107 protein-coding genes and 2 pseudogenes (1 of these 109 cut by a window edge) are annotated in these 109,870 nt (G+C 67.5%); 48 read left to right on the top strand and 61 right to left on the bottom strand.

The annotated features are described in order from the left end of the window. The 3 genes from ACSFBC_RS27285 to ACSFBC_RS27275 all read left to right on the top strand — a co-directional run. Positions 1–558: the 3' portion of a GntR family transcriptional regulator gene (locus ACSFBC_RS27285; RefSeq protein WP_435513467.1), read on the top strand. 174 nt of this gene lie to the left of the window's left edge; 558 of the gene's 732 nt are visible here — the last part of the coding sequence; its start codon lies off the left edge, out of view; it ends in the stop codon at positions 556–558. Positions 559–699: 141 nt separating this feature from the next. Then, positions 700–2,127 (top strand): diguanylate cyclase domain-containing protein, encoded by a 1,428-nt coding sequence (locus ACSFBC_RS27280; RefSeq protein ID WP_435513466.1) that lies wholly within the window; start codon positions 700–702, stop codon positions 2,125–2,127. 92 nt (positions 2,128–2,219) lie between these two features. Then, on the top strand, positions 2,220–2,420 hold the full coding sequence (locus ACSFBC_RS27275) for a hypothetical protein (RefSeq protein WP_435513465.1): 201 nt from the start codon (positions 2,220–2,222) through the stop codon (positions 2,418–2,420). Positions 2,421–2,447: 27 nt separating this feature from the next. Here ACSFBC_RS27275 and nhaR read toward each other — a convergent pair whose 3' ends face one another. Next, positions 2,448–3,344, bottom strand: a complete 897-nt coding sequence (gene nhaR, locus ACSFBC_RS27270; RefSeq protein WP_435513464.1) for a transcriptional activator NhaR — start codon at positions 3,342–3,344, stop codon at positions 2,448–2,450. 134 nt (positions 3,345–3,478) lie between these two features. Here nhaR and ACSFBC_RS27265 point away from each other — a divergent pair, with 134 nt between their 5' ends. Both ACSFBC_RS27265 and ACSFBC_RS27260 read left to right on the top strand, forming a co-directional pair. After that, positions 3,479–4,171 carry a Bax inhibitor-1 family protein gene (locus tag ACSFBC_RS27265; RefSeq protein WP_435513463.1) on the top strand — a complete coding sequence of 231 codons (693 nt, stop codon included), beginning with the start codon at positions 3,479–3,481 and terminating at the stop codon, positions 4,169–4,171. 60 nt (positions 4,172–4,231) lie between these two features. Further along, the gene (locus ACSFBC_RS27260; protein WP_435513462.1) at positions 4,232–4,759 is read left to right on the top strand and encodes an Rrf2 family transcriptional regulator; all 528 of its coding nucleotides are present in this window, start codon (positions 4,232–4,234) and stop codon (positions 4,757–4,759) included. A 333-nt stretch (positions 4,760–5,092) separates the two neighbouring features. Here the strand turns inward: ACSFBC_RS27260 and ureG are convergent, their stop codons facing one another. The 3 genes from ureG to ureE form a co-directional block, all read right to left on the bottom strand. Further along, positions 5,093–5,743 carry an urease accessory protein UreG gene (gene ureG, locus ACSFBC_RS27255; RefSeq protein ID WP_183025335.1) on the bottom strand — a complete coding sequence of 217 codons (651 nt, stop codon included), beginning with the start codon at positions 5,741–5,743 and terminating at the stop codon, positions 5,093–5,095. Positions 5,744–5,881: 138 nt separating this feature from the next. Continuing rightward, positions 5,882–6,571 carry an urease accessory protein UreF gene (locus ACSFBC_RS27250; RefSeq protein WP_435513461.1) on the bottom strand — a complete coding sequence of 230 codons (690 nt, stop codon included), beginning with the start codon at positions 6,569–6,571 and terminating at the stop codon, positions 5,882–5,884. Beyond that, positions 6,568–7,167, bottom strand: coding sequence for an urease accessory protein UreE (gene ureE / locus ACSFBC_RS27245; RefSeq protein WP_435513460.1), 600 nt, complete (start codon positions 7,165–7,167; stop codon positions 6,568–6,570). Before ureE ends, ACSFBC_RS27250 begins: the two co-directional genes overlap by 4 nt. 49 nt (positions 7,168–7,216) lie before the next feature. Here ureE and ACSFBC_RS27240 point away from each other — a divergent pair, with 49 nt between their 5' ends. Beyond that, entirely contained in the window at positions 7,217–7,465 is a 249-nt protein-coding gene (locus tag ACSFBC_RS27240) for an AbrB/MazE/SpoVT family DNA-binding domain-containing protein (RefSeq protein WP_435513459.1), read from the top strand. Here the strand turns inward: ACSFBC_RS27240 and ACSFBC_RS27235 are convergent. The 4 genes from ACSFBC_RS27235 to ACSFBC_RS27220 all read right to left on the bottom strand — a co-directional run bounded on the left by ACSFBC_RS27235 (position 7,462) and on the right by ACSFBC_RS27220 (position 10,654). After that, positions 7,462–9,237, bottom strand: coding sequence for an urease subunit alpha (locus tag ACSFBC_RS27235; RefSeq protein ID WP_435513458.1), 1,776 nt, complete (start codon positions 9,235–9,237; stop codon positions 7,462–7,464). The genes ACSFBC_RS27240 and ACSFBC_RS27235 overlap by 4 nt on opposite strands. Positions 9,238–9,378: 141 nt before the next feature. Then, positions 9,379–9,684: an urease subunit beta gene (locus tag ACSFBC_RS27230; protein WP_435513457.1), complete on the bottom strand. Its 306-nt coding sequence runs from the start codon at positions 9,682–9,684 to the stop codon at positions 9,379–9,381. A gap of 10 nt (positions 9,685–9,694) precedes the next feature. Beyond that, positions 9,695–10,309, bottom strand: a complete 615-nt coding sequence (locus tag ACSFBC_RS27225) for a HupE/UreJ family protein (RefSeq protein WP_435513456.1) — start codon at positions 10,307–10,309, stop codon at positions 9,695–9,697. A gap of 42 nt (positions 10,310–10,351) precedes the next feature. Further along, positions 10,352–10,654 (bottom strand): urease subunit gamma, encoded by a 303-nt coding sequence (locus ACSFBC_RS27220; RefSeq protein ID WP_435513455.1) that lies wholly within the window; start codon positions 10,652–10,654, stop codon positions 10,352–10,354. Between the two features lie 75 nt (positions 10,655–10,729). On the opposite strand from ACSFBC_RS27220, the gene ACSFBC_RS27215 reads away from it, so the two are divergent. The 3 genes from ACSFBC_RS27215 to ACSFBC_RS27205 are packed head-to-tail and all read left to right on the top strand — an operon-like array spanning position 10,730 to position 16,012. Next, complete coding sequence (locus ACSFBC_RS27215; protein WP_435513454.1) at positions 10,730–14,335, top strand: hybrid sensor histidine kinase/response regulator; 3,606 nt, start codon at positions 10,730–10,732, stop codon at positions 14,333–14,335. Then, complete coding sequence (locus tag ACSFBC_RS27210) at positions 14,332–15,324, top strand: response regulator transcription factor (protein ID WP_435513453.1); 993 nt, start codon at positions 14,332–14,334, stop codon at positions 15,322–15,324. Before ACSFBC_RS27215 ends, ACSFBC_RS27210 begins: the two co-directional genes overlap by 4 nt. Positions 15,325–15,352: 28 nt before the next feature. After that, complete coding sequence (locus ACSFBC_RS27205) at positions 15,353–16,012, top strand: porin family protein (RefSeq protein ID WP_435513452.1); 660 nt, start codon at positions 15,353–15,355, stop codon at positions 16,010–16,012. A 30-nt stretch (positions 16,013–16,042) separates the two neighbouring features. Here ACSFBC_RS27205 and ACSFBC_RS27200 read toward each other — a convergent pair whose 3' ends face one another. The 5 genes from ACSFBC_RS27200 to ACSFBC_RS27180 form a co-directional block, all read right to left on the bottom strand. Then, on the bottom strand, positions 16,043–16,645 hold the full coding sequence (locus ACSFBC_RS27200; RefSeq protein WP_435513451.1) for a Dps family protein: 603 nt from the start codon (positions 16,643–16,645) through the stop codon (positions 16,043–16,045). Positions 16,646–16,763: 118 nt separating this feature from the next. Continuing rightward, a complete protein-coding gene (locus ACSFBC_RS27195) occupies positions 16,764–17,759 on the bottom strand; it encodes a tripartite tricarboxylate transporter substrate binding protein (protein WP_435513450.1) in 996 nt (331 codons plus the stop codon). A 36-nt stretch (positions 17,760–17,795) separates the two neighbouring features. Continuing rightward, the gene (locus tag ACSFBC_RS27190; protein WP_435513449.1) at positions 17,796–18,944 is read right to left on the bottom strand and encodes a mandelate racemase/muconate lactonizing enzyme family protein; all 1,149 of its coding nucleotides are present in this window, start codon (positions 18,942–18,944) and stop codon (positions 17,796–17,798) included. Between the two features lie 43 nt (positions 18,945–18,987). Beyond that, complete coding sequence (locus tag ACSFBC_RS27185) at positions 18,988–19,983, bottom strand: NAD(P)-dependent oxidoreductase (protein WP_435513448.1); 996 nt, start codon at positions 19,981–19,983, stop codon at positions 18,988–18,990. 159 nt (positions 19,984–20,142) lie between these two features. Then, the gene (locus tag ACSFBC_RS27180) at positions 20,143–20,961 is read right to left on the bottom strand and encodes a FadR/GntR family transcriptional regulator (RefSeq protein ID WP_435513447.1); all 819 of its coding nucleotides are present in this window, start codon (positions 20,959–20,961) and stop codon (positions 20,143–20,145) included. A gap of 145 nt (positions 20,962–21,106) precedes the next feature. Between ACSFBC_RS27180 and ACSFBC_RS27175 the strand changes: the two genes are divergently transcribed. Genes ACSFBC_RS27175 through ACSFBC_RS27165 form a run of 3 tightly spaced genes read left to right on the top strand, consistent with a single transcriptional unit; the run spans position 21,107 to position 24,506 of the window. Beyond that, on the top strand, positions 21,107–22,078 hold the full coding sequence (locus ACSFBC_RS27175; RefSeq protein ID WP_435513446.1) for a 2-hydroxyacid dehydrogenase: 972 nt from the start codon (positions 21,107–21,109) through the stop codon (positions 22,076–22,078). Between the two features lie 29 nt (positions 22,079–22,107). Continuing rightward, positions 22,108–23,583 (top strand): NAD-dependent succinate-semialdehyde dehydrogenase, encoded by a 1,476-nt coding sequence (locus ACSFBC_RS27170; RefSeq protein ID WP_435513445.1) that lies wholly within the window; start codon positions 22,108–22,110, stop codon positions 23,581–23,583. Between the two features lie 32 nt (positions 23,584–23,615). Beyond that, positions 23,616–24,506, top strand: coding sequence for an NAD(P)-dependent oxidoreductase (locus ACSFBC_RS27165; RefSeq protein ID WP_435513444.1), 891 nt, complete (start codon positions 23,616–23,618; stop codon positions 24,504–24,506). A gap of 156 nt (positions 24,507–24,662) precedes the next feature. On the opposite strand, the gene ACSFBC_RS27160 is transcribed toward ACSFBC_RS27165, so the two are convergent. From ACSFBC_RS27160 to ACSFBC_RS27145, 4 genes are all read right to left on the bottom strand, one after another. Then, a complete protein-coding gene (locus ACSFBC_RS27160) occupies positions 24,663–27,167 on the bottom strand; it encodes a penicillin acylase family protein (RefSeq protein WP_435513443.1) in 2,505 nt (834 codons plus the stop codon). Positions 27,168–27,302: 135 nt separating this feature from the next. Then, a complete protein-coding gene (locus tag ACSFBC_RS27155; RefSeq protein WP_435513442.1) occupies positions 27,303–28,112 on the bottom strand; it encodes a helix-turn-helix domain-containing protein in 810 nt (269 codons plus the stop codon). 152 nt (positions 28,113–28,264) lie between these two features. Next, a complete protein-coding gene (gene recJ, locus ACSFBC_RS27150) occupies positions 28,265–29,989 on the bottom strand; it encodes a single-stranded-DNA-specific exonuclease RecJ (protein WP_435513441.1) in 1,725 nt (574 codons plus the stop codon). Beyond that, the gene (locus tag ACSFBC_RS27145) at positions 29,989–30,954 is read right to left on the bottom strand and encodes a hypothetical protein (protein ID WP_435513440.1); all 966 of its coding nucleotides are present in this window, start codon (positions 30,952–30,954) and stop codon (positions 29,989–29,991) included. Before ACSFBC_RS27145 ends, recJ begins: the two co-directional genes overlap by 1 nt. Positions 30,955–31,079: 125 nt before the next feature. Between ACSFBC_RS27145 and ACSFBC_RS27140 the strand changes: the two genes are divergently transcribed. From ACSFBC_RS27140 to ACSFBC_RS27110, 7 genes are all read left to right on the top strand, one after another. Continuing rightward, positions 31,080–32,336 carry a lipoprotein-releasing ABC transporter permease subunit gene (locus ACSFBC_RS27140; protein WP_435513439.1) on the top strand — a complete coding sequence of 419 codons (1,257 nt, stop codon included), beginning with the start codon at positions 31,080–31,082 and terminating at the stop codon, positions 32,334–32,336. After that, positions 32,329–33,054 carry a lipoprotein-releasing ABC transporter ATP-binding protein LolD gene (gene lolD, locus ACSFBC_RS27135; protein WP_435513438.1) on the top strand — a complete coding sequence of 242 codons (726 nt, stop codon included), beginning with the start codon at positions 32,329–32,331 and terminating at the stop codon, positions 33,052–33,054. The genes ACSFBC_RS27140 and lolD overlap by 8 nt, the downstream gene beginning before the upstream one ends. A 121-nt stretch (positions 33,055–33,175) precedes the next feature. Then, positions 33,176–34,522 carry an NADP-specific glutamate dehydrogenase gene (gene gdhA / locus ACSFBC_RS27130; protein ID WP_435513437.1) on the top strand — a complete coding sequence of 449 codons (1,347 nt, stop codon included), beginning with the start codon at positions 33,176–33,178 and terminating at the stop codon, positions 34,520–34,522. Between the two features lie 63 nt (positions 34,523–34,585). Then, positions 34,586–36,484, top strand: coding sequence for a sensor histidine kinase (locus ACSFBC_RS27125; RefSeq protein ID WP_435513436.1), 1,899 nt, complete (start codon positions 34,586–34,588; stop codon positions 36,482–36,484). A gap of 32 nt (positions 36,485–36,516) precedes the next feature. Beyond that, positions 36,517–37,671, top strand: coding sequence for a rod shape-determining protein RodA (gene rodA, locus ACSFBC_RS27120; RefSeq protein WP_435513435.1), 1,155 nt, complete (start codon positions 36,517–36,519; stop codon positions 37,669–37,671). Between the two features lie 60 nt (positions 37,672–37,731). Continuing rightward, positions 37,732–39,192, top strand: coding sequence for a metalloprotease TldD (tldD, locus tag ACSFBC_RS27115; RefSeq protein ID WP_435513434.1), 1,461 nt, complete (start codon positions 37,732–37,734; stop codon positions 39,190–39,192). 212 nt (positions 39,193–39,404) lie between these two features. After that, positions 39,405–40,523: a 3-deoxy-7-phosphoheptulonate synthase gene (locus ACSFBC_RS27110; protein ID WP_435513433.1), complete on the top strand. Its 1,119-nt coding sequence runs from the start codon at positions 39,405–39,407 to the stop codon at positions 40,521–40,523. A 21-nt stretch (positions 40,524–40,544) separates the two neighbouring features. Here ACSFBC_RS27110 and mpl read toward each other — a convergent pair whose 3' ends face one another. Next, positions 40,545–42,023 (bottom strand): UDP-N-acetylmuramate:L-alanyl-gamma-D-glutamyl-meso-diaminopimelate ligase, encoded by a 1,479-nt coding sequence (gene mpl, locus ACSFBC_RS27105; protein WP_435513432.1) that lies wholly within the window; start codon positions 42,021–42,023, stop codon positions 40,545–40,547. Positions 42,024–42,089: 66 nt separating this feature from the next. Between mpl and ACSFBC_RS27100 the strand changes: the two genes are divergently transcribed. The 7 genes from ACSFBC_RS27100 (at position 42,090) to ACSFBC_RS27070 (ending at position 48,316) form a co-directional block, all read left to right on the top strand. Beyond that, positions 42,090–42,683: a hypothetical protein gene (locus tag ACSFBC_RS27100; protein WP_435513431.1), complete on the top strand. Its 594-nt coding sequence runs from the start codon at positions 42,090–42,092 to the stop codon at positions 42,681–42,683. Continuing rightward, the gene (locus ACSFBC_RS27095) at positions 42,680–43,228 is read left to right on the top strand and encodes a TlpA family protein disulfide reductase (RefSeq protein ID WP_435513430.1); all 549 of its coding nucleotides are present in this window, start codon (positions 42,680–42,682) and stop codon (positions 43,226–43,228) included. The genes ACSFBC_RS27100 and ACSFBC_RS27095 overlap by 4 nt, the downstream gene beginning before the upstream one ends. Positions 43,229–43,329: 101 nt before the next feature. Then, a complete protein-coding gene (gene accB, locus ACSFBC_RS27090; RefSeq protein ID WP_435513429.1) occupies positions 43,330–43,782 on the top strand; it encodes an acetyl-CoA carboxylase biotin carboxyl carrier protein in 453 nt (150 codons plus the stop codon). Positions 43,783–43,784: 2 nt separating this feature from the next. Beyond that, complete coding sequence (accC, locus tag ACSFBC_RS27085) at positions 43,785–45,134, top strand: acetyl-CoA carboxylase biotin carboxylase subunit (RefSeq protein ID WP_435513428.1); 1,350 nt, start codon at positions 43,785–43,787, stop codon at positions 45,132–45,134. 6 nt (positions 45,135–45,140) lie between these two features. Next, complete coding sequence (gene prmA / locus ACSFBC_RS27080) at positions 45,141–46,025, top strand: 50S ribosomal protein L11 methyltransferase (protein WP_435513427.1); 885 nt, start codon at positions 45,141–45,143, stop codon at positions 46,023–46,025. Between the two features lie 42 nt (positions 46,026–46,067). Beyond that, entirely contained in the window at positions 46,068–47,354 is a 1,287-nt protein-coding gene (locus ACSFBC_RS27075) for a DUF3426 domain-containing protein (RefSeq protein ID WP_435513426.1), read from the top strand. 59 nt (positions 47,355–47,413) lie between these two features. After that, positions 47,414–48,316, top strand: a complete 903-nt coding sequence (locus ACSFBC_RS27070; RefSeq protein WP_435513425.1) for a carbohydrate kinase family protein — start codon at positions 47,414–47,416, stop codon at positions 48,314–48,316. Positions 48,317–48,390: 74 nt separating this feature from the next. Here the strand turns inward: ACSFBC_RS27070 and ACSFBC_RS27065 are convergent, their stop codons facing one another. The 8 genes from ACSFBC_RS27065 to ACSFBC_RS27030 all read right to left on the bottom strand — a co-directional run bounded on the left by ACSFBC_RS27065 (position 48,391) and on the right by ACSFBC_RS27030 (position 58,567). Next, positions 48,391–48,930, bottom strand: a complete 540-nt coding sequence (locus ACSFBC_RS27065; RefSeq protein ID WP_435513424.1) for a histone H1-like DNA-binding protein — start codon at positions 48,928–48,930, stop codon at positions 48,391–48,393. A 195-nt stretch (positions 48,931–49,125) separates the two neighbouring features. After that, positions 49,126–50,286, bottom strand: coding sequence for a ribonucleotide-diphosphate reductase subunit beta (locus ACSFBC_RS27060; protein WP_435513423.1), 1,161 nt, complete (start codon positions 50,284–50,286; stop codon positions 49,126–49,128). A gap of 151 nt (positions 50,287–50,437) precedes the next feature. Then, positions 50,438–53,359 (bottom strand): ribonucleoside-diphosphate reductase subunit alpha, encoded by a 2,922-nt coding sequence (locus ACSFBC_RS27055; RefSeq protein WP_435513422.1) that lies wholly within the window; start codon positions 53,357–53,359, stop codon positions 50,438–50,440. A 371-nt stretch (positions 53,360–53,730) separates the two neighbouring features. Then, entirely contained in the window at positions 53,731–54,321 is a 591-nt protein-coding gene (gene ampD, locus ACSFBC_RS27050; protein WP_435513421.1) for a 1,6-anhydro-N-acetylmuramyl-L-alanine amidase AmpD, read from the bottom strand. Beyond that, positions 54,311–55,804, bottom strand: a complete 1,494-nt coding sequence (locus ACSFBC_RS27045; RefSeq protein WP_435513420.1) for a sigma-54-dependent transcriptional regulator — start codon at positions 55,802–55,804, stop codon at positions 54,311–54,313. The genes ampD and ACSFBC_RS27045 overlap by 11 nt, the downstream gene beginning before the upstream one ends. Positions 55,805–55,808: 4 nt before the next feature. Then, positions 55,809–57,500, bottom strand: a complete 1,692-nt coding sequence (locus ACSFBC_RS27040) for a two-component system sensor histidine kinase NtrB (protein WP_435513419.1) — start codon at positions 57,498–57,500, stop codon at positions 55,809–55,811. Between the two features lie 12 nt (positions 57,501–57,512). After that, positions 57,513–57,758, bottom strand: a complete 246-nt coding sequence (locus ACSFBC_RS27035; protein ID WP_435513418.1) for a PP0621 family protein — start codon at positions 57,756–57,758, stop codon at positions 57,513–57,515. Continuing rightward, positions 57,755–58,567 carry a cytochrome C assembly family protein gene (locus ACSFBC_RS27030; RefSeq protein ID WP_435513417.1) on the bottom strand — a complete coding sequence of 271 codons (813 nt, stop codon included), beginning with the start codon at positions 58,565–58,567 and terminating at the stop codon, positions 57,755–57,757. The genes ACSFBC_RS27035 and ACSFBC_RS27030 overlap by 4 nt, the downstream gene beginning before the upstream one ends. A 183-nt stretch (positions 58,568–58,750) precedes the next feature. On the opposite strand from ACSFBC_RS27030, the gene ffh reads away from it, so the two are divergent. Next, positions 58,751–60,139 carry a signal recognition particle protein gene (ffh, locus tag ACSFBC_RS27025; RefSeq protein ID WP_435513416.1) on the top strand — a complete coding sequence of 463 codons (1,389 nt, stop codon included), beginning with the start codon at positions 58,751–58,753 and terminating at the stop codon, positions 60,137–60,139. Between the two features lie 154 nt (positions 60,140–60,293). Here the strand turns inward: ffh and mdoH are convergent, their stop codons facing one another. From mdoH to ACSFBC_RS26955, 14 genes are all read right to left on the bottom strand, one after another. Then, positions 60,294–62,306, bottom strand: a complete 2,013-nt coding sequence (mdoH, locus tag ACSFBC_RS27020; protein WP_435513415.1) for a glucans biosynthesis glucosyltransferase MdoH — start codon at positions 62,304–62,306, stop codon at positions 60,294–60,296. 7 nt (positions 62,307–62,313) lie between these two features. Continuing rightward, positions 62,314–62,517, bottom strand: coding sequence for a hypothetical protein (locus tag ACSFBC_RS27015; protein ID WP_435513414.1), 204 nt, complete (start codon positions 62,515–62,517; stop codon positions 62,314–62,316). 181 nt (positions 62,518–62,698) lie between these two features. Next, the gene (locus tag ACSFBC_RS27010; protein ID WP_435513413.1) at positions 62,699–64,129 is read right to left on the bottom strand and encodes a sigma 54-interacting transcriptional regulator; all 1,431 of its coding nucleotides are present in this window, start codon (positions 64,127–64,129) and stop codon (positions 62,699–62,701) included. After that, a complete protein-coding gene (locus ACSFBC_RS27005) occupies positions 64,126–64,785 on the bottom strand; it encodes a hypothetical protein (protein WP_435513412.1) in 660 nt (219 codons plus the stop codon). Before ACSFBC_RS27005 ends, ACSFBC_RS27010 begins: the two co-directional genes overlap by 4 nt. A 64-nt stretch (positions 64,786–64,849) precedes the next feature. Further along, positions 64,850–66,277 carry a sensor histidine kinase gene (locus ACSFBC_RS27000; RefSeq protein WP_435513411.1) on the bottom strand — a complete coding sequence of 476 codons (1,428 nt, stop codon included), beginning with the start codon at positions 66,275–66,277 and terminating at the stop codon, positions 64,850–64,852. Then, positions 66,277–67,644, bottom strand: a complete 1,368-nt coding sequence (miaB, locus tag ACSFBC_RS26995; RefSeq protein WP_435513410.1) for a tRNA (N6-isopentenyl adenosine(37)-C2)-methylthiotransferase MiaB — start codon at positions 67,642–67,644, stop codon at positions 66,277–66,279. The genes ACSFBC_RS27000 and miaB overlap by 1 nt, the downstream gene beginning before the upstream one ends. A 107-nt stretch (positions 67,645–67,751) precedes the next feature. Next, a complete protein-coding gene (locus ACSFBC_RS26990; protein WP_435513409.1) occupies positions 67,752–68,255 on the bottom strand; it encodes a hypothetical protein in 504 nt (167 codons plus the stop codon). Between the two features lie 66 nt (positions 68,256–68,321). Then, a complete protein-coding gene (locus tag ACSFBC_RS26985; protein WP_435513408.1) occupies positions 68,322–69,050 on the bottom strand; it encodes a 4'-phosphopantetheinyl transferase family protein in 729 nt (242 codons plus the stop codon). Beyond that, positions 69,050–71,290, bottom strand: a complete 2,241-nt coding sequence (locus ACSFBC_RS26980; RefSeq protein ID WP_435513407.1) for a non-ribosomal peptide synthetase — start codon at positions 71,288–71,290, stop codon at positions 69,050–69,052. The genes ACSFBC_RS26985 and ACSFBC_RS26980 overlap by 1 nt, the downstream gene beginning before the upstream one ends. A 211-nt stretch (positions 71,291–71,501) precedes the next feature. Continuing rightward, positions 71,502–72,113 (bottom strand): histidine phosphatase family protein, encoded by a 612-nt coding sequence (locus ACSFBC_RS26975; protein ID WP_435513406.1) that lies wholly within the window; start codon positions 72,111–72,113, stop codon positions 71,502–71,504. Between the two features lie 25 nt (positions 72,114–72,138). Next, positions 72,139–72,789, bottom strand: coding sequence for a DUF4136 domain-containing protein (locus ACSFBC_RS26970; RefSeq protein ID WP_435513405.1), 651 nt, complete (start codon positions 72,787–72,789; stop codon positions 72,139–72,141). Between the two features lie 136 nt (positions 72,790–72,925). Then, on the bottom strand, positions 72,926–73,840 hold the full coding sequence (ttcA, locus tag ACSFBC_RS26965) for a tRNA 2-thiocytidine(32) synthetase TtcA (RefSeq protein WP_435513404.1): 915 nt from the start codon (positions 73,838–73,840) through the stop codon (positions 72,926–72,928). Then, positions 73,837–74,208 (bottom strand): dihydroneopterin aldolase, encoded by a 372-nt coding sequence (locus ACSFBC_RS26960; protein ID WP_183028234.1) that lies wholly within the window; start codon positions 74,206–74,208, stop codon positions 73,837–73,839. The genes ttcA and ACSFBC_RS26960 overlap by 4 nt, the downstream gene beginning before the upstream one ends. A gap of 15 nt (positions 74,209–74,223) precedes the next feature. Further along, on the bottom strand, positions 74,224–75,021 hold the full coding sequence (locus tag ACSFBC_RS26955) for an SDR family oxidoreductase (RefSeq protein ID WP_435513403.1): 798 nt from the start codon (positions 75,019–75,021) through the stop codon (positions 74,224–74,226). Between the two features lie 18 nt (positions 75,022–75,039). On the opposite strand from ACSFBC_RS26955, the gene ACSFBC_RS26950 reads away from it, so the two are divergent. After that, a complete protein-coding gene (locus ACSFBC_RS26950; RefSeq protein ID WP_435513402.1) occupies positions 75,040–76,137 on the top strand; it encodes a class I SAM-dependent methyltransferase in 1,098 nt (365 codons plus the stop codon). A gap of 1 nt (position 76,138) precedes the next feature. Here the strand turns inward: ACSFBC_RS26950 and ACSFBC_RS26945 are convergent, their stop codons facing one another. Further along, positions 76,139–76,519 (bottom strand): DUF5329 family protein, encoded by a 381-nt coding sequence (locus tag ACSFBC_RS26945; RefSeq protein WP_435513401.1) that lies wholly within the window; start codon positions 76,517–76,519, stop codon positions 76,139–76,141. Between the two features lie 114 nt (positions 76,520–76,633). Between ACSFBC_RS26945 and hisN the strand changes: the two genes are divergently transcribed. From hisN to ACSFBC_RS26930, 3 genes are read left to right on the top strand one after another with little or no spacing between them, the layout of a single operon-like run. Then, complete coding sequence (gene hisN, locus ACSFBC_RS26940; protein ID WP_435513400.1) at positions 76,634–77,419, top strand: histidinol-phosphatase; 786 nt, start codon at positions 76,634–76,636, stop codon at positions 77,417–77,419. 10 nt (positions 77,420–77,429) lie between these two features. After that, positions 77,430–77,624, top strand: coding sequence for a DUF2905 domain-containing protein (locus tag ACSFBC_RS26935; RefSeq protein WP_219216195.1), 195 nt, complete (start codon positions 77,430–77,432; stop codon positions 77,622–77,624). A 26-nt stretch (positions 77,625–77,650) separates the two neighbouring features. Next, positions 77,651–78,580 (top strand): ROK family protein, encoded by a 930-nt coding sequence (locus ACSFBC_RS26930; RefSeq protein ID WP_435513399.1) that lies wholly within the window; start codon positions 77,651–77,653, stop codon positions 78,578–78,580. A gap of 7 nt (positions 78,581–78,587) precedes the next feature. On the opposite strand, the gene ACSFBC_RS26925 is transcribed toward ACSFBC_RS26930, so the two are convergent. Next, positions 78,588–79,346 carry an SDR family NAD(P)-dependent oxidoreductase gene (locus ACSFBC_RS26925; protein ID WP_435513398.1) on the bottom strand — a complete coding sequence of 253 codons (759 nt, stop codon included), beginning with the start codon at positions 79,344–79,346 and terminating at the stop codon, positions 78,588–78,590. Between the two features lie 110 nt (positions 79,347–79,456). Between ACSFBC_RS26925 and ACSFBC_RS26920 the strand changes: the two genes are divergently transcribed. Further along, positions 79,457–80,368 carry a LysR family transcriptional regulator gene (locus ACSFBC_RS26920; RefSeq protein WP_435513397.1) on the top strand — a complete coding sequence of 304 codons (912 nt, stop codon included), beginning with the start codon at positions 79,457–79,459 and terminating at the stop codon, positions 80,366–80,368. Positions 80,369–80,377: 9 nt separating this feature from the next. Here the strand turns inward: ACSFBC_RS26920 and otsA are convergent, their stop codons facing one another. The 3 genes from otsA to ACSFBC_RS26905 form a co-directional block, all read right to left on the bottom strand. Further along, complete coding sequence (otsA, locus tag ACSFBC_RS26915) at positions 80,378–81,763, bottom strand: alpha,alpha-trehalose-phosphate synthase (UDP-forming) (RefSeq protein ID WP_435513396.1); 1,386 nt, start codon at positions 81,761–81,763, stop codon at positions 80,378–80,380. Next, on the bottom strand, positions 81,760–82,515 hold the full coding sequence (gene otsB, locus ACSFBC_RS26910; RefSeq protein ID WP_435513395.1) for a trehalose-phosphatase: 756 nt from the start codon (positions 82,513–82,515) through the stop codon (positions 81,760–81,762). The genes otsA and otsB overlap by 4 nt, the downstream gene beginning before the upstream one ends. Before the next feature lie 73 nt (positions 82,516–82,588). Beyond that, the gene (locus tag ACSFBC_RS26905) at positions 82,589–83,848 is read right to left on the bottom strand and encodes a multifunctional CCA addition/repair protein (RefSeq protein ID WP_435513394.1); all 1,260 of its coding nucleotides are present in this window, start codon (positions 83,846–83,848) and stop codon (positions 82,589–82,591) included. Positions 83,849–83,968: 120 nt separating this feature from the next. On the opposite strand from ACSFBC_RS26905, the gene ACSFBC_RS26900 reads away from it, so the two are divergent. Next, positions 83,969–84,697: an OmpW/AlkL family protein gene (locus ACSFBC_RS26900; RefSeq protein WP_435513393.1), complete on the top strand. Its 729-nt coding sequence runs from the start codon at positions 83,969–83,971 to the stop codon at positions 84,695–84,697. A gap of 69 nt (positions 84,698–84,766) precedes the next feature. Here ACSFBC_RS26900 and ACSFBC_RS26895 read toward each other — a convergent pair whose 3' ends face one another. The 4 genes from ACSFBC_RS26895 to ACSFBC_RS26880 all read right to left on the bottom strand — a co-directional run bounded on the left by ACSFBC_RS26895 (position 84,767) and on the right by ACSFBC_RS26880 (position 88,847). After that, complete coding sequence (locus tag ACSFBC_RS26895) at positions 84,767–85,456, bottom strand: glutathione S-transferase family protein (RefSeq protein WP_435513392.1); 690 nt, start codon at positions 85,454–85,456, stop codon at positions 84,767–84,769. An 83-nt stretch (positions 85,457–85,539) separates the two neighbouring features. Beyond that, on the bottom strand, positions 85,540–86,097 hold the full coding sequence (locus ACSFBC_RS26890; protein ID WP_435513391.1) for an MgtC/SapB family protein: 558 nt from the start codon (positions 86,095–86,097) through the stop codon (positions 85,540–85,542). A gap of 91 nt (positions 86,098–86,188) precedes the next feature. Then, entirely contained in the window at positions 86,189–86,833 is a 645-nt protein-coding gene (locus ACSFBC_RS26885) for a mechanosensitive ion channel domain-containing protein (protein ID WP_435513390.1), read from the bottom strand. Between the two features lie 16 nt (positions 86,834–86,849). Next, positions 86,850–88,847 carry a lytic transglycosylase domain-containing protein gene (locus ACSFBC_RS26880; protein WP_435513389.1) on the bottom strand — a complete coding sequence of 666 codons (1,998 nt, stop codon included), beginning with the start codon at positions 88,845–88,847 and terminating at the stop codon, positions 86,850–86,852. A gap of 9 nt (positions 88,848–88,856) precedes the next feature. Here ACSFBC_RS26880 and ACSFBC_RS26875 point away from each other — a divergent pair, with 9 nt between their 5' ends. Next, positions 88,857–89,486 (top strand): 5-formyltetrahydrofolate cyclo-ligase, encoded by a 630-nt coding sequence (locus tag ACSFBC_RS26875; protein WP_435513388.1) that lies wholly within the window; start codon positions 88,857–88,859, stop codon positions 89,484–89,486. 122 nt (positions 89,487–89,608) lie between these two features. Here the strand turns inward: ACSFBC_RS26875 and ACSFBC_RS26870 are convergent, their stop codons facing one another. After that, the gene (locus tag ACSFBC_RS26870) at positions 89,609–90,592 is read right to left on the bottom strand and encodes a LysR substrate-binding domain-containing protein (protein WP_435513387.1); all 984 of its coding nucleotides are present in this window, start codon (positions 90,590–90,592) and stop codon (positions 89,609–89,611) included. Between the two features lie 127 nt (positions 90,593–90,719). On the opposite strand from ACSFBC_RS26870, the gene ACSFBC_RS26865 reads away from it, so the two are divergent. Then, positions 90,720–91,040, top strand: a complete 321-nt coding sequence (locus ACSFBC_RS26865; protein WP_435513386.1) for a DUF2917 domain-containing protein — start codon at positions 90,720–90,722, stop codon at positions 91,038–91,040. A 24-nt stretch (positions 91,041–91,064) separates the two neighbouring features. On the opposite strand, the gene ACSFBC_RS26860 is transcribed toward ACSFBC_RS26865, so the two are convergent. Further along, the gene (locus tag ACSFBC_RS26860) at positions 91,065–91,466 is read right to left on the bottom strand and encodes a BLUF domain-containing protein (protein ID WP_435513385.1); all 402 of its coding nucleotides are present in this window, start codon (positions 91,464–91,466) and stop codon (positions 91,065–91,067) included. Between the two features lie 87 nt (positions 91,467–91,553). On the opposite strand from ACSFBC_RS26860, the gene ACSFBC_RS26855 reads away from it, so the two are divergent. Next, positions 91,554–92,327: a Crp/Fnr family transcriptional regulator gene (locus ACSFBC_RS26855; protein ID WP_435513384.1), complete on the top strand. Its 774-nt coding sequence runs from the start codon at positions 91,554–91,556 to the stop codon at positions 92,325–92,327. A gap of 132 nt (positions 92,328–92,459) precedes the next feature. After that, the gene (locus ACSFBC_RS26850) at positions 92,460–93,743 is read left to right on the top strand and encodes a hypothetical protein (protein ID WP_435513383.1); all 1,284 of its coding nucleotides are present in this window, start codon (positions 92,460–92,462) and stop codon (positions 93,741–93,743) included. Positions 93,744–93,759: 16 nt separating this feature from the next. Here ACSFBC_RS26850 and ACSFBC_RS26845 read toward each other — a convergent pair whose 3' ends face one another. Then, on the bottom strand, positions 93,760–94,692 hold the full coding sequence (locus ACSFBC_RS26845) for a hypothetical protein (protein ID WP_435513382.1): 933 nt from the start codon (positions 94,690–94,692) through the stop codon (positions 93,760–93,762). Positions 94,693–94,863: 171 nt separating this feature from the next. Here ACSFBC_RS26845 and glmU point away from each other — a divergent pair, with 171 nt between their 5' ends. Next, a complete protein-coding gene (glmU, locus tag ACSFBC_RS26840) occupies positions 94,864–96,276 on the top strand; it encodes a bifunctional UDP-N-acetylglucosamine diphosphorylase/glucosamine-1-phosphate N-acetyltransferase GlmU (protein WP_435513381.1) in 1,413 nt (470 codons plus the stop codon). On the opposite strand, the gene ACSFBC_RS26835 is transcribed toward glmU, so the two are convergent. Beyond that, positions 96,273–96,770 (bottom strand): Lrp/AsnC family transcriptional regulator, encoded by a 498-nt coding sequence (locus ACSFBC_RS26835; RefSeq protein WP_435513380.1) that lies wholly within the window; start codon positions 96,768–96,770, stop codon positions 96,273–96,275. The genes glmU and ACSFBC_RS26835 overlap by 4 nt on opposite strands. A gap of 140 nt (positions 96,771–96,910) precedes the next feature. Between ACSFBC_RS26835 and glmS the strand changes: the two genes are divergently transcribed. Together glmS and ACSFBC_RS26825 are read left to right on the top strand one after the other, a co-directional pair. Continuing rightward, positions 96,911–98,791, top strand: coding sequence for a glutamine--fructose-6-phosphate transaminase (isomerizing) (gene glmS, locus ACSFBC_RS26830; RefSeq protein WP_435513379.1), 1,881 nt, complete (start codon positions 96,911–96,913; stop codon positions 98,789–98,791). Between the two features lie 205 nt (positions 98,792–98,996). Then, positions 98,997–99,266 (top strand): SRPBCC domain-containing protein, encoded by a 270-nt coding sequence (locus tag ACSFBC_RS26825; protein WP_435513378.1) that lies wholly within the window; start codon positions 98,997–98,999, stop codon positions 99,264–99,266. 120 nt (positions 99,267–99,386) lie between these two features. Here the strand turns inward: ACSFBC_RS26825 and ACSFBC_RS26820 are convergent, their stop codons facing one another. From ACSFBC_RS26820 to msrB, 3 genes are read right to left on the bottom strand one after another with little or no spacing between them, the layout of a single operon-like run. Continuing rightward, positions 99,387–100,355, bottom strand: a complete 969-nt coding sequence (locus ACSFBC_RS26820; protein WP_435513377.1) for a magnesium and cobalt transport protein CorA — start codon at positions 100,353–100,355, stop codon at positions 99,387–99,389. After that, positions 100,352–100,870, bottom strand: coding sequence for a peptide-methionine (S)-S-oxide reductase MsrA (gene msrA, locus ACSFBC_RS26815; protein ID WP_435513376.1), 519 nt, complete (start codon positions 100,868–100,870; stop codon positions 100,352–100,354). Before msrA ends, ACSFBC_RS26820 begins: the two co-directional genes overlap by 4 nt. Beyond that, positions 100,870–101,316: a peptide-methionine (R)-S-oxide reductase MsrB gene (gene msrB / locus ACSFBC_RS26810; RefSeq protein WP_435513375.1), complete on the bottom strand. Its 447-nt coding sequence runs from the start codon at positions 101,314–101,316 to the stop codon at positions 100,870–100,872. The genes msrA and msrB overlap by 1 nt, the downstream gene beginning before the upstream one ends. 610 nt (positions 101,317–101,926) lie before the next feature. Here msrB and ACSFBC_RS26805 point away from each other — a divergent pair. The 4 genes from ACSFBC_RS26805 (at position 101,927) to ACSFBC_RS26790 (ending at position 104,478) form a co-directional block, all read left to right on the top strand. Continuing rightward, positions 101,927–102,334: a GNAT family N-acetyltransferase gene (locus ACSFBC_RS26805; RefSeq protein WP_435513374.1), complete on the top strand. Its 408-nt coding sequence runs from the start codon at positions 101,927–101,929 to the stop codon at positions 102,332–102,334. 452 nt (positions 102,335–102,786) lie between these two features. Next, entirely contained in the window at positions 102,787–103,347 is a 561-nt protein-coding gene (locus tag ACSFBC_RS26800) for a shikimate kinase (protein WP_435513373.1), read from the top strand. Positions 103,348–103,465: 118 nt separating this feature from the next. Beyond that, positions 103,466–103,873 carry a GNAT family N-acetyltransferase gene (locus tag ACSFBC_RS26795; protein WP_435513372.1) on the top strand — a complete coding sequence of 136 codons (408 nt, stop codon included), beginning with the start codon at positions 103,466–103,468 and terminating at the stop codon, positions 103,871–103,873. A 125-nt stretch (positions 103,874–103,998) separates the two neighbouring features. Further along, on the top strand, positions 103,999–104,478 hold the full coding sequence (locus ACSFBC_RS26790) for a L,D-transpeptidase family protein (RefSeq protein WP_435513371.1): 480 nt from the start codon (positions 103,999–104,001) through the stop codon (positions 104,476–104,478). A gap of 730 nt (positions 104,479–105,208) precedes the next feature. On the opposite strand, the gene ACSFBC_RS26785 is transcribed toward ACSFBC_RS26790, so the two are convergent. Then, the gene (locus ACSFBC_RS26785) at positions 105,209–105,682 is read right to left on the bottom strand and encodes a VOC family protein (RefSeq protein WP_435513370.1); all 474 of its coding nucleotides are present in this window, start codon (positions 105,680–105,682) and stop codon (positions 105,209–105,211) included. A gap of 107 nt (positions 105,683–105,789) precedes the next feature. Here ACSFBC_RS26785 and ACSFBC_RS26780 point away from each other — a divergent pair, with 107 nt between their 5' ends. After that, positions 105,790–106,311, top strand: a complete 522-nt coding sequence (locus tag ACSFBC_RS26780) for a GNAT family N-acetyltransferase (RefSeq protein WP_435513369.1) — start codon at positions 105,790–105,792, stop codon at positions 106,309–106,311. Further along, on the top strand, positions 106,308–107,024 hold the full coding sequence (locus ACSFBC_RS26775; RefSeq protein ID WP_435513368.1) for a hypothetical protein: 717 nt from the start codon (positions 106,308–106,310) through the stop codon (positions 107,022–107,024). Before ACSFBC_RS26780 ends, ACSFBC_RS26775 begins: the two co-directional genes overlap by 4 nt. Before the next feature lie 111 nt (positions 107,025–107,135). Here ACSFBC_RS26775 and ACSFBC_RS26770 read toward each other — a convergent pair whose 3' ends face one another. Beyond that, positions 107,136–107,453 (bottom strand): hypothetical protein, encoded by a 318-nt coding sequence (locus tag ACSFBC_RS26770; RefSeq protein WP_435513367.1) that lies wholly within the window; start codon positions 107,451–107,453, stop codon positions 107,136–107,138. Beyond that, entirely contained in the window at positions 107,450–107,626 is a 177-nt protein-coding gene (locus ACSFBC_RS26765) for a hypothetical protein (protein ID WP_435513366.1), read from the bottom strand. Before ACSFBC_RS26765 ends, ACSFBC_RS26770 begins: the two co-directional genes overlap by 4 nt. Before the next feature lie 351 nt (positions 107,627–107,977). Between ACSFBC_RS26765 and ACSFBC_RS26760 the strand changes: the two are divergent. Continuing rightward, positions 107,978–108,154, top strand: a pseudogene (locus ACSFBC_RS26760) (DUF2845 domain-containing protein); the annotation flags it as partial. Positions 108,155–108,478: 324 nt separating this feature from the next. On the opposite strand, the gene ACSFBC_RS26755 reads toward ACSFBC_RS26760, so the two are convergent. Then, the gene (locus ACSFBC_RS26755) at positions 108,479–108,700 is read right to left on the bottom strand and encodes a hypothetical protein (protein WP_435513365.1); all 222 of its coding nucleotides are present in this window, start codon (positions 108,698–108,700) and stop codon (positions 108,479–108,481) included. Positions 108,701–108,804: 104 nt separating this feature from the next. Further along, complete coding sequence (locus tag ACSFBC_RS26750) at positions 108,805–109,050, bottom strand: GNAT family N-acetyltransferase (protein ID WP_475544566.1); 246 nt, start codon at positions 109,048–109,050, stop codon at positions 108,805–108,807. Between the two features lie 54 nt (positions 109,051–109,104). Between ACSFBC_RS26750 and ACSFBC_RS26745 the strand changes: the two are divergent. Further along, positions 109,105–109,392: pseudogene (locus ACSFBC_RS26745) on the top strand (IS3 family transposase); the annotation flags it as partial. Positions 109,393–109,870 lie beyond the last annotated feature (478 nt).

The following is a 109,870-nucleotide window of genomic DNA, read 5'->3' as shown; positions in this document are numbered from 1 at the left end:
CCCCTGCGCGAAGCCCTGAACCGGCTGGCCGCCGAGGGCCTGCTCGATGTTGTGATGAACAAGGGCTTCCTGCGCAAGGCGATCAGCGTCGACGAGGTGTTCGATCTCTACCAGGTCCGCATCGCGCTGGAGCGCCGGGCGGTGCTGCTCGCCGTGCAGCGGGCCAGCGACGAGGAGATCGCGGTGGTGGGCACCTACTGGCAACTGGTGATGGCCGCCTCCGACGACCTGGAGACCGCCGACATGGTGCTGGCCGACGAGGAGTTCCATCGCCACCTCGTGGCCTTGTCGCACAACAAGGAGCTGGCGGCCTTCATGGACATCGTCACGCGCCGTATCCACATCGCGCGGCACGTCGACATCGAGCAGTCCGACTGGAACGATCGGGCCTTCGACGCCCATGCCCGGATCGTCGCGCTCATCGCAGAGCGCGACACCCTGGGTGCGCTGGCGCTGCTCACCGCGCACATCGACATGAGTCTGCAGCGGGCCGTGCAGATCGCGCGCGAGATGGTGGCGCGCTTCTTCGTGGTCGAGTCCGCGGCGCCGCGACGATGAAGCGGCCGCTGCCCCCACCGGATTCGGCCGGGAAGACGCGGGAGAACGTTAGAGTTCAGCCCCACCTCACTTGCGCGCGATCGCCCGCCCATGCAGACGTCTTCCCTTTCCCAACCTGAACACGCAAGACAGGACCTTCGATTGCAGAGCTATCGCATCGCCGTCGGCACCAGCCTGCTGGTCGTCCTGTTGCTGGTCGTCTGGCATGGGCTCGGTCTGCTGCAACTGAAGCCCTTGCTGTGGATCCTCGGCATCATCGTCGGCTGGGTGCTGGTCTTCCATCTGGCCTTTCGCAGCGGACGCAACCGCAAGCTCGCCGATCCGAGCATGACGGTCGCACAGATGAGCGCCGCGACCGTCACGCTGCTGGGCTGCGCCTACGCGGCGGACGGCGGGCGCGCCATGTTCCTGGTGCTGCTGGCGATGGTCAGCCTGTTCGGCGCGTTGCGGCTGCGCACGCCTGCGCTCATGACCTATGCGCTCGGCAGCGTGGCGGGGTACGCGGCGGTGCTCGGGCTGCTGAGGGTGTTCAAGCCGCAGGCCCTCGACATGCATGTCGAATGGCTGCAGCTGCTGATCTTCACGGTCGTCATGCCATGGTTCGCGATGATGGGTGGCCACATCAGCGCGCTGCGCGAGCAGCTCAAGGTCGCGTTCCGCGCCGTCTCGGAGAGCGAGCGCATGCTGGCGGAAGCCCAACGCCTGGCCCATTTCGGCAGCTGGAGCTTCGACCCCGTGACCCGCGAGGCCGCCTGGTCGGAGGAGACCTTCCGCATCTTCGGCCTCGACCCGGAGGACCGCGGCAGGGCCGGTGCGGATTTCCGCTCGCTGGTGCACGAAGAAGACCGCGAACGCTACATGCGCCTGATCGACCGCGCGCTGGGGGAGGGCAAGGAGTTCGATACCGAGTACCGCATCTCGTTGCCCTCGGGGGCGACCCGCTGGGTTCATGCGCTGGCGCGACCATCGGCCAACGCGGAGGGCGGCGGCAAGCTGCTGCGCGGCACGGTGATGGACATCACGCAGCGCAAGGCCTCGGAAGACCAGATCCGACGGCTGGCGCACTTCGATGCGCTGACTGGCCTGCCCAACCGCAACCTGCTGATGCAGCTGTTGCGCCATGCGGTCGGCAAGGCGCAGCGTGGATCGCCGCTCGCGCTGCTGTTCATCGACCTCGACGGCTTCAAGGTGGTCAACGATTCGCTGGGCCACGAGGTAGGCGATGCGCTGCTGGCGGCGTTTGCGCAGCGGCTGGGGCGCAGCCTGCGCATGTCCGACACGGCCGCGCGCCTGGGCGGTGACGAGTTCGTGGTGATCGTCGACGACTTCGCCAGCCTGGCCGATGTCGAGACCGTCGCGCAGCGCATCCTGCTGGCGGCCTCGACACCCTTCAAGGTGCTCGAGCACGACTGCACGATCTCGGCCAGCATCGGCATTGCGCTGTACGGACCGAAGTGCGCGGACGTGAATGCGCTCATCAAGCGCGCCGATCTGAGCATGTACGTGGCCAAGCGGGCGGGCCGGAACGTCTACCGTTTCTGGTCGGACGACCCGATCGCCGAGGCTTGATTCGCGAAGGGAGCGGGCCTGTGAAGAAATGCACGCCCGGTCCGGCGCGCATCAGGGTTTGAAATGTAGCAAAAGGTATTCAATGTAGTAAAATGGCCTACATGAATACCGAGCGCGACAACTTCTACGACTGGGCCAAGGACAAGACCGACAGCACCGGTTTTTCAACACTGAGCCCGTCGACATTGCCGGCTCGTCGCGCGGCGCCCACCCGATCGCCCTGGGTCAGCCTGGCCATGGTCGCCGTCGTGGTGATCGCGTCGAGCATGGCGTACCACTTCTTCCTGGGCTAGCGTATTCCGCGGGCGATAAGCCTGCGCTCACTTCCTGGAAAACTGCTGTCGCGCCGCGCGTGTGATGGCCGCCACGCAGGGGTGTGTGATGCGGCGTTCCAGCGAGATGCCGAAGAACTCCTCGACCAGTTCAGACGCGCGCCCCAGCACCTTCACGCCATATTGCGCACAGGTCTCGTCCTCGAGCACGGTGGGCGACATGAACACGCCGCGCCCTTCGCCGCCGAAGGCCTTGAGCAGCGCGGCGTCGTCGAACTCTCCGATCAGCCGGGGCCGCAACGCATGCTCGGCCAGCCACAGATCCAGCCGCTGGCGCATCGCCGAGGCCGAGCCCGGAATCAGCATCGGCGCACCGTCGAGGCATTGAGGAAAGCCGCCTTCGAGCGACGCGTGCAGCGGCGGCGCGGCAAAGAAGGTCATGGCGGTGGTGCCGAGCGTGTGGTTGAAGGCCTTCACGCTGGCCTGGCGGCCCATGGCCTCGTTGGCGATCACCAGATCGAGCCGCTGCACCGACAGTTGGCCCAGCAGATCCCGGAAATGACCTTCGTGGCAGATCAGCCGCACCTGCTCCGGGATGGCGAGCGCCGGCTCGAGCAGCCGGTAGGCGATGGCCTTGGGCACCGCGTCCGCGATGCCGACGCGGAAATTCAGCGTGCGCACGCCCGATCGCCTGTTGCCCACCGCTGCCTCCAGTTCTGCGCCCAACGAGAAGATTTGGTCGGCATAACTGAGCGCCGTGCGTCCTTCTGGCGTTAATTCGACGCCGCGGCCACTTTTCTGGAACAAATGACAGCCCAGCGACTCTTCCAGTAACTTGATCTGCGTGGACAGGGTCTGCGGCGTGATGTGCAACTGCTCCCCAGCCCGCACGATGCCGCCGGCCTTGGCGGCCGCCCAGAAGTAATAGAGGTGCTTGAAATTCATGGCGTCGCTTCCATAGTAAACAAATAACGAAGGGACGATGCCGAAAATACGACTTTTCTCGAAGGCTCGATCGCCCTAGAGTGCAAAGCAACGCTTCCCCCTTTTTCGCCCGCGTGCTTTCAACAAGGACATCCATGAACGAAACACTTCCCCGCTACGGCGCTTCCGGCGCACTGGCCACTCCCGCGCAACGCAACCAGGTGCTGCGCAACACCTACTGGCTGCTGGCCCTGTCGATGGTGCCCACGGTGCTGGGCGCCTGGCTGGGCGTGGCCACCGGCATCACGCGCGCCATGTCCCCGGGCATCGGCATGATCGTCTTCCTGGGCGGCGCTTTCGGCTTCATGTTCGCCATCGAGAAGACCAAGAACTCGGCAGCCGGTGTGCCGGTGTTGCTGGCCTTCACTTTCTTCATGGGCCTGATGCTGTCGCGCCTGGTCGGCACGGTGCTGGGCCTGTCGAACGGCGCGAGCCTGGTGATGACGGCCTTTGCCGGCACCGGCGCGGTCTTCCTGGGCATGGCGACGCTGTCGTCGGTGATCCAGCGCGACCTCTCGTCGATGGGCAAGTGGCTCTTCATCGGCGTGATCCTGCTGCTGGTGGCCGGCATCGCGAACTTCTTCATCCAGTCGAGCGCGCTGATGATCACGCTGTCGGTGCTCGCCATCGGCATCTTCTCGGCCTTCATCCTGCACGACCTCAAGCGCGTGAAGGACGGCTACGAGACCAACTACATCTCGGCCACGCTGGGCGTCTACCTCAGCATCTACAACGTCTTCCAGTCGCTGCTGGCCCTGCTCGGCCTGGCCGGCGGTCGCGACGAGTGAACGTTCCAACGATTCAAGTTCATTGAACAGAACCACGACAACTATTCCTAGGAGAACACCATGCGCCTCAGCACCAAAGGACGTCTCGCCGTCGTCGCCATGATCGACGTGGCACTGCACCGCAAGGTCGGCCCCATTTCGCTGGCCGTGCTCAGCCGCCGGCAGCGCATTTCGCTGTCGTACCTGGAGCAGATGTTCGCCGACCTGCGCCGGCACGGCCTGGTGGCGTCCACCCGCGGTCCGGGCGGTGGCTATGGCCTGGGCCGCGAGGCGTCGTCGATCACCGTCGCCGACATCCTGTTTGCGGTGGACGGCCCTTCGGTCGAGAGCCGCGCGGCCGCCGCGCAAGGCGACGACGTGCAGCGTTGCGCCACGCCGGAACTGTGGGATTCGTTGAGCCGCAAGGTGGTGGAATTCCTCGACTCGGTCCACCTGCAGAAACTGGTCGACGACCAGATCGCGCTGGGCGTGCAGTTGCACACCGAGCCGCTCAAGCGGCCGGAGCCGGTGCGCGCGGTGGTCAAGCCGTCGCGCCCCAACGCGCCCAACTCGGTGTTCGAGCTGGCGCGCTTCGGCATCGCCAGCTGATGGTGCCTGCGGGGCCGAAGCCCCGCACCCTCTTTTCCTAGAACTCGCAGGTCGCCGACACCCACAGTCGGCGGCCTTCGTCTTTGTGGAGGTACGGGCTGCCATAGGCGCTTGCCGACCTTGCGCGTGATGATGTTGATCACGCCGCCCATCGCGTCGGAACCATAGAGCGTGGACATCGGGCCGCGGATGCGCTCGATCGCCGACACCGGCGGCATGAAGCGGGTCTGCGTCTCGGTGAAGCCGTTGGGCGTGACGCCGGGCACGCCACCGTGCGGCTGGTCTACAAGACGCGCGTGCGCAAGAACGCGAGCGAACTCTGAAGGCGCTGCCTCAGCCTTCGTTCAGCATGCCGCGTTCCTCGATGAACGCCACCACCTCGGCCACGCCGGTGTGGGTCTTGAGGTTGGTCATCACATAGGGCCGCTGTTTGCGCATGCGCTGCGTGTCGGCCTCCATCACACCCAGGTCGGCGCCCACGTAGGGCGCGAGGTCGGTCTTGTTGATCACGAACAGGTCGCTCTTGGTGATGCCGGGTCCGCCCTTGCGCGGGATCTTCTCGCCGGCCGCGACGTCGATCACGTAGATCGTGAGGTCGCTGAGCTCGGGGCTGAAGGTCGCGGCCAGGTTGTCGCCGCCGCTCTCCACGAAGACCACGTCGGCATCGGGAAAATCGGCCAGCATGCGGTCGATGGCCTCGAGGTTGATCGAGGCGTCTTCGCGGATCGCGGTGTGCGGGCAGCCGCCCGTTTCCACGCCCATGATGCGTTCGGCCGGCAGCGCGCCCGACACCGTCAGCAGGCGCTGGTCTTCCTTGGTGTAGATGTCGTTGGTGATCGCGATCAGGTCGTACTTGTCGCGCATCGCCTTGCAGAGCATCTCGAGCAGCGTGGTCTTGCCGGAGCCGACCGGGCCGCCGATGCCCACGCGCAGTGGCGGCAGTTTCTTGGTGCGGTGGGCGATGTGATGAAGGGCGGAGGACATCTCAGTTTTCCTTGGCGCCTCGCAAGGCGCTGTCAGTGCGGGGAACACCGCAGAGCCGGCTTTGCCGGTCTGCTGGTGTCGCCCCCTCGAAGGGGGTTGGCGAAGCGACACGAAGTGCGCGAAGACTGGGGGTGGGCGTCATGACCTGAAAAGGCGGGAGTATTGGTTTTCGTGGCGGGCGGAATAGATGGCCAGCATCGGCGAAAAAGCCTGGCGCGCATCGTCGTCGAGCGCGATGGCATGGTCGACCGCAGTGGGAATCTCCTGTGCCAGCCGCCCCAGCATGCGCTGGCCCGCGCTCTGGCCCAGCGGCACCGATTTCACGGCCGCGCCGATCATGTTCTCGGCCCAGCCGAAGGCGAAGGCCAGGCAGCCGTCGCGCAGGCTGGCCTGCGTGCGTGCCGCCGCGAACGCGAACGCGACAGGGTAGGTGATCGCCAGGCCCTCGAACTGCGCGGCCACGTCGCCGTGGTGCAGCTTGAGCCATTCGACGAAGGAGCGGCCCATCTGCTCGGTCTGCAGCAGGAACTCGGTCGACTCGCGCGTCTGCAGCACCCAGGCATTGAGCGCCGCGATGCGCGCCCCGTCGGCGTCGCGCCAGGCCGCGATAGCCTGCGCGACCACCGGCAGGTCGCCGCGCGCGAGGCCGAGGTGCAACTGGTCGACGATCCAGTCGGAGGCGCGTGCCTCGCTGTCGAGTCCGGCCCATTCCACACCCGCTTCCAGCCCCTCGGAATACGAGAAGCCGCCGATCGGCAGGGCCGGCGAGGCCAGCCAGATCAGCTGCAGGAGGCTGGCGGCGGACATCGCGCCCGCGGTGTCGGTCATCCGTGCGCGTGGTCGTGATCGTGGCCGTGCGAGTGGCCATGGTCGTGCCCGCCCGCATAGGCGTCCGGATGCAGCACCGGGCCCACCGGCGCCTTGCCGTGGGCATGACCATGGTCATGGCTGCCGCCATGCGCGCCGCCGTGCGACCCATAGGCGCCGCCCTCGGGTTCGAAGGCCTCCTCGGCTTCGCGCACGATCAGGTGCATCGAGCGCAGCATCGCGGCCAGCACATGGTCGGGCTCGATCTTGAGATGGTCGGGCTGCAGCTCGATCGGCACATGCCGGTTGCCCAGGTGGTAGGCCGCGCGGGTCAGGTCGAAGGGCGTGCCGTGCTGCGCGCAGTGCGTGATGACCAGCACCGCTTGCGGCGCGGCGACCACCTTGATCAGCGACCCGTCTTCCGCCACCAGCACGTCACCCCCGCGCACCGCCGTGCCGCGCGGCAGGAACACGCCGATGCGGCGGCCCTGCGAATCGACGGTGTCGAAACGGCTCTTCTGGCGCACGTCCCAGTCGAGTTCGATGGTGGCGGCGCGCTTGAGCAGCACGGCGGCGAGACCGCCGCCCTGGGGCATGAGTTTGTTGGCGTTGAGCATGGTGTTAAAAGGCGATCGACGGTGAAGTCACCAAACGGCGGGAGGACGCATGACAGCATTGCAAATCGTAGAGTTCGCAAGCGGCGATCTGGGCGTGACCTTACCCGAGACGCTCGTCAAGCGCCTGGGATGGAAGGCTGGCGACGAAGTCCTTGCAGTTCAGACGGACCAAGGTATCTCATTGTCGATCTTGTGCGAGAAGACCCTGCCCCAACTGGAGGTTGGAAGAAGGGTCATGCGCGAACGTGCAGACGTGCTTCGTGCCTTGGCTCAAACCGACGAAAAACCAACCCGCTAGAACAGAAAATACCGCTGCGTCATCGGCAGCGAAGTCGCCGGCTCGCACACCAGCAGCTGGCCGTCGGCGCGCACCGCATAGGTCTGCGCATCGATCTCCATCTTCGGCGTGTAGCTGTTGTGCACCATGTGCTGCTTGCGCACGCCGCGCACGTTCTTCACCGCGCAGAGCGTCTTCTGCAGGCCGAAGCGTTCGCCGATGCCGGCCGCGAGCCCGGCCTGCGAAACGAAGGTGAGCGAGCTCTTGTGCAGCGAGCGGCCATAGGCGCCGAACATCGGCCGGTAGTGCACCGGCTGCGGCGTCGGGATCGAGGCGCTCGGGTCGCCCATCGCGGCCATGGCGATGGTGCCGCCCTTGATGATGGTGAAGGGCTTGACGCCGAAGAAGGCCGGCTTCCACACCACCAGGTCGGCCCACTTGCCGACCTCGATGCTGCCGACCTCGTGCGCGATGCCGTGCGCGAGCGCCGGGTTGATCGTGTACTTGGCGATGTAGCGGCGGGCGCGGAAGTTGTCGTTCCGGGAACTCTCCTGCGCAGCAGGACCGAACGCTCCGCTCTCCCCCCCAGGGAGAGGGGCTGCGGGTGAGGGCGCCAACCAGCCGCGCTGCTGCTTCATCTTGTGCGCCGTCTGCCAGGTGCGGATGATCACTTCGCCCACCCGGCCCATGGCCTGGCTGTCGGAGCTGAACATGCTGATCGCGCCCAGGTCGTGCAGGATGTCCTCGGCCGCGATGGTCTCCTTGCGGATGCGCGATTCGGCGAAGGCCAGGTCCTCGGCGATGCCCGCATCGAGGTGGTGGCACACCATCAGCATGTCGACGTGCTCGTCGAGCGTGTTGACCGTGTAGGGCATGGTCGGGTTGGTCGACGAGGGCAGGAAGTTGTCCTCGCCCACCACGCGCAGGATGTCGGGCGCATGGCCGCCGCCCGCGCCCTCGGTGTGGAAGGCACAGATGCCGCGGCCCTTCACGGCTGCGATGGTGTTCTCGACGAAGCCCGATTCGTTCAGGGTGTCGGAGTGGATCGCCACCTGCGTGTCGGTGGCGTCGGCCACGTCCAGGCAATTGCTGATGGCCGCGGGCGTGGTGCCCCAGTCCTCGTGCAGCTTGAGGCCGATCACGCCCGCGTCGATCTGCTCGTGCAGTGCGGCCGGCAGGCTGGCGTTGCCCTTGCCGAGAAAGCCCAGGTTCATCGGAAACGCATCGGCCGCCTGCAGCATGCGCTCGATGTGCCAGGGGCCGGGCGTGGCGGTGGTGGCGAAGGTGCCGGTGGCCGGGCCGGTGCCGCCGCCGAGCATGGTCGTCACGCCGGAGCTCAGCGCTTCCTCGATCTGCTGTGGGCAGATGAAGTGGATGTGGCTGTCGATGCCGCCCGCGGTGACGATGTTGCCTTCGCAGCTGATCACTTCGGTGCCCGGGCCGATGACGATGTCGACGCCCGGCTGCACATCGGGATTGCCGGCCTTGCCGATCGCGACGATGCGCCCGCCCTTCAAGCCGATGTCGGCCTTGACGACGCCCCAGTGGTCGAGGATCAGCGCGTTGGTCATCACGGTGTCGACCGCCCCTTCGGAGCGCATGCGCTGCGATTGCGCCATGCCGTCGCGGATCGTCTTGCCGCCGCCGAACTTCACCTCTTCGCCGTAGCCGCCCGCGCGCAGCGTGTAGTCGGCCTCGACCTCGATCACGATGTCGGTGTCGGCCAGGCGCACGCGGTCGCCCACGGTGGGGCCGAAGATTTCGGCGTAGGCGCGTCTTCCGATCGTCGCCATATCAGCACTCCCCCAGTCTTCGCGCACTTCGTGTCGCTTCGCCAACCCCCTCGCCGGGGGCAACACCAGCGGCCCGGCGGAGCCGGTTCCGCGGTGTTTCGCGAAGGTGTCCGCGCGTCAAGACATCACTGGCTTGTTCCATTACAGCTTCCCTTGAACCAGGCCGCGAAAGCCGTAGACGATGCGGTCGCCCGCGAGATCGCAGAGTTCGACCGTGCGTTGCTGGCCGGGCTCGAAGCGCACGGCCGTGCCCGAGGCGATGTTCAGGCGCATGCCGCGCGCGGCTTCGCGGTCGAAGCCCAGCGCGCCGTTGACTTCGGCGAAGTGGTAGTGCGAGCCGACCTGGATCGGCCGGTCGGCGGTGTTCTGCACCACCATCGTGAGCGTGCGCCGGCCGGGGTTGAGCACATGCTCGCCCTCGTCGGTGAAGAGTTCGCCGGGGATCATGGGCCGGGCCTCAGGCCAGTTGCGCGAGCAGCGCGGCACCGAACAGCGCGACGGCCGCACCGGCCACGCGTAGCAGCCAGGCGCCGCGCTGGCGCAGGGTCCAGCCGATGGCGATGCCGGCCGTGTGCAGCAGCGCGGTGGCCAGCACCATGCCGGCGATCGCGAAGCCGGCGCCGTGGCCGCCTGCGAGCTCATAGCCGTGGGCCACGCCGTGGAACACCGCGAACACGCCGACCACGGCCGCGGCCACCGGCCCGGGCAGCCGGAGCCGTGTGGCCACCAGCAGGCCGATCACCAGCAGCGAGGCCGCGATCATCGGCTCGACCGCCGGCACCTGAACGCCCGCGAGACCGGCCAACGCGCCGGCCAGCAGCATGCCGGCGAAGCCCAGGGGTGCCCAGAGCAGGTCGCGTCCGGTGCGGGCGATCAGCGCGCTCCAGAGGCCGACCGCGACCATCGCAGCCAGGTGGTCCAGGCCGGTGAACGGGTGCACGAAGCCCTGCACGAAACCGATGTCGTGGTGCGCCGCGCCGTCGACGCCGACGTGGGCCGAGGCCAGCAGCGGCAGCAGGCCGAGCGCGGCAACGGCGAGGGAAGGGAGGGATGAAGAACGCGTCAGGCGCATGGGAAGGTCTCCGCTCGGAAATGAGAAAGAAGAAAAGAGGGGTCAGACGATCGGCTGGTGCACCGTGACCAGCTTGGTGCCGTCGGGGAAGGTGGCCTCGACCTGGATGTCCGGAATCATCTCGGCCACGCCGTCCATCACGTCGGCGCGCGTGAGCACGCTGCGGCCTTCGCTCATCAGCGCGGCCACGCTCTTGCCGTCGCGCGCGCCTTCCATGACCGCGGCCGAGATCAGCGCGATGGCCTCGGGGTAGTTGAGCTTGAGCCCGCGGGCCTGGCGGCGCTCGGCGAGCAGTGCGGCCGTGAAGATCAGCAGCTTGTCTTTTTCGCGCGGAGTGAGTTCCATGGGGAGAGAGAGGGGCGTGGGGGACAGGAGGGGCGTCGATCCACAATATGCAACAGTCGTGCCGTGGCACGGAAGATGCACCGAAAAGGTGTGATCGACGCCACCCCGCCCCCGACGCCACCCCCGCCCGACGACGCGCCGCAGCGCATCGTCAAGGTCCGGCGCGACTACAACAGCTGGGTGGCCAGCGAGACGCTCGAGGACTATGCGCTGCGCTACACGCCGCAGCGCTTTCGCAAGATGTCCGAATGGCGGGTCGCGAACACGGCCTTCGGCGGCGCCGCCTCCTTCCTGATCCTGGAGGCGGTCGGGGCCACGCTGCTGGTGCAGTACGGCTTCCTCAACGCCTTCTGGGCGGTGCTGGCCACCGGGCTGATCATCTTCCTGGCCGGCCTGCCGATCAGCGTGTATGCCGCGCGCTACGGCGTCGACATGGACCTGCTCACGCGCGGCGCGGGCTTCGGCTACATCGGCTCGACGCTCACCTCGCTGATCTACGCCTCCTTCACCTTCATCTTCTTCGCGCTCGAGGCGGCCGTGATGGCCTATGCGCTCGAGCTGGCGCTGGGCATCCCGCCGGCCTGGGGCTACCTGGTGTGCGCGCTGGTCGTGATCCCGCTGGTGACCCACGGCGTGTCGGCCATCAGCCGGCTCCAGGTCTGGACCCAACCGCTCTGGCTGCTGATGCTGGTCGTGCCCTTCGCCTATGTGATCGTGCGCGACCCTGGTGCGTTTTCAGGGCTGACGCACTACAACGGCGCTGCCGGCCGCGCGGGCGGCTTCGATCTGCACCTGTTCGGTGCCGCGCTCACGGTGGGCATCGCGCTGATCACGCAACTGGGCGAGCAGGCCGACTACCTGCGCTTCATGCCCGTGCGCACCGCGGCCAACCGCGGCCGCTGGTGGGGCGGTGTGCTGATGGGCGGGCCGGGCTGGGTCGTGATGGGCGTGCTCAAGATGCTCGGCGGCATGATGCTGGCGTACCTGGCCATCGGACACATGGTGCCGCCCGAGCGCGCGGTCGATCCCAACCAGATGTACCTCGCGGCCTTCGAGTACGTGTTTCCGAACTACGGCTGGGCCGTGGCCGCGACCGCGCTGTTCGTGGTGGTGTCGCAGCTCAAGATCAACGTCACCAACGCCTACGCGGGCTCGCTGGCCTGGAGCAACTTCTTCTCGCGCGTCACGCACAGCCATCCGGGCCGCGTGGTGTGGGTGGTGTTCAACGCGCTGATCGCCTTCATGCTGATGGAGATGAACGTGTTCGAGGCGCTGGGCGACGTGCTGGGCCTCTACGCCAACATCGCCATCGCCTGGATGATGGCGGTGGTGGCCGACCTGGTCATCAACAAGCCGCTGGGCCTGTCGCCGCCGGGCATCGAGTTCAAGCGCGCGCACCTCTGGGACATCAACCCCGTCGGTGTGGGCGCGATGGCGCTGGCCTCGGCGCTGTCGATCGCCGCGCACCTGGGCGCCTTCGGTCCGCTGGCGCAGGCCTTCTCGGCCGTGATCGCGATGGGCACGGCGCTGGTCGCGGCGCCGCTGATCGCCTGGGCCACGCAGGGCCGCTACTACCTCGCGCGCGGACCGGTGCAGGAGGCCCGCACGCAGGTGCGCTGGGCCCGCGTCGAGACCTCTCCGGCCGCCGCGGCCGACAACGCGTACCAGCGGCTGCGTACCCAGCGCTGCGTGATCTGCGAGCGCGAATACGAAGCGCCCGACATGGCGCACTGCCCGGCCTACCAGGGCGCGATCTGCTCGCTGTGCTGCACGCTCGATGCGCGCTGCGGCGACCTCTGCAAGCCGCACGCGAGCCTGTCGACGCAGTGGTCGGGGGCGCTGCGCTGGCTGCTGCCGCGGCGCGTCTGGCCCTACCTCGACACCGGCCTCGGCCATTTCCTGCTGCTCACGCTGATCATCGTGCCGCTGCTGGCCACGGTGTTCGGCGTGCTGTACCAGCAGGAGCTGCGCGCGCTGGGCGAAAGTGCGCTGGGCATGCTGCCGCCCGGCGAGGCGGCCACGGCGATCCTCAAGGCGCAGCAGGCTTCGCTGCGCTCCGGCTTCCTCAAGAGCTACATGGCGCTGCTGCTGATCGCCGGCATCGTGGCCTGGTGGCTGGTGCTGGCGCACCAGAGCCGCAAGGTGGCGCAGGAGGAGTCGAACCGCCAGACCCACCTGCTGATGCACGAGATCGAGCGCCACAAGGAAACCGACCGCGCGCTCCAGGCCGCCAAGCAGAGCGCCGACGATGCGCGCGAGCAGGCCGACCATGCCAACCAGGCCAAGAGCCGCTACATCAGCGCCATCAGCCACGAGCTGCGCACGCCGCTCAATTCGATCCTCGGCTATGCCCAGCTGATGGGCCAGGACGCGACCGTGCCGCCGCACCGGCAGCAGGCGGTGGCCGTGATCCAGCGCGGCGGCGAGCACCTGCTGTCGCTGATCGAGGGCACGCTGGACATCGCCCACATCGAGGCCGGCAAGCTCACGCTGCAGGCGCGGCCCATGCCCTTCGCTGCGGCCATGCGCGAGCTGGCCGACATGTTCGAGCTGCAGGCGTCCGAGAAGGGCCTGGCCTTTCGCTTCGAGCCCGCGGGCGACATGCCCGAGGTGGTGCGGGCCGACGAGCGCCGGGTGCGCCAGATCCTGATCAACCTGCTGGGCAACGCGATCAAGTTCACCGCGCGCGGCGAGGTCGCGCTGCGGCTGCGTTATGCGCGCGAGTTCGCGGTATTGGAGATCGAGGACACCGGGCCCGGCATGTCGGCCGCCGAGATCGAGCGCATCTTCGAGCCCTTCGCGCGCGGCGATGCGGGCGGCACTGCCACGCGCACCGGCGCCCCGGGCGCGGGCCTGGGCCTGACCATCGCCAAGATGCTGACCGACCTGATGGGCGGCGAGATGTCGGTACAGAGCACGCCGGGGCAGGGCTCGGTGTTTCGCGTGCGGCTGTTCCTGCCGCGCGTGCATGCGGCGCCCCTCGCCGCGGGCCGCGGGCCCGCGCCGCTGCCCGGTCCCGCGCGCCCGCGGCGCGGCTATGCCGGCGCGCGCCGGCGCGTGCTGGTGGTCGACAACGAGGAGGCCGACCGCGAGCTGCTGGTGCAGGTGCTTGGGCCGCTGGGCTTCGAACTGCGCACGGCAGCCAGCGGCCACGATGCGCTCGACCTGATCGCCGCCGGCTTCCGGCCCGACGCGATGTTCGTCGACCTCGCGATGCCCGGCATCGACGGCTGGGAGACGCTGCGCCGCAGCCGCCAGTTCGATGCCGCGCTGGTGCCGCGCTGCGTGGCCATCGTGTCGGCCAACGCCTTCGACAAGCGGCTCGACAACGACGTCGGCACTGCGCCCGAGGACTTCTTCGTCAAGCCGGTGCGCCACAGCGAGCTGCTCGACTGGCTGGAGCGCAAGCTGGGGCTGGAATGGACGGCCGCGGCGCAGGCGCACGAGCCAGCGGTCGCCGCGGCCCCGGTGCTGGTACGACCCGCGGCCGAACGGCTGCTTGCACTTCAGGACGCCATCGGACTGGGTTATTTTCGGGGGATCATGAACCAGCTCGACGAGATCGACGCCGCGCAGCCCGAGTGCACCGCCTGGACAGCCGCCCAGAGGGCGCTGGCGCGCCAGTTCCGCTTCGACGCGATGGACTGCGGCGCATCGCCGCAGCCGGAGGGCGCGCGATGAACGGCCCCAAGGCGCGCGACTTCGCCGGCAACAGCGACCTGGTGCTGATCGTCGACGACGTGCCCGACAACCTCGCGGTGCTGCACGACGCGCTCGACGAATCCGGCTACACGGTGCTGGTCGCGACCAGCGGCGAGCAGGCGCTGCAGCGCGCGGCGCAGGCCCGCCCCGACATCGTGCTGCTCGACGCGATGATGCCGGGCATGGACGGCTTCGAGGTCGCGCGCCGGCTCAAGGCCGATGCGGCCACGGCCCACATTCCGATCGTCTTCATGACCGGGCTCACCGAGACCGAACACCTGGTGGCCGCGCTCGAGGCCGGCGGTGTCGACTACGTGACCAAGCCGATCAAGCCCAAGGAAGTGCTGGCGCGCATGAACGTGCACCTGCAGGGCGCGCGCCGTGCGCGGCAGGAGGCGCAGCAGGCCGGCCAGGCGCGCAATGCGCTCGACGCCTTTGGCTACGCCAGCATCACCGTGCGGTTGCCCGAAGGCCGCGTGATCTGGCAGACCGCGCTGGCGCGCGAACTGCTGCTGCGCTACTGCGGCACCAGCGCGCCGCAGGCGCCGCCGGCCGTGCTCGAATGGCTCGCGCGCCACCTGCCCGATGCACAGCAGCGGCAGATCGAGCCGCCCGCGCTGTCGATCGCGCTCGGGCCTTCCGCCTTGAGCCTGCGCCTGCACCAGCAGACCGGCCATGACGACGACGGCGACGACTGGCTGATCATCATGCGCGAGCTCTCCGACACCTCGGTGATCGAGGCGATGAGCCTCGGCCTCAAGCTGACGGCGCGCGAGGCCGAGGTGCTGTACTGGGTGGTCAAGGGCAAGACCAACCGCGACATCGCCGAGATCGTCGGCAGCAGCCCCGCCACGGTGAAGAAGCATCTGGAGCGGGTCTACGTGAAGCTGGGCGTGGAAACGCGCACCGCCGCGGCGGGCGCGGCGATCAAGCGGTTGCGCGAGTTGCAGCCGCAGTTCGAGATCTGAACCGGTGCGCGTTCTTCGGTGGACCCCGGTGCTGGGCCTTCTTGCGTGCGGCGGCGCCTGGGGCGGCGGTCATTTCGACGTCGACGACGCCGGCACGCTGGCGCCCGGCCGCTGCCAGTACGAGGTGTGGATGAGCCGCAGTCCGGGCCATGGCACCGCTGCCGACAACAACCTGCATCTCGGGCCGGCCTGTCGTGTGGGTCCGGTGGAAGTGGGCTTCAACGTCGATCGCTTTGCGGTCAGTGGCGAGCGCACCTCGGTGGTGCTGGGGCCGCAGGTCAAGTGGACCTTCCTCGGCGACGCTGCCGATGCGCGTTGGAGCGCGGCGCTGTCCTCCGGCCTTGCCGTCGACGTCGCACGCGGCGGCCGTGCGGGGGGGCAGTTCGTCGTGCCGGTCACCTGGATGGCCACCCCGCACCTGCAGGTGAACGCGAATCTCGGTGCGGACTGGAGCCCCGGTGACGGCGGGCGCACAGTCCGCAAGGGCGTGGCCCTGGAGTGGGCGCTGACCGATGCGCTGTCCTTGATCGCCGAGCGCAACCGCGCGAGCGGCATGTGGGCCTCGCGCGTGGGCGCCCGCATCAGCGTGGCGCCCGACACGAGCATCGACCTGGGCTTCATGCGCCTCGGCCCCGAGCGGCTCCGTACCTTCACGCTCGGGCTGAACCGCGAGTTCAGCCGGCAGTGATGCGCGCGGCGCGCACCATCGCCTGACGAATCAGGACGTCACGGGCGACGCCGCCACCAGATGCTCGGTCAGGAACCACACCTGCAGTTCGTTGGTGCGCAGCACGTTGCTCACGAAAACGTCGTTGCTGCCATCGTCGCCGGCCTCGTCCACCTTCTTGGCGGCCTTGCGGGCCTCGATGATGATGAGTTCGTGCGCCTCGGCCAGCCGGCGGATCTGCACGGCGGCAGGTTCGCGGCCGCGCGGGGGGCGCGGGATCTTGGTGGTCTCGGCGATGTCCGGCGCCATGGCCAGCGCGATGCCGCCCAGCAGCTGGATGCGTTCGGCCAGGATGTCGACCAGCAGCACCTGGGCTTCGAAATGCTGGTCGTACATCAGGTGCAGCTGGTTGAAGGTCGGGCCCACCACTTGCCAGTGGTGCTTCTTGTACATGTCGCGCAGCGTGATCGTGTCGGCCAGGCACTGGTTGAGCAGCGCCACGCTGTCCTTGCAGACCTTCTCCGACAGGCCGTTCGGCAGCTTGACGATCTCGCCGAACTTCTGCGTCTCGTGGCTCTTCTGGTCCAGATCGGGTTGGACCGCCTTCTGCTTGGCGGTCACGGGGGCGGTCTTGCTGTTGTCTTGAATGGCCATCACTGACTCCGTGATTGAGGGAAAGACAACTTTTTAGCGAGCGCTCGCGCCGCGCGGCGTAGGCCACGAAGCCATTTCCGTGCAGACGATCGGCCGGCATCGTGCCGGCCTCGCGCGGTCACTCGATCTTCACGCCGGCTTCGTTGACCACCTTGGTCCACTTGGGAATTTCCTTCTGCAGCAGCTGGCCGAAGGCCTCGGGCGTGCTCGCCACCACCTCCACGCCCTGGTCGCGGAACTGCTTGACCACCTCGGGGTCCTTGAGGATCGCCACGATGTCCTTGTTGGCGCGGTCCACCACGGCCTTGGGCACGCCGGCCGGCATCTGCATGCCGAACCAGACGATCACCTCGTAGCCCGGCACCCCGGCGGCCTGCACCGTGGGCGTGTCGGGCAGCAGCGCGGCGCGCTCGGAACCGGTCACCGCGATGGGTTTGAGCTTGCCGGCCTTGATCTGCTGCATCAGGTTGGGCACGTTGTCGAACAGCACGTCGATCTCGCCGCCGAGCATGGCCATCACCGCGGGCGCGCTGCCCTTGTAGGGCACGTGGGTCATCTTGGTGCCGGTCATGCTCATGAACAGCTCCATCGACAGGTGGTTCGACGAGCCCGAGCCGGTCGAGCCGTAGTTGAGCTTGCCCGGGTTCTTCTTCGCGAAGTCGATCAGTTCCTTGAGGTTGCTCACGCCCGGCAGGTCGGGGCGGATCACCAGTGCGTTCTGCGTGTAGCCGGCCCACACCAGCGGCTGGAAGTCGGCCGTCGCGTTGTAGGGCAGCTTGGCGCCGTAAAGCGCGGGCAGGGCCGAGAAGGGCAGCGGCGTGATCAGCAGGGTGTAGCCGTCGGCCGGTGCCTTGGCCGCCAGGTTGTTGCCCAGCACCGTGTTGCCGCCCGGCCGATTGTCCACCACCACCGACTGCTTCCACAGCTTGGACAGGCGATCGCCGACGGTGCGCGCCAGCGTGTCGTTGAAGCCTCCCGGCGTGTAGGGCACGATGATGCGCGCCGGCTTGCTCGGGTAGTCGTCGGCGCTGGCGGTGCCGACGAGCATGAGGCCCGTGAGTCCCAGGCACAGCGGCGTCAGCAGGCGCAGCAGGGTTCGTTTCGTGAAGGTCATGGCGTGTCTCCGTTTTTCTGTTGGGGTGGGGCTGTCTCAGAACTTCACGACATAGCCGGGTCCGTCGACCATCGGGTATTTTTCGAAGATGCTCTCGTCGACCTCGATGCCCAGGCCGTGGCCCTGGGGCGGCTCGACGCAGCCGTCGGCGCCGATCGCGAAGGTGCTGCCGAACATGTCGCGGAAGGGGTTGAACTTCGACACGCAGGCCTCGAAGTAGCCGGCGTTCTCGGTGGCCGCGAGGAAGTGCAGCGTGGCCGCATGGTTGAGGCCGGTGGCCGAGCTGTGGGCATGCACCGGGATGCGGAAAGCCGAGGCCATGGCCGCGATGCGCACGCCCTCGGTGATGCCGCCGCTCTTCGACAGGTCGGGCTGCCAGACCTGCACCGCGCCCGCGTCCAGCATCTGGCCGAACTCGAAGCGGGTGAAGTGGTTCTCGCCGGCCGCGATCGGCACCAGCGGCGTGATCTTCGCGGCTTCGCGGTAGGAGGCGAAGTCGTTGCAGGCGAAGGGCTCCTCGAGCCAACCGGCCTGGATGTCGGCCAGCGCCGGCAGCACGCGGCGCACGTCGGCGATCGTGTAGGCGGTGTTGGCGTCGGTCAGGATGTCGATGTCCTCGCCCAGCACCTCGCGCACCTTGCGCACGCGGGCGATGTCGTTCTTCACCGTGTCGCCGATGCGCAGCTTGACGGCCTTGTAGCCCTGCTCGACATACGACTGCGCCTCTTCCGCCATCGCCTCGGCCGGCTGGTAGCCCAGCGCGATGCCGCCCGCATAGGCCGGGATGCGGCGGTGCGAGCCGCCCAGCAGTTCGTAGAGCGGCATCTTGGCGGCCTTGCCGCGGATGTCCCACAGCGCCATGTCGATGCCCGACAGCGCCAGGCAGGTGCCCGCGCCCAGGCCGTGGCTCGACAGCTGCATGCGGTGCACGCGCTGCCAGGCGCCCACCACGTCGGTCGCGTTCATGCCCACCAGCAGCGGCTGCAGCGTGTTGTGCACCAGCGCCACGATCGCGCCGGGACTGCGGCCCGGGTGCGCCTCGCCGTAGCCGGTGATGCCTTCGGAGGTCTCGACGCGGATGATGATGCAGTCGCGCTTGAGCGTGCTGCCGATGCCCATGGTCACGGTCTTGCCTTCGGGCAGGCGGTAGGACAGCGGCACGGCGGTGATGCGGGTGATCTTCAAGGGATGTCTCCTGGTGGGCGTGGAAGGGTGGGGAACGAGGCGGTCAGGCGCGGGCCGCGTGTGGCTGTGCGAAGACCTCGGGATTGACGATGTTGGGCGGCCGTTCGCCGCGCAGCAGCAGCGCGGCCAGCGTGTCGACGGCCAGCAGGCCCATCGCGCGCTCGGCCTCCTGCGTGAGGCCCGCGAGATGCGGCGTGAGCAGCACGCCCGGGTGGCGGCGCAGCGCGCTGTCGGCGGGCAGCGGCTGGGTCTCGAACACGTCGAGCACCGCGCCCGCGAGCCGGCCTTCGGCCAGTGCTTCGGCGAGGTCGTCCTCGCGCAGCACCGGCCCGCGGCCCACGTTGACCAGCACCGCGTCGGGCCTGGCATGCGCGAGCACGACCGCGTTCACCAGGCCGCGCGTCTGCGGCGTGAGCGGGCAGGCGACGACCACCACGTCGCTGGCCGCGAACAGCGCCTCGATCGCGAGCGTGGCGATACCGGCCGGCACCTTCGACGGCGTGCCGGTGCAGACCGCGAGCGACATGCCGAAGCCCTGCGTGGCGATGGCGCCGATGCGCTGGCCGATCGCGCCGTAGCCGACCAGGCCCAGCGTCCGGCCCCGCAGTTCGTAGGTGCGTGCGCCGGCATGCGCGCGGGCGGCCCAATCGCCGGCGCGCACGCTGGCGTCGAAGGCGGCGAGCTGCCGGCTGTGCGCCAGCAGTGCGGCGAACACGTACTCGGCCACTGCGTTGGCATTGACGGCCGGTGTGTTGCCCACCGGAATGCCACGCGCCGTGGCGCGCTCGACCGGGATGAAGTCCAGCCCCACGCCCTGGCGCATCACGCAGCGCAGCGCGTTCGGGCCATCGAAGAGATCGGCGGGCAGCAGGCGGCGCACCACCAGGCCCTGCGCCCTTTGCACCGCTTCGCGCAGCGCCGCGTCGCTCTGCACGCGCGAGAGGCCGTCGGGCAGTTGCGAGACCTCGGCCCAGGTCGTCAGGCGTGCATGCGCATCGGGATGCAGCGGATCGGTCAGCAGAACGCGAGGGAGGGTCATGGCGCGGCGATCGTGGACGGTCGAAGCCTCGACGCGAGCGCCCGCCCCGGCCGCATCGTGCCGGTGCCTGTCTCAGTCGTTCAAGGTACGTTGCCGTTGAAGTTGTGTGATGAATCTATCACACAACTTTGCGCCGGGAGACCGGGTTTCTGCGGAGACTCAGCGTTTGACCGGGCTGCTGCGCGGGGTCTCGCCCAGCTTGACGCGCGCCACGCGCTGGGCGGCGGCCCGGCTGTCGCCGGTCCAGAAATCCTTGCCGGCCTGCTCGATGCGCTCGCCGGTGTTGCGCATGTGCAGGAAGGCCGCGGTGCGTGCCGCCGCCGGGTCGCGCGCCTTGATGGCGGCGCAGATCGACTCGTGCTCGGCCAGGACCTGCGCCGCGAGCTCGGGTCGCCGCGCTTCGTTCGTGCGGGTCAGGCGGATGGCGTCGTGCAGCGCACGCGTCAGCATGCCCAGCAGTTCGGTGTAGTGCGGGTTGTGCGCCGCATGCGAGATGGCGATGTGGAAGGCCAGGTCTTCGGCCACGCCGTCGCCGCCGTCCTTGACCGCGCGGGCAATGCCGCGCAGCGCCTGCTGGATCAGAGTCATCTCGGCACCGCTGCGGCGCTCGGCCGCCAGCGCCGCCATCTCGGCCTCGATGCCGCGGCGCAGCTCGAGGATGCGCAGCACGCCTTCGGCCGGATTCTGATGCGGCTGGCCGAGCCGGAAGGCGTCCGACACCTTCGGGTCGCGCACCACGGTGCCGCTGCCCTGGCGCGTCTCGACCAGGCCTTCGGACTTGAGCCGCGAGATCGCTTCGCGCACCACGGTGCGGCTCACGCCGTACTGCTCCGTCATCGACAGCTCGGTCGGCAGGCGCGTGTTCACCGGGTACACGCGGGCCCGGATGTCGGCGGCGATGAGCCCCGTCACGCGGTCGGCCAGCGTGCCTTCCGCGGCGTGGCGTGCGCTCGGATCGTCGGTTCTGGAGAAGGCCATGGTGCTTGTGAGGAAGTCGGTTCTGAAGCCAGGAAGAATACCACCGAGGACTTCTCTCTTGACAAAGTGATATGACGTATTTGTAATACGACTGGAGACAGAAAGAACACTGCATCGCAACGATGCATGAAAACCCCGAGAGCCCATGACCCGTGCCGACCGTCCCCGCGCCTTCCTCTGTCGCCGCTTCACGCCTGCGGTCGAGACCGCACTGCACGCGCGCTTCGCGCTGCAGGTGAACGAAGACGACGCCATCCTGCCGTCCAGCGAGATCGCGCGCCGCGCGCAGGGCTGCGCGGTGCTCTTCGTCAGCGCCACCGAAGCGGTCGATGCGGCCACCATCGCGCAGCTCGCGCCCACGCTGCGCACCATCGCCACGCTCTCGGTCGGCCACGACCATATCGACCTGACCGCGGCGCGCGCGGCCGGCGTGCGGGTGCTGCACACGCCGGACGTGCTCAGCGACGCCTGCGCCGAGATCGCACTGATGCTGCTGCTCAACGCCTGTCGCCGCGGCTTCGAGGCCGACCGCCTGGTGCGCAGCGGCGCCTGGGCCGGCTGGGCGCCCACGCAGCTGCTGGGCATGGGCCTGGTCGGGCGTCGGCTCGGCATCTTCGGCATGGGCCGCATCGGCCGGGCCATCGCGGTGCGCGCGCGCGCCTTCGGCCTGCAGATCCACTATCACAACCGCAGCCGGCTCGACGCCGCGCAGGAGGAGGGCGCAACGTACCACGCCACGCTCGACGGCCTGCTCGCGGCCAGCGACATCCTCATGATCGCGGCACCCGGTGCGCCGGCGCTGCGCGGCACCTTCGACGCGCAACGGCTGGCCTTGCTGCCCGAAGGCGCGGTGGTGGTCAACATCTCGCGCGGCGACCTGATCGACGACACGGCGCTGATCGCGGCGCTTCGGAGCGGCCGCGTGCGCGGCGCGGGGCTCGACGTGTTCGCCAACGAGCCGAACGTGCATCCCGGCTACCGCGCGCTCGACAACGTGTTCCTCTCGCCGCACATCGGCAGCGCCACGCACGAGACACGCGACGCCATGGGCTGGCTGCTGATCCGCGGCGTCGAGGCCCTGGCGCGCGGCGAAACGCCCGACAACCTGCTTTCCTGAACCTCACCCTCACCGCATCACACCCCACCATGAAACTCCAGCACCCCGATCTGTTCCGCCAGCAATGCCACATCGGCGGCCGCTGGGTCGATGCTTCCGACGGCGCCACCCTGCAGGTCACCAACCCGGCCGACGACAGCGTGCTCGGCAGCGTGCCCCGCCTTACGGCCGCCGATGTGCGCGGCGCCATCGACGCCGCCAACGCCGCGCTGCCCGGCTGGCGCGACACCAGCGCCAAGGAGCGCTCGCGGCTGATGCGCCGCTGGTTCGACCTGTGCATGGCGCACCAGGACGACCTCGCGATGCTGCTCACGCTCGAACAGGGCAAGCCGCTGGCCGAGGCCAAGGGCGAGATCGCCTACGGCTCGAGCTTCATCGAATGGTTCGCCGAAGAGGCCAAGCGCGTCTACGGCGACATCATCCCGGCCGCCTCGCTCGACCGCCGCATCGTGGTGCTCAAGCAGCCCGTGGGCGTGGTCGCGGCCATCACGCCGTGGAACTTCCCCAACGCGATGATCACGCGCAAGGCCGGCGCCGCGCTCGCGGCCGGCTGCACCATCGTGATCAAGCCGGCCTCGGCCACGCCGTATTCGGCGCTGGCACTGGCGCAACTGGCGGCCGAGGCGGGCATCCCGGCCGGCGTGCTCAATGTGGTGACGGGTTCGGCCGCGACCGTGGGCGGCGAGCTCACCGGCTCTTCGGTGGTGCGCAAGCTCTCGTTCACCGGCTCGACCGAGGTCGGCAAGCAGCTCATGGCGCAGTGCGCGGCCACGGTCAAGAAGGTGTCGATGGAGCTGGGCGGCAACGCGCCCTTCATCGTGTTCGACGATGCCGACCTCGACGCGGCGGTGGCCGGCGTGATGGCCTCGAAGTTCCGCAACGCGGGCCAGACCTGCGTGTGCGCCAACCGCATCTTCGTGCAGGCCGGCATCTACGACCGCTTCACCGAGAAGCTGCGCCAGACGGTCGAGGCCCAGGTGGTCGGCAACGGCCTCGCGCCCGGCGTGAACCTCGGCCCGCTGATCGACGACGCGGCCGTGGCCAAGGTGCGCGAGCACATCGCCGACGCGGTGGCGCTGGGCGCGCGCATCGTCACCGGCGGCCAGGCGCACGCCCTGGGCGGCCGCTTCTTCACGCCGACCATCCTGTCGGACGTGTCGCCGAAATCGAAGCTGATGCAGGAAGAGACCTTCGGCCCGGTGGCGCCGCTGATCCGCTTCGAGACCGACGACCAGGCCGTGGCCATGGCCAACGACACGCCCTTCGGCCTGGCCGCATATTTCTACACGCAGGACTACGCACGCGCCTGGCAGGTGGCCGAGGCGCTGGAGGTTGGTATCGTCGGTCTCAACGAAGGGCTGATCTCGACCGAGCTCGCCCCCTTCGGCGGCATCAAGGAATCGGGCGTCGGGCGCGAAGGCTCCAAGTACGGCATCGACGACTATGTCGAAATCAAGTACGTGTGCGCGGGCGGCCTTGGCCGGCCGGCGCGCGCCAAGGCATGAACCCAGCACTGAATTTTTCGCAGGAGAAAGCAATGAACAACAAGAAGATCGGCCTGATCGGCGTCGGCATGATGGGCCACGGCATCGCCAGCAACATCGTCAAGCACGGCCATGCGCTGGCGGTGCTCGAGCACGCGGGCAACCAGCCGCTCGACACGCTCAAGGCCGCGGGCGTGACCACCTTCAGAACCGCGGCCGAACTCGCCGCGGCGGTCGACGTGCTGCTGCTGTGCGTCACAGGTTCGCCCCAGGTCGAGGCGGTGCTGCTGGGCGAGGGCGGCGTGCTCCAGGGCCTGCGCAAGGGCACGGTGATCATCGACTGCTCGACCGCCATTCCCGCCTCGACCGAGCGGCTCGCCCAGGTGGTCGCCGAAGCCGGCGGCCGCTTCATGGATTCGGCCATGACGCGCACGCCCAAGGAAGCGGCCGAAGGCCGGCTCAACCTGCTGGTGGGCGCCGACGACGCGCTGTTCGCCGAATGCCGGCCGCTGCTGGCCTGCTTCGCCGAGAACATCACGCACGCGGGCGGCGTCGGTGCCGGCCACCGCATGAAGCTGCTGCACAACTACGTGTCGCTGGGCTCGGTGGCGCTGATCGCCGAGGCCGCGGCCTGCGCCGAACGCGCGGGCGTGGCGCCCGAGGTCTTCGTCGACGTGCTGAGCAAGGGCGGCGGCGGCGGCACCGCGCTGGAACGCCTCAAGCCCTTCCTGCTGGCCAAGGACCCGAACGGCCTGCGCTTCGCGATGTCGAACGCGCTCAAGGACATGGGCTACTACACGACCATGGCGAGCGACAGCCACTCGGCCCGTGCCATCGCCGAAGGCGTGCGCCAGACCTTCGAAGGCGCGGTGAACGGCAGCGATCCGCAGACGCTGGTGCCGGAGCTGGTGGCACTCCTCGCGCAGCGCGGCGACGGGAACTGATCAACCCCGGCCCGAAAAGCAGAAAGCCGCCCCATCGGGCCAATGCCGCTCAGTCAAGTCTGAGCGGCATTTTTCTTGATGGGGTACCGGGTCTTGGTCATGCGCACTTCGCGTAAACGACGGATGCCGTGCCGGTCGCGCTCGCCAATGACGCGCTTATTCGCTCAGTGAGGTGCTGCGCAGTGCCGCATCGCCCGCGATCTCGGCTTCGGAGAACGGCACCTTGAGCCACTGGCCTGCGCTGTAGGCCCGTGTGTAGTCGCCGTTGTGCGCCGAGGCGGGGTCGTCCGACAGCGAGAAGGTCAGGAAGGTGCGGGCATCGACACCGCCTTCGGGGAAGCGCACCACCTGCATGTAGCTGTTGCCGTTGGGGTTGGTGTCCATGCTGTAGCCGCCCTTGTCGAGCCGGTTCTCCGAGCAGGCGATGGTGAAGTAGCCCGGGCCGCCGCAGCCGCCGTACAGCGGGATCTTCTGGCCGCCGCGGGTGGCGAAGAGCACGTCGCCACGCGGCGCATCGAGCGCGTAGCCGCTGGCCTCGACGCGTGCGATGGCGGCCCCGAAGGCCTGTTGCAGGCCGGGCGCGGCCGTGGCCTTGAGATCGCGCGGGGTGTTCACCGCATCCGTGGCGTCGAAGGGCACGTTGTAGAGCGTGGCGGCCGGCAGCAGCGCGGCGCGGTTCCAGAACTCGTCCCACACATGGGCGCCGCGCGAGGCGACGCTGCCGGTGTTGTCCCAGGCGCGCAGCGCGGCGCAGGCCGGGCCGGTGTCGACGTCACGGCCGATGGCTTCCTTGGTCTGCGGGTCCGTCGCGACCGTGATCTTCGGCGTGGCGCACACCAGGTCCAGTGCATCGTTCTTGAACAGCTCGGCCGTCAGCACACGGCTGTTGAGCACCAAGCGCTGCACGATGTCGCTCGTGGCCCGGTTGCCGCCGTAGCGGTCGGTGCCCGCGAGGCGCTCCTGCGCCAGCCGGTGGCCCATGCGCGTGCGGAAGCTCACGGCCTCGGTGCCGGCCGGACCCATGATGTCCGGGTAGCCGATCAACGGCGTCTTGGGCTGGGTCAGCCAGTAGCTGTCGTTCATGTTCGCCACATAGTCCTCGTGCTGCAGGCTGGGCATGCGCGAGGCACCGATGGCGCCCTTCTGCGCCGAGTCGGCGTCGGTCTGCCAGTCGCAGTAGCCGCGCGAGCCGTCGAAGATCGGCACCCGAGGCAGGCTGGCGCGCAGCAACTGGCCGGTGGGCGTGGTGCAGCTCGCGGCCTGGGCCGCCGACACGTTGGGCACCGCGCCGATGTCGGCATACCAGGCCTTGGCCGCGCCCCGGCCGATGGCCACGGTGTTGACCCAGGGAATGGCCGCTTCCTCGCGCTGGATGGCGATGAAATCGTCGAGCGACTTGGCCTGGTTCCAGCGCAGCCAGTTGCGGAAGGTGCGGTAGTTCTCGCCGTTGATGTCGCGCATCGCGAAGGCCGTGGTCTGGTTCCAGGCCAGCGCCGGGTTCAGCGTGCCGAGGTTGACCATCGGCCCGTACTCCGACTTGTAGAGCGTGCGCGTCACGGGCGACACGCCGCCGTCGCTCTGCTTCACGTTCACCGTGATGGCGGTGGCCTGCATCTTCACGGCCACGCCGTCGCGCAGGTAGCTGGTGGGCGTGCCCGGCGCGAGCTTGAGTTCGAAGAAGCCGAAGCGGCGGGCCGTCGACACGGTGTGGCTCCAGGCCACGTTGTCGTTGAAGCCGATGAGGATCACCGGGATGCCGAGGAAGGAGGTGCCGCTCACGTTGAGCTGGCCCGGGATGGTGAGCTGCGCCTGGTAGAAGCGGTCGGGCCCGCGCCAGTACCAGTGCGGGTTGCCGAACAGCAGCGGGCTGCTGTCGCCGGTGGCCGCGGTGCCGAAGCCGATCATGTTGCTGCCCACGCCTTCGTGGCCGCCGACCTGCAGTTCGGGCAGCTGCATCCCGGCGGACGCGAACTGCGGTGCCGCCTTGCGCGCCCCGAGCTTCGTGGGGCCGCTTGCGGCGGGCGCGAGCGCGCCGGAGATGTTGGGCAGGAAGTTGCTGTAGCCGCCCGCGAGATTGGCCGCGTACATGCGGCGGTAGATGTCGTCGGTGGTCACGGGCCGCACCCAGGTCTCGCTGGCGCAGGCCGCGTTGGCGCCGGCCTTGGCCTTGACGTCGCGCACATAGCGGTTGTAGCCGGCGGCAAAGCCTTTCACCAGCTGCTGGAGGTTGTCGGGCTGGGCGGCGATCATCTTCTGCACGACGTCGTCGGAGATCACGTGGCGATGGAAGAAGTCGGACTCGATGTTCTTCGGCCGGCCGATGGTGCTGCTGGCCAGCAATTGCGCGTCGGCGCCGAAGAACTGCGAGCGCTCGCCGCGGTAGGTAAGGAACGAATCGGCCATGGTGCAGAGGTTGTCCTCGGCCTGCGCATAGCCGTAGCCGTAGCCCGCGCCAGCCCAGGTGTCGGCCTTGATGTGCGGCACGCCCATGGCGGTGCGGCGGATCTCGGCCTTGTAGGTGGCGGTGGGTGGCGTGCCGGGGTCGGGCGGCGCCGAGATATCGCCGCTGTTGCCGCCGCCGCAGGCGCCGAGCAAGGCCGCTGCCGCCAGCGCGACGATGGAAAGCGGCAGGGCGCCGCGCGAGGGTTGGACTCGTCTCATGATGTATGTCTCCAGTGATTGCTCTCTTGTTGGAGCAATGCGCAGCTTAGGCAGACAAGGCGGCAGCGACTTGAACGGAGCCGCTGATGTGCAAGGCCGTCCGGCCGGGTCGACGTGCTTTTTTCGGGCCCGGACTCAGGCGCACGCGGCGGTGCGCCCCCAGGCGTGCGAGGCATGCGCGTCGGCCGTCACCTGCACCTGGTTGGCGAGGAAGGACGGCGCGAGGCCGAAGTAGCGCTGGAAGGTGCGGCTCATGTGGGCCGCGTCGGTGAAGCCGCTGTTGAGCGCCACATCGGTGAGCTTGCGGGGGCGGGTGAACTGCTGGACCGTGAGGCGCACCTTGGTCCACAGCGCATAGCGCTTGATCGACACGCCCACCTGCGCCGCGAACAGGTGCGTGAGCCGGTCGGGCGACAGGCAGGCCAGGGCCGACAGCTCGCGCAGCGGGATCTGGCCCGCGTGACTGCGGATGGCCTCGATCACGCGCGCCACGCGCGGGTCGATGCGCGCCGCGAGCAGCGGGCTTTCGGTGATGGACTGGATCATGCCGATGCTCAGCGCCTGCACCCGGTCATCGGGCAGCGCGCCGTACTGCACCGGTTCGAAGTCGTCGCGCAGGCGGCCGAAGCGGCGCGCGTCCAGCGGCTGGATGCCCTGTGCGCCCATGCGCGTGGCCAGCATGCGGTAGGCATTGGAGGCAGGGTCGAGGTTGAGCGACAGCAGGCCGCAGCCTTCGACGTCGAGTCGGCGCGGCACGTGCGGCGCGATCAGCGCGGCGGCGCAGCGCACGCGCGTGCCGTCGATGCCTTCCAGCGTGAAGGGATGCCCGCTCACCGAAGCGAGCAAGGTGGCCGATGACCGCGCCGTCAGGCCCGACTGGATGGCCGGCGTGACATAGAGAAAGCTGTCGTCCCACAGATGCAGGAAGTTCGGGGGTGTACCCATCCTCTTGACTCGTGCCTTGTTGTGTTGTCTCGAAGGGGGATCGTAGGGCAAGGCTCCCCGCGCTTTCAGAGGGATTCCACGCAGGCAGGCTGTCCGTTCTCAGTCGTGGTGCGCGGGCAGTTCGAGGGTGGCGCGCAGGCCCGGCGCCGGGCTCATCGCGCCTCGGCCCCCTCGATCAGGAAGCGCACGCGGCGCACGCCCTGCCATTCGTCGGCATCGAGCCGAAACGCCAGCAGCACCTTGGGCGGCAGCGGTTCGGTGTGGCCGAACCAGATGCCGTCGACCGGCTTGCCCTGGTGCTTGAGCCGCACCGCCAGGTGCTTCTCTGCGACGAGCCGCTGCGAGATCACCTCGACCTCCTCGCTGAAGGTCGGCGGCGCGAAGCCCTGGCCCCAGACCTCGCGGTGCAGCGTGTCGACCAGGTCGACGCGCATGTATTCGGCCGCGATCGGGCCGTCGGTGTCGAGCCGGCGCGTGAGCGAGGCCGCATCGAGCCATTCGAGCGCGACCTGCGCCAACGCGCGCTCGAAGACCGCGAACTGCGTGCGGTCGACCGTGCAGCCCGCGGCCATCGCATGGCCGCCGAAGCGCAGCAGCACGCCCGGGTGCCGCTTGGCCACCAGGTCGAGCGCGTCGCGCAGATGGAAGCCGGGGATCGAGCGGCCCGAGCCCTTGATCTCGTGTTCCTTGCCCGGCGCGCCGCTGGCGGCGAAGACGAAGGTGGGCCGGTGGAAGCGGTCCTTGATGCGCGAGGCCACGATGCCGACCACGCCTTCGTGGAATTCGGCGTCGAACACGCTGATGGCGGCCGGCATGGCCTCCTGGCCCTCGCCGTCGGTGTCGAACAGCGACTCGGCCAAGAGCAGCGCCTGGTCGCGCATGCCGCCCTCGATGTCGCGGCGCTCGCGGTTGATGCCGTCGAGCATGCGCGCCAGTTCGTCGGCGCGGCCCGGGTCGTCGGTCAGCAGGCATTCGATGCCCAGCGTCATGTCGGCCAGCCGGCCCGCGGCGTTGATGCGCGGACCGAGCGCGAAGCCGAAGTCGAAGGTGGTCGCGGCCGGCGCCTTGCGGCCGGCCGCGGTGAACAGCGCGGCGATGCCCGCGGGCAAGGCGCCGGCGCGGATGCGGCGCAGGCCCTGCGCCACCAGCCGGCGGTTGTTGGCGTCGAGCTTCACCACGTCGGCGACGGTGCCGAGCGCGACCAGGGGCAGCAGCGCATCCAGCTTGGGTTGCGTGGCCGCGTCGAACACCCCTCGCGTGCGCAGCTCGGAGCGCAGCGCCATCAGCACATAGAACATCACGCCGACACCGGCGATGCTCTTGCTTTCGAAATCGCAGCCGGGCTGGTTCGGGTTGACCATCACGTCGGCCTGGGGCAGCACCGGGCCGGGCAGGTGGTGGTCGGTCACCAGCACCTGCAGGCCGTGCGCCTTGGCGGTGGCCACGCCCTCGACGCTGGCGATGCCGTTGTCGACGGTGATCAGCATGTCGGCGCCGCTGGCGGCCACGCGCTCGGCGATCGGCGGCGTCAGGCCGTAGCCGTCGACCACGCGGTCGGGCACCAGGTAGCTCACATGCTTCGCGCCGAGCAGTCGCAGGCCGCGCACGGCCACGGCACAGGCGGTGGCGCCGTCGCAGTCGTAGTCGGCCACGATGCACAGCCGCTTGTCGTCGCGGATGGCGTCGGCGAGCAGCACGGCCGCCTCGTGCGTGCCCTTGAGCGTGGCGGGCGGCAGCAGCCGCGCCAGCCCGTCGTCGAGTTCTTCCTTGCCGAGCACGCCACGGGCCGCATAGAGGCGGGCCAGCAGCGGATGCACGCCCGCCTGTTCCAGCGCCCAGACGCTGCGTGGCGGGATGTCGCGCGCGATGATCTTCATTACAGCGAGGCGAGCACGGTGGTGGCTTGCGTGCGGTTGAGCAGGTTCTTGACCCAGCCCAGCGCGCCACGGGGCTGCACGCCGAACTGCCGTGCGCTGCGGTCGCCGCACAGCGTGAGCTGCACCGCCGCGCCCTGGCGGTAGGCCGCGAGCAGCTCGGCGATGGGACCGGCGTCGAGCGCCTGCCAGGCGGCGGTCCAGGCCAGCGCGTCGTCGCGCAGCGCCGGGGTGCGCAAGGCGGTATCGACCGTCGGCGCCGCGCCGGCCGTTGGGGCCGTGCCCAGCACGCCGGTGCCGCTGAGCCAGAAGGAATTGATCGGCGGTACGCCGCGCGCGATGCGCTCGTCGTTCACGCGCTGGGTGTAGAGCAGCATCTGCATTTCGTTCTGCAGCTTGCGCAGCGGCTTGAGCGCATCGGTCAGCGGCGCCCATTCCGAGATCGGCCGGCCGGCCGCGCGGTCCACCGAGGCGCTGGGCAGCGTGCGGAACATCTCGCCGCGCGCCAGCCAGCGGCCGGGGGCGCCCGAGCGGCGCAGCACGATGCCGTCTTCCTGGAAGAAGGGGCGGGCCGCCTCGAGCAGCGCCTGCGATTCGGCCTCGTCGACCGTCATGTCGGCCGGGTCGTCGAGCACCACCTCGTCGATCGCGACCTCCCAGTGGCACAGCGTGAGCACGCCCCAGGGCTCGTTCGAGCCGGCGCGCGACAGGCCGGTCTGCTGCGCCTCGCGCGCGGCCCAGGGGATGAGGCCGTCGGCGTCCTCGAGACCCGAAGCGCGCGCGAGCGCACGCTCGTGCGGCGGCGAGAGCGTCGTGTCGGGCTGCGTGTCGTCGTGCAGCACCGCCAGTCGATTCAGCAGGGCGTCGAGGTTGGGCAACTGCAAACGGGAGAGAACCGCATGGCAGGCCGGGGTGCGGCGGCCGGCGAAGGGGATCAGCAGATGCATCGGGGAAGAGGGGAGGGCCATGGGCCTATTGTCGCGGTGCATCCGGGGCCTCTGGACGGGATGCCACAATTCCGCCATGTCGCATCTTCCCGCCCCGTTCTTCCCTGCCTCGTCGCGCCCCGCGGCGCCTCGGCGGCACGCCTGATATGCCCCTTCCCTACGAACTGCAGCTTGGCTGGCGCTACACGCGGGCCGGCCGCGCGACCCGACGCAACGGCTTCATCTCCTTCATCTCCGGCGTCTCGATGCTGGGCATCGGGCTGGGCGTGGCGGCGCTGATCATCGTGCTGTCGGTGATGAACGGCTTCCAGAAGGAGGTGCGCGACCGCATGCTCGGCGTGGTCTCGCACATCGAGATCTTCTCGCGCGACGGCCAGGCGCTGCAGGACATCGGGCCGATCATGGCCGAGGCCCGCAAGAACCCGCAGGTGATCGGCGTGGCGCCCTTCATCGCGACCCAGGCGCTGATCGCACGCGGCGAGGACATGAAGGGCGCGCTGGTGCGCGGCATCGAGCCCACGCTCGAGCCCGAGGTGACCGACATCGCGACCACCGCCCAGAAGGGCGCGCTCGAGAAGCTGGTGCCGGGCGAATTCGGCATCGTGCTGGGCGGCGAGCTGGCGCGCTCGCTGTTCGTGCGCGCCGGCGACCAGGTCACGCTGGTGGCGCCGGGCGGCCAGGTCACGCCGGCCGGCGTGGTGCCGCGGCTCAAGCAGTTCACCGTGGTCGGCACCTTCGACTCGGGCCATTACGAGTACGACTCGGCGCTGGCGATGGTCCACGAGCAGGACGCGGCGCGCGTGTTCCGGCTCGAAGGGCCGAGCGGCGTGCGCCTGAAATTGAAAGACCTGAACCAGGCGCGCGAGGTGGCCGACCAGCTGGCCGCGACGCTGCCGGGCACCTTCCTGATCCGCGACTGGACGCGCCAGAACAAGACCTGGTTCGCCGCGGTGCAGGTCGAGAAACGCATGATGTTCATCATCCTCACGCTGATCGTGGCCGTGGCCGCTTTCAACCTGGTGTCGACGCTGGTCATGACCGTGACCGACAAGCGCGCCGACATCGCGATCCTGCGCACGCTGGGCGCAAGCCCGAAAAGCATCATGGGCATCTTCGTGGTGCAGGGCGCGATGGTGGGCGTGATGGGCACGCTCGGCGGGCTGCTGCTGGGCCTGGGCATCGCCTACAACATCGACGTGATCGTGCCGGCGCTGGAGCGGCTGTTCCACGCCAGCTTCCTGCCCAAGGACATTTATCTGATCAGCCGCATGCCCAGCGACCCGCAGCAGTCGGACATCCTGCCGATCACGCTGATCTCCCTCGCGCTCGCGTTCATCGCGACGCTGTACCCGAGCTGGCGCGCCAGCCGGGTGAACCCGGCCGAGGCCTTGCGCTATGAATGACATGACCACGCCCCTCGACGGGCTGTCGCAGCAGAGCCGCACCGCTTCCAAGGTCGTGCTCAAGGTGCGCGGCCTGACCAAGCGCTTCCAGGAGGGCCGGATCGACCTCACGGTGCTGCACGGCGTCGACCTCGACGTGCATGCGGGCGAGACGCTGGCCATCGTCGGCGCCTCGGGTTCGGGCAAGAGCACGATGCTGCACCTGATGGGCGGCCTCGATGCGCCGAGCGCGGGCAGCGTCGAACTGCACGGCCAGAACATCGCGCACGCCGACGCGGCCGCGCAGGGCCGGCTGCGCAACAAGCACCTGGGTTTCGTCTACCAGTTCCATCACCTGCTGCCGGAGTTCAGCGCGCTCGACAACGTCGGCATGCCCCTGCGGATCCGCCGTGCGCCGCCGGCCGAGGTGACCGATGCCGCGACCCGCATGCTGACCGCGGTCGGCCTGGGCGAACGGCTGCACCACCGGCCGGCCGAGCTGTCGGGCGGCGAGCGCCAGCGCGTGGCGATCGCGCGCGCGCTGGTCACGCAGCCCGACTGCGTGCTGGCTGACGAGCCCACCGGCAACCTCGACCGCGCCACGGCCGACGGCGTGTTCGCACTGATGATCGAACTGGCCCGCAAGAACGGCACCGCCTTCGTCATGGTCACGCACGACGAGGCGCTGGCCCGCCGCTGCGACCGCGTGCTGCGGCTGGTCGCCGGTCGCCTCGCCTGAGTCGCGCGCTCGGCCCGAGGCGTGCATTCATCCGGTGCGCCGCCGGGGCCGCTTGCTGCGGCCGCACCCGACTGGCCTCAAAATGCACGGTTTTGAACAAAGTGCACCTTTGAGGAGCTAGATGAAGCACGCGACCGTCGAACAGTTCATGGCCCATGTGGCGCAACGCAACCCCGGCCAGCCGGAATACATCCAGGCGGTGACCGAGGTCATGCAGAGCCTCTGGCCCTTCATCGCACGCCATCCCAAGTACCTGACGCACAGCCTGCTGGAACGCCTGGTCGAGCCGGAGCGCATCGTGATGTTCCGCGTGTCCTGGACCGACGACCATGGCGAAGTGCAGGTCAACCGCGGCTACCGCATCCAGCACAGCCTGGCCATCGGCCCGTACAAGGGCGGCCTGCGCTTCCATCCCTCGGTCAACCTGTCGATCCTCAAGTTCCTGGCCTTCGAGCAGACGCTGAAGAACGCGCTGACCACGCTGCCCATGGGCGGCGGCAAGGGCGGCTCCGACTTCGACCCCAAGGGCAAGAGCAACGGCGAGGTGATGCGCTTCTGCCAGGCCTTCGCCAGCGAGCTGTTCCGCCACGTGGGTGCCTACACCGACGTGCCGGCCGGCGACATCGGCGTGGGCGGACGCGAGGTGGGCTACCTGACCGGCATGGTCAAGAAGCTGACCAACCGCGCCGACTGCGTGTTCACCGGCAAGGGCCTGTCCTTCGGCGGCTCGCTGATCCGGCCGGAGGCCACGGGCTACGGCAACGTCTACTTCGCGCAGGAAATGCTCAAGCGGCAGGGCCGCAGCTTCGACGGCCTGCGGGTGAGCGTGTCGGGCGCGGGCAACGTGGCGCAGTACACCATCGAAAAGGCCCTGGCGCTGGGCGCCAAGGTGGTCACGGTGTCCGACTCCAGCGGCACGGTGATCGACGAAGAGGGCTTCACGACCGAGAAGCTGGCCGAACTCATGGAGGTGAAGAACCACCTCTACGGCCGCGTGAGCGACTACGCCGAGCGCGTGGCCGGCACCCGCTTCGAGGCCGGCGCGACGCCCTGGCACGTGCCGGTCGACGTGGCGCTGCCCAGCGCGACGCAGAACGAACTCGGCGAGGAAGATGCGAAAACGCTGGTCAAGAACGGCGTGGTCTGCGTGGCCGAAGGCGCCAACATGCCCTCGACCATCGAGGCGGTGCATGTGTTCGAGTCGAACGGCGTGCTGTTCGCCCCAGGCAAGGCCAGCAACGCCGGCGGCGTCGCGACCTCGGGCCTGGAGATGAGCCAGAACGCCTCGCGTATCTCTTGGCCGCGCGAGGAAGTCGATGCGCGCCTGCTGCAGATCATGCAGAGCATCCACGAGGCCTGCCTGCACTACGGCGAAGGCGAGGGCGGGCGCATCAGCTATGTCGACGGCGCCAACGTCGCGGGCTTCGTCAAGGTGGCCGACGCCATGCTGGCGCAGGGCGTGGTCTGACGCGCCCCAGGCCCGCTCCAAAGGCGGCAAGATCCTTTCTTTTTCTCAATCCCTTGAGAAGCAATGAAAGACCTTGCCGCGCTTCCCGATCCGGTGCGATGGCCCGGAGCTGATCCGGCGCACCTGCTGCAGCAGCTGCGCCTCGGCCTGCTGGCCTTGGCGCTGCTGTTGTGCGGCCCGTCGCATGCCGTGGGCCAGGCCGATCCGGCGCCGTGGACCGAGGTGCGCACCGGCAGTGTCGTCAGCACCGTCGACGGCCTGACGACCACCGAGGCCGTCACGCTGCCCTACCACTGGGACCGCCGGCACGACGGGCGGCCCGGCAGCGCACGCTTCGACCTGCCCTTCACCATGGCGCAGGTGCCGACCGAGCCCTGGGGCCTGTACATCCCCCGCGCAGGCAGCGCCCTCGAGATCGGCCTCAACGGCAACCTGCTGCAGACCTACGGCGATCTGGTCGAGGGCGGCGGTGCCGACTATGCCAAGGCGCCCATCTACCTGTCGGTGCCGGCGCACCTGCTGCATGCCGGCGAGAACCGCCTGCAGGTGCGCATCCGCGCCGACTCCGGACGGCGCGCGGGCCTGTCGCCGATCACGCTGGGGCCGGCGGTGCAGGTGCGCAGCGCCCTGTTTTCTCCGGCCTATGCCTGGCGTTTCACCGGCTCGGTGTTGCTGACGGCCTTCAGCATCGTGGTGGGGGTCGTCGCGCTGGCCCTCTGGTTCACGCAGGTCGACATCGGCGCCGACGGCAGCCGGCGCCGCGAACGCCTCTATCTGTGGGCGGCGCTGGCGGAGTTCTGCTGGGCGCTGCGGATGGCGGACGGCGCCATCCGCCATCCGCCGCTGCCCTGGGTCGCCTGGGGCGTGCTGATGACGGCCTGCTATTCGGGTTGGGCCGCGTCGGTCGTGATGTTCTGCCAGCAACTGGCCGGCTGGCAGGACCGCCCGGGCGTGCAGTGGCTGCGGCGCGCCGTGGGGGTGGTGTTCACCATGCCGGTGATCGCCTGCTATGTCGCGCTCACGCGGGCCGAACCGCGCTGGCTCACCGGCTGGCTGGCGCTCGAGATCGTCGCCGTCACGGCCTATGTGCTGTTCTTCGTGGGCGCGACGCTGCGTCGACCGAACCTGGCGCGGGTGCTGGTGGCCTCGGTGGCGGCGCTCACGGTCGCGGTGGCGGCGCGCGACTGGGGCGTGATCCGCATGAGCGACGCCTACGGCGAGACCACCTGGGTGCGCTACCCCTCGACGCTGTTCGGCCTGGCGCTGCTGGGCATCGTGGTGGGGCGCTTCCGCCAGGCCAGCGTTCAGGCGCGCGAACTGCTGCACACGCTGGCGACGCGGGTGGCCGACCGCGAACGCGAACTGGCCTCGGCCTACGGGAAGCTCGAGCGGGGCGCACGCGAACAGGAGCGCACGCAGGAGCGCGAGCGCATCCTGCGCGACATGCACGACGGCGTGGGTTCGCACATCAGCGCCGCCATCCGGCAACTGCAGTCGGGCCAGGCGACGCAGGCCGACCTGCTGCGCACGCTGCGCGATTCGCTCGACCAGCTCAAGCTGTCGCTCGATTCGATCCAGTTGCCGCAGGGCGACGCAGCCGCGCTGCTGGCCGGCCTGCGCTACCGGATGACGCCGCGCTTCGCCAGCTCGGGCATCGCGCTGGAGTGGGCGGTGGACGAACTCGATCCGGTGCCCCGGCTGGATGCGCCGGCCATGCGGCAATTGCAGTTCCTGCTGTTCGAGGCGATCTCGAACGTGCTGCAGCACGCGCAGGCCAGCGTGCTGCGGATCGAGGCCTCGATGCAGGGCGCGGCGGTGTGCATCCGCGTGATCGACAACGGCGTCGGCTTCGATGCCGCGCGGCCATCACGCTCGCTGCAGGCGCGCGCGCAGGCCCTCGGCGTGCCGCTTCGCATCGAAAGCCGACCCGGGCGCACGGTCGTCCAGATCGATTTCGTGTGAGGCGGCCGCTGGCGCGCCGATAATCGCGGTCCATGTCGGCCGTCTTCCAGCAACCCTCGCTCCTGCGGCGCATCGCCCCCATCTTTCAGGGCTTCGACGGCTTTCTCGCGTTCGCGGTGTTCCTGCTGGCCTGCGCCGGCCTGCTCACGATGTATTCGTCGGGCTACGACCACGGCTCGCGCTTCATGGACCACGGGCGCAACATGCTGCTGGCGGGCTTCATCATGTTCGTGGTGGCGCAGGTGCCGCCGCAGCGCCTGATGAATTTCGCCGTGCCGCTCTATGTGGCGGGCGTGGCGCTGCTGATCGCGGTGGCCATCTTCGGCATCACCAAGAAGGGCGCCAAGCGCTGGATCAACGTCGGCATGGTGATCCAGCCCAGCGAGATCCTCAAGATCGCCACGCCGCTGATGCTGGCCTGGTGGTTCCAGCGGCGCGAGGGTCAGTTGCGGCCGCTCGATTTCGCGGTGGCCACCGTGCTGCTTGCGATCCCGGTCGGCCTGATCATGAAGCAGCCCGACCTCGGCACCTCACTGCTGGTGCTGGCGGCCGGACTGTCGGTGATCTTCTTCGCCGGCCTGAGCTGGAAACTGATCGTGCCGCCGGTGCTGATCGCCGTGGTCGCGATCACGCTGATCGTCGGCTTCGAGTCGCAGCTGTGCGCCGACGGCGTCGACTGGCGCGTGCTGCACGACTACCAGAAGCAGCGCGTGTGCACGCTGCTCGACCCGACCAAGGACCCGCTGGGCAAGGGCTTCCACATCATCCAGGGGATGATCGCCATCGGCTCGGGCGGCATCGGCGGCAAGGGCTTCATGCAGGGCACCCAGACGCACCTCGAATTCATCCCCGAGCGCACCACCGACTTCATCTTCGCGGCCTATTCCGAAGAGTTCGGCCTGGCGGGCAACCTGGCGCTGATCGGCGCCTTCATCTTCCTGATCTTCCGCGGCCTGGCGATCGCGCTCGACGCGCCCACGCTGTTCTCGCGGCTGCTGGCCGGTGCCGTGACCATGATCTTCTTCACTTATGCCTTCGTGAACATGGGCATGGTCAGCGGCATCCTGCCGGTGGTGGGCGTGCCGCTGCCCTTCATCAGCTATGGCGGCACCGCGATGGTGACGCTGGGCCTGGCGCTGGGCATCCTGATGTCGATTTCGCGCTCGAGGCGGTTGATGCTGTCCTGAGGAGCGGGGGCGCGAAGCCGCGGGGCCAGCAATGGTGTTCGGGGCGAGCAATAATCCTCCATGATCTCCCGCGAACCCACCATCGAGCGCCTCGCCACGGCGCAACGCCTCCTGCTCACGCCCTTCGGTCTCGACGAGTCGCACCTCGGCAAGGCGCTGGCCGAAATCAAGGCGCACCAGGTCGACGAGGCGGATCTCTACTTCCAATACACGCGCAGCGAAGGCTGGAGCCTGGAAGAAGGCATCGTGAAGACCGGCAGCTTCAGCATCGACCAGGGCGTGGGCGTGCGCGCAGTGAGCGGCGAGAAGACGGCCTTCGCCTATTCCGACGATATTTCCGAAGCCTCGCTGATGGACGCCGCGCGCACCGTGCGCTCGATCTCCTCGGCCGCGCGCAGCGGACGCGCCAGGGTGCCGACGCGCAAGATCGCGTCGAGCCGCTCGCTCTACGACGGCGTCGACCCGATCTCCACGCTCGACAGCACCGCCAAGGTGAAGCTGCTCGAGAAGGTCGAACAGCTCGCGCGCAGCCGCGATCCGCGCGTGGCGCAGGTCATGGCCGGCCTGGCCAGCGAATACGACGTGGTGCTGGTGGCGCGTGCCGACGGCACGCTCGCGGCCGACGTGCGGCCGCTAGTGCGGCTCTCGGTCACCGTGATTGCCGAGCAGAACGGCCGGCGTGAAATCGGTTCGGGCGGCGGCGGTGGCCGCTTCGGCCTGGCCTACTTCGACGACGAACACATCGCCGAGTATGTCGATCAGGCCGTCAAGGCCGCGCTGACCAACCTCGACGCGCGCCCGGCCCCGGCCGGCGAGATGACCGTGGTGCTCGGCCCGGGCTGGCCCGGCATCCTGCTGCACGAAGCCATCGGCCACGGCCTGGAAGGCGACTTCAACCGCAAGGGCTCGAGCGCCTTCTCCGGCCGCATCGGCCAGCGCGTGGCCGCCAAGGGCGTGACCGTGCTCGACGACGGCACCATCGCCGACCGACGCGGCTCGCTCAACGTCGACGACGAGGGCAACGCCAGCCAGCGCAACGTGCTGATCGAGGACGGCATCCTCAAGGGCTACATCCAGGATTCGATGAATGCGCGCCTGATGGGCGTCAAGCCGACCGGCAACGGCCGGCGCGAGAGCTATGCCCACGTGCCGATGCCGCGCATGACCAACACCTACATGCTGGGCGGCGACAAGGACCCGCAGGAAATCGTCGCCAGCATCAAGAAGGGCCTGTACGCCACCAATTTCGGCGGCGGCCAGGTCGACATCACCAGCGGCAAGTTCGTGTTCTCGGCCAGCGAAGCCTATTGGGTCGAGAACGGCAAGATCCTCTACCCGGTCAAGGGCGCGACCATCGTAGGCAACGGCCCGGATGCACTCACGCGCGTGAAGCTGATCGGCAACGACATGGCGCTCGATTCGGGCGTCGGCACCTGCGGCAAGGAAGGCCAGAGCGTGCCGGTCGGCGTGGGTCAGCCGACCTTGCGCATCGACGGCCTGACAGTCGGCGGCACGGCCTGACGCGGCGGCGCAACAGCGATCTTCCAAGCCCTGTGCTAGAGTCCGTTCCCATGTCCCTGCGCGCTGCTTTTTATTTTTCGTACTTTTGGTTCCGGATCTCCGGCGGCCTAGAGGCGAGCGCGTAAAACAAACGTACACCCCCTCCAAAGACCGCCGGCGCTCACGCCCCGGCGGTTTTTTTATGCCTTTTGTTTTTTGATCAGGAGCACACGATGAGTCAGCCCACGGCACAAGCCAGCGACAGCTGGTATGCGAGCGTCGAGAAAACCAGCCGAACCGACGACGAACGCATCAAGGACATCAACGTGCTCCCGCCTCCAGAACATCTGATCCGCTTCTTCCCGATCCACGGCACCGCGGTCGAAACGCTGATCTCCGACACCCGCCGCAACATCCACAACATCATGGCCGGCAGCGACGACCGGCTGCTGGTGGTGATGGGCCCGTGCTCGATCCACGACCCGGCCGCCGCGTTGGAGTACGCGCGTCGCCTCAAGGTGCAGCGCGACAAGTACGCCGACTCGCTGGAGATCGTGATGCGCGTGTACTTCGAGAAGCCGCGCACGACGGTGGGCTGGAAGGGCCTGATCAACGATCCGTACCTCGACGAGAGCTATCGCATCGACGAAGGCCTGCGCATCGCGCGCCAGTTGCTGATCGACATCAACCGCGTGGGCCTGCCCGCGGGCAGCGAGTTCCTCGACGTGATCTCGCCGCAGTACATCGGCGACCTGATCGCCTGGGGCGCGATCGGCGCGCGCACCACCGAGAGCCAGGTGCACCGCGAGCTGGCCTCGGGCCTGTCGGCGCCGATCGGCTTCAAGAACGGCACCGACGGCAACATCCGCATTGCCACCGACGCCATCCAGGCGGCCGCGCGCGGCCACCATTTCCTGTCGGTGCACAAGAACGGCCAGGTGGCGATCGTGCAGACCAACGGCAACAAGGACTGCCACGTGATCCTGCGCGGCGGCAAGGCGCCGAACTACGACGCCGCGAGCGTCGCCGCAGCCTGCCAGGACCTCGAGGCCGCCAAGCTGCCGCCCACGCTGATGGTCGACTGCAGCCACGCCAACAGCTCCAAGCAGCACCAGAAGCAGATCGACGTGGCAGCCGACATCGCCGCGCAGATCGCGGGCGGCAGCCGCAGCGTGTTCGGCGTGATGGTCGAAAGCCACCTGCAGGCCGGCGCGCAGAAGTTCACGCCGGGCAAGGACCGCATCGCCGACCTGAGCTACGGCCAGAGCATCACCGATGCCTGCATCGGCTGGGACGACTCGGCGGCCGTGCTCGACACGCTGTCGCAGGCGGTCAAGCGCCGCCGCGGTTGAACTGAAACAGCAGGAGGTCGCTCAGCGCCCGGCGCGCAGGGCGGCCAGCAGCTTGTCGTGCACCCCGCCGAAGCCGCCGTTGCTCATGCACACGATGTGATCGCCCGGCCGTGCCGCTGACGCGACCTGTGCGACCAATGGGTCGATGGCCGCCACCACACGCGCGCGCTCGCCCATCGGCGCCAGAGCGGCGGCTGCATCCCAGTCCAGGCCACCGCTGTGGCAGAAGGACAGGTCGGCAGCCTCCAGGCTCCAGGGCAGCTGCGCCGCCATAGTCCCCAGCTTCATCGTGTTGCTGCGCGGTTCGAACACCGCGAGGATGCGCTCGCCCTGCCGGCCCTGGCCGTCGAGTTGCCGCCGCAGGCCGTCGAGCGTGGTGCGGATCGCGGTCGGGTGGTGTGCGAAGTCGTCGTAGACCGTGATCGCGCCGCCCGCGCGTTCCGCCGTGCCGCGCAGTTCCATCCGGCGGCGCACGTTCTGGAAGCTGCCCAGCGCCGCGGCCGCTTCGGCCGGCGCCACGCCCAGGTGCTGGGCCGCGGCGATGGCCGCGAGCGCATTCATCTGGTTGTGCCGGCCCGACAGCGTCCAGGCCACATGGCCGACCTTCTGCCCCTGCTGCAGCACATCGAAGGCGTCGTGGGCGCCCTCGGCCTGCCATTCGGCGCCTTCGCCGAAGCCCGCCACCTCGCTCCAGCAGCCTTGGGCGAGCACGCGCCGCAGGCTGTCCTCGGTCGCATTGACCACGACACGGCCGCTGGCCGGCACGGTGCGCACCAGGTGATGGAACTGCCGTTCGATGGCCGCCAGGTCGTCGAAGATGTCGGCGTGGTCGAATTCGAGGTTGTTCAGGATCGCGGTGCGCGGCCGGTAATGGACGAACTTGCTGCGCTTGTCGAAGAAGGCGGTGTCGTACTCGTCGGCTTCGATCACGAAAGGTGCCCCCACGCTCGGCACTGGCGTGTCCTCGCTGCCCCCCGAGGGGGCGCTCGCTTGCTTGGGGCGGCCCGGCGCTGCGCTCGGGCCGCCTCCCAGTCTTGCTGAGACGCCGAAGTCCAGCGGCACGCCCCCCACCAGAAATCCGGGCGCATGGCCCGTGCGTTCCAGCACCCAGGCCAGCATCGAGGTGGTCGTGGTCTTGCCGTGCGTGCCGGCCACGGCCAGCACATGCCGGCCCTGCAGCACGTGCTCGGCCAACCATTGCGGGCCGCTGGTATAGGCCGCGCCAGCATCGAGGATGGCTTCCATCAACGGAAATTTGGGTGTTCCATCGGCCAGGCGGGCGCGGGACACCACGTTGCCGACCACGAACACGTCGGGCGCGAGCGCCATCTGGTCGGCGCCGAAGCCTTCGATCAATTCGATGCCGAGGGCGCGCAGTTGGTCGCTCATCGGCGGGTAGACGCCCGCGTCGCAGCCCGTCACGCGGTGGCCGGCCTCGCGTGCCAGTGCGGCCACGCCGCCCATGAAGGTGCCGCAGATACCGAGGATATGAATATGCATCGGTCGATTCTAGGGATGCTGTCCGGTCTTCTTCTTCGGCTGCTGCAGTGCGGGCAGAATGCCGCCATGGACCCGTCCAAGCGTGAAATTGCCGCCACTGCCGCCCGCCTCGTCGTCGAGGAGGGGATGGAGTACGGCCCGGCCAAGCGGCGAGCCCTGCGCGAGCTGGGTTTGTCCGCGCGCACCGCGCTGCCGCACAACGACGATGTCGAAGCCGAGGTGCGCGACTACATCACGCTCTTCTGTGCCGACACCCAGCCGCAGGAACTCAAGGCACTGCGTCTGCTGGCGGTGGAATGGATGGAGCGCATGGCGGCGTTCCGCCCTTACCTTGGCGGCGCGGTCTGGCACGGCACGGCGACGCGGCTGTCGGACATCTACATTCAACTCTTCTGCGATGACAGCAAGTCGGCCGAGATCGCCCTGATCGACCACCACGTCGATTACGAACCCCGCATGGTCGCGGGCTTCCACGGCGAGCAGGTCGAGGCGCTCAGCGTGCATGCCCGGAGCCAACTGCTCGGCGAGGAGATCGGGGTGCACCTGCTGGTGTACGACCTCGACGACCTGCGCGGCGCACTCAAGCCCGACGGCCAGGGACGCACGCCTCGCGGAGACCTCGCCGCCCTGCGGCGACTGATCGAAAAGGACACGATATGAATTCCACCTCGACCCGGCGTCGATGGCTGGTCAGCGGTGTGGCCGGCGCGGCCGCCCTGGCCGGCGTCGGCGCGGCCTGGTGGCGCCATGAATCCGCTTCCGGCGCGGGGGGAGAAGCCTTGCCGGCCGAGTTCTGGACCGCACGCTACGAGCGTCCCGAAGGCGGTGAACTCGACTTCGCAGCTTTCAAGGGCAAGCCGTTGCTGCTGAACTTCTGGGCCACCTGGTGCCCGCCCTGTGTCGAAGAGTTGCCGATGGTCGATCGCTTCTATCGCGATCATGTCGCCAACGGCTGGCAAGTGGTCGGTTTGGCCATCGACAAGCCCGAGGCGGTGCGGAAGTTCCTGGTCAAGACGCCGGTGACATTTCCAATGGGCATCGCGGGTCTGCAGGGCACGGATCTGGTGAGAAGCCTGGGCAACACGGCAGGTGGTTTGCCCTTCACCTTGGTGGTGAAAGCCGACGGCAACGTCGCGGCCCGTAAAATGGGGCAGTTGATGCCAGCCGACCTCGAGGCTTGGCAGCGTGCGGAACTTCACAGTTAGAATCCCGCCGCACATCCGGTAGTTGGCGTACGAACGCCGCAATAAGCCGGATTTCAGGTAAGTTCAATCCGAATGACCGGCATAGCTGGCAATGGAGTCCCATGGATCTGCGCAAACTCAAGACACTGATCGACTTGGTGTCTGAATCGAATATTTCCGAACTGGAAATCACCGAAGCCGAAGGCAAGGTCCGCATCGTCAAGGCCGGCGAAGCCGCCCCGGTGCAATACGTTCAAAGCGTGGCCGCTCCCGCAGCGCCCCTCGCGCCGGCTGGCGCCCCCGCGGCGGTCCCGGCAGCACCGGCCGTTGCGGCGCCCGCCGGCCACACCGTGAAGTCGCCGATGGTCGGCACTTTCTATCGCTCGTCCAGCCCGGGTGCAGCCGCCTTCGTCGAAATCGGCAGCCAGGTGAAGGAAGGCCAGACGATCTGCATCATCGAAGCGATGAAGATCCTCAACGAGATCGAAGCCGACAAGTCCGGCACCGTCACGCAGATCCTCGGCGAGAACGGTCAAGCGGTCGAATACGGCCAGCCGCTGTTCATCATCGAGTGACCATGTTCAAGAAGATTCTGGTCGCCAATCGCGGCGAGATCGCGCTTCGGATTCAGCGTGCCTGCAGCGAGATGGGCATCAAGGCCGTGATGGTCTATTCCGAAGCCGATCGCGACGCCAAGTACGTCAAGCTGGCGCAGGAGGCCGTGTGCATCGGTCCGGCGCCGTCGGCGCTGAGCTATCTCAACATGCCGGCGATCATTTCGGCCGCCGAAGTGACCGACGCCGAAGCCATCCATCCCGGCTACGGCTTCCTGAGCGAAAACGCCAACTTCGCCGAACGCGTGGAGCAGAGCGGCTTTCAGTTCATCGGCCCGACGCCGGACAACATCCGCACGATGGGCGACAAGGTCTCGGCCAAGCAGTCGATGATCAAGGCCGGCGTGCCCTGCGTGCCGGGCTCCGAGGGCGAACTGTCCGACGACGTCGCCACCAACAAGCGCATTGCCCGCGCGATCGGCTACCCGGTCATCATCAAGGCGGCGGGCGGCGGCGGTGGCCGCGGCATGCGCGTGGTGCACACCGAGGCGGCACTGGTCAATGCGATCCAGATGACCAAGGCGGAAGCCGGCGCAGCCTTCAACAATCCGGCCGTGTACATGGAGAAATTCCTCCAGAACCCGCGCCACATCGAGATCCAGATTCTCGCGGACAAGCACAAGAACGCGGTCTACCTGGGCGAGCGCGACTGCTCGATGCAGCGTCGCCACCAGAAGGTGATCGAGGAATCGCCGGCGCCCGGTATTCCGCGCAAGCTGATCGAGAAGATCGGCGAGCGTTGCGCCGCGGCCTGCAAGAAGATCGGCTACCGCGGTGCCGGCACCTTCGAGTTCCTCTACGAGAACGGCGAGTTCTACTTCATCGAGATGAACACCCGCGTGCAGGTCGAGCATCCGGTGACCGAGTTCACCACCGGCATCGACATCGTGAAGACGCAGATCATGGTGGCGGCGGGCGAGAAGCTGCCGTTCACGCAGCGCCAGATCGAGATGCGCGGGCATTCGATCGAGTGCCGCATCAACGCCGAGGACGCCTACAAGTTCACGCCCTCGCCAGGCCGCATCACGATGTGGCATGCACCGGGCGGCCCGGGTGTGCGCGTCGACTCGCACGTCTACACCAACTACTTCGTGCCGCCGAACTACGACTCGATGATCGGCAAGATCATCGTGCACGGCGACACGCGCGAACAGGCGCTGGCGCGCATGCGCACCGCGCTGAGCGAGACCGTGGTCGAAGGCATCCAGACCAACATCCCGCTGCACCGCGAGCTGATGGTCGACGCCAAGTTCATGGCCGGCGGCACCAACATCCACTACCTCGAAGAGTGGCTTGCGGCGCGAGCCCGGTGATCCGACGTGTTTGAACTTCGCCTTCTCGCGCCCGAAGACCGCATCGAGTCGCTGAGCGACGCGCTCGACGCGCTCGACGCGCTGAGCGTGTCGGTGGAAGACGCCGACGCCCAGACCGATGCGGAGCAGGCGCTGTTCGGCGAGCCCGGCATGCCGCCGCCCAAGGACGGCTGGCAGCGCTCGCGCGTGATCGCGCTGTTCGCCGACGAGGCGCTGGCGCGCGGCGCGGCCGCGGTGCTCGCGGCGCAGGACTTCTTCGACGGTTGCGAGACCATCGGCGTGGCCGACGTGCCGGAGCAGGACTGGGTGCGTCTGACGCAGTCGCAGTTCGCGCCGGTCGAGATCACGCCCGAATTCTGGATCGTGCCGACCTGGCACGAGCCGCCCGCGCAGGCGCGCCAGGTGATCCGGCTCGATCCGGGCCTGGCCTTCGGCACCGGCACCCATCCCACCACGCGCATGTGTCTGCGCTGGATCGCGACCTCGCAGCGCACGGCCTCGGCCCGCGTGCTCGACTACGGTTGCGGGTCCGGCATCCTGGCGATCGGTGCGGCGAAGTTCGGTGCGGTGACGGTCGACGCGGTCGACATCGATCCGGCGGCCGTCGAAGCGACCCGGCTCAACGCCGAGGCCAACGCGGTGCAGCTGCAATCCGGCTTGCCGGACGCGGCGAGCGGGCGCTACGGGGCGGTGCTGGCCAACATCCTGGCCACGCCGCTCAAGGTGCTGGCACCGCTGCTGTGCGCCCATGTGCAGCCCGGCGGTTCGCTGGTGCTGGCCGGCATTCTCGAGCGCCAGGCCGACGAGCTCAAGCAGGCCTACGCGCCTTACGCCGCCCTCGAAGTCAGCGACGGCGAGGACGGCTGGATCCTCATGACCGCGCGCCTGTAGGTCGCTGCGGGCCGTGAGGCCCCCACCTACAATCCACGCCTCATGAGTCTCGCCACCCGCTGCCCCGCTTGCGGCACCACCTTCCGCGTGGTGCGAGACCAGCTCCGGATCTCGGATGGCTGGGTGCGCTGCGGTCGCTGCAGCCATGTCTTCGACGGCGCGGCCGAACTGCACGATCCGAAGTCGGAGCCGCCGCCGGTCGTGGCGGTCGCTGAGACGCCTGCATCGCCGCTCGCATTCGAAGCCGACACCCCCGCCGCGCCGAGCGCCGGCATCGATTTTTTCAGCGACACCTTGGCGCGGCTGCAGGCCGACGGGCCACCGCCGGCGCATCTCGCGCCCGTTGCACTGTCGGAACTGCCGTCGCTCGACCTGTCGTCGTCTTCCTGGCCCGTTTCCACGGTGGCCGAGGATGCGGCATCGGACGAACCCGAAGAAGAAGTGCCGGAGGCGTCTGCACTGTCCGTGCGTGGGCCGCACGACGGTGATTGGTCGCACCTGCCCTCGCTGCAAATGGATGCAGCGCCGACGGCGCCTCCTGTTGCGGACGTTGCTGTTGTCGCGGCCCTGCCGTCGGACGAGGCAGAGGCAGAGGCAGAGGGCGAGGACGCCATCCGTCCAGGGCCCAGTGCCCTGCGGCAGTCGCGCATCGTGGCGCTGCGGGCTGCACGCGCCACCCGCGCAGCAGCCCGGACCGAAAGCCTGCATGCCGGGGACGGCGAGGCGATCACGCTGGCCCTGACGCCGAGCGAACCCGTGGCGGGCGATGCCGCGGGTGTGCCCGCGTTCGGCATCGCGCGCAGCTTCCGCGCCAATCCCGGGGCCCAGCCGATGCGGCAGCCGGCGCGGTGGTGGCCTCGCCTGCTGCGGGCCTTCGTGCTGGCGGCCCTGGTGTTGCTGCTGCTCGCGCAAGTGCTCTATCAGCAGCGCGACGCGATCGTCGCGCGCCAGCCTGTGCTGCAGCCGTGGTTCGCGGGGCTCTGCGAGCGCCTGGGCTGCCAGCTGTCCGCCTTGCGGCGCATCGCCGACATCACCATCGACGGCGCTTCCTTTCTGCGCGAGAAGGAAGGCGAGGGCTACCAGTTCAGCTTCACGCTGCGCAACCGCGCGGCCATTCCGCTGGCGATGCCGGCCGTCGAACTTTCGCTGCTCGATACCGAGGAGCGCACCGTGGTGCGGCGCGTGCTGCGTCCGGCCGAGTACGGCGCGCCGGCGGTGCTGGCGGCACATGCGGAGCGCGCGACGCTGCTGCCGATCGCGCTGGTCGGCGAGGAGGCTTCCTCTGCCTCGCGCGTGGCCGGCTTCCGGCTCGATGCCTTCTATCCCTGAGCGCGCCCGTTGCTGCGCGCTCTTTCCATCCTTTCATTCCTCTAACCGACGGCTCGACCATGGCAGCAGTGATTTGCGGTTCTCTCGCGTTCGACACGATCATGACTTTCGAGGGCCGGTTCGCCGACCAGATCCTTCCTGATCAATTGCACATCCTCAACGTGTCCTTCCTGGTGCCGGCGTTGCGTCGCGACTTCGGCGGCTGCGCAGGCAACATCGCCTATGCGCTGAACGCGCTGGGTGGCCGCGCGCTGCCGATGGCCACAGTGGGCAGCGACGGCGCGGACTATGTCGCGCACCTCCAGGGCCTGGGCATCGGGACCGAGTTCGTGCGCGAGCTGTCCGACACCTACACCGCGCAGTGCTTCATCACCACCGACCTGGCCAACAACCAGATCACCGCCTTCCATCCGGGCGCGATGCAGCAGGCTCATGTGACGCGCATCGCGGCGCGCGACGACATCCGCCTGGGCATCATCTCGCCGGACGGGCGCGACGCCATGCTCCAGCACGCCGAGCAGTTCAAGCAGGCCGGCATTCCCTTCGTGTTCGATCCGGGCCAGGGCCTGCCGATGTTCAACGGCGACGAGCTGGCACGCTTCATCGAGCAGTCCGACTGGGTCACGGTCAACGACTACGAAGGCAAGATGCTGAGCGATCGCACCGGCTGGGACAACGCAGAGATCTCGCGCCGGGTGCGCGGGCTCGTCGTCACGCTCGGCGAGGAGGGCTGCGACGTCTGGGTCAACGGCGAGCGCACCCACGTGCCCGCGGTCAAACCCGCGGCGATCGTCGATCCCACGGGCTGTGGCGACGCTTGGCGCGGTGCGTTGCTGTTCGGGCTGGAACAGGGCTGGCCGCTGGAGAAGTGCGCGTTGCTGGGCAACCGCATCGGTGCCCTGAAGATCGCGCAGCGCGGCCCGCAGAACTACACCGTCGATCGCCAGCAGCTCGGACTCTGAGCGCCCCAGCGCCCAAGAAAAAAGCCCGGGACCTTGCGGTACCGGGCTTTTGGCCTTCAGGGCCCTGAGAAAACTCAGGGCTTGCTGGCCGTCGGGAAAGGCCAAGCGGCCTGAGGGTTCAGCGTCGTCTGCGCAGCGGGGGCAGGTGCTACAGCAGCCTTCGCGGGCGCCTTGGCAGCCTTCTTGGCAGCAGGGGCCTTGGGGGCAGGCTTTGCAGCAGGCGCCTTGGGGGCAGGCTTGGCAGCGGGCTTCTTCGCGGCTTTCTTGGCGGCGGGCTTCTTGGCCGCTGCCTTCTTCGCGGGGGCCTTCTTCGCCGGCGCCTTCTTGGCAGCAGCCTTCTTGGCCGGTGCCTTCTTGGCGGCGACGGCCTTCTTTGCCGGAGCCTTCTTCGCTACGACCTTCTTGGCAGCGGCCTTCTTGGCCGGCGCCTTCTTGGCAACGACCTTCTTAGCCGGAGCCTTCTTCGCCGCGACCTTCTTGGCAGGAGCCTTCTTCGCCGGAGCCTTCTTCGCTACGACCTTCTTGGCCGGAGCCTTCTTGGCGGCGACGACCTTCTTTGCCGGAGCCTTCTTTGCTGCGGCTTTCTTCGCCGGCGCTTTCTTTGCAGTTGCCATTTCTTTCTCCTTGATCAAGTTGAAAAATCAACCTTTTGAAGCACTCCACGCACGCTTGTGTACGTGAAGCGATCCATGGCGTTGGGAATCAAGCCCCAGCACCATGAACACCTGCGCCCTCGCCACGCCGCGTTCTGTGACGCAGTGGGTGTCGAAGGCAATTCCTGAATTCATCGATTCTTTTCGTTCAAAAGTTCAGTCCCAGGAGAGCGCACCACCCGACTGGTACTCGATCACGCGGGTTTCGAAGAAATTGCGCTCTTTCTTCAAGTCGATCATTTCGCTCATCCAGGGGAACGGATTTTCTTCGTTCGGGAACAGTGTCTCGAGGCCGATCTGCTGGGCACGCCGGTTGGCGATGTAGCGCAGGTAGCCCTTGAACATCGAGGCGTTCATGCCGAGCACGCCGCGGGGCATGGTGTCTTCGGCGTACTGGTACTCGAGCTCGACGGCCTTCAGGAACAGATCCTTGATCTCGGCCTTGAAGTCCGCGGTCCACAGGTTGGGGTTCTCCAGCTTGAGCTGGTTGATCAGGTCGATGCCGAAATTGCAGTGCATCGATTCGTCGCGCAGGATGTACTGGTACTGCTCGGCAGCGCCCGTCATCTTGTTCTGGCGGCCCAGTGCCAGGATCTGCGTGAAGCCGACGTAGAAGAACAGGCCTTCCATCAGGCAGGCGAACACGATCAGCGACTTGAGCAGGGTCTGGTCGGTCTCGTGGGTGCCGGTCTTGAAGTGCGGGTCGCTGATGGCCTCGATGAACGGGATCAGGAACTGGTCCTTGTTGCGGATCGACGGCACTTCGTTGTACGCGTTGAAGATCTCGCTCTCGTCCAGGCCGAGCGACTCGACGATGTACTGGTAGGCGTGCGTGTGGATCGCCTCTTCGAAGGCCTGGCGCAGCAGGAACTGGCGGCACTCGGGGGCGGTGATGTGGCGGTACGTGCCCAGCACGATGTTGTTGGCGGCCAGCGAGTCGGCGGTCACGAAGAAGCCGAGGTTGCGCTTGACGATGCGGCGCTCGTCTTCGGTCAGGCCGTTCGGGTCTTTCCACAACGCGATGTCGCGCGTCATGTTCACTTCCTGCGGCATCCAGTGGTTGGCGCAGGTGGCGAGGTACTTTTCCCAGGCCCACTTGTACTTGAACGGCACCAGCTGGTTGACGTCGGTCTGGCCGTTGATGATGCGCTTGTCGGCGGCGTTGACGCGGCGTGCGACGGCCGGTGCGGCGGGTGTTTGCGAAGTCGGGACTTCCATCGAGCGCGCGATCGGTGCGCCGTTTTGCGATGAATGATGCAAGCCTTGTTGCATGTCCTTTGGCAAGGAGGGTTTGACTTCTTCGTCCCAGGTCAACATAGAAAAATCCAATGCTCAAATTATGTGAGCAACGATGTGAGTTGCAAAGTGCCTCTCACATCGTGCTCGAATTATGTCGTGCTTATGTTGTTCGCATGCATCGCATTTCATGTCGGGCGATGCCGCGAATCACATTCGCATCAGGCTGACATCACTGGCAGGCCTCGCAGGTCGGGTCGTCGACGCCGCAGAACGCGATGTCGGTGGCCGGCATCGCGGCGAGCTGCGCTTGCGCCGCGAGTGCCGCCGCTTCGATCGCGCTCATGCCCGACGATGCTTCGTTGCTGCCGCCAGAGGACACCGCGTTGAGGCGCCCCGATTGCACGGTCGACTTCTCGGCGTGCGTCGCGCTCTGCGTGCGCAGGTAGTAGGTGGTCTTCAGGCCGCGCAGCCATGCGAGCTTGTAGGTGTCGTCGAGCTTCTTGCCCGATGCGCCGGCCATGTAGATGTTCAGCGACTGCGCCTGATCGATCCACTTCTGGCGCCGTGCGGCCGCTTCCACCAGCCACTTGGTCTCGACTTCGAAGGCCGTGCCGTAGAGCGCCTTGATGTCTTGCGGCACGCGGTCGATCGGACGCAGCGAGCCGTCGAAGTGCTTCAGGTCCATGACCATCACGTCGTCCCACAGGCCCAGGCGCTTGAGGTCGCGCACCAGGTAGTGGTTGATCACGGTGAACTCGCCCGACAGGTTCGACTTGACCGACAGGTTGCCGAAGCAGGGTTCGATCGAGGCGTCGACGCCGATGATGTTCGAGATGGTCGCGGTCGGTGCGATCGCGGTGCAGTTCGAGTTGCGCATGCCGTCGAGCTTGATCTTCTGGCGCAGCGCATCCCAGTCGAGCGTGGCCGAGCGGTCGACCTCGACGTAGCCGCCGCGAGCCTGTTCGAGCAGGTCGAGCGTGTCGATCGGCAGGATGCCCTTGTCCCACAGCGAGCCCTTGTAGCTCGAGTACTTGCCGCGTTCCTTGGCCAGATCGGTCGAGGCCCAGTAGGCGTGGTAGCAGATGGCTTCCATCGACTCGTCGGCGAACTGCACGGCTTCTTCCGAGGCGTAGGGAATGCGCAGTTCGTACAGCGCGTCCTGGAAGCCCATCAGGCCCAGGCCCACCGGACGGTGGCGCAGGTTCGAGTCGCGTGCCTTCTTGACCGCGTAGTAGTTGATGTCGATCACGTTGTCGAGCATGCGCATCGCCGTCGAGATCGTCTTCTTGAGCTTGGCCTGATCGACCTTGCCGTCCTTCAGATGCTGCAGCAGGTTGACCGAGCCGAGGTTGCAGACCGCGGTTTCGGTGTCGCTGGTGTTCAGCGTGATCTCGGTGCACAGGTTCGACGAGTGAACCACGCCGGCGTGCTGCTGCGGCGAGCGCACGTTGCAGGCGTCCTTGAACGTGATCCAGGGATGACCGGTCTCGAACAGCATCGTGAGCATCTTGCGCCACAGGTCGGCCGCGGGCAGCGTGCGCGAGGGCTTGATCTCGCCGCGCTGCGCCTTCTCTTCGTAGGCGACGTAGGCGCGCTCGAAGTCGGCGCCGAACAGGTCGTGCAGGTCGGGCACGTTGTTGGGCGAGAACAGCGTCCAGGTGCCCTTCTCCATGACACGGCGCATGAACAGATCCGGAATCCAGTTGGCGGTGTTCATGTCGTGCGTGCGGCGGCGGTCGTCGCCGGTGTTCTTGCGCAGCTCCAGGAACTCCTCGATGTCGAGGTGCCAGGTTTCCAGGTAGGTGCAGACCGCGCCCTTGCGCTTGCCGCCCTGGTTCACGGCCACGGCCGTGTCGTTCACCACCTTGAGGAAGGGCACGACGCCCTGCGATTCGCCGTTGGTGCCCTTGATGTGGCTGCCCAGCGCGCGCACGCGGGTCCAGTCGTTGCCCAGGCCGCCCGCGAACTTCGACAGCAGTGCGTTTTCCTTGATCGACTCATAGATGCCGTCGAGGTCGTCGGGCACGGTCGTCAGGTAGCAGCTCGACAGCTGCGAGCGCAGCGTGCCGGCGTTGAACAGCGTGGGCGTGCTCGACATGAAGTCGAAGGACGACAGAACTTCGTAGAACTCGATGGCGCGCGCTTCGCGGTCGATCTCGCCCAGCGACAGGCCCATGGCCACGCGCATGAAGAAGGCCTGCGGCAATTCGATGCGGGTCTTGCGCACGTGCAGGAAGTAGCGGTCGTACAGCGTCTGCAGGCCGAGGTAGTCGAACTGCAGGTCGCGTTCGGCCTTGAGTGCGGCGCCCAGGCGCGGCAGGTCGAACTGCAGCAGCTTCTCGTCGAGCAGTTCGTTGTCGACGCCCTTCTTGATGAACTGCGGGAAGTAGTCGACGTAGGCCTGCGAGCGTTCGGCCGGCATCACTTCGCGGCCGATGATCTCCTTGAAGATCGTGTGCAGCAGCAGGCGTGCGGTGGCGAAGGTGTAGTCGGGGTCCTTCTCGATCAGCGTGCGGGCGGCCAGGATCGAGGCCTTGTAGACCTCGTCGAGCGGCACGCCGTCGTACAGGTTGCGCATCGTCTCGGCCTGGATGGGCGCGGCGGTGATGGTGTCGCCCAGACCTTCGCAGGCGGATTCGATCAGGCCCTTGAGCTCGTTCAGGTCGAGCGCGACGCGTTCGCCGCGGTCGAGCACGTGCAGCGCGGGCGCCGCCGGCGCGTCCTGTTCGCCCTGCTTGGTGCGCTCCTGCGAGCGGCGTTCGCGGTACAGCACGTAGGCGCGCGCGATCTCATGGTGGCCGCCGCGCATCAGGCCGAGTTCGACCGCGTCCTGCACGTCTTCGATGTGGAAGGTGCCGCCGCTCGGACGCGAGCGCACCATGGCGCGCACCACGGACTGCGTCAGCGTGTCGACGGTCTCGCGCACGCTGGCCGAAGCCGCGCCCTGGGTGCCGTGCACGGCCAGGAAGGCCTTCATCAGCGCGATGGCGATCTTGTTCGGCTCGAAGGGCACGACCGCGCCGTTGCGGCGAATGATCTGGTAGTGCGTGAGCGCTTCGTGGGTGGGCGTGCCTGCGGTGTCGCGGGCGCCGGCATTCTGCTGCGGCGCGCTGGCGCGGGCGGCGGACGGTGTGTTCAGGGCTGTTTGCATTCGGTCCTCTGTTTGGCGATTTCTTGTTGGGGGGAACGGCGAGCGGCTCGGCGTTCGGCCGCCGGGGCCACGGTGCATTCGCGACCGTTGAAGCGGGCAGGCACACTATATCTAGTGTGTGAGGCGCCCACAATCACTAGATGTAGTGTTTTTCACGGACTTCAATGCATGCTGGAGTGCGTGATCCGCGCCTGGGCTGCGTGCCATGCGGCATGGTTACTGGATCAGTTTGCACGAGGCCAGCAACCATGCAGGTTTCCAGCGCTTTTGGGCTTGCAGGCCCCATGGTTGCTGGCCTCCGTGCCTTGCAGAACGCGCGCAGTCCTGTGGGGCGGATGGGGCATCGCCGACGCCGCAGCGATTGAAAATCTTTAGCCTGCCACCGTGCCCGAGGGAAACATCGCGCTCGGCCAGCCGGTATCGGCCTGCAGGCGCGGCCAGACGAAGCCGGGGCCCGGGTCGATCTTGCGGCCCGGCGCGACATGCTCGTGCCCGGCGACGAAGGCGATCGCATAGTGCTGCGCGATGGCCGGGCACAGGCTGGCCAGCGTCTCGTATTGGGCGTCCTCGAAGCGCTCGCCTTCGAGTCCTTCGAGTTCGATGCCGATCGAGTCGTCGTTGCAGTTGCTCCGGCCGCGCCACGCCGAGGGGCCGGCGTGCCAGGCGCGTGCCTCGCAGCTCACGAACTGCCAGAGCTCGCCGTTGCGCCGCACATAGAAGTGCGCCGACACCTCGGTGCCGCGGATCTGCTGGAAGTAGGGGTGTGCATCCCAATCGAGCTGGTTGGTGAACAGCCGCTGCACCTCGTCGCCGCCGTAGCGGCCCGGCGGCAGGCTGATGGAGTGCAGCACGATCAGGTCGATCCGTGCACCGTCCGGCCGCGCGCCGAAGTTGGGCGAAGGCAGCGCCTTGGCGAAGCGGTACCAGCCCGCTTGCCAGAGCGCATCGGCGTCATCCCTCATCGCCGGCGCCCACGGGCTCTTCGCCCCCGGGCGTGCTGATGCCCAGGCGCGCGATGCGGTAGCGGATCTGGCGCAGGCTCAGGCCCAGGCGCGCCGCCGCCGCGGTGCGGTTGAAGCCGCTTTCGCGCAGCGCTCGCACGAGGATCTCGCGCTCCTGCTGATCGAGGTAGGTCTGCAGGTCGGGCGGGACGGCGGGGGGCACGGCCGCCGGCGGTGCCTGCGGCGTGACGACCACCGTGGCGTCCGCGACGGCCGGGCGTTCGAGCGGCGCCACGCCGCTGGCTTCGAAATCCAGGTGCAGTTCGTCGCCGTCGTTCAGCGCGACCGCGCGGTGCAGCAGGTTCTCGAGTTCGCGCACATTGCCTTGCAGCGGATGGGCCGTCAGGCGCCCGACGACTTCCGGCGAGAGCGCCGGCACGTTCATGCCGGCATCGCGGGCGATGCGCGCCAGCAGCGCGGCGCACAGCAGCGGCAGGTCTTCACGCCGATCGCGCAAGGCCGGTACGGCGATCTCGATCACGTTGAGCCGGTAGAACAGGTCCTGGCGAAAGCGGCCGTTCTGGACCTCGGCCTGCAGGTCCTTGTGGGTGGCGCTCACGATGCGCACGTCGACCGCGTCCTCCTGCGTCGAGCCGATCGGCCGCACGCTGCGTTCCTGGATGGCGCGCAACAGCTTGGACTGCATGGCCAGCGGCAGATCGCCGATCTCGTCGAGGAACAGGGTGCCGCCGCGCGCCGCCTGGAAGTAACCGTCGCGGTCCTGCGACGAGCCGGTGTAGGCGCCCTTGCGCGCGCCGAAGAACTCGGCCTCGAGCAGGTTCTCGGGAATGGCGCCGCAATTGACGGCAATGAAGGGTCCTTCGCTGCGCTGGCTGCAGGCATGCACCGCACGCGCGACCAGTTCCTTGCCGGTGCCTGATTCGCCGCGCACCAGCACCGGCGCCATGCCGCGCGCGACCTTGGCGATGCGCGACTTGACCAGGCGCATCGGCTCCGAGTCGCCGACCAGGCGGTCGAGCGCGGCCGTGCCGCTGCCGCCGACCGTCTCGGCGCGGCCGGACGGCGCGGCGGGCACCACCCGCACGGGCACCACCGGGGCTTGCACCGCGGAGGCGACCACGGCGCGGAACTGCTTCAGGTCGACCGGCTTGGTGAGGTAGTCGAAGGCGCCGGCTTTCAGCGCCTCGACGGCGTTCTCGGCCGAACCGTAGGCCGTCATGACCACGCAGCGCTCGCCGCGCTGCTCGCGCTGGATGCGTTGCAGGATCTCCATGCCCAGCCCGTCGGGCAGCCGCATGTCGGTGATCACCGCGTCGAAGCGCTGGCCCTCCAAATGCTGCCAGGCCTCGGCCACGCTGCCGGCGGCTTCGACGCGGTAGCCCTCGCGCAGCAGCGTGAGCTCGTAGAGCGTGCGCAGGTCGGGCTCATCGTCGACGACCAGGATCTGCGCCGTGCGCGCGGCGGGGGGATGGTTGGAACTCACGTGGCTATTGTGTCAGTCGCCCTTCGGCTTCCGCGAAGCTCACGAAGAAGGCATTGCCTTCCGGCCCCGTCGGCGAGACGGCGCGCCGCTCGTAGCCGATGGTGGCGCCGTGGCGTTCGCAGAGCTCGCGGCAGAGGAAAAGGCCGAGGCCGCTCGAGCGGCTTTCCGAGGAGAAGAAGGGCTCGAACAGGTGGCGCTGCACGGCCGGTTCCAGCGGGGCGCCATCGCTCCAGACCTGCAGGCCGGCGCGGCCCTTGGCGTTGCGCCGGGTGGTCAGCTGGATCGAGCCTTCGCGTTCGCCGGCGTAGCGCGCCGCGTTGTCGAGCAGGTTCACCAGAATGCGGCGCAGGTGCTCGATGTCGAAGCTCACATCGCTGCCGCCGGCCTCCAGCACGAGCAGCACGCCGTGGCGCCGGGTCTGGCGCACCCATTCCTCCGCGATGGTGCGCACGGTCGGGTCGAGTGCGAACTGCTCGCCCAGCGGCAGCACGCGCTGCTGGCGCACGCGCGCGACGTCGAGCACGTCGTCGACGATGCGGGCCAGCCGCTGCGCGTTCTGCTCGACCATCGCGATGAGGCGGCGGTGCGCGGGGTCGGTCAGGTCCTCGCTGAGCAGCGCGCCGGCCTGGGTGATGGCGGCCAGCGGGTTGCGGATCTCGTGCGCGACCGCCGCCGACATGCGGCCCATGGCCGCCAGTTTCTCGGTGCGGATGCGGGCTTCGAGTTCGCGCAGGTCCTGCAGGAACATCACGCAGAGGCCGTCGGCGCGGCCCTCGATGGCGGGCGTCAGGCGGGTGCGCACGCGCACTTCACGCGCCGCGCCCTGGGCCTGGGCCACCGGCAGTTCGCGCATCTGCGCGGTCTGCCGGCTGAAGGTCTGTTCGGCCACGGCCGCGAGCGGCCGCCAGGCGGGCTGCGTGCCGAGCGTGAAGGGCAGCACCATCGAGGCCAGGCCCTGGCCGAGGATGGCATCGGCCGCCGGATTGGCCGCGTGCACCCGGCCGTCGGCGCTGATCACCAGCACGCCCTCGCTCAGCGTCTCGATGACCAGGTCGTTGACCTGGGCGTGCATCTGCGCCGCGCTGCGCCCGCGCTGTGCCAGCGTGACCTCGCGCGCCAGCCGGCGCGACAGCTGATTGGCCAGCAATGCCACCACGAACAGGCCGGTGCCGGTCAGCGCGGCCTGCACGAAACGCGGGCTGACGTCGCCGCTCATGTCGAGCCAGCGCCAGCCGGCATCGGCCAGCAGCAGCAGCGTGACCGCCGCCGAGGTGCCCAGCCCGACCATCAGCGTGCCGAGCACGGCGCCCATCAGCACCGGCAGGGCGAAGAGCGGTGTGTAGTTGATGCTGCCGATCTGCAGCAACTGCAGTGCGGTGAAGGCGGCCAGGTCGATCGCGATGGTCGTGCCCCATGCGATGCCGAAGCTGCGCAGCGGCAGGTGAAAGGGCGCGAAGCGCGCGCTCAGCAGCGTGGCCACCAGATAGCCGGCCGAGATCAGGGCGGCCACCGTGTGCACCGTCTGGCTGAGGGCGTAGGCCAGCAACTGCAGCAGCAGCAGCACCATCGCAACGAAACAGCGCGCGGTCATGAAGCCGCGCCACAGGCGATGCAGCGCGGTGTCTCGGTCGGCCAGCGGTTCGAGCTCGGCCCAATCGGTCGCAGGATCGCCGCGTGACCAGATGAACGGAACCATCGCGCCCGCGGGTCAGCCGGCGCCGGCGCGGCGGTGGGCAACGCTGCAATAGACCCCGCCGGGCCCCGGCAACGCATCGATCGCCGGCAGATGCAGCCCGCAGTGTGCGCAACGGGCCATGGCCTGCGGCGGGCCGACGGCCGGTGGGGCCGCCTTCTTCGGCGCGGCGGCGCGCTTCTCGCGCATCTCTTCGCGCCGACCCTGACGCCAGGCCCAGATGCCGATCGAGACCACCAGCAGGACCAACAGGTATTTCATGCGATGGCCCCTCGGCTCAGCAGCACTTCGAGCACGAAGCGCGATCCCACGTAGGCCAGCAGCAGCAAGGCCGCGCCGGCGTAGAGCACGCGGCGCGCGGTGCGGCCGCGCCAGCCGAAGCGTGCACGGCCGATCAGCAACACCGCGAAGGTCAGCCACGCGAGCACCGAGAAGGTCGACTTGTGGTCCCACTTCCAGGCGCGGCCGACCGCGCCGTAGAGTGTCTCGCTGAACAGCAGGCCGGCCAGCAGCGTGGCCGACAGCAGCACGAAGCCCGCGGTCACGAAGCGGAAGGTGAGGCGTTCGAGCGTCAGCAGCGGCACCTCGGCCTGCGGCGCGGTGGCCATGCGGATCTGTTTCTCGGCGCGCGTCGTGAGCCAGGCGTGCACCACGGCCGCGCCGAACAATCCGTAGGAGGCGATGCCCAGCGCCAGGTGCAGCGGCAGCCAGGGGGAGGCCGCCACGTGCAGGGGCGTGCCGGGGAACAGCACGGCGAGCAGCACCACCACGGCGCCCAGCGCGGCCAGCACGCGGCGCACCGTCAATTGCGGAAACATGCGGCTTTCGACCGCGTACACCGTGAGCACCAGCCAGGCCATGACCGACAGCGCCGGCGCGAAACCGAAGCGCGGCACGGCGCTGACCAGGCCGACGGCCAGTGCCAGGCCATGCAGCAGCCACGCCAGTCCGAGCGCGGATTGGGTGGCCTGGCGGTTCAGCCGGGAGGCAGCGGCCGCCGTCAGCCCATAGGCGGCGGCGGTTGCGATGCCCAGCGCCACGCCGAGTGGGGAGGGGATCGCTAAAATCATGGAGTCAGTTTATCTCCCCCAGGCTTGCGCACTTCGTGTCGCAGCGCCAACCCCCTCACCGGGGGCGACACCGGAGGCCCGGCAAAGCCGGTTCCTCGGTGTCCCGCGAGGGGGCAGTAGACCGTGGCTTCCGTTCACGACTTTTCAATGGCCCGCCGCAGCGGGCAACAAGGCATCCCGCTCATGGCCACCGCCCTCACCGAAAAATTCTCCCGCCTCGTCAAGACGATGAGCGGCCAGGCGCGCATCACCGAAAGCAACGTGCAGGACATGCTGCGCGAGGTGCGCATGGCGCTGCTCGAGGCCGACGTGGCGCTGCCCGTGGTGCGCGACTTCGTCGCCCGCGTGAAGGAAAAGGCGCTGGGCCAGGAGGTGCTGGGCTCGCTGAAGCCGGGCCAGGCGCTGGTCGGCATCGTGAATCGCGAGCTCGCCGCCACCATGGGCGAGGGCATTTCCGACATCAACCTCGCGGCCCAGCCGCCGGCGGTGATCCTGATGGCCGGCCTGCAGGGCGCCGGCAAGACCACCACCACCGCCAAGCTGGCCAAGCACCTGATCGAGAAGCGCAAGAAGAAGGTGCTCACGGTCTCGGGCGACGTGTACCGGCCCGCTGCCATCGAGCAGTTGAAGACCGTCACGAAGCAGGCCGGTGCCGAGTGGTTCCCGAGCACGGCCGACCAGAAGCCCATCGACATCGCGCGCGCGGCCATCGACCATGCGCGCCGCCACTTCTTCGACGTGCTGCTGGTCGACACGGCTGGCCGGCTGGCGATCGACGAGGTGCTGATGAAGGAGATCAAGGATCTCCACGCCGAACTGAATCCGGTCGAGACGCTGTTCGTGGTCGATGCCATGCAGGGCCAGGACGCGATCAACACCGCCCGTGCCTTCAAGGAAGCGCTGCCGCTGACCGGCATCATCCTGACCAAGACCGACGGCGATTCGCGCGGCGGTGCGGCGCTGTCGGTGCGGCAGGTCACGGGCGTGCCGATCAAGTTCGCCGGCACCAGCGAGAAGATCGACGGCCTCGAGGTGTTCGATGCCGAGCGCCACGCGGGCCGCATCCTGGGCATGGGCGACATCGTGGCGCTGGTCGAGCAGGTCACGGCCGGCGTCGACGTCGCCGCGGCGCAGAAGCTCGCGGCCAAGGTCAAGAGCGGTGCGGGCTTCGACCTCAACGACTTCCTGTCCCAGCTGCAGCAGATGAAGCAGATGGGCGGGCTCTCCAGCATCATGGACAAGCTGCCGCAACAGATGGCGGCCAAGGCCACCGAGGCCGACATGACCCGTGCCGAGCGCGACATCCGCCGCAAGGAAGGGATCATCCAGAGCATGACGCCGCTGGAGCGCCGCAAGCCCGAACTGCTCAAGGCCACCCGCAAGCGCCGCATCGCGGCCGGCGCCGGCGTGCAGGTTCAGGAAGTGAACCGCCTGCTCAACGAGTTCGAGCAGATGCAGGGAATGATGAAGAAGATGAAGGGCGGCGGCCTGATGAAGATGATGAAGAAGATGGGCGGGATGAAGGGCATGGGCGGCATGGGCGGTCCGGGCGGCCCCAAGCTCCCCTTCTAGGAACACGCTCTTGTTCAACGACTGAAGCCCGCCGGGGTCTGCCTCGGCGGGCTTCTTCGTTTTCGCTGGCGCGACGAGGCCTTCGACAGGCACCATGAAAAAAGCCGACCCAGAGGTCGGCTTTTCGGAGGACGGCGGAAGGCCGTTCAGTGCATCAGGCCGTGGCCAACGCCGGGCGAGCCAGGCGGATCGCATGCATCCAGGCGCGGCGCAGCACGGCCGGCGAACGCGATTCCTCGGGGATCAGCAGGAAGCCACGGTCGCGCAGCGTGGTGCCCAGCGCGATCTGGCTGGTCAGCACGGTCAGCGGGATCGCCAGCAGCAGCGGCAGGCCCACGGGCATCAGCCAGATCAGCGCGCTGGGGTCGATCAGCGCGATGCCGACCGCCAGCAGAGCGATGATCGCGGTCATCGGTGCCAGTTGCGAGAAGGCGATGCGCCACGGCACGGCGGCGGCTTCACGCGGAGGCGACTTCCAGTTCAGCTTGACGCCGGTGAGGGCGACCAGGACGAACAGCGAGTGGGCCAGCATGCGCACCGGGGCTTGAACGATGGCCAGAACGCTTTCGAGCATCGAGCTCTTGAGCAGGCCCCAGACGCCGCCGTACTGGCGTTGCTCGCCGCGCATCAGCACAGCGGCGATGCCCAGCAGGCGCGGCAGGAACAGCAGAGCCAGCGTCCAGATCCACAGGCCGGCGAGTTCCATCGGCAGCACGTTCCAACTCGACACGATGCTCGAGCCGCTGAGCCACAGGGCCGTGCCCAGGGTCAGGAAGGCCAGCCACAGCGGTGCCGAGACATAGGCCATGGTGCCGGTCACGAACATCGCGCGGTGCACCGGGTGAATGCCGGGCTCGGCCATCAGGCGGGCGTTCTGCAGGTTGCCCTGGCACCAGCGACGGTCGCGCTGCAATTCGGACAGCAGGTCCGGCGGTTGCTGCTCGTAGCTGCCGACCAGATCGGACACCAGCCACACGTGGTAGCCGGCACGGCGCATCAGCGCGGCTTCGACGAAGTCGTGCGACATGATGCCGCCCGACATGCCGCCGGTGCCTTCGATCGGCGCCAGCGCGCAATGGTCCATGAAGGGCTTCACGCGGATGATCGCGTTGTGGCCCCAGTAATGCGATTCGCCCAGTTGCCAGAACTGCATGCCCAGCGTGAACAGGCGGCCCGTCACGCGGGAAGCGAATTGTTGGGCACGTGCATGCAGCGTGACGTGGCCGATGGCCTGTGTCGCGGTCTGGATGATGCCGGCGGTCGGGTTGGCTTCCATCAGCTTGACCATCGAGGTCAGGCAGTCACCGCTCATCACCGAATCGGCGTCGAGCACGACCATGTAGCGGTAGTCCTTGCCCCAGCGGCGGCAGAAGTCGGCCACATTGCCGGCCTTGCGGTGCGAGCGACGGGTGCGCAGGCGGTAGTACACCTCGACCTGCGGCTGGTTCGGGCTCTCGGCCAGGGCGGCGCGAAGGTCTTCCCAGGCGGCGCGCTCGGCGGCGGCAGTCTCGGGCGTGTAGCTGTCCGACAGCACGAACACGTCGAATTGCTTGGCATGGCCGGTGGCGGCCACCGATTCGCAGGTGGCGCGCAGGCCGGCGAACACCGTGGCCACGTCCTCGTTGCAGATCGGCATGATGATCGCGGTGCGGGCTTCCGGGTTCATCGGATGGTCCACCACCTGCTTGGCCGAGAGCGCGTGCTTGTCGCCGCGCACCGAGACGTAGAAGCCCATGAGCGCGGTCACGAAGCCGGTCACGACCCAGCCCGAGAGCAGGCCGTAGAGGCCGATCTGGCCGTATTCGAGCCAGACGTTGTCGTAGTCGGGCTGGACGCCAGCGAACAGCGTCGAGGCGATCGCGGTGCTGAACACGGCCAGCAGCATGAAGGCCAGGCGGCGCTGCTTGGCGGCGCGTTGCCAGGGTTGCTCAGGGCCGAGTTCCTTGGCCTGTTCGCGGGCGGTCTTGCCGCCGGCGCCGAGCTTGACCAGCACGGCGGTGCCGAGGCTGTTCCAGAAACCGCGCCACGGACGCGGCGCCATCGAACCGCGGTTGACCGGCGGTGCGGTCACGGCGTTCGGATGGCGGTCTTCGCGCAGCGTGCTGCGCTGGCGCAGTTCGGCTTCGTGGGCGAGAACGTTCAATTGGGAAAAATCGTTGGGTTTCATGTGCGGCTCACCCACGTTGCTTGGAAAGGGAAGGCGTGTCGCCAATTGCCGGAAAGCGCTTGAAGACGCTGTTGGCAGCGGTGCCGCCCAGACCGTCGTAGTCCGGCGTCAGAACACCGGCGGCACGGCTGCGCGAGAGGGAAGACTGCTTGGAACGCAGGCTGTCACGCTGCGGGCGCAGTGCAAAAGAGGGGCTGGAAAGGGCTGTCATGCGTCTACAAGGGCAAACCCCGTGCCAGCATGGAAAAGCCGTTTGAAATCAGTGACTTGCGTGACTCAAGTCTGGCCGGGGGGCCAATTCACCGGCCGGACGGCCGTCAAAGCCCTGTTTTTGTCGCCAAAGCCCGACACTGAAGTGAAGGGCTGAGGCAAAGCCCAGCAAAATCAACGACTTACTTGCGTCGCTCGTCAGCGACAGGCTCGGCGCCCCCGGGCGGCGGCGTGTCGGCCTTGAAGTGGCCGGGCGTGAGTTCGTGCTTCTGCAACAGCCGGTAGAACTCGGTGCGGTTGCGGTCGGCCAGGCGCGCGGCGTCGGCCACGTTGCCGTCGGTCAGCTTGAGCAGGCCCACCAGGTAGTCGCGCTCGAAGCGCTGCTTGGCGTCGGCATAGGTCTGTACTTCCACGCTGGGCACGCGCAGCGCGCGCTGCACCAGCGCCAGCGGGATCAGCGGCGAACTCGAGAGCGCGCAGACCTGCTCGACCACGTTGAACAGCTGGCGCACGTTGCCGGGCCAGGAGGCGGTGGTCAACGCCTTGAGCGCCTCGGGCGCGAAGCCGGACAGCCGCTTGCCGTACTTGGTCGACAGGCGCTGCAGGAAGTGGTTGGCCAGGAGCGGAATGTCCTCGCGCCGCGCCGACAGCGGCGGCAGCGTGAGCGTCACCACGTTGAGGCGGTAGTAGAGGTCTTCGCGGAACTGGCCGGCCTCCATCGCCGCATCGAGGTCGCGGTGGGTGGCCGAGACGATGCGCACGTCGACCGCGATCGATTGCGCCGCGCCCACCGGCCGCACCGCATGCTCCTGCAGCACGCGCAGCAGCTTGACCTGCAGCGCGGGCGGCATGTCGCCGATCTCGTCGAGCAGCAGCGTGCCGCCGTCGGCCTGCTGGAACAGGCCCTTGTGGTTGGCGTGCGCGTCGGTGAAGGCGCCCTTCATGTGGCCGAACAGCTCGGACTCGAGCAGGGCCTCGGGAATGGCGCCGCAGTTGACCGCGACGAAGGGCTTGTCGGCGCGCGCGCTGGCCTTGTGGATGGCGCGTGCGAGCACTTCCTTGCCCGCGCCGCTGTCGCCGCGCAGCAGCACGCTGGCGTCGGACTTGGCGATCATGCGGGCCTCGGCCAGCACCTCGGCCATGCGGCTGCTGCGGCTCACGATCTCGGCGCGCCAGCTCTCGTCGCCGCCGCCGCCGCTGGGCGTGGTGGACGGTGCGCCCAGCGCCAGCGCCTGGCTGATCTTCTCGAGCAGTTCGCGCGCGTCGTAGGGCTTGGTCAGGTAGGTGAAGACGCCACGTGCCGTGGCCTCGACCGCGTCGGGGATGGTGCCGTGCGCGGTCAGCAGGATCACCGGCAGGGTCGGGTGGTGCTTGCGGATCTCGTCGAACAGCGCGAGCCCGTCGCGGCCGGGCAGCCGCACGTCGCTGAGCACCAGTTGCGGATGCTCGATTTCCAGTTGCGTGAGCGCCGATTCGGCCGAGGTCACCGCGGTCACCTGGTAGCCGGCGGCGTTCAGCCGCATCGAGAGCAGGCGCAGCAGATCGGGGTCGTCGTCCACCACCAGCAGGCGAGCGCCCTTGGCATGGACTTCGGTCGGCTTGGATTCGATCATGGCGAGGGTGTCGTGGCCGGCTTTGCGCCGTTGCTGTGCGGCGTCTGGGGATTGGGCCGCGCGAAGCTGCGCTCGATGGCGCGCAGCGCCTCGATGCGGTCGTTCAACTGATCGATGCGGCGCTGGGCATCGCGCGCCTGCTGCGCCTGCCGGTCGCGGTCGTCCTCGATCTTGCGCTGTTCCAGGTAGCGCGCCGCGAGCACGCGGGCCAGCGGCTGCAGCGGCTGCGCGTCGGGCGCGGGATTGGCGATCACGCGCTGCAGCAGGCCGAGCGAGCGGGCCAGGTCGGCCGGCACCCGGGTCTGCGCCAGCACCAGTGCCAACTGCATCTGCACGACCGGCGCATCGCCGGGGTCGCCCAGGCGCGCGATCTCGGTGGCCAGTTCAGGGGTGCCCAGTGGGCGCAGCTTGTCGGCATACGCCAGCATGGCGTCGACGGGAGGCGTGCCGCGCGGCGTGAAGGCCAGTGCCGGCTGGGTGGCGGGGGCAATGGGCTCGGCCTCGACCGGTCTCACCCGGACCACCGGTGCGGGCGTCGGGGCGATCACGGGCGGGGCGGAGGGCGCCGGGTTCGGCGGCGTGACGCAGGCGGCCAGTGCCATCGACGAAAAGATCGCCGAGGTCAGGGCAGCGCGGCGGACGAACGGAAAAGACATGGTTCGGAAATCGCGGGGTGCGGGCTTGTGTTCTGAGAAAAATGGGCGAGGGGGCGAGGGCGGCTCAGACGGAGCGGGGCAGTTCGATGCGGAATCGCGCGCCAGGTCCGTCCGGCAGCAAGGTGATGCGGCCGCCGTGTGCAGCAATGTACTCCTGCACGATCGACAAGCCGATGCCAGTGCCTTTCACCGTGTGCTCGGGTTGGCGTTCGCCGCGATAGAAAGGTTCGAAGATCCGGCCGCGATCGCCTTCGGCGATGCCCGGCCCGGCGTCCGCGATGTCGATGCGCACGGTGTCGTGGGTGCTGGAGACGTCGACTTGGATGGTGCCGCCGCTGGCCGAGAAGCGGATCGCGTTCGACAGCAGATTGGCCAGCGCGGTGCCCAGTTTCGCCGGGTCGACGGTGATCGACAGCGACTCGCCCTCGACCCTCACCTGCAGCCCGTGGGCCTGCCACTGCAGGCGTTGCGCCTCGACCTGTTCTTCGATCAGCGGCAGCAGGGCCGTGCTTTCGCGGTGCAGGTCGCGCGCCTCGAAGGCGGCCGCGTTGAAGCGCAGCAGCGCCTCGATCTGGCTCTGCAGCGAGATCGCGTTCTGCTGCAGGATCTGCGCGACCTCGCGTTGCGCCGGGTTCAAGGCACCTGTCACGCCGTCTTCCAGCAGCGAGATCCCTTCGCGCAGCGCAGCCAGCGGCGTCTTGAGTTCATGGGAAACATGACGCAGGAAGCGTGCCTTGTCGGCGTCCAGCTCGGTCAGCCGCAGCCGCAGCCATTCGAGCTGCTGCGACACGCGCCGCACGTCGGCCGGGCCTCGGATGTCGATCGGCAGGTCGAGGCGGTTCTCGCCCAGCCCGACGATCGCGCGTTCCAGCCGCTTGAAGGGTCGCGCGAGCCAGACGCCGAAGGCCAGCGCCAGCGTGACCGCCAGCGCACTGGCCGCCAGCACCTGGCGCATCAGGCGCGTGCGGGCATCCTCGATGCGGGTGGACAGCGCCGTGTTCTGCGCCTCGATCTGCGTCTGGGCCTGCTGCGCGATGTCGGTGTTGACCGCGTCGAGGTCGCGGAACTGCATCGCCAGCGTGCTCTCGCGCGCCAGCGCGGTCTCGGACGGGCCGGCCAGCAGGCGCTCCATCGCGTCGAGCTGCATGCGCCAGGCGTCGATCGAGCTGCGCGGCACGCCGTTGTCGGCCAGCCGGGTCAGCACGTTCTGCGCGTCGCGCGCCGCATCCTCGAAGCGCCGGCGCAGCACGCCGTCGTTGAGCACCAGCGACTGGCGACCGGCGCGCTCCATGGCGGCGCTGCGCTCGGCCAGCGACTGCGCGGCGCCCGAGAGCGCGAGCGCGCGCGAGGCCGCATCGCGGCTTTGCGTCATGAGCGCGTCGTACTGGAACACCGAGCGCAGCGCGACGCCCACCAGCAGCGCGGTGATCAGCAGGAAGGCGAACAGCAGCAATTGCTGGAACGAGCCGCGGGCGGATTTCAGGTTCGCCATCAGACGGCCAGCGATGCCGTGGTCGCCAACGTGCCCGCGCGTTCGCGGGTCGGCACCTCGCCGCGCAGCGTGTAGGCCAGCGAACGGGTGATGTCCAGGTCGATCATCTGGCCGACCAGGCGTGCATCGCCCTCGAAGTTGACCACCCGGTTGCAGTCGGTGCGGCCCATGAGTTCGTTCGCGTCCCGGCGCGAGGCGCCCTCGACCAGCACGCGCTGCGTGGTGCCGACCAGCGCCGTGCCGAAGCGCTTGACGTTGCCGTCGATCGCGGCCTGCAGCTGGTGCAGGCGCGCCAGCTTCACCTCGTGCGGCGTGTCGTCGTGCAGCGCCGCGGCCGGTGTGCCGGGGCGCGGGCTGAAGATGAAGCTGAAGCTGGCGTCGAAGTCCATGTCGACGATGAGCTTCATCATCTTCGCGAAGTCCTCGTCGGTCTCGCCGGGGAAGCCGACGATGAAGTCGCTGCTGAGGGCGAGCCGGGGCCGGATGGCGCGCAGCTTGCGTACCGTGCTCTTGTATTCCATGGCGGTGTAGCCGCGCTTCATCGCCATCAGGATGCGGTCGCTGCCGTGCTGCACCGGCAGGTGCAGGTGGCTCACCAGCTGCGGCACCTTGGCGTAGGCCTCGATCAGCCGCGGCGTGAATTCGTTGGGATGGCTGGTGGTGTAGCGGATGCGCTCGATGCCGGGGATCTCGGCCACGTACTCGATCAGGAGCGCGAAGTCGGCGATCTCGCTGGTGCCGCCCATCGTGCCGCGGTAGGCGTTGACGTTCTGGCCCAGCAGCGTGATCTCGCGCACGCCCTGGTCGGCCAGACCGGCGATCTCGACCAGCACGTCGTCGAGCGGACGGTTGACTTCCTCGCCGCGGGTGTAGGGCACCACGCAGTAGCTGCAGTATTTGGAGCAGCCTTCCATGATCGAGACGAAGGCGGTCACGCCTTCGACGCGTGCCGGCGGCAGGTGGTCGAACTTCTCGATCTCGGGGAAGCTGATGTCGACCTGCGGCTTGCCCTGCGTCTCGCGCTGGGCCAGCATCTCGGGCAGGCGGTGCAGCGTCTGCGGCCCGAACACGATGTCGACGTAGGGCGCACGCGCGATGATGGCCGCACCTTCCTGGCTGGCGACGCAGCCGCCCACGCCGATCTTCACGCCCTTGGCCTTGAGGTGCTTGACGCGGCCCAGGTCGCTGAAGACCTTCTCCTGCGCCTTCTCGCGCACCGAGCAGGTGTTGAACAGGATCAGGTCGGCCTGCTCGATGTCCTGCGTCGCCTCGTAGCCTTGCGCGGCGTGGAGCACGTCGGTCATCTTGTCCGAGTCGTACTCGTTCATCTGACAGCCGAAGGTTTTGATAAAGACTTTTTTGCTCATGGCGTGGGGGGGATGGAAGACCATCGGGGAAAAGTGCCGGCGCACGTGCGGCGCGGACTTGAAAATGGAAGGAACGGCGCGTCGGGCGCCGTCGTGAGGCCGAAGGGCTATTCGCCGAACTTCGGCAACTGGTCGAAGGGCGTCTTGCCGTCGTCGCGCGGCGCGCTCGCGGCCACGAAAGGCCAGAAGTTCAGGAAGGGTCGCTCGACCGATGCACGTGCGACGCTGGCCTCGGTCGGCGTGAGGATCCACACCTCGCGCACCAGCCCGGCGGGATCGCGGGTGTAGTTGACCAGCAGGTTCTGGCCGGTGATGGCACCCGTCGTGACCACCATGTTCTCGGCACTGCGGATGCGTGCCCCCGGCGACAGGCGATCGGGCTGGCCGTCCAGGCGGATTTCGGGCGCGGCTACCACCGTGAACTTGCCGCGCAGCGTGCCTTCGGGGAAGTTGCGACCGCCCTTCGTGGCCTCGTTCTGCACCTGCCCCTCGGGTTCGTTCTGCGCCAGGGCCTGCGGCGCTGCACAGAAGCCGGCCGCCAGCGCGCACGCCAGGGTCAGGGCGGCGGAAAGGGGCGGGGGCTTTTTCGTGGGGCGGTGGCAGCGGTTCATGGCATCTGTCCAGAGGCTGTGGAGCACCCCATTTTAGCGGCGCACCTGGCGCGCGCCCGTGGTCGCTCAGCCGCAGGAGGCGAGCGCGGATGCCGCACGCCGGCTCGGCGCCGGCCCGCGTCCCAGGCGCAGTGCAAGCGAGGCGAGCAGGCCGTCGCCGAGCGCCAGTGGTTGCAGCCAGACGCGTTCGACGCCTTCCGCGGTGGCGATCTCGACCGTCCGCTCGTCAGGCTGGGTGCCCACGTCGAAGCCGGCCGTGGCCAGGTGCAGTCCGATGCCGATCGCCTTGAGGCAGGCTTCCTTGCGGGTCCAGCAGCGCAGAAAGGCGGCATCGCGGGCGGCTGCGTCGTCGATGCCCGCGATCGCCGAGCGTTCGGCGGGCGCGAAATAGGCTTCGGCCAGCGTGCCGGCGTCGGGCATCGGCCGCAGCACCTCGACGTCGATGCCCGTGGCGAGGCGGTCCGACAGCGCCAGCACGCCGGTCGCGCCGCTGTGGCTCAGGTTGAAGTGCAGGCCGGGGGTAGCGGCCAGGGCCGGCTTGCCGAAAGGGCCGGACGTGAACTGCAGCGAGGCGGGCGACTGCCCGGTTCGCCGCGCGAGCAGCTGACGCAGCGCGGCCCGCGCCGCCATGAAGTGTTGCCGGTCCTTGTCGAAGACGAAGCGGTGGGCGCGCGCGATCTCGTCGGGCGACAGCGTGGCGATGGCCGCGGCCGGCAAATACTGGTCCAGCGGGAACTGCCAGAGTTCGCAGGGCTCGGGGGTGCGCGCCACGACAGGCGAGACGATCAGCCGCATCAGCGGTTCCAGACGTACAGCGCGCGCAGCCGTGCCAGCAGCCGGCGCACCGGCGTCCGCGCGGCGGCAGGCTTCGGATGGACGGCCAGCTGCGCCAGGGTTTCGGACACGTAACGGCTCGGTTCGGTGCGCAGGCCCAGCAATTCCTCGGCCTGCTGGATCACGCGCATCGCCAGTGCCGAGTGGCCGCCCAGCGCAAAGAAGTTGTCGCCGCTGTGGATGTCGTTCACGTCCAGGCCGATCGCACTGGCCCAGAGCTGCGCGAGCTGCGCCTGCTCGGGCTGCAGCAGGGGGCGCGCGCTCTGTACCGGGCTGCTGCTCTGGCGAGGCTGCTGTTGCTGCTGCCGTGGGGGCGCGGGCGGCGCCACCGCGGCGCGCGGCGGCTCCGCCGCCACGACCGGGCTTTGCTGTCGGCCTCTGAATTCGATGCCACCGTCGGGCAGCAGGCGCGCCCGGTCGCCTGTGCGGTAGAGCCGGCCTTCGGCGGCGAAGGGGTCGGCGACGAAGCGCTCGGCGGTGAGCGTGGGCCGGCCGATGTAGCCGCGCGCGACGCCGCGGCCGCCCAGGCACAGTTCGCCGATGAGGCCGGCCGGCAGCAGGTCGAGCGTCGGGCCCGTGACGTAAGCCGTGGTGTCGGCGATGGGATGACCGATCGGCAGCGTGGTCGTGCTGTCCGGCAGCCGGCCCGGCACCGTGTGGGTGAGGGCGATGGCCATGCACTCCGCCGAGCCGTAGGCATGGATGAACTGCAGCGCCGGCAGGGCCGCGAGCGCCCGTCGCACATGCGGCACCGAGAGCGCTTCGCCGCCCACGAACAGCTGCCGCACGCCGCGCAGCGCGCCCGGGTCCTCTTCGATCAGCGCGTTGAACGCGCTGCTCGGCAGGAAGGCCGCGCTCACGCCGTGGGCGGCGATCGTGCGGGCCAGGCCGGTGCCGGTCGGCCGCGCCTCGTCGTGCACCACGCAGCAGCCGCCGTTGAGCAGCGGACCCCACACCTCGGCAGTCGACATGTCCATCCCCGAATGGGCGGCGTGCAGTACCACCGCCTCCGGCTGGAAGCCGAGATCGCCGGGGCCCACGGTGACGATCGCGCGGTGCAGGATTTCCGTGCCCTTGGGCACGCCGGTCGTGCCGGCGGTATAGAGCACGCAGGCCAGCGAATGGCCGTCGAGCGCGACGGGGGCCAGGGGGGCCGCGGCGGTGCCGGCGGCCACGTCATCGGTGTGCATCACCGTCACGCCGGCGGGCAACGGATGGGGCCATCCGTCGGGGCCGAGCAGGAGCCGGGCACCGGCATCGTCCATCCGGAAGGCCAGTTGCTCGGCCGACAGCCGGGTCTGCAGCGGCAGATAGGCGGCCCCGGCCTTGAGCACCGCGAGCAGCGCGACGATCGATGCGGTCGAGCGGTCGAGCAGCACGCCGACGGTGATGCCCGGGGCGGCACCGGCGGCCTGCAAGCGCGCCGCCAGCCGGGTGGAACGATCCTCCAGCGCGCGGTAGCTCAGGCGCTCGCCGTCCCTGGCCACGGCGATCGCATCGGGCCGGGCCGCGACCTGCGCCTCGAACAGCGAGACGACGGTGCGTGTGGCGTCGCAGGGTGGCGTGGTTCGGTTCCAGTCGTTGAGTTGTTGCGCGCGCTGTCGCGACGACAACGAGGCGACGTCGCCCAGCGTGCGCCAGGCGGGTGCTTCCGACAGATGTTCCGCGATGGCCGCGACCGCCTCGAGCAGTTCGGTGGCGGTGGCGTCGTCGATCAGGCCGGCCTCGCGGTCGAGCCGCAGGCGCGGCGCACCGGCGGTGTCCAGCCCGAGCAGCAGCAGCGGCGGCGCGCGGTCATGGTCCTCCGCCGCCAGGCCCCAGGCATGGGTCGGCATGCGCGCCTCGTTTGCCGCGCCGAACACGGCCGAGCGGCGCGACGCATCGAGGGCTGCCAGCCAGGCGCCCGTGGGCAGCGTGCTGCCGCAGTCGATGGCGCGCCGCAGGCCGTGCGGCCATTCCGAGAGCGCGGGGGCGACCGCGCCGGTCCAGCGCGACAGGGCCAGGACCCATGCCCCCAGATACACGGTGTCGGGAAGGCGACCGTGTTCGCTGGCCTGCGACCGTGCACGTTCCACGAGTGCGATGGGCAGCGTCAGTGCGGTCGCTTGCCGCGCACCGTCCCGCGCCGCGTCGCCGCGGGCGAACAAATCCAGCAGCGCGTCGGACGCCTGCAGTGGTTCTGGCAGTGTGGCGTATGCCATCGATAGGGCGGTATGGAGAAAAGCGGGCCCTCAGGGCTGCTCACAGTGTGTCTAACTGTAATGTAAATATAAAGTATTCGTGTAACCAGACTTTTCTGTAACTTGACGTACCTTGGCAACGCGCGACGCGCAAATGGGTGTACGCCTTCCGCGAAGGCGTTCAAACAAAGTTCGGAAGTCGGGTGGGACGCTCCATCCGGAGCGGGGCCGTTCAGGCCAGGTGGCTCACGTCGCCCCAGCCCACCAACGAGAAGCCCTGGGGCGTCCAGAGCAGGCGGTTGATGGCGGCATTGCCCAGGTGCCAGGTGCGTGGCGCCTGCAATTCCTGGCCGGTTGCGGCCCGGTAGAGCACGTCCATCACCCCGCCGTGCGCGACCAGCACCACCAGCGCGCCGGGATGGCGCGACGCGAGTTCGGCGGCCACGCCGGTGACGCGGTGGCGGAAGGTGATCAGCGATTCGCCGCCTTCGGGTTCGAATTCCGGGTCGCGGGTGCGCCAGCGCCGTGCCTCGTCGGGCGAATTCGCCTCGATGTCGGCGAAGGTGCGGCCCTCGAAATCGCCGAAGGCGCGCTCGCGCAGCCGGGGCTCGGCGACGACCTCGAGGCCCAGCGGCCCGGCCACGGCGCAGGCCGTGTCCCAGGCGCGGGCCAGGTCGCTGGCATAGACGGCTTCGACGGTTTCGTCCGCCAGCGCCTGGCCCAGTTGCTGCGCCTGCCGCTGGCCCGTGGCGTTGAGTCCGATGTCGAGCTGGCCCTGGATGCGGGTGTCCACATTCCAGGCCGTTTCTCCGTGGCGAATGACGATCAGGCGCGTGACGTCCATGGTCGGAAAGGCTGCGTCATTTTTTTTACCTGGACTTGGGCGGGATTTCGATGTCGACCCGGCGCTCGCCCTGGGGCGGGGTCGGGAAACCCTGCAGCGCGGCCTGGAACATCACCGGCAGCACGGCGGCATCGAGGTTGTAGGGACCGTCGTTGCGGGCCCGCGTTTCATACACCACCTTGTTGGACGCGAGCTCGCGCAGCACCACGCTGACCTCTCGCAGGTACCAGGGGTTGGCCGGCGGCGCGAAGGCCGGGCCGTACCAGCCACCGCCGTACCAGCCGCGGCCGTAGCCGTGACCGAAGCCCGGGCCCCAGCCGCCGTAGCGCGGACCCGGTCCCCAGCCCGGGTAGAACCAGGGATCGGCCCAGGGCGACAGCGCGGCCGTGACCCGCGCGCCGACCTGTGCGCTGTAGCGTGGCGCGGCATCGTCGCGCTTTAAACCCGCGCCTTCCAGCGCCGGTGCGGCCATGGCCTCCAGCGCCTCGGCGCCGCGCGCGCCCGCGCCGTCCTGTTGCGAGGGCAGCCGCTCGAAGCGGTAGGTGGCGCCGGCGGACAGCTCGGCGGCCGGCAGGTTGGAGAAGCTCTGCACGTCGCTGTCGACCACCCAGCGGGTGGCGCAGCCGCTGAGGGCTGTCAGCAGCGCGACGGCGGACACAACTCGCTTGATCGTCATGTCAGTGGCGCCCGGCCGCCCGCAGCCACTGACGCGCCCCCTCGGGGGACAGCGATACGCGAAGCGATGAGCGTGGGGGTGTTCATGTCAGGATCTCCGGACGGTGGCTCGGAATGCGGCCACCGCATCGCGCGCATCAGAGCTGAACGATGCGCAGCGGCGAGGGCGCCGTGAACTCGGGGGCGTCGAAGGCCTTGTCGCCTTCGGGATCGGGCACCCCGGTCGCCTTGAGACCCTTGAAATCGAAGGACGTTCCGTCCAGCAGGTGCGACGGCACGATGTGCTGCAGCGCGCCGAACATGTTCTCGATCCGGCCCGGGTGCTTCTTCTCCCACTCGCGCAGCATCTCGCCGACCTGCTTGCGCTGCAGGTTCTCCTGGCTGCCGCAGAGCGTGCAGGGAATGATCGGGAATTCGCGGTGCTGGGCCCAGCGGATCAGGTCCTTCTCGGCCACGTAGGCCAGCGGGCGGATCACCACGTGCCGGCCGTCGTCGCTCACCAGCTTCGGCGGCATCGACTTGAGCCGTGCCGCGAAGAACATGTTGAGGAAGAAGGTCTGCAGCATGTCGTCGCGGTGGTGGCCCAGCGCGACCTTGGTCGCTCCCAGTTCGTCCGCCACGCGGTAGAGGATGCCTCGGCGAAGCCGGCTGCACAGGCCGCAGGTGGTGCGGCCTTCGGGGATCACGCGCTTGACGATGCTGTAGGTGTCCTGTTCCTCGATGTGGAAAGGCACGCCCAGCGCCGTGAGATAGGCCGGCAGCACGTCCTCGGGGAAGCCGGGCTGCTTCTGGTCGAGGTTGACCGCGACGATGTCGAAGTGGATCGGCGCGCGCGCCCGCAGCTTGAGCAGGATGTCGAGCAGCGCATAGCTGTCCTTCCCGCCCGAGACGCAGACCATGACCTTGTCGCCTTCCTCGATCATGTTGTAGTCGACGATGGCCTGGCCGACCTGTCGGCACAGCCGCTTCTCGAGCTTCTGCGTTTCGCGCTCGATCTTCAGGCGCTCGCCCGGTGCGGCGGTTGTTTCTTCTTCCGTCCAGATGGCGTTCATGACCATTGCCCCGTTTCCACGCGAATCGCCACTTCGCAGTCGTCGAAGATCTCCAGCTTGGCGATCTTGACCCGCACGCCCAGCACCCCGGGCAGCTGCATGAGCCGGTGCGCGAGCTTGCCGATCAGGCTCTCGAGCAGGTTCACGTGCACGGCGGTGCACTCCTCGATGATGATGCGCCGCACCTTGCGGTAGTCGAGCACATGCATGATGTCGTCGTCGGCCGGCAGCAGCGGCTGGCTGCCGAGGTTGAGCTCGGCGTCGACCTGGATCTTCTGCGGCGTGTCTATTTCCTGGTCGAGGATGCCGAGGCTGGCGTCGAAGCGCAGCTTGGTCAGCGTGAGGATCTGGGTGCCCTTGGTCAGCATGGTCCGCTTCCGGTCTTACATCAGCGAAAAATCGCGTTCGAATTTCATGAGGTGCTGGCCGCCATCCACCAGCAGCGTGGTGCCGGTGATGGAGCGGTTCTCCAGCGCGAATTTCACGGTGGCGGCCACGTCGGCGGCCGTCGAGGAGCGGCCCAGCGGGCTGGCCGAATGCAGGTCGCGGAATTTCTCTTCGCTGAGCATGTGGCTGGTGAGCGTGAGGCCTGGCGCGACGCCCACCACGCGCAGCTGCGGCGCGAGCGCCAGCGCCAGGATGGTGTTGGCGGCCTCGAGCGCGGCCTTCGACAGCGTGTAGCTCAGGAAGTCGGGGTTCTGGTTCCAGAGCTTCTGGTCGAGCAGGTTGACCACCGCGCCCTGCGCGTCGGCGCCGCGCGTGAGCAGGTGCGTGTGCAGTGCCTGTGCCAGCAACACCGGCGCCGCGGTGTTGGTGCGCAGATGCGCATCCAGCGTGGCGAAGCTCAGCGTGGCGGCGTCGTCGTGCTCGAACAGCGAGGCGCTGTTGACCACCGCATCGAGCTGGCCGAACTGCGCCACCACCTGCGGCACCAGCGCGCGCACCGCCGCTTCGTCGGACAGGTCGGCGCCGACCAGCGCCGCCGGCTTGCCCGAGCGCGCGGCGCAGTCGGCCGCGGTCTGGCGGGCCTCGTCGGCCGAATGGCGGTAGTGCACCGCCACCTGCCAGCCGCCGTCGGCCAGCGCGAGCGCGATCTCGCGGCCCAGCCGCTTGGCGGCGCCGGTGACGAGAACGGTGCGCAAAGAGGGCGCGGAAAAGGGCGTGGAGGGGGACAGGGGCATCGGGAGACAATCGGCGGTGTGAAGACCGCACCCGAAATTTTAACGACCGCCCTCGACCGTCTCATCGCCCAGGCCATTCAGCGTGCCGGCGGCTGGCTGCCCTTCGACCGTTTCATGGCGCTGGCGCTCTACGCGCCCGGCATGGGCTACTACGCGAATGCCAGCCGCAAGTTCGGCCACATGCCTTCGTCCGGCAGCGATTTCGTGACCGCGCCCGAGCTCACGCCGCTGTTCGGCCGGGCGCTCGCGGTGCAGGTGGACGAAGCGCTGACGCAGACCGGCACCGACGAGGTCTGGGAATTCGGCGCCGGCTCGGGTGCGCTGGCGCTGCAGCTGCTGGACACGCTGGGCGAACGCATCGCGCGCTACCGCATCGTCGACCTGTCGGGCTCGTTGCGCGTGCGCCAGCAGGAAACGCTCGCGGCCCATGCGGGCAAGGTCGAATGGCTCAGCGAACTGCCGGCGGCGATGCGCGGCGTGGTGGTCGGCAACGAGGTGCTCGATGCGATGCCGGTGCAGCTGCTGGCGCGCGTCGGCGGCCAGTGGTTCGAGCGTGGCGTGGTCCCGGGCGCGCAGGGCGGCTGGGCCTGGGAGGACCGGCCGACGCTGCTGCGGCCGCCGCTGGACATCGAGGGCGAGCACGACTACCTGACCGAGATCCACCCGCAGGCGCAGGCCTTCGTCGCGACGCTGGCCGACCGGCTCACGCAGGGCGCGGCCTTCCTGATCGACTACGGTTTTCCCGAATCGGAGTACTACCACCCGCAGCGCCACATGGGCACCGTGATGTGCCATCAGGGCCACCGGGCCGACGGCGATCCGCTGGTCGCCGTGGGCGCCAAGGACATCACGGCCCACGTCGATTTCACCGGCATCGCGCTGGCCGCGCAGGATGCCGGCCTGTCGGTGCTGGGCTATGCGAGCCAGGGCCGTTTCCTGATCAACTGCGGGTTGCTGGGCCTGTCGGACCAGGCCAGCGTGGCGCAGCGCGCGCTGGCGGGGCACCTGGTGCACGAGCACGAGATGGGCGAACTGTTCAAGGTGATCGCGCTGGGGGCCGGCGAGCCTTGGGAGCCGCTGGGTTTCGCCGAGGGCGACCGCAGCCACACGCTGTGAGCTACGGACGGCCGGGCCGCCGCACGGCGCGCAGTTCTTCCCGCAGGAAGTCGCCGGCATCGCGCGGCGCGGCATCGCCGATCTTCACCTTGTAGGGCTTGCCGCTCATCTCGGAGCGCGAGGCGCAGAGGTCGATGAAGTCCTCGGCGGTCGTGATCTTTTCCTTGAAGTAGGCGTACTTCGCCTGCATGTGCTGCGCCGCCTCGGCCGAGTTGTGGGGGGTGCCGTTGCGCAGGAAGCTCAGGGTGGTCATCTGCTCCACGCGCTGGATCAGCGCGGTGATCGTGGCGTGCTCGTCGGCCGAGGGCGTGGCCAGCGCGAGCGACGAGCAGGCCAGCAGCACGACGGGCAGCAGCCGCTTCAGCCATCGAACCCATGCCATGCCGTGTCTTTCGTGAACCAGAGATGAGCCCATGCTAGACAGGGCTGCCGTGCCGTGTCAAACGCGCTCGGGTCTAATCGACTCTCCGCAACGGCTTTCGTTCTTCTGCTTCCCATGCGCCCTCTGCCCGACCTGCTTCGCACCGCCCATGCCCTCGCCGACGCGGCGGCGGCCCAATCGATGGCGTACTTCCGCACGCCGCTGGACATCATCACCAAGGCCGACGAAAGCCCCGTGACGCTGGCCGACCGCGCGGCCGAGACGGCCATGCGGGCCGCGCTCGCCGCCGCGCTGCCGGACGACGGCATCTACGGCGAGGAACATGGCCAGGAACGGCTCGACGCCGGCCGCGTGTGGGTGGTCGACCCGATCGACGGCACCCGCAGCTTCATCACCGGCTCTCCGCTCTGGGGCACGCTGATCGGTGTGCTCGAAGGCGGGCGCATCGTGCTCGGCATGGTCGACATGCCGGTGCTGGGCGAACGCTGGGTCGGCCAGGCCGGCGTCGGTGCCCACCGCAACGGCGTGGCGGTGCGCGTGAGCGGCTGCAGCGAGATCGCGCAGGCGCGCATCGTCACCACCTCGCCCGACATCTTCGACGCCGCCGACTGGCAGGCCTTCGACGCGCTGAGCCGGCGCTGCGCGATGCGCCGCTTCGGTGGTGACTGCTATGGCTACGCACAGCTGGCCGGCGGCACCATCGACCTGGTGGTCGAGACCGGCCTGCAGCCCTACGACTACCTCGGCCCGGCCGGGTTGATCGAAGCGGCCGGCGGGGTGATCACCGACTGGGAAGGTCGTGCGCTGGGCCTGCAGTCGAACGGCCGCGTGGTGGCCGCCGCCACGCCCGAACTCCATCGCCAGGCACTGGCCGCGCTGGCGGCATCGGCCGCCGTCTAGGAGCCGAGCGATGATCCGCTGGCTGATCGTCGTGGTGCTGGCGCTGGTGCTCATGAGCGGGCTCACGACGTGGCTGCGGCGCTTCGGCTTCGGACGCCTGCCCGGCGACTTCGTGTTCCGGCTATTCGGGCGCGAGTGGCAGCTGCCGATCGCCAGCACGCTGCTGCTGAGCATGATCGCCGCGCTGGTGGCGAAACTGATCTGACGAAGAAAAGACAAGAAAGAGGCGACATGAGAGCGTGCGTGGACATCGGCGGCACCAAGGTGGCCGTCAGCCTGGCCGAAGCCGGCAGCGAACAGTTGCAGGCGCGGCAGACCGAGCCGACCGCCAAGACCGGCGACAACGATGCGGTCGCGCAGCAGGTGCTGCGGCTGATCGACGCGGCCTGCGCCCAGCTCGGCGTGTCGGCGAAGACCATCGAGAGCGTGGGCGTCTCCTCGGCCGGCCCCTTCGTGCTCAACGAGGGCTGCATCGAGCTTGCGTCCCCCAACATCTGCGGCGGCCTGGCCGGCCCGGCGCGCGGCCTGCCCAACGACTGGATGACCGCCGTCCTCGAGGCGCCGCTGCGCCAGCGCTTCGGCCGCGTGCGCGTCGAGAACGACGCGGTCGCGGCGCTCGAGGCCGAGCGCCGCTGGGGCGCGCTCCAGGGCATGGACCATTGCGCCTACGTGACCTGGAGCACCGGCGTGGGCGTGGGCCTGTGCGTCGACGGGCATGCCTTGCGCGGCAAGAACGGCAACGCCGGTCATGCGGGCCACACCTTCGTCTCGGACGACGACAACCACGACGCGCTCTGCGGCTGCGGCAACGTGGGCGACGTCGAAGGGCTGATCGCCGGCAACGCGGTGGCGCGGCGCTTCGCACAGCCCGCGGCCGAACTGTTCGCCGCGGCCGTGGCGGGCGAGCCGAAGGCGCTGCACACGGCCGACGCGCTGTGCCGCGTGATGGGCCGCATGCTCTACAACCTGGTGGCCACGCTCGACCTGCAGGCCATCAGTCTGGGCGGCAGCGTGTACTGGAACAACCGCGAGTTCCTGCTGCCGCGGCTGCAGGCCGAGATCGACGGCCGGCTGCTGCCGCTGACGCGCGGCGTGCGGCTGCTGTCGGCGGGCTTGGGCGACAAGGTCGGTGACTACGCGGCGCTGGCGCTGGTCGATTGACTCGTTTTCAGAGGAACATCCCGCCGGACGCCTCGATGCGCTGACCGGTGATCCAACCGTTGCCCGGCTGCAGCAGCAGGGAGATGGCGCCGCCGATGTCGTCGGGCAGGCCGACGCGGCCCAGCGCGGTCTGGCTGGCGATCATCGCGTTGAGCGCGGGGTTGTCGCGCACCATGCCGCCGCTGAAGTCGGTCTCGATCGCGCCCGGCGCCACCACGTTCACCGCGATGCCGCGCGGGCCCAGCTCCTTCGCGAGGTAGCGCGTCAGCACCTCGATCGCGCCCTTCATCGACGCATAGGCCGAAGAGCCGGGCAGGGAGAAGCGGGCCAGGCCGCTCGAGACATTGACGATGCGCCCGCCGTCCGCGATCAGCGGCAGCAGCGTCTGGGTCAGGAAGAAGGGGCCCTTGAAGTGGATGTCGACCAGGGCGTCGAACTGCGCTTCGGTGGTGTCCGCGAAGGCCGCGTGCGTGCCGATGCCGGCGTTGTTCACCAGGTGATCGAAGGTCTCGCGCTGCCAGACGCGGGCCAGCGCGGCCTTCAGCTGCGCGGCGAAGGCCGGGAAGCTGGCGCTCTGCGCGACGTCCAGCGGCAGCGCCACGGCGCGCCGGCCCAGCGCCTCGATCTCGCCCACCAGTTGGCGGGCTTCGTCGGCGCCGCTGCGGTAGGTCAGGACGAGGTCCGAGCCTTGGCGGGCCAGGTGCTGGGCGGTGTTCTTGCCGAGGCCGCGGCTGGCGCCGGTGATGAGGGCGATGGGTGCGTTCATGGTTTTTTCCTGAGGGGGGTGATCGATGGAATGGACTTTAGGAAAAGACAGTCCAGCAATAAATCCCCAGAAAAAGACCAAACTGTTCAGCCATGGAGAACAATGCGGCCATGACCATGGACCTCGGCGCGTTGCGCACATTCGTCAAGGTCGCCGAACTGGCGAGCTTCACCCGGGCCGCCGAGCAGTTGGGCATGCCCAAGGCACGGGTCTCGACCACGGTGCAGCAGCTGGAGGCCGACCTGGGCACGCGGCTCCTGCACCGCACCACGCGCACGGTGCGCCTGACGGCCGACGGCGAAGAGTTCCGCGAGCGCTGCCTGATGCTGCTGGCCGATGCGGACGAGCTGCAGTCGCTGTTCCAGCGCGCGCCCAGTGCCTTGCGCGGCCGGCTGCGGCTCGACGTGCCGATCGGCATGGCGCAGGCCGTGCTCATGCCGCGGCTGCCCGAGTTCCTGGCCGCGCATCCGCAGCTGGCGTTGGAACTGAGCACCACCGACCGGCGGGTCGATCTGGTGCACGAGGGCTTCGATTGCGTGCTGCGCGTGGGCGCGCTCGACGCATCCGAACTCGTGGCGCGCCGGCTCGGCGAACTGGCGCAGGTCAACGCGGCCAGCCCGGCCTATCTTGCGCTGCACGGTGTGCCCCGCACGCTCGACGACCTCGCTTCGCACCGGCTGGTGCGCTACGCGCCGGGGCTGGGTGCCGGGCCGGCCTTGTGGGAGTACGAGGAGGAGGGCCGCTACCGGACACTGGCCGTGCCGAGTGCGCTCACGGTGACCAGCAGCGATGCCTACCAGTCGGCCTGCCTTGCGGGGCTGGGCCTGATCCAGGCGCCGGTCGTCGGGATGCAGCCGTTGATCGACGCGGGCAAGCTCGTGCGCGTGCTGCCCGGGTTCGATGCGCCGCCGATGCCGGTGTCGCTGCTCTATCCGCACCGGCGCCAGCTGTCGAAGCGGGTGCAGGCGCTGATGGCGTGGATGGACGAGGTGCTGGGACCCTACCTGGCGGGCAAGCCCTGAGCGGTGCGCTCAGCGCACGTTGGGCATGGCGCCGAGCGTGTCGAGGAAGGTGCGGCGCCACCAGTGCACATCGTGCTCACGGATGCGCTGCAGCAGCTTCTGGTGCCGTGCGCGCCGCTCGTCCAGCGGCATCTGCAGTGCCTGCTGTACCGTCTCGGCCGTGCCGTGCACGTCGTAGGGGTTGACCAGCAGCGCTTCCTTCATCTGCTCGGCCGCGCCGGCGAAGCGCGACAGCACCAGCACGCCCGGATCGGCCGGGTCCTGCGCGGCCACGTATTCCTTGGCCACCAGGTTCATGCCGTCGCGCAGCGGCGTCACCAGGCCCACGGCCGCGGCGCGGCACAGGCCGGGCACGCGCTTGCGCGCCACCATGCGGTGGATGTAGCGCACGGGCATCCAGTCGAGCTCGCCGTAGTCGCCGTTGATGGCGCCGCACAGCGATTCGAGTTCGCGCCGGATGTCGGCATAGGCGTCGACCGATTCGCGCGTGGGCGAGGCGATCTGGATCAGCGTCGCGCTGCGGCGGTTCTCGGGATAGTTCGCCAGCAGCTCGCGAAAGGCGCGCACCCGGTGCGGAATGCCCTTGGAGTAGTCGAGCCGGTCGATGCCCAGCAGCAGCCGGCGGCTCGCATACTCGCGCTTCATCGTCTCGTACATGTCGCGCGATTCCTTGGCGTGCGTGAGCGCCGCGAACTCGTCGACGTCGATGCCGATCGGGAAGGCGGTGCAGCGCACGGTCTGGCCATAGGCGCGGTACATGTCGTCGCCCAGCGCTTCGCCGCGGGCTTCGTTCTGCACGTAGTGCGCGAAGTGCTGCACGTCCTGGTTGGACTGGAAGCCGATCAGGTCGTAGGCGAACAGCGAACGCGCGAGCCACTCGTGCTGCGGGATCGCCGCCATGATGATCTGCGGCGGCAGCGGGATGTGCAGGAAGAAACCGATGCGCTGCTTGCAGCCCATGGCGCGCAGTTCGGCGGCCAGCGGGATCAGGTGGTAGTCGTGCACCCAGATGATGTCGTCTTCCTGCAGCAGCGGCATCAGCTTGCGCGCGAACAGCTGGTTCACGCGGCGGTAGCCGCCGATGAAGCCGGCATCGAAATTGGCCAGGTCGAGGCGGTTGTGGAACACCGGCCACAGCACGTCGTTGCTGTAGCCCGCGTAGTAGCTGTCGTGGTCCTCGCGGCTCAGGTCGAGGGTGGCGAGCGTGACCTTGCCGGCCTGCTGCTTGTGCATCTCGCCTTCGCCGGTCGGGCCGTCCTCGACGATGGTGCCGCTCCAGCCGAACCACAGTCCGCCCGTCTTCTGCAGCGATTCGCCCAGTGCGACGGCCAGGCCACCAGCGGCGGGCTTGCGCGGATCGGCCACGCGGTTGGAGATCACGACCAGGCGGCTCATGGCTTGGCCTCCGGACGCGGTCCGTTGGCCAGCAGGTCGCGCGCCTCGAGCAGCCACTCGTAGACCGCCAGCGTCGAATCGAGCCGATGCAGTGCCAGCGTGGGGCCGGAGCCGACCTTGATCGCGATGCCGCCGAGCGGCTGCACGACGGCGAAACCACTCTCGTCGGTGGTGTCGTCGCCCGCGAACACCGGCACCCGGCCGGCGAAGGGCGCTTCGTGCATGAAGGCATCGATGGCGATGCCCTTGTTGATGCCCGCAGGCTTGACCTCGAACACGAACTTGCCGTGCAGCAGTTCCAGCTGCGGCTGGCCGTCGAGCACGCGGACCATGGCCTCGCGACAGACGGCCTCCAGGTCGGGCGCCATCCGGTAGTGCAGCGCGATCGCCGCATGCTTGCGCTCCACCAGCAGGCCGGGATGCGCGCCGGCGAGTTCGTTGCAGACCTCGAGCACGAAGCCCAGGTCGGGCGCGCGCTGCTCCTGCATGTGGCCGTCTGCGTCGCGGCGCTGCACGCCGTGCTCGCCGGCGGCCGGCAGGCGCAACGGTGCCAGGAAGCGGTCGATCGCATCGATCTGTCGGCCCGACACGACGGCCAGTGCGCCGCCCAGCAGATCGTGCAGGTCGGTGAGCAGGGCGACGAGTGCGGGAGGGACTTCGATGGCCTCGGGCGTCTCGGCGAGCGCCACGAGCGTCCCGTCGAAGTCGAGGAAGAGGGCGGCGTCGGGGGTGAGTCTTGGAGGCTTCTGCATCGGTCGGTCACCTTAGCAGTGCGACGCGATGTGCCGCGTCGGCCAAAGCCGCGACCCTTGCGTCAGTGCCGGTTCAGGCCGATGCGGCGATCCACGTGGCGATGGCGGCCGTGCGCGCACGCGCCACCGCCTCGCCGATCGCAGGCCCCGTGGCGCCCGCCGCCGCCGCGGCCTGCGCGATCGGGCGCGTGGCCACCGACAGCGCGGCGTCGAGCGCGGCCTGCAGGCGGTCGCGTTGCGGATAGGGGCGCGACTCGAAGCCCAGCCGGCCGCGGGCGTCGCATTCGCAGGCCTGCAGCACCTGCGTGAAGCGCTCGGGCTTGCGCAACGCGTCGCAGCGCTCCAGCAGCCGCATGAGCGCCGCCGCGCCCAGCTCGGCGCTGCGGTGGATGTTGCCGTGCTCGCGCGCCACCACCTCGGCCAGCTCGCGCAGCTCGACCGGCACCCGCCAGCGCTCGCACACCGCCTGCAGCAGCTTGACGCTGCGCTGCTCGTGGCCGATGTGGCGCGGCAGCACGTCGGCACGCGTCGTGCCCTTGCCCAGGTCGTGAACCAGGCAGGCGAAGCGCACCGGCAGCGGGGCGTCCAGCTGTGCCGCCATGTCGAGCACCAGCATCAGGTGCACGCCGGTGTCGATCTCGGGATGGTGCGCTTCCGGCTGCGGCACGCCCCACAGGCAGTCCACCTCGGGCAGCAGCACGGCCAGCGCGCCGCATTGGCGCAGCACCTCGAACATGCGCGAGGGCTTCGCTTCCATCAGGCCGCGCGAGAGCTCCTGCCAGACGCGCTCGGGCACCAGGGCGTCGGCTTCGCCGGCCGCCACCATCTCGCGCATCAGCGCCATCGTTTCGGGGGCGATCTCGAAGTCGGCGAAACGCGCGGCGAAGCGCGCCACGCGCAGGATGCGCACCGGGTCTTCGCGGAAGGCCTCGGTGACGTGGCGCAGCACCTTGTCTTTCAGGTCCTGCTGGCCATGAAAAGGGTCGACGAGGTCCGCCGCCTCGGGTGCGGCGGCGCCGGCGCGTTCCGCGGGCAGGGCGATCGCGTTCACCGTGAGGTCGCGCCGCGCCAGGTCCTGCTCGAGCGTGACGTCGGGGGATGCATGGACCACGAAGCCGCGGTAGCCCGGCGCGCTCTTGCGCTCGGTGCGTGCCAGCGCGTATTCCTCGCGCGTCCGCGGATGCAGGAACACCGGGAAATCGCGTCCCACCGGCAGGTAGCCCAGGGCACCCATCTGTTCAGGTGTGGCGCCCACCACCACCCAGTCGCGGTCGCTTCCGGAGCGGCCCAGCAGCGCATCGCGGATCGCGCCGCCGACGAGAAAAGTCTTCATGTGTCCAAGTGTAGGGACAATCCCTCGGTGAAAAAAGCACGATCGTTCGTTAAGCTGCCGAGGCCGGTCAGCGGATTTTCCGCGGTGCGCCGGTGGTAATTCACGGAGGCTATTCGTCATATGAAAAAGAAAACAATGTATGCGTTCGCGGCCCTGGCCGTTCTGGGATCGGGCAGTGCCCTGGCGCAGAACGCAGGCGACTGGGTGCTTGGCGCCGGCTGGCTGCACTTCGCGCCGCAGGATTCGAGCAAACCGCTCACGTTCACCTCGCCGATCAACGCGGTGGTGCCGGGCTCCGGGTCCGGTGTGGACAGCTCGAACACGCTGGGCCTGAGTGCGGTCTACTTCATCGACAGCCGCTGGGCTGTCGAGGGCGTGTTCGGCGTGCCGCCGAAATTCAATCTGCAAGGGGAAGGCTCGCTGGCGCCCATCGGCAAGCTCGGCGAAGCCAAGCAGTGGAGCCCGACCCTGCTGGCCAAGTACTACTTCGGCAATGGCAACGATGCCTTCCGCCCCTTCCTGGGGTTGGGTGCGACCTATGTCTGGTACAGCGACGTCAACCTGACGCCCGGCCTGCAAGGGGCGCTGGGCGGTCGCCTGGGCCGCCCGCCGGGCAGCACCAGCACCACGGCCAAGCTGGACAAGTCCTTCGCGCCGGTGTTCAACCTCGGCGCGGCCTGGCAGTTCGACAAGCACTGGGGGCTGTCGTTCTCGGTCTCGTACATCCCGCTGAAGACCACCGCCAAGCTCACCACGCGCACGGCGGGCGGGACCACCATCGCGACCAGCGAGGCCCGCATGAAGCTGGACCCGATCGTGACCTACCTGTCGGCCACCTATCGTTTCTGATCGTCATTGCTGTCACACATGAAAAACGCCGCGCGATGCGCGGCGTTTTTCATGGCGCGCTGCAGGTGCTCAGTCGCGCAGGCGGTAGGGCTCGTCGACCACCACGAAGGTGTGCTCTTCGCGTGCCGCGTCGGTCCAGGCCTTGACGCCCGGCAGCGCGTGCACGCGCTCGACATAGGCCGCGACCGCAGGCGGCACCGGCAGCGCGTAGGTCTTCAGGCGCGAGGCCATGGGCGCGTAGTAGGCGTCGGCGATGCCGAAGTCGCCGAACAGCATCGGCCCGCCGTGGCGGGCCAGCAGACCGCCCCACAACTGGACCAGCCGCGCCAGTTCGCCGCGCACATCGGCGCGGTCGCGCAGCAGCAACTTGCCCTGCGATGCGAGATCGGCCTCGATGTTCATGCCGCAATGGTTGCGGATGGCGCGGAAGCCGGCGTGCATCTCGGCACAGGCGCTGCGCGCCTCGGCGCGCCGTGCCTTGTCCGCAGGCCACAGCGTCTTGTCGGGGAAGGATTCGGCCAGGTACTCGGCGATGGCCAGCGTGTCGGACACGACGATCTCGCCGTCGACCAGGAAAGGCACCGTGCCCGCGGCGTTGAGCGGCAGCACGGTCTTCTTGAACTGCGAATCGGGTTCGGAATGATCGTTTCCGAAGCGGACCATCACCTCCTCGAAGGGAATGCCGGCCTGGGTCATCAGCACCCAGGGCCGCATGGACCACGAGGAGTAGTTCTTGTTGCCGATGTAGAGCTTGAGCATGGCGATTCTTCCGCGACAAAAGACACGATGCTAGCGTCGCCGCGGCTTTGGATTGATGCCCAAGCGAGCCGCCACTGATGCGTTCAGCGCGGCGGTGGTGGCCCGGGGTCCTTCAAGATCAGGGGCTGCGACAGCTCCGTAGAGGGCCGGAAGCCGGGCACCCGCCCGAGCAGGGTCACGACACGCGGCACCAGGCCCAGCACGAGCAGCGCCAGCAGCGTGCTCAGCACCGCCGTCACCTCACGCCCCAGTCCGCAGGCCATGCCGATGGCCGCGGTCAGCCAGAGGCCGGCCGCGGTGGTCAGGCCCTGCACCTGCTGCTCGCCGCGGCCGGACTTGAGGATGGTGCCGGCGCAGAGAAAGCCCACGCCCGCCACCAGGCCCTGGATCACGCGGCTCATGTCGGCCGGCAGGATGCCGCTCTGCTGCGGGATCAGCACGAACATCGCCGAGCCGATGGCCACCAGCATGTGGGTGCGCACGCCGGCCGCCTTGCCGTGCTGTTCGCGCTCGAAGCCCAGCATGAAGCCGAGCACGGCCGCGAGCAGCAGTCGCACGAGGATGCGCACGAACTGCGCGAGGTCGGGGACATCGGAGAACTCCGAGGCGATCACCTGGGTGATGTCGTTCCACCAGTCCATGGTCGTGTGTGTCGGGCCGTTGAGAAGCCCGTGAGTGTCGCGCGACGGGGTGGCGTGGCCTGTAGGCTGGCGCCCTGTCCGCGGCGGCCGCTCAGATGCGCGCGGCGGTTGCCGGGGGCAGGGTCTCGTGATGCGCCGTGATGCCGACGTGGGCCGGCAGCGTGGGCAGGTGCCCGTGCCAGCGTCGCACCGAGCGCTGGAAGAACAGGCTGTTGGGAATCTTCAGCGTGGTGCCGGCCTCGGCGCTGCCGCTTTCCTCCAGCGTGGTGTAGACCAGGTTGATGTCGAGCACGCGGCCTTTGAGGCCGGGTTTCTCGCCGTTCTCGAGCACCTCCACCATGTCGTCGAGGCGGAACATGCGCGTGGTGAAGATCAGCAGCGCGCAGAAGATGTTCGACAGCACGCTCCAGGCGGCGAAGAAAGCCACCGCGCCGACGGCCGCGAAGCCGGTGAAAGCGGTCCAGAGCACCGTGCCCGAGACGCCGATGCGCCCCAGGCTCCAGAGGATGGCACCGCCGTAGATCAGGAAGCCCGCAACCCGGCGCGAGGCCACGGCCACTTCGGCGGGCAGCGCATACCCGGCCGTGACCCGCAGGATCACGCGCCGGACGATGCGGTAGAACACCCAGGCGCCCAGCAGGATCAGCGCAACCTGGACCGCCGGGACGATGATTTCCAGCCATTCGAGCATCCACTCGGGCAGGCTGGCCCGCAGGCTCTGCAGCGATCGGTTCATGTCGGCTGCACGGCGTTCAGGGCAGGTCCTTGCTCGGATCGGGCTCGGCGGCGTTGCGCGGGCCCACGCGCCCCAGCCGGCTCTTCAGCGATTGCGGCTGGCCGGTGATGATGGCCGCGTAGTTGGTGGTGTTGGCCAGCACCTTCTTCACGTAGTCGCGCGTCTCCGCGAAGGGCACGTTTTCGGCCCATATCGCGGCATCGAGCACCGGCCCGTTGCGCCAGTTGCGCGGCCGGCCCGGGCCCGCGTTGTAGGCGGCGGCGGCCAGCGCCATCGAGCCGTCGAAGTCGTCGAGCGCCAGCTTGAGGTAGGCCGTGCCGATCGTGATGTTGGTCTCGCGGTCGTTGATCTGGTTGGGCGTGAAGCCGGTCAGGCCGATCTTGTTGGCGGTCCACTTGGCGGTGGCGGGCATCACCTGCATCAGGCCCGAGGCGCCGACGCCCGAGCGCGCGTCCATGATGAAGCGGCTTTCCTGCCGGATCAGGCCGTAGACGTAGGCCGGGTCGAGTCCGATGTCCTGGCTCTTGCGCAGCACCGTGTCGTGGAAGGGCATGGGGAAGCGCTGGTCGATGTCGATCGCGCCCTTGGTGCGCTCGCTGGTGTTGATGCAGCGGTCCCAGACCTCACGCTGGCAGGCCAGGTCGGCCGCGGCCAGCAGCTCGCGGTCGCCCAGGCCGCCGGCGTCGTGCAGGTTGGTCGCGTAGTTCCACTCGCGCACCCCTTCGGGCCGCAGGCCGATCGCGATCGCGTAGAGCCCGCGGGCCAGCGAGGGGTTGTTGCGCGCGGCCTGTTTTTCCTCGGCGGTCAGCGGGGCGGGCTTGGTCGGCACCACGGCGCGCTGGCCCAGGTCCTCGAGCGCCAGCAGTTCGTAGAAGCCGCGCGTGCCGGCGATGGTCTCGAGCAGCGTACGGGCCTGCGCCTTGCGCTCGTCGCCGCCCATCGCGTTGAGCGCGCGGGCGCGCCAGTAGACCCAGGTGGGGTCGGCCTGCGCGGAGTCGCTCATGGCCGTGACCGACGCATTCACGTCCTTCCACTGGCCGGCGCGCAAGGCGGCGCGCACTTTCCAGCCCAGCATGTCGTCCGACAGGTCGCTGTTCTTCGTCACGTTGGCGAAGTAGGCATTGGCCTGCAACGACAGTTTGCCGGCCGACTGGCGGCCGATCGCGCCCCAGACCCAGTTGCGTTCCTCGGTGCTCAGCATCGGGCTCCACTTGCCCTCGAGCTGGGTGGCGGCCACGTCGGGATCGGCGATGGCGGTCTTGATCAGCGCCAGCACCACCATCTCCTTGCGCGCCTTCGAGGCGGCCATCACGGCGCCGGCCAGGAACTTCGGCGCACTGGCATTGACCTGGGCGAACACCGGCAGCGCATCGGGCTCGACCAGCCCGATGGCGTCGCGCGCTGCCTGCGGGCGGTTGGCCTCGATGGCCAGCCGCGCCTTTTTCCAGGCGGTGTCGGGCGGGAGCTGGCGCGCGGCCAGCAACTGGCCGGCCGCGGTCAGGCAGCCGTCGTCGGCCTCGCGCTGGCGCAGCCAGCCCTCGCGCACCTCCTCGACCTGGACCTTGGTGACGCCGCCGGTACGTTGCATGTCGGCCAGCGCCGCATAGCAGCGCACCTGCACGTCGTCGCGCATGCGGAAGCCGGCGTACATCGGGGCGAAGCTGTCCCAGTCGCGGCGCTTGCCGAGCAGCAGCAGCCAGTCGTTGCGCAGCCGGTCTTCCTGATAGCTGCCCGCATAGCGCGAGAGGAAATCCTGCACCTCCTGCGGGCTGGCGTCGTCCAGGCGCGCCTTGAGCTCCCAGTAGGCGGCCCAGGGTTCGAGCGCATGGCCGCGGGCCTGCGGCAACAGGCCTGCGAGGCGGGCCTTGTCGCCGCGCTGGAACGCCTGTTTCATCTGGACGAGCACGTCGTCGTTGGCGTTTTGCGCGCACGCGGGTTGAAAGATGGTTGCGGTCGCGAGAGCGACGGCGGCGAGGAGGTGGCGCCGGGGTGCCAGAATGCCAGGAACTTGCATCGGGGGATTATGGACAAGGCACACGATGGAAACGCGGCAGAAGGCCGCAAGGAAACGGCTGCTTTTTTCAAAGCGCAGCTGCGGGCCGCGCTGATCGAGCAACGCCTGGCGATGCCGGACCGCCTACAACGGTCCGATCTTTTGCAGCGCGTGATGCGCATCTGGCTGGTCGGACGGCCCGACACCGTGATCGGCGCCTACTGGCCGATCAAGGGCGAATTCGACCCGCTGCCGGCGCTGCATCGCTGGAAGGAAGACGGCGAACTGATCGACGAGCCGCACCGGCGCCGCATCGGCCTGCCGGTGGTCAACCGTGCCCACAAGACGCTGACCTTCCACTCGTGGTATCCGGGCTGCCCGATGGAAAACGATGCCTACGACATCCCCAAGCCCAAGGACACCGAGCTGATCGTGCCGACGCTGCTGTTCGTGCCCTGCCTGGGCTACAGCGCCGGCGGCTACCGGCTGGGCTACGGCGGCGGTTTCTACGACCGCACGCTGGCCTCGCTGGAGCCGCGGCCCTTCACGGTGGGGCTGGGTTTCACCGACGGCTTCCTGGAGAACCTCGAGCCCGAGGCGCACGACGTGCCTTTGGACGCCATCCTGAACGACAACGGCGTGGTCTGGCCGATCGGTTGACTCGCCCCCGGAGGGCTTCGCGCACTGCGTGTCGCTTTGCCTTCCCCATCAGGGGGCGACACAGGCGGCCCGGCAAAGCCGGTTCCTCTGCGTTCCTGGCCTGAAAACCTGATGCGCTGGGCTCAGTCCAGGTAATCGACGGTGTCGGGATCGGGCACTTCGCCGATGGTGGCTCGGGTGGTGGCCGCCTGTTGCTGCAGCCAGTCGCAGAAGGCCGTGATTTCGGGGCGCAGCGCGTTGCGCGGGCCGACCATGAGCCAGTAGGCCATGGGGGAGTCCAGCCGGTGCTGGGGCAGCACCTCCACCAGGTCGCCGTTGGCCAGGCTTTCCGCGATCAGCGAACTGCGTGCCAGCACCACGCCCTGGCCGGTCAGCGCGGCCTGCACCATCTGATAGGCATAGTTGAAGTAGAGCCAGCGCTTGGGTTGCGCACGGCTCTGGCCGTTTTCCTCGAACCAGCGCCGCCAGGTGAGCCATTCGAGATGCGAGCGATGGGCGTCGCCGGCCTCGATCAGCGTGAAGCCGGCCAGGTCGGCGGGCGACTTGATCGGCGGCCGGCTCTTGATGAGCCAGGGGCTGGCCACGGGCGTCAAGGTCTCGCCGAACAGCCGGATCGCCTCGCGCGGCATGTTCTCGGGCGGCGCGTAACGCAGCGCCATGTCGACGTCGGCCACGTCCAGGTCGACGGCCGTGTCGCTGGCGTCGATGCGGATGTCGATCTCCGGGTTGTCGCGCTGGAAGGCCTCGAGCCGCGGGATCAGCCACATCGATGCGAAAGACGCGAAGGTGGTGAGCGACACGCTCTTGCGCCCCGCGCTCTGGCGGATCTGCCGCACCGCGCCGTCGATGCGCGGCAGCGACTGCTGCACCGCCAGCAGCAGCTGCGCCCCCGCGCCGGTCAGCTCGACCGCCCGGGTGTGGCGCAGAAACAGCGCCACGCCGACCTCTTCTTCCATCGCCTGGATCTGCCGGCTGACAGCCGATTGCGTGAGCGCCATTTCCTCGGCAGCGGCACGGAAATTCAGGTGGCGCGCCACCGCCTCGAACGCCCGGAGGTGGCCGGCGGAGATCGGCCGGGTGCGCAGATGGGTCTGGGAGTGCTGCATGGATTGATGCGGTCTGGGAATCAGTAGCGTACTTCCATTTCATTGGACCGCCAATGCCGGGAGGCAGATGATTCATTCCCGAAGCGCGCAATCTGCGCCTTGGAGTAACCGCCCTCAGGAGTCCACCATGTCCGCCGTTTGCACCTCGCCATCGCTCTCTTCCCTGTCCTTGCCGTCCCAGGCCGCCGTGCCACCCGCCGTGCGCCGTGGGGCCTGGCAGCTGGCCGCCGGCCAGGCCCTGAGCCTGAAGGCCCAGGGCGACAGCGTGCTGAGCGTGCGCCAGGGCCGGATCTGGGTCACGCGCGACGCGACGGTCCAGCAGGCCACCGAGGATCTGGTGCTGGCGCCCGGCGAGACGCTCCGCGTGGCTTCGGGCCAGCGCGTGGTGATGGAGGCGTGGGACGGCTTCGGTGCCACCTACAGCTGGGACGCCGTCAACGCCGCCTGAGGACGTCCGACCGCCGCTGCGGCTTCAGCCGTGGACGTCGAAGCCCGGCTGCAGTGCCAGAAAGCGCTGCAACGCGGCGTCGCCGTCGAGCGATTGGATGCTCGCCATGTCCTCGGCGCCGTCGCTCTGCGCAAAACCCAGGTCGAAGCGCCGGTAGCGCCGTTCGGTGCGCGCACTCTCGTAGACCACCCGCAGGTCGGTGTGCCGCGCATCCTGCTGCAGGCGTTCCAGCAGCGTCAGGACCGCATCGCGCGGTCCCTCGATGTGCTGGCAAAAATGAATCCCGTCGAACACCAGCAGGCCGGTGATGTCGCGCTCGGTGTTGCGCCTGCGTGCCTGGGCCGCGATCTGGCCGACGACGGTCGGCGTCTGGTTGGGAGCGAGGACGCTGAAGTAGAGGAGTTCGTGGAGTGCTGGAATGGACATGGTGACGCGCGAAGCGTGCGGAGTCTAGGGAGCCTTGGTTCGCAATGAAATGTCAAAAGACACAGTCCAGGCGCCTATAGTCGGTGCGTGAAAATTGACGACAACGCACCGACCCCGCCGCCCCCGGAGCACTGTGCGCGAGCCTGTGACGGCTGCACGCTGCACGGCAACCCGGCCTTCCTGCCGACCTCGCCGGAAGAGTTGCGCACGATCGAGGATTTCCGCGTCGGCACGCGCACACTCGCGGCCGGTCAGGCGCTGATCGAGGAGCACATTCGCAGCCCGCAGCTGTTCACGCTCTACAGCGGCTGGGCCTTCCGCTACAAGACGCTCAACGACGGCCGTCGCCAGATCCTGAGTTTTCTGCTGCCCGGCGATTTCATCGGGCTGCAGGACGAGTTCGCCGAAGGCCAGACGCACGGCGTCGAGGCCGCCAGCGATGCGAGCTTCTGCGTGTTCGAGCGCGACCGGCTTTGGGACGTGTTCCATGCCCAGCCCAAGCTCGGCTACGACATCACCTGGCTCGCGGCGCGCGAGGAAAAGATGATCGACGACAACCTCGTGACCACCGGCCGGCGCAACGCGGGCGAGCGGGTGGCGATGCTGCTGATGCATCTGTACCGACGCGCCGAGCGCCTGGGCATGGTGCGCGATGGCTGGGTGGAGTTTCCCTTCAACCAGCAGCACATCGCCGACGCGCTGGGCCTGTCGCTGGTGCACACCAACAAGACGCTGCGACGGCTGCAGCGCCTGGGGCTGCACAAGCTCGACGCAGGCTGGCTGCGCATCCTGGAGCCGCACGCGCTGGAGACGCTGGGCGACTATTTCGAACGGCCGCTGCGGCGCGTGCCGCTCATTTGAGACCTGTGTCACGCCCGGCGGCAGCACGCGTGTGCCGCCGGGCGCGGCATCGCGTATCGTCGGGGCACCCTTCCGGACGGCGTTCGCAGCCGCACCGAGCCTTTCATCCTTCCCTCTCCCAGCCATCTTCCCGTGAAGCTTTTGTCCCGTCAGCGCCTGCGCCAGATCTTCATGGTGGGCGGCGTCGAGTCCTTGGGTGTGATCCTGAGCGGCATCGCCGGCCTGCTCATCGTGAACGTGTTGCCGAAGGAGCAGTACGCGGCCTACACCTTTCTGCTGGCCTGCATGGCGTTGATGATGGGCGTGACGGACCTCGGGCTGGCGCACTGCTGCCTGCCCGTGGTGGGACGCCGCAGCAACGATGTGCCGTGGGTCGTCGGTGCCTGCCATCACATCTTTCGCAAGCGTTGGCTGTTGCTGGCGGCCGGACTCGCGATCCTCGTTCCCTACTGGTACTACACCTCGCGCGAGCATGGCTGGACGGGCGCGGGCTACTGGCTGGCCTCGCTGATCGCGTTTGGCGCAGTGCTGCTCCAACTGCGTGAGCACTACGCCAACACCGTGATCCTGATCCTGGGCCATATCTCCACGCTGAACGGCATCGCCTTCGTTGCGCAAGGCGTGCGCATCGCCTTCGTGGTCTTGATCCTCATGCTGCCCATGTCGGTCTACTCGACCGCGGGCCTGATGGCTGCGGCCGGTGCGGCCAGTCTCGTGGCCCTGCTGCTCTATGCGCGCGCGTTCAAGGCGCATGGCCTTGCCGCGCACAGGCTCGATGCGGCGGATGGGCGGCGCGTCGATGCCCAGGTCATCCAGATCGCCAAGCCGCTCGTGATACCCGCCATCTTCTATCAGGTGCAGGGCGTCATCACGGTGTTCATCGTGTCGTTGTTCGGCACCGCCAACATGCTGGCCGAAGTGGGCGCATTCGGCCGCCTCGCCATGGCATTGGTGGTGGTCGACCGGATGGCCGGGATCCTGCTGTTCCCGGCCATTGCGCGCGCGACGGCCGGGCCGCAGTTCATCGCCGTGCTGGCTCGCGTCCATGGCGCCTATCTGCTGGCGATGACGCTGACCTTCATGACGTCCTTGCTGTGGCCGCAGTATTGGATCCTGCTGCTGGGTGAGCAGTACCGCAGCATGCAGCCCTACGTGTGGATGATGTTCCTCTCATCGATCCTGGCCAGTGCGGCAGGCTTCGCCTTTCATACGCTGACGGTGCGTGGTGCGACCGCGCGGCAGAGCCTGAGTGTCATCGCGACGCTGGCTGCTCAGGCGCTCTATCTCTGGTTGGTGGGCATCAGCGATCTGCCCTCGGTCCTGGGCTTCGCCGTGACGAGCAGCGCGGCCAGCTTCCTGTTCCAGTACAGCCTGCTGGTGGTCCGAGCCCGCGAGTGGCGAGTCGAGGTGACCTGAGCGAGCCGGACCTGCGTCAGCGGCTGCAGTAGAACCGGCCGATGACCGATGCGATGCGTATGGCCAGCCGCTTGCGGGCCAGCCGGCCGTCCGAAAGCGCCTTGAGGGGGCCGTCGGCATACTGAAAATAAACCTTTGCGGCGACGGACGGCGGCCGACCCAGGAGCGCGCTGCGGATGTGCTGCGCCTCCCACGGTTTGGGTGTGCCGATCGCGTGCGACAGGTGATAGCCACCGGGGCCGAAATCCATGGCCTCCTGTCCTGCGGTGTTGAGCGGCGCATCGTAGACGGTGATCGCGAAATTCATCGCGTCCTGGTCGGTCGAATGAAACAAGGCGTCTGCGCCGCCCGCCTTGATGTGTTTCAAACCCTGGTTGTAGTCCACCACCAGCGCGCAGAGCCGCTGCCAGAGTTCCAGGAACGCCAGGTTGTGGCGGGACAGCGCCACGAAGCCGCTGTTGTAGTAGCGATCAAGTTCGCACCGCGGGAAGATCTGATGCGTTGCAAAGAAAGCGTTCCATTGCAAGCGCTTGGGATGCCGGGGTGGCAACGACCAGTTGACATCCTCCACCATCGAGATGCCATCCTGGGTGATCCAGGGACTGAAGCTGGGCCATTTGCACTTCATGACGATGTCAGGGTCGAGGTACGCCACCGCATCTGTCTGCGGGTCATGCTTTTCAAACACCTCGCGCATGAAAGTGGGCTTGTAGTAGGCGAAATGCTGGTCGGTTTGAAGCGCAACCATGCACAGTCGGAGTGTCGGCGTCACTTGAAAATGGCCGGTCTCGGCGTTGTAGTTCGCAGCGCCCGTGACCCACGTCGGCAACTCGCCCCGATAACCCACCCACATCGAACCGCTGTAGCCGGATGCGATCAGGGAGTTTGCCAAGGCGGCGACCCCGACATGGTAGGTGCCCTCGAAAAGCGTGCAGAAAGAGATGTTCATGAGGTGCGGTTGTGGCGTCGCGATTGTAAACAAAGGTTCTCTTTTTTTCTGAACCCACGAATACATATCCCCCTGAGTGTGCAAGATGTTGCGGTTTCAGGCCTTTGAAATCTGGCGCGTCGATAATTCTTGCCAACTTTGACGCAACAGACCCAGCAAGCAATGATCCAGATGGCAAAAGAGAAGAGCGATCCCGTCGATGTCGTGGTGATGGCGGCCGGCAAGGGCACCCGCATGAAGAGTGCCCGCCCCAAGGTGCTGCACCGCCTGGGCGGCCGGGCCCTGGTGGCGCGGGTGCTCGACACCGCGGCGCACCTCGGTGCGCGCCATGTCGTGGTCGTCACCGGCCATGGCGCCGAGGCGGTCGAGGCGGCCATCGGGGCCGAGTTCGCCGACATGATCCCGCGCTTCGCGCGCCAGATGCCGCAACTCGGCACCGGGCACGCCGTGCTGCAAGCCGTGCCGCTCCTGCCGGACGACGGCACGGTGCTGGTGCTGTCGGGCGATGTGCCGCTGATCGGCGAAGACACGCTGCGTGCATTGGTCGCGGCCAGCGCGGGCGAACGGCTGGCGCTGCTCACCATCGAGTTCGACGACCCCACCGGCTACGGACGCATTCTTCGCGCACCCGATTCGGGCCAGGTGCAGGCCATCGTCGAGCAGAAGGACGCCAGCGATGCGCAACGCGCCGTGCGCGAGATCTACAGCGGCATCATGGCCGTGCCGGCGCGGCTGCTCAAGCCCTGGCTGGCGCGCCTGGACAACCGCAATGCCCAGGGCGAGTACTACCTGACCGACATCGTCGGCTTCGCGACCGCCGACGGCGTGCCGGTGGTGGCGCACCGCATCGACGACGCGGCGCAGGTGGCCGGCATCAACAGCCCGGCCCAGCTCGCGGCGCTGGAGCGCGTGCTGCAGTTGCGGCAGGCCGATGCGCTCATGACCGCCGGCGTGCGGCTCGGCGACCCCGCGCGCTTCGACCTGCGCGGCACGCTCGCCTGCGGCGCCGACGTCGAGATCGACGTCAATTGCGTCTTCGAAGGCGCGGTGTCGCTGGGCGATGGCGTGCGCATCGGCGCCAACTGCGTGATCGCCAATGCCCGCATCGCGGCCGGCGCGGTGATCCATCCCTTCACCCACATCGACGGCGAGAAAGCCGGCGTGACTGTCGGGCCCGATGCGCGTGTCGGCCCGTTTGCGCGGCTGCGCCCCGGGGCACAGCTGGGCGCCGAGGTGCACATCGGCAATTTCGTCGAGGTCAAGAACTCGACACTGGCCGCCGGCGCCAAGGCCAACCACCTCGCCTACCTGGGCGACGCCACGGTGGGCGAGCGCGTCAACTACGGCGCGGGCAGCATCACCGCCAACTACGACGGCGCGAACAAGCACCGCACCGTGCTCGGCGACGACGTGCACATCGGCAGCAATTGCGTGTTGGTGGCGCCCGTCACCATCGGCGCGGGAGGCACCGTGGGCGGCGGCTCGACCATCAGCAAGAGCACCGAGCCCGGCGCGCTGACCGTGGCGCGCGGGCGGCAGACCAGCTTTCCGAACTGGCAGCGGCCGCAGAAGAACAAGGGCTAAACCTGCTCCTGCGGGAAGAGCGGCAGGCGCGGGTCGAACTTCGCGCGCTTGACCGAGAAGAAGGCCTTGACGTTGCGCACGTTGGCGTCGGCATTGAACAGCCGTTGCGCCAGCGCCTGGTAGCCGGGCATGTCGCGCGCGATCACCACCAGGATGAAGTCCGGTCCGGGCGACACGCGCCAGCACTGCTGCACCGCATCGTCGGCGACCGCGCGCGCCTCGAAGGCATCGAGCGAGGCGGCGTCCTGGCGGTCCAGCGAGATCTCGGTCAGCGCCTGCAGGCCGTGGCCCAGCAGCGGCGCGAGCCGATCGGCGGAGAGCAGGGCGACCTGGCGCTCGATCATGCCGGCGGCACGCAGGCGCTGGACGCGGCGCATGCAGGTGGGCGGCGAGATGTGGACGCTGCCCGCGAGTTGCTGGTTGGTCTGCAGCGCATCGTGCTGCAGCGCGTCGAGTAGCCTCAGGTCGATGAGGTCAAGGGATATTTCTTCCATGATTTCAGCGTTTGAGAAATATAATTTCTTAGTCAAGATTTTTGGCAATTTTATTTCAATTTCAATCAAATATTGACGCCAAATAAATATCGCACAAGCCTACGATCGCGTCCTTCCCAGCTCCATTCAAAGGCCCTCCCATGTGTGGCATCGTCGGCGCAGCTTCCCACCGCAACATCGTCCCGGTCCTGGTTCAGGGCCTTCAACGGCTCGAATACCGTGGTTACGACTCCTGCGGGGTGGCCGTTCATGCAGGCAACCTGACGCGGACCCGCACGACCTCGCGCGTCGCGGACCTGGTCACCCAGGTGCGCGATGACCATGTCGAAGGGCTGACCGGCATTGCCCACACCCGCTGGGCCACCCATGGCGCGCCGGTGGTGCACAACGCCCATCCGCACTTCAGCTACGGCCCCGGCGAAGCCGCGGACAGCGCCAAGGCGCCCCGCGTGGGGCTGGTGCACAACGGCATCATCGAGAACCATGAAGTGCTGCGTGTCGCGCTGCAGGCCAAGGGCTATGTGTTCTCGAGCCAGACCGACACCGAAGTCATCGCGCACCTGATCGACAGCCACTACGACGGGGACCTGTTCGAGGCGGTCAAGGCTTCCGTGCGGCAACTGCATGGCGCCTATGCGATCGCGGCCATCTGCCGCGACGAGCCGCACCGGGTGATCGGCGCGCGCGCCGGCTCGCCGCTGATCCTGGGCGTGGGGGCCGACGGCACCGAGAATTTCCTGGCCAGCGACGCCATGGCATTGGCCGGCGTGACCGACCAGATCGTCTATCTGGAAGAGGGCGACGTGGTCGACCTGCAGCCGGGCAAGTACTGGATCGTCGACCGCGATCACAAGGCGGTCAGCCGCACCGTGCGCACAGTGCTGGCCCACAGCGGCGCGGCCGAACTCGGCCCCTACCGCCACTACATGCAGAAGGAAATCTTCGAGCAGCCGCGCGCCATCGGCGACACGCTCGAGGGCGTGCAGGGCATCGTGCCCGAGCTGTTCGACGGCGTCGGCCAGGACGGGGCCACCGGCGCCAGCGCGCACCGCGTGTTCCAGGCCATCGACAAGGTGCTGATCCTGGCCTGCGGCACCAGCTACTACAGCGGCTGCGCGGCCAAGTACTGGCTCGAAAGCATCGCGAAGATCCCGACCCAGGTCGAGATCGCCAGCGAATACCGCTACCGCGATTCGGTGCCCGATCCGAAGACGCTGGTCGTGACCATCACGCAGTCTGGCGAAACGGCCGACACGCTCGCCGCGCTCAAGCACGCGCGTTCGCTGGGCATGGAGCACACGCTGACCATCTGCAACGTCGCCACCAGCGCCATGGTGCGCGAGTGCAAGCTGGCCTACATCACGCGCGCCGGCGTCGAGATCGGCGTGGCATCGACCAAAGCCTTCACGACGCAGCTGGCCGGCCTGTTCCTGCTGACCCTGGCGCTGGCGCAGGCCAAGGGCCGGCTCAGCGAAGCTGAAGAGGCGCGCTACCTGAAGGAGATGCGCCACCTGCCGGTCGCGTTGCAGTCGGTGCTGGCGCTGGAGCCGCAGATCATCAGCTGGGCCGAGGACTTCGCCCGCAAGGAGAACGCGCTGTTCCTGGGCCGCGGCCTGCACTATCCGATCGCACTCGAAGGTGCGCTCAAGCTCAAGGAAGTCACCTACATCCACGCCGAGGCCTACGCGGCCGGCGAGCTCAAGCACGGCCCGCTGGCGTTGGTGACCAGCGAGATGCCGGTGGTCGCGGTGGCGCCGAACGATGCACTGCTGGAAAAGCTCAAGAGCAACCTGCAGGAAGTGCGCGCCCGTGGCGGCGTGCTCTACGTGCTGGCCGACGGCGATGCCCGCATCGAGAGCAGCGAAGGCATCCACGTGATCCGCATGCCCGAGCACTACGGCGCGCTGAGCCCGCTGCTGCACGTCGTGCCACTGCAGCTGCTGGCCTACCACACGGCCTGCGCCCGCGGCACCGACGTCGACAAGCCGCGCAATCTGGCGAAGAGCGTGACGGTGGAGTGAGCGGGGCGGGCTTGTGTGGTGGCTGTTCCTTGCCATCAATGTCTGAGACGGCGCATTGAAGTCCGAGACGCGGCATCAAAGTCTGAACCAACAGTACAAGCTTCTTCGTTGGCGCCAGCGCGCTCGGTAGACCCCTTCCGGCTGATTGCGGACATTCTGTGAGGCAGATTGAACGACTGCTCCGCCGCACCTGCGCCGTTCGTGCATGCCTGAGCTCGTGCCGCAATCACGGATCGTCTTCACGTCAATGCTGATCGCAGGGTGGCGGCCCAACACTCCATGGCTTGCCTTCATGGCCACGATCGCGATCGCGGACGGAGGCGACGACACACCTTATGTTGTTACAGTGACGCACCCGGACCAAGGCACCAGAGATCGGCGGGAGGAGATGGGCTTCTTCGATGGATGGCACACATGCATCGATCAGCTTTCGGACTTCGCCATGACGCTGCATCCCAGGGATGGTGACCGATGAGTCTTTACAGCGGGACCTGCAATCGACGCAGCACGCTAACGGCCGCCGCACTGCTGACTGCGGCTGCGGGCGCTGCAACCACTTTTCATTCAAATTCGGGCTGGACGGGACGTGGACGCGTCAAAGCCACTTGGCCTTCTTGAAGCCAACGAACAGGAAGAGGCAAGACACTGCCATCAGCCCGATCACTACCCAGTATCCATACGCCGTATTCAACCCCGGCATGTTCTTGAAGTTCATGCCGTAGATGCCAGCGATCGTCGCCGGCACGGCCAGGATCGCGGCCCCGGCCGCGAGCTGGCGGGTGATCACCCCCATCCTCTGCGCCTCCAGGAGGCTGCTGAACTCGAACACCGTCGTCAGGACCTGCAGCAGGCCGTCAACCATGGACTGCACACGATCGACGTGGTCGGCGACATCGCTGAAATACGGCCTCACCTCGGCGCCGATGCAGGGGTAGTGCCCGCGGACGAGTTTTCTGACCAGTTCACCCATGGCGCCGAGGGTGCGCTGGAATCGGGTGAGCTCGACTCTCAGTGCAAAGATCCGGGCGACCTCTTTCCGTCCAAGAAAGTCGTCCAGCGACCGTCTCTGCATCTCCAGGACGTCGTCCTCGATCATTTCAAAGATGGGCAGGTACCGGTCGACAATGCGGTGCAGGATCGCATGCAGCACGTAGTCGACGCCCTTTCCGGTGAGCGCCGTCGACGCCTCGAGTTGCTCGCGGAGGTTGCCCAGCGTACCCGCGTTGCCGTGACGTACGCTGATGAGATGGTTGTGTCCGGTGAAGATCGCCGTCTTGCCGTAGCTGATCTGGTCGCCGATCAGCTCGGCGGTCTGAGTCACGATGTACAGCTCATCGTTGTAGACCTCGAGCTTGGGCGGGCACAGCGGGTGCATCGCGTTGTCGACGGCCAACGGATGCAGCCGGTAGGTCGTTTTGAGCGCGTGTAGCTCGTCGGCGTTGGGCTCCTGCAGCGCGATCCAGCAGAAGCCCGAGCGGCCCGCGTCCAGCTGGACGTGCTCGTCGAGCGCGATCTCCCGGACCCGCTTGCCTTCGTTGTAATAGTAGGCGGCGAGGACGCTCACTGTGGATCACCAGCGTCCTGGCGCTTCGGCAGAATCCAGTCGGCACGGGGGAAGTGGCAGGTGTAGCCATCCGGCCGCTTCTCCAGGTAGTCCTGGTGCTCCGGCTCGGCCTCCCAGAAAGCGCCGACCGGTTCCACCTCGGTGACCACCTTGCCATTCCACAGTCCGGAGGCGTCCACATCGGCGATCGTTTCCTCGGCGACGCGCTTCTGCGCCGCGTCGACGTAGTAGATGGCAGACCGGTAGGAGAGCCCACGATCGTTGCCCTGTCGGTTCTTCGTCGTTGGATCGTGGATCTGGAAGAAGAATTCCAGGATGTTCCGGTAGCTCGTCACCGCCGGGTCGAAGATGATCTCGATCCCCTCGGCGTGCGTGCCGTGATTGCGATAGGTCGCGTTTGCCACATCGCCGCCGGTGTAACCCACTCGCGTCGAGATGACGCCGGGCCGCTTGCGGATCAGGTCCTGCATGCCCCAGAAACAACCGCCGGCCAGGATGGCTTTTTCGTGATTCATCAGATGTTCTCCACTTGGTCGAGATAGGCGCCGTATCCCTCGGCGGCCATCTGGTCGCGATGGATGAAGCGCAAGGATGCAGAGTTGATGCAATAGCGCAGCCCCCCCCGGTCCGCGGGGCCGTCGGGGAACACATGGCCCAGGTGGCTGTCGCCGTGCGTCGATCGCACCTCGGTGCGCACCATGCCGTGCGCGGTGTCACGCAGTTCGTTCACGTGGGCCGGCTCGATGGGCTTGGTGAAGCTGGGCCAGCCGCAGCCCGAGTCGTATTTGTCGGACGATGCGAACAAGGGCTCGCCTGAGACGATGTCGACATAGATGCCCGGCTCCTTGTTGCCCAGGTACTCGCCGGTTCCGGCGCGTTCGGTCGCGCTTTCCTGCGTCACCAGAAATTGCTCTCGGGTCAGAGACGCAATGGCTTCAGATGTCTTGCGGTAGTCGGGCATGCGAGTTCTCCTGTAAAGGTGCGCCTTGGGTGGCATGAGTCCGAGAGATTGGGATCATCGGGAAAATGGCAAGCGGATGGTCGATGGGCCGGGACTTGGCAACTTGACGACTGGCGCTGCGCGCTCGCAACGCTCCATTCAGACCTTCGAGCCTACGTGAATCAAGCGCGAGGCCGATCCGACGTTGGCATCTCCTGCTGCCAAACATCACCGAGCCGCGCGAGTGCCGGAAACGGTCTGGGACTTGTCGCACGCCAACGCGCGGTCGACCGGGCAGCTTTCACACGCCTTTGGATCGCACAGGCGGCAGACCGCGTATGCCTGGTCGAGATCTTGGACAAAGTTCGCGAGGAACTTCTCAGCGATCTTGCCGAACGACTCTCGTTCCCGTTGCCCTGCGCCCGGTTTCGAAGCGATGCGTCTCTAGACGGAATTGCGTCGCAAATCGAACGATTCGTACGCAGGCGTTCGCACCTTGAGCAGGCGCAATAGCAAGAGGCAGAATGCGGCCAGAACCGGATGTTCGCCTGTGCGGCAGAATTCGGCCAGTACCGGACGTCCAAGACATTTGCCGGGCGTGGCTGCATCAAGGTGCACAAGGAGACCAACTGTGGATGTGACAATCTCGCTCGATGACCTCGTTGAAGAACAGGAAGTCATCAGGCTCTATCAAGCCAATGATTGGTCGTCCGCAGAAAAGCCGGTGCAGCTCTTGGCTGCGTTGAGAGGGTCTCATTCCTTGGTGACGGCGCGTGTCGCGGGCGAGCTTGTGGGGCTCGGAAACGCGATCTCTGACGGACACTTGGTTGTGTACTTTCCACACATGCTTGTGCTGCCTCGCCTGCATGGGCACGGCATCGGCCGAAAAATGATGGAAGCACTACTGGCGAAATACGGAGGCTTCCATCAACTCATGCTCACGGCAGACGGCCTAGCCGTCGAGTTTTACAAGCAACTTGGCTTTGAGCGAGCCGGCCGCACGGAGCCAATGTGGATGTACGCAGGCGCGGAGCACTGACGCCTGCCGACCAAGACCAGACGCTCGCAGCCAACCAATGAAACATGCCTGCCCTCGTTGCCAAGAACTGAGCATCTCCGGCCTTGCTAAGCGCTGGTCGGACCGCGGCTTTCCTGCGAAGTGTGAAAAATGCGGCTGCCTATCGCACGTACTAGCAAGTACATCCAGCGGCATCGTCATGGGAACGTTTCTAGTCCTCATTGGGTCCATGGTTGCGGCCGCCGGCGCCATGTCCTATTCCCTTGCCGTGAGCGGCGTCTGCTTGAGCGTCGCTTTCAACATGTGGGCATGGAGGCGAGCAGTGCTGATCCCCATTGCCAAGGAGAACGTGGACAACGCGAGGGCCGTGGGCTGGGTTCTCACGGGTGTATACGCGCTCATTGCGATGTTTGGGAGTTAAGTCAGAATTCGGCCAGAAGCGGACTTCCACCTCCACGCCAGACTTCTTACCCGTGACACCCATTGTTCACCTCGTCGGTCCTGGCGGCTCTGGCAAGACTTCCGCGGGCCCGCTCTTGGCTCAGCGGCTCGGCTGGCAGTTCGTCGACCTCGACGAGCGCTTCATGTCACGCGAAGGCAGCATTGGCGCGTCCATCGAGGCGTCCGGCTACCGCGGCTATGCGAAGCGGAACATAGCTGTGTATCGCGCGGTCAAGCGCTCACTGGTAGGCCCGACGGTTCTGGCCCTCTCGTCTGGATTTCTGACGTACCCCGAGGACGTTGACGCCGAGTATCCGGCGCTCCGTCGTTACATCGAAGGCGACGCATCGACCGCGCTGCTGCTGCCCGCATTTGAGCTCGAAGCATGCGTGGAAATCATCGTGCGGCGACAACTCTCAAGGCCCTACCTCCCTGGAAATCGAGCAAGCGAGGAGCGACGGATACGGGAGCGGTTCCCAATGTTCATGGCGTTGCCCTGCGCCCGGTTTCGAAGCGATGCGTCTCTAGACGAAATTGCGTCGCAAATCGAACGATTCGTACGCAGGCGTTCGCACCTTGAGCAGGCGCAATAGCAAGAGGCAGAATGCGGCCAGAACCGGATGTTCGCCTGTGCGGCAGAATTCGGCCAGTACCGGACGTCCAAGACATTTGCCGGGCGTGGCTGCATCAAGGTGCACAAGGAGACCAACTGTGGATGTGACAATCTCGCTCGATGACCTCGTTGAAGAACAGGAAGTCATCAGGCTCTATCAAGCCAATGGTTGGTCGTCCGCAGAAAAGCCGGTGCAGCTCTTGGCTGCGTTGAGAGGGTCTCATTCCCTGGTGACGGCGCGTGTCGCGGGCGAGCTTGTGGGGCTCGGAAACGCGATCTCTGACGGACACTTGGTTGTGTACTTTCCACACATGCTTGTGCTGCCTCGCCTGCATGGGCACGGCATCGGCCGAAAAATGATGGAAGCACTACTGGCGAAATACGGGGGCTTCCATCAACTCATGCTCACGGCAGACGGCCTAGCCGTCGAGTTTTACAAGCAACTTGGTTTTGAGCGAGCCGGCCGCACGGAGCCAATGTGGATGTACGCAGGCGCGGAGCACTGACGCCTGCCGGCCAGAACCGGCCGTTCACCTCTGCGGCAGAATTCGGCCAGGAGCGGACTGTCGCTACGGCCTCTGTTTTCCCGGAGCACGGCCGGAATGTATGCCGCCGCCTCCTTTTCACCCCGATGACGAGCCACATTCGAATCAGCGTTTCGCATCAAACGCTCCATCTACATGATGGTGAAGGTGCGCGGGCCTACCGAATTTCCACCGCCGCGAATGGGGTGGGATGCGAAGCCGATTCGTTCCGAACCCCTAAGGGACTGCACCGGGTGCGCCTGAAAATTGGTGAGGGTTGCCCTTCCAAGACCGTTTTCGTGGGGCGCAGGCCGACAGGCGAAATTCTCTCGGAAGAGCTTCAACAGAAATGGCCCAAGCGTGACTGGATTCTGTCTCGTATCCTCTGGCTGGACGGGCTGGTGACCGGCCTGAATCGCGGTGGTTCCGTGGATACCCTGAGACGCTACATCTACATCCACGGCACCGCCGACGAGCATACGCTCGGCGTGCCCAGCTCTCACGGCTGCATTCGCATGGCGAACTCGGACGTAATCGACCTCTTTGGTCTCGTCAGCATCGGAAGCCTGGTGACGGTCGAAGACTAAACTTTATGTATAGGACGGCATCCGGCCAAAAGCGGACATGTCCTCGAACCTGTAGCTAGAATCGGTCAAGCGCCGATCTCCGGTCTGGGGTGCTTCCCGAGCAGACGGCTGAACAAAGGCTCGTTTGATGAGCAGTCTATGACCTCACCTTTAGTGCTTCCCGGGTCCGGTATCTTCCATTGTGTCAACGGAGTCTTCTACCGGGCAGTGGATCCTATGTTCTTGGATGGAGCCCTAGGGGGATCGAGGGCGGCTGGTCGATACTCAACTGCTGAGCAGCCTACGCTTTACCTTAGCTCTTCAAGAGAAGGCGTAGAGGCAGCAATGACGGCGCACCGTAACGAACGAGCTCCCGAGCTGAAGGTTGTAAGCGTCGAGGTAGTTTCCAGTCGGATCTTTGGACCTGCGAGATGTAGCAGCGTGCAGGGAAGCCGAGATCGACCTGCAAGATGCGATCGCGCCATGGCAAGAAGTCGTTGCCCAGGGAAAAAAGGCTCGTTCCTGGCGTGTTCGCGATTAAGTTCTTTCGGCTGGAGGAATCGGATTGATCGATCCCTCCCGTAAAGGTCCAGGCCTCTGGCACTTGGTCTTGTTTGCCTGGAACCTCGATTCTGATTCTGCGCGGGTACGCTTGCTGGGCTAGTGCAGCGGTGTCCGCTTCGGGTACAAACGCGTCGGCGATCCTGTGGCAGGATTCGGCCAGAAGCGGACTTACCACTTGACGGCAGGATCAGCGCTCGAGAACAGCGTTCGGCGGCTGCATGAACTCGATGGTCGCGCCATCAGGGCCAACGACGTAGATCACCCGCGTTCCAGCCCGCGCACCACCCGCGATCGGCTGCGGCGTGCCTTGTGCCTTCCAGCCATAGGTGGCGATCCGCGCCAAGAGCGCGTCGATGTCATCGACTACGAGCGCGAGATGCGCAAAGCCTGGGTCGAAAGGCTTGGCCGGTGCGCTCGGCCGGTCTACGCCCTGATACTCCAGGATTTCGATCGTCTGATTTGCCAGCGACACGATTGCGATGCGTACCTTCGCCCCATGCGCACCCGTCACTTGGCCGAGAAACTCGCCCCCCATCTCGCCCGTGCGCACGAGTTGCGCCCCAAGCCCATCAAGCCAAAACCGAAGCGCCTCATCGAGGGAAGCGACCGCGAAGCCGACGTGGTCGGCACAGCGCACCTGGAAACTTGCATGTTCGCTCATACGGACGATCCTACCGGCAACGGGCTGTTCGTCTGCTACGGGCCCAAACTCGCCGGCGATCCTGTGGCAGGATTCGGCCAAAAGCAGAACTTCCCAGCGATTAACCAATGCAAATACTTCGAACGGAACGACTGATACTTCGACCGTACGAGCACGCCCTTCGCGGCGCATTCTTGACGTGGATGGAAGATGTCCCCATGGAAGCTTTCCTAAGCCGCTCGCTTCCTGGTATGCCAAGAGGTGAGCATCTTTTTGATGGCTTCGTTCGCCGTTGTTCTGCGGCTCTCCCACATGCGCGTGCTTGGGCGGTGACTTGGGCTTCAGATGAGGATCTCGTAGCCCATGTCGAATGCAAGGCGACGACGAAGACGTCTGACGAGGAGCTTGAGCTTATCTATGCTGTGCGCACCGGCCACGAAGGAAGTGGCATAGCCACGGAGGCAGTCACAGCAATCGCCTCCGGACTTCTTACCGCTGGCGTCGACGTCGTTGCCTACATCAATCCTGCCAACGGCGCCTCGCGACGCGTCCTGCAGAAAGCTGGATTTGTCCAGGGCGCAGACACAGTTTCGGGGCAGGGGGAGCGATGGGCTCTAGCCTGTCAGCAGGTGCTGCCCGCCAGCACATGAGCGTCCAGCCGCGCAAGAAGGACAGAATTCGGCAAAACCGGCGACGCGCCTGGCTGACCACGTTCGCCATCGACATGGGCTTCTGCGGGACCGTGAAAACGGATGGCATTGGACAGGCGACCTCGCAAAAAGTACAAATCATCACATCGACTCGGATTAATTCCCCTGCCGTGCAGTCCAAGAAGGAGATACCTCAAGTGCCGATTGAGTACCGGTTTCGATTTTCAGTGCATCATCTCTGGGCGTCTCTTCAACGCTATACGCGGCAAATCTGGTGGATACTCCCCCTTTTTAAGATTCGATGGCTGTTAGGGCTCTCTTGTGTACCGGCTCTGATCATCTTGGCCAACAAGGCTATGGGCTTAGCGGTAGTTTTGGGCTGCCTATTTATGGTGGGCGTTCTCTTGGCGGGCTGGCCTCCCTCACTAAGCATCTGGATTCTTCGCAGAAGATTCCAAAAAAGCCCGTTCTACAACGACGAGATCACTTTTTCTCTGTCCGAGAGCGGAGCGCACGTCCTAGGTCGAGGCAGTGAATTGCGCATTGGTTGGGCGGTCTTCACAAAAGCTCGTCGTTTTGCTGACGGTCTCATGCTGTTCCAAGGGCCGAATGTTTTCAACTGGCTACCAGACACAGCCGCCGCCACAGTAGAAGATATTGCAGCGGCGCAGAAGCTCGCACGTTCTCAAATCCAAGATTATCGCGAGGTCTAGAGCAACTCGGGCTTGGATAGCTGTGTCGCACAGCAAAGGAACATTGAAGAGCGCAATGCGAACGACCGCTATGGAGGAAGTTTTAGACCCGGTTTGAGCCCGCTTACGAGGTCAGTGCGACCGGCTACAGTCGGCTGGATAGATCAGTTGAATGGCCCCCCGGAACTCTCCGGTTGGGGCGTAGGCCCGCAGTTGCTCCTCGTCGGTTGCCATGAGCTCGCGCATGACGAGATTGACGTCTTTCGTTCGCTCGGTGGCATAGTCCTCGCCGTCGTGCAGGCGCACCTCGAAGCCGGCGGCGATCAGGGCGGTGGCGGCGTGGCGTACGACCGCGCGCTCCATCAGGATTCGGGCGGTGATGCGTTCGTCGTCGATCTTGGCCTTGGCCAAGTAGACGACGTCGTCGGTGGCGGGGGTAAGGGTGGTCATCGGATTTCTCCTCGAATGGCGCGCCCCACGGGCCAGCCCAGCCCGGGCTTGAGTGTGTGGACGAGGGTCGGCGATGGCGTGCCCTCGCGGCGGGCCTGCTCTTGCTCGGCCCACGAGCCCTTCCAGGGCGTGATCGGCGTCTGCTTGCCGTTGGTGAATGGTCCGTAGCCCATAGGGCCTCCTCAGACCCACGCGGGACTCATGTCGGTGTCGGGGAGCCCGCGCAGGAACGCGAGCACGGCAGGGGGCACGTCGACGCGCAACCAGGCGCCGCCGTACCGGTAGCCGTTGTCGGGGTTCAAGCCGGCTTCGCGCAGCGTGTGGCGGGCCCAGTCGTAGTGGCTAACCCTAGGGACCGTAGCTTGCAGGCCAGAAGTAACCCCTATATCTTCTCGTTACCTGGTGTAAGTAACAGGATTCTCGCCAATTACATCTTCAGTCCGTAAGGTGCTCATGAACTTCTCTCGCAACTTTGATTGCTGTAGCGGACACGCCCGCACAAACTTTAAAATTGCGGAAGAGATTTTGCGCAGAAAGGTGACAGCAAATCAACCATACAGATGAAATGCGGAAGCCCTGTGGCAAAGGATAGTTTTTGCAAGCGAATTGACACCGGATTATTGGGAAACCCCAGCCCGAACCAAAGAGGCGGCGTGACAATCAACGTTGAGCAGTGTGATCAGGTCGAGGAATGGACTTAAAAGCCGGGATCTGGTCAATTTCTAACCATGTTGCTTTTTAGAGGAGGTACGCTCGAATCTATTAAATACGGCCCCAGGATTCCCTAAACACTATTTCGGAGATGAATGTGAAGAAAATTTTAAGTCTCATTTTTCTGGTTCTCGGATTTTCGATCTCAAAAGGGGCTTACCTTTGACCTGAACGGAAGCTGGCCGCGACAATGGGCGTGTGCACGTCGTAGAGACACTGAAGTTTAAGACATCAGACGACATGAGCCCGCCAGATCGCCGGAACTCAAACCCTTAACAGCCACTTGAAATATCCTGCGCAAACGAAGCGCGGGACTACCTCGCCTTTCGAAGATTTTTGCAGTTTTGGCTGTCCTTTCCGAAAATTCCCGATTCGCACTGTTTTTTGACGTAGTTGTACGTGCTGTCGTCATTCTTGATTTCACTGAATGAGAACGCGTTGCTTTTTTGCTGATCATTGACGACCAGTTTCAAGCCAAAATACGCAATAACCAGCACTGCAAAAATGACAAGCGCGATCACCTTAATATTTTTCATATTATTTCCTGATAGTGGGTGAGCAATAGGCTCCGAACGTCGGAGTGAAGCGGCGGCCCAGCCGTCCGCCTTGAACGAGATGTTAGACGGCACTGTTGCCGAGGTTAAGGTGCATCGGTTGATGCTTGCAAGGCCGAGCCCTCCCGTAATGCTTCTGGTGCACCAATGGCGACGAAGCCAACACCTGAATAGAGACGCCATGCGGCAGAATCGGCAACGGTCGCGCTGAGACATACAGCGCCCGCACCAAGGGTACGCGCCCACGAAATCGACTCGGCCAAAAGGGAACGCGCGTGACCGTTGCCGCGATGCTGCGGTTGCGCCCACATCTGGAAAATATGGACGATCATGGAGTCGCTGGCGCCAACTTTGGTCCACGCAAGGCCGACTTGCTGTGTACCCGACAGTTCACTGGGCATGACTGGCAGGACTTCCTACGCGACCACAAGCTGATCTCCAGCATGAGCCGTCGCGGCAACTCCCACGACAGCGCGGTGGCCGAGAGCTTCTTCCAGTTGCTCAAGCGCGAACGCATCCGCCGCCAGATCTATCCAACGCGAGATGCCGCAAAGGCCGATGTCTTCAACTACATCGAGATGTTCTACAACCCAAAGCGGCGCCACGGCACTGCCGGAGATACTTCGCCCGTAGAGTTCGAACGACGCCATTCCCAACGGCTCAAAAGTGTCTAGGAAATCCGGGGCGATTCAAGGACGCCGTCTACCGGGTGTCCGAAGGTCGTTCGAGGCTGACGCGCAGTTCGATTGGTGCAGCCCCGATGGCCTGCTGGTCCGCGTGGTGGCGGGCTCATTCCATGAAACCGATTCGAACGAAGGGAGCTTCGAGATGGCTTCCATGCAAGCCCTTGGCAAAGCGCTGACGTCGCTGGGCTGAGCGTATTGGGTGTCCGCTTCGGAGCAAGGCGTACAGCCGCTTTGGGCCCAAAGCTGTCCTACAGATTCCTCCAAAGCAGCCATCGGCGCTACTGCACCTTCCCGGATCGACGCTTAAGCGGCGCGGCCTTTCGAGGACGGAGGCGCGGCCCGCTCACAAGGGCCGGTGCCGGTGCGTCATGTTGCGGAAAGTGCTGGGGCTGCCCATAATGCGAGCCATTCTTATTTAGGTACCGGCCCTTGATCGGCCCTGTGCGGATCGTGAACCCCCTGCCTC

Source organism: Variovorax frigidus (assembly GCF_051216515.1).
Taxonomy (GTDB): Bacteria; Pseudomonadota; Gammaproteobacteria; order Burkholderiales; family Burkholderiaceae_C; genus Variovorax.
The sequence above is the reverse complement of the archived record's forward strand: the minus strand, read 5'-3'. Positions and strand labels throughout refer to the sequence as shown.

Excerpts from the sequence above, each read along its gene's own strand:
- ACSFBC_RS27185 (WP_435513448.1), bottom strand. The coding sequence starts at position 19,983 with ATGACCCTCCCTCGCGTTCTGCTGACCGATCCGCTGCATCCCGATGCG.
- ACSFBC_RS27035 (WP_435513418.1), bottom strand. The coding sequence starts at position 57,758 with ATGAAATACCTGTTGGTCCTGCTGGTGGTCTCGATCGGCATCTGGGCC.
- ACSFBC_RS27180 (WP_435513447.1), bottom strand. The coding sequence starts at position 20,961 with ATGGCCTTCTCCAGAACCGACGATCCGAGCGCACGCCACGCCGCGGAA.
- mpl (WP_435513432.1), bottom strand. The coding sequence starts at position 42,023 with ATGCATATTCATATCCTCGGTATCTGCGGCACCTTCATGGGCGGCGTG.
- recJ (WP_435513441.1), bottom strand. The coding sequence starts at position 29,989 with ATGAAGATCATCGCGCGCGACATCCCGCCACGCAGCGTCTGGGCGCTG.
- ACSFBC_RS27075 (WP_435513426.1), top strand. The coding sequence starts at position 46,068 with ATGAGTCTCGCCACCCGCTGCCCCGCTTGCGGCACCACCTTCCGCGTG.
- ACSFBC_RS27240 (WP_435513459.1), top strand. The coding sequence starts at position 7,217 with ATGACAGCATTGCAAATCGTAGAGTTCGCAAGCGGCGATCTGGGCGTG.
- ACSFBC_RS27265 (WP_435513463.1), top strand. The coding sequence starts at position 3,479 with ATGAACGAAACACTTCCCCGCTACGGCGCTTCCGGCGCACTGGCCACT.
- accB (WP_435513429.1), top strand. The coding sequence starts at position 43,330 with ATGGATCTGCGCAAACTCAAGACACTGATCGACTTGGTGTCTGAATCG.
- ACSFBC_RS27220 (WP_435513455.1), bottom strand. The coding sequence starts at position 10,654 with ATGGAACTCACTCCGCGCGAAAAAGACAAGCTGCTGATCTTCACGGCC.
- ACSFBC_RS26930 (WP_435513399.1), top strand. The coding sequence starts at position 77,651 with ATGAGAGCGTGCGTGGACATCGGCGGCACCAAGGTGGCCGTCAGCCTG.
- ACSFBC_RS27200 (WP_435513451.1), bottom strand. The coding sequence starts at position 16,645 with ATGGCCATTCAAGACAACAGCAAGACCGCCCCCGTGACCGCCAAGCAG.
- ACSFBC_RS27030 (WP_435513417.1), bottom strand. The coding sequence starts at position 58,567 with ATGATTTTAGCGATCCCCTCCCCACTCGGCGTGGCGCTGGGCATCGCA.
- ACSFBC_RS26920 (WP_435513397.1), top strand. The coding sequence starts at position 79,457 with ATGACCATGGACCTCGGCGCGTTGCGCACATTCGTCAAGGTCGCCGAA.
- ACSFBC_RS26925 (WP_435513398.1), bottom strand. The coding sequence starts at position 79,346 with ATGAACGCACCCATCGCCCTCATCACCGGCGCCAGCCGCGGCCTCGGC.
- miaB (WP_435513410.1), bottom strand. The coding sequence starts at position 67,644 with ATGAGCAAAAAAGTCTTTATCAAAACCTTCGGCTGTCAGATGAACGAG.
- ACSFBC_RS27275 (WP_435513465.1), top strand. The coding sequence starts at position 2,220 with ATGGCCTACATGAATACCGAGCGCGACAACTTCTACGACTGGGCCAAG.
- ACSFBC_RS26960 (WP_183028234.1), bottom strand. The coding sequence starts at position 74,208 with ATGCTGACCAAGGGCACCCAGATCCTCACGCTGACCAAGCTGCGCTTC.
- ACSFBC_RS27145 (WP_435513440.1), bottom strand. The coding sequence starts at position 30,954 with ATGGCCCTCCCCTCTTCCCCGATGCATCTGCTGATCCCCTTCGCCGGC.
- ACSFBC_RS26785 (WP_435513370.1), bottom strand. The coding sequence starts at position 105,682 with ATGAGCGAACATGCAAGTTTCCAGGTGCGCTGTGCCGACCACGTCGGC.
- ACSFBC_RS27140 (WP_435513439.1), top strand. The coding sequence starts at position 31,080 with ATGCCCCTTCCCTACGAACTGCAGCTTGGCTGGCGCTACACGCGGGCC.
- ttcA (WP_435513404.1), bottom strand. The coding sequence starts at position 73,840 with ATGAACGCCATCTGGACGGAAGAAGAAACAACCGCCGCACCGGGCGAG.
- hisN (WP_435513400.1), top strand. The coding sequence starts at position 76,634 with ATGCGCCCTCTGCCCGACCTGCTTCGCACCGCCCATGCCCTCGCCGAC.
- otsB (WP_435513395.1), bottom strand. The coding sequence starts at position 82,515 with ATGCAGAAGCCTCCAAGACTCACCCCCGACGCCGCCCTCTTCCTCGAC.
- ampD (WP_435513421.1), bottom strand. The coding sequence starts at position 54,321 with ATGAGGGATGACGCCGATGCGCTCTGGCAAGCGGGCTGGTACCGCTTC.
- ACSFBC_RS26885 (WP_435513390.1), bottom strand. The coding sequence starts at position 86,833 with ATGAACCGATCGCTGCAGAGCCTGCGGGCCAGCCTGCCCGAGTGGATG.
- accC (WP_435513428.1), top strand. The coding sequence starts at position 43,785 with ATGTTCAAGAAGATTCTGGTCGCCAATCGCGGCGAGATCGCGCTTCGG.
- ACSFBC_RS27175 (WP_435513446.1), top strand. The coding sequence starts at position 21,107 with ATGACCCGTGCCGACCGTCCCCGCGCCTTCCTCTGTCGCCGCTTCACG.
- glmU (WP_435513381.1), top strand. The coding sequence starts at position 94,864 with ATGGCAAAAGAGAAGAGCGATCCCGTCGATGTCGTGGTGATGGCGGCC.
- ACSFBC_RS27010 (WP_435513413.1), bottom strand. The coding sequence starts at position 64,129 with ATGATCGAATCCAAGCCGACCGAAGTCCATGCCAAGGGCGCTCGCCTG.
- ffh (WP_435513416.1), top strand. The coding sequence starts at position 58,751 with ATGGCCACCGCCCTCACCGAAAAATTCTCCCGCCTCGTCAAGACGATG.
- ACSFBC_RS27000 (WP_435513411.1), bottom strand. The coding sequence starts at position 66,277 with ATGGCGAACCTGAAATCCGCCCGCGGCTCGTTCCAGCAATTGCTGCTG.
- msrA (WP_435513376.1), bottom strand. The coding sequence starts at position 100,870 with ATGAATCACGAAAAAGCCATCCTGGCCGGCGGTTGTTTCTGGGGCATG.
- ACSFBC_RS27110 (WP_435513433.1), top strand. The coding sequence starts at position 39,405 with ATGAGTCAGCCCACGGCACAAGCCAGCGACAGCTGGTATGCGAGCGTC.
- mdoH (WP_435513415.1), bottom strand. The coding sequence starts at position 62,306 with ATGAAACCCAACGATTTTTCCCAATTGAACGTTCTCGCCCACGAAGCC.
- ACSFBC_RS27250 (WP_435513461.1), bottom strand. The coding sequence starts at position 6,571 with ATGACCGACACCGCGGGCGCGATGTCCGCCGCCAGCCTCCTGCAGCTG.
- ACSFBC_RS26980 (WP_435513407.1), bottom strand. The coding sequence starts at position 71,290 with ATGGCATACGCCACACTGCCAGAACCACTGCAGGCGTCCGACGCGCTG.
- ACSFBC_RS27215 (WP_435513454.1), top strand. The coding sequence starts at position 10,730 with ATGCACCGAAAAGGTGTGATCGACGCCACCCCGCCCCCGACGCCACCC.
- ACSFBC_RS27060 (WP_435513423.1), bottom strand. The coding sequence starts at position 50,286 with ATGTTGACCTGGGACGAAGAAGTCAAACCCTCCTTGCCAAAGGACATG.
- lolD (WP_435513438.1), top strand. The coding sequence starts at position 32,329 with ATGAATGACATGACCACGCCCCTCGACGGGCTGTCGCAGCAGAGCCGC.
- ACSFBC_RS26770 (WP_435513367.1), bottom strand. The coding sequence starts at position 107,453 with ATGACCACCCTTACCCCCGCCACCGACGACGTCGTCTACTTGGCCAAG.
- ACSFBC_RS26890 (WP_435513391.1), bottom strand. The coding sequence starts at position 86,097 with ATGGACTGGTGGAACGACATCACCCAGGTGATCGCCTCGGAGTTCTCC.
- ACSFBC_RS26945 (WP_435513401.1), bottom strand. The coding sequence starts at position 76,519 with ATGGCATGGGTTCGATGGCTGAAGCGGCTGCTGCCCGTCGTGCTGCTG.
- ACSFBC_RS27095 (WP_435513430.1), top strand. The coding sequence starts at position 42,680 with ATGAATTCCACCTCGACCCGGCGTCGATGGCTGGTCAGCGGTGTGGCC.
- ACSFBC_RS26935 (WP_219216195.1), top strand. The coding sequence starts at position 77,430 with ATGATCCGCTGGCTGATCGTCGTGGTGCTGGCGCTGGTGCTCATGAGC.
- ACSFBC_RS26875 (WP_435513388.1), top strand. The coding sequence starts at position 88,857 with ATGGACAAGGCACACGATGGAAACGCGGCAGAAGGCCGCAAGGAAACG.
- ACSFBC_RS26755 (WP_435513365.1), bottom strand. The coding sequence starts at position 108,700 with ATGAAAAATATTAAGGTGATCGCGCTTGTCATTTTTGCAGTGCTGGTT.
- ACSFBC_RS26790 (WP_435513371.1), top strand. The coding sequence starts at position 103,999 with ATGACGAGCCACATTCGAATCAGCGTTTCGCATCAAACGCTCCATCTA.
- msrB (WP_435513375.1), bottom strand. The coding sequence starts at position 101,316 with ATGCCCGACTACCGCAAGACATCTGAAGCCATTGCGTCTCTGACCCGA.
- ACSFBC_RS26900 (WP_435513393.1), top strand. The coding sequence starts at position 83,969 with ATGAAAAAGAAAACAATGTATGCGTTCGCGGCCCTGGCCGTTCTGGGA.
- glmS (WP_435513379.1), top strand. The coding sequence starts at position 96,911 with ATGTGTGGCATCGTCGGCGCAGCTTCCCACCGCAACATCGTCCCGGTC.
- ACSFBC_RS27015 (WP_435513414.1), bottom strand. The coding sequence starts at position 62,517 with ATGACAGCCCTTTCCAGCCCCTCTTTTGCACTGCGCCCGCAGCGTGAC.
- nhaR (WP_435513464.1), bottom strand. The coding sequence starts at position 3,344 with ATGAATTTCAAGCACCTCTATTACTTCTGGGCGGCCGCCAAGGCCGGC.
- ACSFBC_RS26955 (WP_435513403.1), bottom strand. The coding sequence starts at position 75,021 with ATGCCCCTGTCCCCCTCCACGCCCTTTTCCGCGCCCTCTTTGCGCACC.
- ACSFBC_RS26895 (WP_435513392.1), bottom strand. The coding sequence starts at position 85,456 with ATGCTCAAGCTCTACATCGGCAACAAGAACTACTCCTCGTGGTCCATG.
- ACSFBC_RS27005 (WP_435513412.1), bottom strand. The coding sequence starts at position 64,785 with ATGTCTTTTCCGTTCGTCCGCCGCGCTGCCCTGACCTCGGCGATCTTT.
- ACSFBC_RS26775 (WP_435513368.1), top strand. The coding sequence starts at position 106,308 with ATGAGCGTCCAGCCGCGCAAGAAGGACAGAATTCGGCAAAACCGGCGA.
- ACSFBC_RS26985 (WP_435513408.1), bottom strand. The coding sequence starts at position 69,050 with ATGCGGCTGATCGTCTCGCCTGTCGTGGCGCGCACCCCCGAGCCCTGC.
- ACSFBC_RS27210 (WP_435513453.1), top strand. The coding sequence starts at position 14,332 with ATGAACGGCCCCAAGGCGCGCGACTTCGCCGGCAACAGCGACCTGGTG.
- ACSFBC_RS27230 (WP_435513457.1), bottom strand. The coding sequence starts at position 9,684 with ATGATCCCCGGCGAACTCTTCACCGACGAGGGCGAGCATGTGCTCAAC.
- ACSFBC_RS26880 (WP_435513389.1), bottom strand. The coding sequence starts at position 88,847 with ATGCAAGTTCCTGGCATTCTGGCACCCCGGCGCCACCTCCTCGCCGCC.
- ACSFBC_RS27065 (WP_435513424.1), bottom strand. The coding sequence starts at position 48,930 with ATGGCAACTGCAAAGAAAGCGCCGGCGAAGAAAGCCGCAGCAAAGAAG.
- ACSFBC_RS27225 (WP_435513456.1), bottom strand. The coding sequence starts at position 10,309 with ATGCGCCTGACGCGTTCTTCATCCCTCCCTTCCCTCGCCGTTGCCGCG.
- ACSFBC_RS27160 (WP_435513443.1), bottom strand. The coding sequence starts at position 27,167 with ATGAGACGAGTCCAACCCTCGCGCGGCGCCCTGCCGCTTTCCATCGTC.
- ACSFBC_RS27260 (WP_435513462.1), top strand. The coding sequence starts at position 4,232 with ATGCGCCTCAGCACCAAAGGACGTCTCGCCGTCGTCGCCATGATCGAC.
- ACSFBC_RS26835 (WP_435513380.1), bottom strand. The coding sequence starts at position 96,770 with ATGGAAGAAATATCCCTTGACCTCATCGACCTGAGGCTACTCGACGCG.
- ACSFBC_RS26825 (WP_435513378.1), top strand. The coding sequence starts at position 98,997 with ATGCCTGAGCTCGTGCCGCAATCACGGATCGTCTTCACGTCAATGCTG.
- ACSFBC_RS26750 (WP_475544566.1), bottom strand. The coding sequence starts at position 109,050 with ATGATCGTCCATATTTTCCAGATGTGGGCGCAACCGCAGCATCGCGGC.
- ureE (WP_435513460.1), bottom strand. The coding sequence starts at position 7,167 with ATGCTCAACGCCAACAAACTCATGCCCCAGGGCGGCGGTCTCGCCGCC.
- ACSFBC_RS27155 (WP_435513442.1), bottom strand. The coding sequence starts at position 28,112 with ATGGGTACACCCCCGAACTTCCTGCATCTGTGGGACGACAGCTTTCTC.
- ACSFBC_RS26765 (WP_435513366.1), bottom strand. The coding sequence starts at position 107,626 with ATGGGCTACGGACCATTCACCAACGGCAAGCAGACGCCGATCACGCCC.
- ACSFBC_RS26970 (WP_435513405.1), bottom strand. The coding sequence starts at position 72,789 with ATGACGATCAAGCGAGTTGTGTCCGCCGTCGCGCTGCTGACAGCCCTC.
- ACSFBC_RS26865 (WP_435513386.1), top strand. The coding sequence starts at position 90,720 with ATGTCCGCCGTTTGCACCTCGCCATCGCTCTCTTCCCTGTCCTTGCCG.
- ACSFBC_RS27070 (WP_435513425.1), top strand. The coding sequence starts at position 47,414 with ATGGCAGCAGTGATTTGCGGTTCTCTCGCGTTCGACACGATCATGACT.
- ACSFBC_RS26990 (WP_435513409.1), bottom strand. The coding sequence starts at position 68,255 with ATGAACCGCTGCCACCGCCCCACGAAAAAGCCCCCGCCCCTTTCCGCC.
- ACSFBC_RS26975 (WP_435513406.1), bottom strand. The coding sequence starts at position 72,113 with ATGGACGTCACGCGCCTGATCGTCATTCGCCACGGAGAAACGGCCTGG.
- ACSFBC_RS27125 (WP_435513436.1), top strand. The coding sequence starts at position 34,586 with ATGAAAGACCTTGCCGCGCTTCCCGATCCGGTGCGATGGCCCGGAGCT.
- ACSFBC_RS26845 (WP_435513382.1), bottom strand. The coding sequence starts at position 94,692 with ATGAACATCTCTTTCTGCACGCTTTTCGAGGGCACCTACCATGTCGGG.
- ACSFBC_RS26780 (WP_435513369.1), top strand. The coding sequence starts at position 105,790 with ATGCAAATACTTCGAACGGAACGACTGATACTTCGACCGTACGAGCAC.
- tldD (WP_435513434.1), top strand. The coding sequence starts at position 37,732 with ATGATCTCCCGCGAACCCACCATCGAGCGCCTCGCCACGGCGCAACGC.
- ACSFBC_RS26905 (WP_435513394.1), bottom strand. The coding sequence starts at position 83,848 with ATGAAGACTTTTCTCGTCGGCGGCGCGATCCGCGATGCGCTGCTGGGC.
- ACSFBC_RS27195 (WP_435513450.1), bottom strand. The coding sequence starts at position 17,759 with ATGACCTTCACGAAACGAACCCTGCTGCGCCTGCTGACGCCGCTGTGC.
- ACSFBC_RS27235 (WP_435513458.1), bottom strand. The coding sequence starts at position 9,237 with ATGGCGACGATCGGAAGACGCGCCTACGCCGAAATCTTCGGCCCCACC.
- ACSFBC_RS27055 (WP_435513422.1), bottom strand. The coding sequence starts at position 53,359 with ATGCAAACAGCCCTGAACACACCGTCCGCCGCCCGCGCCAGCGCGCCG.
- ACSFBC_RS26870 (WP_435513387.1), bottom strand. The coding sequence starts at position 90,592 with ATGCAGCACTCCCAGACCCATCTGCGCACCCGGCCGATCTCCGCCGGC.
- ACSFBC_RS27100 (WP_435513431.1), top strand. The coding sequence starts at position 42,090 with ATGGACCCGTCCAAGCGTGAAATTGCCGCCACTGCCGCCCGCCTCGTC.
- rodA (WP_435513435.1), top strand. The coding sequence starts at position 36,517 with ATGTCGGCCGTCTTCCAGCAACCCTCGCTCCTGCGGCGCATCGCCCCC.
- ACSFBC_RS27040 (WP_435513419.1), bottom strand. The coding sequence starts at position 57,500 with ATGGTTCCGTTCATCTGGTCACGCGGCGATCCTGCGACCGATTGGGCC.
- ACSFBC_RS27165 (WP_435513444.1), top strand. The coding sequence starts at position 23,616 with ATGAACAACAAGAAGATCGGCCTGATCGGCGTCGGCATGATGGGCCAC.
- ureG (WP_183025335.1), bottom strand. The coding sequence starts at position 5,743 with ATGTCCTCCGCCCTTCATCACATCGCCCACCGCACCAAGAAACTGCCG.
- gdhA (WP_435513437.1), top strand. The coding sequence starts at position 33,176 with ATGAAGCACGCGACCGTCGAACAGTTCATGGCCCATGTGGCGCAACGC.
- ACSFBC_RS27170 (WP_435513445.1), top strand. The coding sequence starts at position 22,108 with ATGAAACTCCAGCACCCCGATCTGTTCCGCCAGCAATGCCACATCGGC.
- otsA (WP_435513396.1), bottom strand. The coding sequence starts at position 81,763 with ATGAGCCGCCTGGTCGTGATCTCCAACCGCGTGGCCGATCCGCGCAAG.
- ACSFBC_RS26860 (WP_435513385.1), bottom strand. The coding sequence starts at position 91,466 with ATGTCCATTCCAGCACTCCACGAACTCCTCTACTTCAGCGTCCTCGCT.